Origin of the sequence: Pseudomonas sp. SCA2728.1_7, assembly GCF_018138145.1 — a bacterium.
Classification (GTDB): Bacteria; Pseudomonadota; Gammaproteobacteria; order Pseudomonadales; family Pseudomonadaceae; genus Aquipseudomonas; species Aquipseudomonas koreensis_A.
This window is the reverse complement of record NZ_CP073104.1, coordinates 4,774,602-4,888,792: the sequence shown is the minus strand read 5'-3', so window position 1 is coordinate 4,888,792 and position 114,191 is coordinate 4,774,602. Positions and strand designations below refer to the sequence as shown.

Annotated in this window: 113 protein-coding genes, 6 tRNA genes and 3 rRNA genes (2 of these 122 cut by a window edge); 36 read left to right on the top strand and 86 right to left on the bottom strand. The window is 57.4% G+C overall.

Going from position 1 to position 114,191, the window contains the following annotated elements; genetic code table 11:
• On the top strand, positions 1-198 hold the final stretch of the coding sequence (locus KBP52_RS21880) for a DEAD/DEAH box helicase (RefSeq protein ID WP_212620943.1). 4,089 nt of this gene lie to the left of the window's left edge; only the last 198 of its 4,287 coding nucleotides appear in the window; its start codon lies beyond the left edge, outside the window; it ends in the stop codon at positions 196-198.
• Positions 199-315: 117 nt separating this feature from the next.
• On the opposite strand, the gene KBP52_RS21875 is transcribed toward KBP52_RS21880, so the two are convergent.
• A complete protein-coding gene (locus KBP52_RS21875; protein WP_212620942.1) occupies positions 316-2,409 on the bottom strand; it encodes a mechanosensitive ion channel family protein in 2,094 nt (697 codons plus the stop codon).
• A 514-nt stretch (positions 2,410-2,923) separates the two neighbouring features.
• On the opposite strand from KBP52_RS21875, the gene KBP52_RS21870 reads away from it, so the two are divergent.
• Genes KBP52_RS21870 through KBP52_RS21855 form a run of 4 tightly spaced genes read left to right on the top strand, consistent with a single transcriptional unit; the run spans position 2,924 to position 6,898 of the window.
• Positions 2,924-3,850: a DUF72 domain-containing protein gene (locus tag KBP52_RS21870; protein WP_212620941.1), complete on the top strand. Its 927-nt coding sequence runs from the start codon at positions 2,924-2,926 to the stop codon at positions 3,848-3,850.
• Positions 3,847-4,644: an endonuclease/exonuclease/phosphatase family protein gene (locus KBP52_RS21865; RefSeq protein WP_212620940.1), complete on the top strand. Its 798-nt coding sequence runs from the start codon at positions 3,847-3,849 to the stop codon at positions 4,642-4,644. The genes KBP52_RS21870 and KBP52_RS21865 overlap by 4 nt, the downstream gene beginning before the upstream one ends.
• Positions 4,641-5,915, top strand: coding sequence for a cardiolipin synthase ClsB (gene clsB / locus KBP52_RS21860; protein WP_212620939.1), 1,275 nt, complete (start codon positions 4,641-4,643; stop codon positions 5,913-5,915). Before KBP52_RS21865 ends, clsB begins: the two co-directional genes overlap by 4 nt.
• Complete coding sequence (locus tag KBP52_RS21855; RefSeq protein WP_123593127.1) at positions 5,912-6,898, top strand: lysylphosphatidylglycerol synthase domain-containing protein; 987 nt, start codon at positions 5,912-5,914, stop codon at positions 6,896-6,898. The genes clsB and KBP52_RS21855 overlap by 4 nt, the downstream gene beginning before the upstream one ends.
• A 114-nt stretch (positions 6,899-7,012) precedes the next feature.
• On the opposite strand, the gene KBP52_RS21850 is transcribed toward KBP52_RS21855, so the two are convergent.
• From KBP52_RS21850 to KBP52_RS21840, 3 genes are all read right to left on the bottom strand, one after another.
• Positions 7,013-7,771 (bottom strand): alpha/beta fold hydrolase, encoded by a 759-nt coding sequence (locus tag KBP52_RS21850; RefSeq protein ID WP_016983578.1) that lies wholly within the window; start codon positions 7,769-7,771, stop codon positions 7,013-7,015.
• Positions 7,761-8,870, bottom strand: a complete 1,110-nt coding sequence (locus KBP52_RS21845; RefSeq protein ID WP_212620938.1) for a DUF3182 family protein — start codon at positions 8,868-8,870, stop codon at positions 7,761-7,763. Before KBP52_RS21845 ends, KBP52_RS21850 begins: the two co-directional genes overlap by 11 nt.
• A 280-nt stretch (positions 8,871-9,150) precedes the next feature.
• Positions 9,151-10,152 (bottom strand): GlxA family transcriptional regulator, encoded by a 1,002-nt coding sequence (locus KBP52_RS21840; RefSeq protein ID WP_212620937.1) that lies wholly within the window; start codon positions 10,150-10,152, stop codon positions 9,151-9,153.
• A 101-nt stretch (positions 10,153-10,253) separates the two neighbouring features.
• On the opposite strand from KBP52_RS21840, the gene KBP52_RS21835 reads away from it, so the two are divergent.
• The 7 genes from KBP52_RS21835 (at position 10,254) to KBP52_RS21805 (ending at position 15,501) form a co-directional block, all read left to right on the top strand.
• Positions 10,254-10,808 (top strand): cysteine hydrolase family protein, encoded by a 555-nt coding sequence (locus KBP52_RS21835; RefSeq protein WP_212623152.1) that lies wholly within the window; start codon positions 10,254-10,256, stop codon positions 10,806-10,808.
• Between the two features lie 145 nt (positions 10,809-10,953).
• Positions 10,954-11,622 carry a YjfI family protein gene (locus KBP52_RS21830; RefSeq protein ID WP_123448306.1) on the top strand — a complete coding sequence of 223 codons (669 nt, stop codon included), beginning with the start codon at positions 10,954-10,956 and terminating at the stop codon, positions 11,620-11,622.
• Between the two features lie 17 nt (positions 11,623-11,639).
• Positions 11,640-12,338, top strand: a complete 699-nt coding sequence (locus KBP52_RS21825) for a PspA/IM30 family protein (RefSeq protein WP_038362095.1) — start codon at positions 11,640-11,642, stop codon at positions 12,336-12,338.
• Between the two features lie 201 nt (positions 12,339-12,539).
• Positions 12,540-13,190: a DUF2491 family protein gene (locus KBP52_RS21820; RefSeq protein ID WP_212620936.1), complete on the top strand. Its 651-nt coding sequence runs from the start codon at positions 12,540-12,542 to the stop codon at positions 13,188-13,190.
• Positions 13,191-13,205: 15 nt separating this feature from the next.
• On the top strand, positions 13,206-13,631 hold the full coding sequence (locus tag KBP52_RS21815) for a DUF350 domain-containing protein (protein WP_016983572.1): 426 nt from the start codon (positions 13,206-13,208) through the stop codon (positions 13,629-13,631).
• A 17-nt stretch (positions 13,632-13,648) separates the two neighbouring features.
• Positions 13,649-14,341, top strand: coding sequence for a DUF1190 domain-containing protein (locus KBP52_RS21810; RefSeq protein ID WP_116029905.1), 693 nt, complete (start codon positions 13,649-13,651; stop codon positions 14,339-14,341).
• Positions 14,342-14,343: 2 nt separating this feature from the next.
• Positions 14,344-15,501 carry a glutathionylspermidine synthase family protein gene (locus KBP52_RS21805; protein ID WP_212620935.1) on the top strand — a complete coding sequence of 386 codons (1,158 nt, stop codon included), beginning with the start codon at positions 14,344-14,346 and terminating at the stop codon, positions 15,499-15,501.
• A gap of 200 nt (positions 15,502-15,701) precedes the next feature.
• Here KBP52_RS21805 and KBP52_RS21800 read toward each other — a convergent pair whose 3' ends face one another.
• Together KBP52_RS21800 and KBP52_RS21795 are read right to left on the bottom strand one after the other, a co-directional pair.
• Positions 15,702-16,226, bottom strand: coding sequence for a single-stranded DNA-binding protein (locus KBP52_RS21800; protein WP_008081898.1), 525 nt, complete (start codon positions 16,224-16,226; stop codon positions 15,702-15,704).
• A 9-nt stretch (positions 16,227-16,235) separates the two neighbouring features.
• Positions 16,236-17,633, bottom strand: coding sequence for an MFS transporter (locus KBP52_RS21795; RefSeq protein ID WP_016983569.1), 1,398 nt, complete (start codon positions 17,631-17,633; stop codon positions 16,236-16,238).
• A 191-nt stretch (positions 17,634-17,824) separates the two neighbouring features.
• Here KBP52_RS21795 and uvrA point away from each other — a divergent pair, with 191 nt between their 5' ends.
• On the top strand, positions 17,825-20,659 hold the full coding sequence (gene uvrA, locus KBP52_RS21790) for an excinuclease ABC subunit UvrA (protein ID WP_077574733.1): 2,835 nt from the start codon (positions 17,825-17,827) through the stop codon (positions 20,657-20,659).
• A 66-nt stretch (positions 20,660-20,725) separates the two neighbouring features.
• Here the strand turns inward: uvrA and bfr are convergent, their stop codons facing one another.
• The 56 genes from bfr to tyrS form a co-directional block, all read right to left on the bottom strand.
• Positions 20,726-21,193, bottom strand: a complete 468-nt coding sequence (bfr, locus tag KBP52_RS21785; RefSeq protein ID WP_007918444.1) for a bacterioferritin — start codon at positions 21,191-21,193, stop codon at positions 20,726-20,728.
• Positions 21,194-21,342: 149 nt separating this feature from the next.
• On the bottom strand, positions 21,343-22,797 hold the full coding sequence (locus KBP52_RS21780; protein ID WP_123593120.1) for a catalase: 1,455 nt from the start codon (positions 22,795-22,797) through the stop codon (positions 21,343-21,345).
• A gap of 240 nt (positions 22,798-23,037) precedes the next feature.
• Entirely contained in the window at positions 23,038-23,424 is a 387-nt protein-coding gene (gene rplQ / locus KBP52_RS21775; RefSeq protein ID WP_003176402.1) for a 50S ribosomal protein L17, read from the bottom strand.
• Between the two features lie 42 nt (positions 23,425-23,466).
• Positions 23,467-24,468 (bottom strand): DNA-directed RNA polymerase subunit alpha, encoded by a 1,002-nt coding sequence (rpoA, locus tag KBP52_RS21770; protein ID WP_003186012.1) that lies wholly within the window; start codon positions 24,466-24,468, stop codon positions 23,467-23,469.
• A gap of 22 nt (positions 24,469-24,490) precedes the next feature.
• Positions 24,491-25,111, bottom strand: coding sequence for a 30S ribosomal protein S4 (gene rpsD, locus KBP52_RS21765; RefSeq protein WP_003176404.1), 621 nt, complete (start codon positions 25,109-25,111; stop codon positions 24,491-24,493).
• 18 nt (positions 25,112-25,129) lie between these two features.
• The gene (rpsK, locus tag KBP52_RS21760; RefSeq protein ID WP_002555466.1) at positions 25,130-25,519 is read right to left on the bottom strand and encodes a 30S ribosomal protein S11; all 390 of its coding nucleotides are present in this window, start codon (positions 25,517-25,519) and stop codon (positions 25,130-25,132) included.
• Positions 25,520-25,549: 30 nt separating this feature from the next.
• The gene (rpsM, locus tag KBP52_RS21755; RefSeq protein ID WP_009045849.1) at positions 25,550-25,906 is read right to left on the bottom strand and encodes a 30S ribosomal protein S13; all 357 of its coding nucleotides are present in this window, start codon (positions 25,904-25,906) and stop codon (positions 25,550-25,552) included.
• 129 nt (positions 25,907-26,035) lie between these two features.
• Positions 26,036-26,152 (bottom strand): 50S ribosomal protein L36, encoded by a 117-nt coding sequence (rpmJ, locus tag KBP52_RS21750; protein WP_002555468.1) that lies wholly within the window; start codon positions 26,150-26,152, stop codon positions 26,036-26,038.
• Positions 26,153-26,179: 27 nt separating this feature from the next.
• Positions 26,180-27,508 (bottom strand): preprotein translocase subunit SecY, encoded by a 1,329-nt coding sequence (secY, locus tag KBP52_RS21745; protein WP_077574735.1) that lies wholly within the window; start codon positions 27,506-27,508, stop codon positions 26,180-26,182.
• Positions 27,509-27,946, bottom strand: a complete 438-nt coding sequence (rplO, locus tag KBP52_RS21740) for a 50S ribosomal protein L15 (protein WP_003228720.1) — start codon at positions 27,944-27,946, stop codon at positions 27,509-27,511. It lies immediately after the preceding gene.
• A gap of 3 nt (positions 27,947-27,949) precedes the next feature.
• Positions 27,950-28,126 carry a 50S ribosomal protein L30 gene (gene rpmD / locus KBP52_RS21735; RefSeq protein WP_003176408.1) on the bottom strand — a complete coding sequence of 59 codons (177 nt, stop codon included), beginning with the start codon at positions 28,124-28,126 and terminating at the stop codon, positions 27,950-27,952.
• A 2-nt stretch (positions 28,127-28,128) separates the two neighbouring features.
• Positions 28,129-28,629: a 30S ribosomal protein S5 gene (gene rpsE / locus KBP52_RS21730; RefSeq protein ID WP_003186035.1), complete on the bottom strand. Its 501-nt coding sequence runs from the start codon at positions 28,627-28,629 to the stop codon at positions 28,129-28,131.
• Between the two features lie 3 nt (positions 28,630-28,632).
• Positions 28,633-28,983, bottom strand: a complete 351-nt coding sequence (rplR, locus tag KBP52_RS21725) for a 50S ribosomal protein L18 (RefSeq protein WP_003186037.1) — start codon at positions 28,981-28,983, stop codon at positions 28,633-28,635.
• A gap of 10 nt (positions 28,984-28,993) precedes the next feature.
• Positions 28,994-29,527 (bottom strand): 50S ribosomal protein L6, encoded by a 534-nt coding sequence (gene rplF / locus KBP52_RS21720; protein ID WP_003176412.1) that lies wholly within the window; start codon positions 29,525-29,527, stop codon positions 28,994-28,996.
• A gap of 12 nt (positions 29,528-29,539) precedes the next feature.
• Positions 29,540-29,932, bottom strand: coding sequence for a 30S ribosomal protein S8 (rpsH, locus tag KBP52_RS21715; protein ID WP_077574736.1), 393 nt, complete (start codon positions 29,930-29,932; stop codon positions 29,540-29,542).
• A gap of 209 nt (positions 29,933-30,141) precedes the next feature.
• Positions 30,142-30,447, bottom strand: a complete 306-nt coding sequence (gene rpsN, locus KBP52_RS21710; RefSeq protein ID WP_003228726.1) for a 30S ribosomal protein S14 — start codon at positions 30,445-30,447, stop codon at positions 30,142-30,144.
• 13 nt (positions 30,448-30,460) lie between these two features.
• A complete protein-coding gene (gene rplE, locus KBP52_RS21705; protein WP_003176415.1) occupies positions 30,461-31,000 on the bottom strand; it encodes a 50S ribosomal protein L5 in 540 nt (179 codons plus the stop codon).
• A 20-nt stretch (positions 31,001-31,020) separates the two neighbouring features.
• Positions 31,021-31,335, bottom strand: a complete 315-nt coding sequence (gene rplX, locus KBP52_RS21700) for a 50S ribosomal protein L24 (protein ID WP_008081905.1) — start codon at positions 31,333-31,335, stop codon at positions 31,021-31,023.
• Between the two features lie 11 nt (positions 31,336-31,346).
• Entirely contained in the window at positions 31,347-31,715 is a 369-nt protein-coding gene (rplN, locus tag KBP52_RS21695) for a 50S ribosomal protein L14 (RefSeq protein ID WP_002555479.1), read from the bottom strand.
• 23 nt (positions 31,716-31,738) lie between these two features.
• Entirely contained in the window at positions 31,739-32,005 is a 267-nt protein-coding gene (gene rpsQ / locus KBP52_RS21690) for a 30S ribosomal protein S17 (protein WP_003194644.1), read from the bottom strand.
• A 2-nt stretch (positions 32,006-32,007) separates the two neighbouring features.
• Positions 32,008-32,199 (bottom strand): 50S ribosomal protein L29, encoded by a 192-nt coding sequence (rpmC, locus tag KBP52_RS21685; RefSeq protein ID WP_002555481.1) that lies wholly within the window; start codon positions 32,197-32,199, stop codon positions 32,008-32,010.
• Positions 32,199-32,612 carry a 50S ribosomal protein L16 gene (rplP, locus tag KBP52_RS21680; RefSeq protein ID WP_007896757.1) on the bottom strand — a complete coding sequence of 138 codons (414 nt, stop codon included), beginning with the start codon at positions 32,610-32,612 and terminating at the stop codon, positions 32,199-32,201. The genes rpmC and rplP overlap by 1 nt, the downstream gene beginning before the upstream one ends.
• A gap of 12 nt (positions 32,613-32,624) precedes the next feature.
• Entirely contained in the window at positions 32,625-33,311 is a 687-nt protein-coding gene (gene rpsC / locus KBP52_RS21675) for a 30S ribosomal protein S3 (protein WP_003176422.1), read from the bottom strand.
• Between the two features lie 13 nt (positions 33,312-33,324).
• Positions 33,325-33,657 carry a 50S ribosomal protein L22 gene (rplV, locus tag KBP52_RS21670; RefSeq protein ID WP_003103908.1) on the bottom strand — a complete coding sequence of 111 codons (333 nt, stop codon included), beginning with the start codon at positions 33,655-33,657 and terminating at the stop codon, positions 33,325-33,327.
• Positions 33,658-33,668: 11 nt separating this feature from the next.
• Positions 33,669-33,944: a 30S ribosomal protein S19 gene (gene rpsS, locus KBP52_RS21665; protein ID WP_011336172.1), complete on the bottom strand. Its 276-nt coding sequence runs from the start codon at positions 33,942-33,944 to the stop codon at positions 33,669-33,671.
• A gap of 16 nt (positions 33,945-33,960) precedes the next feature.
• The gene (rplB, locus tag KBP52_RS21660) at positions 33,961-34,785 is read right to left on the bottom strand and encodes a 50S ribosomal protein L2 (RefSeq protein ID WP_003228734.1); all 825 of its coding nucleotides are present in this window, start codon (positions 34,783-34,785) and stop codon (positions 33,961-33,963) included.
• 14 nt (positions 34,786-34,799) lie between these two features.
• The gene (gene rplW, locus KBP52_RS21655; RefSeq protein ID WP_002555488.1) at positions 34,800-35,099 is read right to left on the bottom strand and encodes a 50S ribosomal protein L23; all 300 of its coding nucleotides are present in this window, start codon (positions 35,097-35,099) and stop codon (positions 34,800-34,802) included.
• Positions 35,096-35,698, bottom strand: coding sequence for a 50S ribosomal protein L4 (rplD, locus tag KBP52_RS21650; RefSeq protein WP_007918468.1), 603 nt, complete (start codon positions 35,696-35,698; stop codon positions 35,096-35,098). The genes rplW and rplD overlap by 4 nt, the downstream gene beginning before the upstream one ends.
• A gap of 12 nt (positions 35,699-35,710) precedes the next feature.
• The gene (gene rplC / locus KBP52_RS21645) at positions 35,711-36,346 is read right to left on the bottom strand and encodes a 50S ribosomal protein L3 (protein ID WP_003228738.1); all 636 of its coding nucleotides are present in this window, start codon (positions 36,344-36,346) and stop codon (positions 35,711-35,713) included.
• 80 nt (positions 36,347-36,426) lie between these two features.
• Complete coding sequence (gene rpsJ, locus KBP52_RS21640) at positions 36,427-36,738, bottom strand: 30S ribosomal protein S10 (RefSeq protein ID WP_003186070.1); 312 nt, start codon at positions 36,736-36,738, stop codon at positions 36,427-36,429.
• Positions 36,739-36,896: 158 nt separating this feature from the next.
• Entirely contained in the window at positions 36,897-38,090 is a 1,194-nt protein-coding gene (tuf, locus tag KBP52_RS21635) for an elongation factor Tu (protein WP_077574737.1), read from the bottom strand.
• A gap of 31 nt (positions 38,091-38,121) precedes the next feature.
• Positions 38,122-40,227 carry an elongation factor G gene (fusA, locus tag KBP52_RS21630; RefSeq protein ID WP_016984188.1) on the bottom strand — a complete coding sequence of 702 codons (2,106 nt, stop codon included), beginning with the start codon at positions 40,225-40,227 and terminating at the stop codon, positions 38,122-38,124.
• 30 nt (positions 40,228-40,257) lie between these two features.
• A complete protein-coding gene (rpsG, locus tag KBP52_RS21625) occupies positions 40,258-40,731 on the bottom strand; it encodes a 30S ribosomal protein S7 (protein WP_007916467.1) in 474 nt (157 codons plus the stop codon).
• 107 nt (positions 40,732-40,838) lie between these two features.
• Positions 40,839-41,210, bottom strand: coding sequence for a 30S ribosomal protein S12 (gene rpsL / locus KBP52_RS21620; RefSeq protein ID WP_003186084.1), 372 nt, complete (start codon positions 41,208-41,210; stop codon positions 40,839-40,841).
• Positions 41,211-41,426: 216 nt separating this feature from the next.
• Positions 41,427-45,626: a DNA-directed RNA polymerase subunit beta' gene (rpoC, locus tag KBP52_RS21615; RefSeq protein ID WP_016984189.1), complete on the bottom strand. Its 4,200-nt coding sequence runs from the start codon at positions 45,624-45,626 to the stop codon at positions 41,427-41,429.
• A 64-nt stretch (positions 45,627-45,690) separates the two neighbouring features.
• Positions 45,691-49,764, bottom strand: coding sequence for a DNA-directed RNA polymerase subunit beta (gene rpoB, locus KBP52_RS21610; protein ID WP_077574738.1), 4,074 nt, complete (start codon positions 49,762-49,764; stop codon positions 45,691-45,693).
• Positions 49,765-49,985: 221 nt separating this feature from the next.
• Positions 49,986-50,351 carry a 50S ribosomal protein L7/L12 gene (rplL, locus tag KBP52_RS21605; protein WP_003228750.1) on the bottom strand — a complete coding sequence of 122 codons (366 nt, stop codon included), beginning with the start codon at positions 50,349-50,351 and terminating at the stop codon, positions 49,986-49,988.
• A 74-nt stretch (positions 50,352-50,425) separates the two neighbouring features.
• A complete protein-coding gene (rplJ, locus tag KBP52_RS21600; RefSeq protein ID WP_008081912.1) occupies positions 50,426-50,926 on the bottom strand; it encodes a 50S ribosomal protein L10 in 501 nt (166 codons plus the stop codon).
• 198 nt (positions 50,927-51,124) lie between these two features.
• Entirely contained in the window at positions 51,125-51,820 is a 696-nt protein-coding gene (gene rplA / locus KBP52_RS21595; protein WP_007916481.1) for a 50S ribosomal protein L1, read from the bottom strand.
• A complete protein-coding gene (gene rplK, locus KBP52_RS21590; RefSeq protein ID WP_003228756.1) occupies positions 51,820-52,251 on the bottom strand; it encodes a 50S ribosomal protein L11 in 432 nt (143 codons plus the stop codon). The genes rplA and rplK overlap by 1 nt, the downstream gene beginning before the upstream one ends.
• Before the next feature lie 117 nt (positions 52,252-52,368).
• Positions 52,369-52,902 (bottom strand): transcription termination/antitermination protein NusG, encoded by a 534-nt coding sequence (nusG, locus tag KBP52_RS21585; protein WP_007916492.1) that lies wholly within the window; start codon positions 52,900-52,902, stop codon positions 52,369-52,371.
• A 9-nt stretch (positions 52,903-52,911) separates the two neighbouring features.
• A complete protein-coding gene (secE, locus tag KBP52_RS21580; protein ID WP_007916493.1) occupies positions 52,912-53,280 on the bottom strand; it encodes a preprotein translocase subunit SecE in 369 nt (122 codons plus the stop codon).
• Positions 53,281-53,325: 45 nt separating this feature from the next.
• Positions 53,326-53,401 (bottom strand) — tRNA-Trp (locus KBP52_RS21575).
• A 53-nt stretch (positions 53,402-53,454) separates the two neighbouring features.
• Positions 53,455-54,648, bottom strand: a complete 1,194-nt coding sequence (gene tuf / locus KBP52_RS21570) for an elongation factor Tu (RefSeq protein WP_038362141.1) — start codon at positions 54,646-54,648, stop codon at positions 53,455-53,457.
• 85 nt (positions 54,649-54,733) lie between these two features.
• A tRNA-Thr gene (locus KBP52_RS21565) sits at positions 54,734-54,809 on the bottom strand.
• A 26-nt stretch (positions 54,810-54,835) separates the two neighbouring features.
• Positions 54,836-54,909 (bottom strand) — tRNA-Gly (locus KBP52_RS21560).
• 25 nt (positions 54,910-54,934) lie between these two features.
• A tRNA-Tyr gene (locus KBP52_RS21555) sits at positions 54,935-55,019 on the bottom strand.
• Between the two features lie 143 nt (positions 55,020-55,162).
• Complete coding sequence (locus KBP52_RS21550) at positions 55,163-55,594, bottom strand: hypothetical protein (RefSeq protein ID WP_116029910.1); 432 nt, start codon at positions 55,592-55,594, stop codon at positions 55,163-55,165.
• 7 nt (positions 55,595-55,601) lie between these two features.
• The gene (locus KBP52_RS21545; protein WP_077574740.1) at positions 55,602-56,354 is read right to left on the bottom strand and encodes a pantothenate kinase; all 753 of its coding nucleotides are present in this window, start codon (positions 56,352-56,354) and stop codon (positions 55,602-55,604) included.
• A complete protein-coding gene (birA, locus tag KBP52_RS21540) occupies positions 56,344-57,297 on the bottom strand; it encodes a bifunctional biotin--[acetyl-CoA-carboxylase] ligase/biotin operon repressor BirA (protein WP_212620934.1) in 954 nt (317 codons plus the stop codon). The genes KBP52_RS21545 and birA overlap by 11 nt, the downstream gene beginning before the upstream one ends.
• Positions 57,298-57,429: 132 nt before the next feature.
• A 5S ribosomal RNA gene (rrf, locus tag KBP52_RS21535) occupies positions 57,430-57,545 on the bottom strand.
• Between the two features lie 150 nt (positions 57,546-57,695).
• Positions 57,696-60,589: ribosomal RNA gene (locus tag KBP52_RS21530) — 23S ribosomal RNA — on the bottom strand.
• A 247-nt stretch (positions 60,590-60,836) separates the two neighbouring features.
• A tRNA-Ala gene (locus tag KBP52_RS21525) sits at positions 60,837-60,912 on the bottom strand.
• Positions 60,913-60,942: 30 nt separating this feature from the next.
• A tRNA-Ile gene (locus KBP52_RS21520) sits at positions 60,943-61,019 on the bottom strand.
• A gap of 162 nt (positions 61,020-61,181) precedes the next feature.
• Positions 61,182-62,718, bottom strand: a 16S ribosomal RNA gene (locus tag KBP52_RS21515).
• The 16S, 23S and 5S rRNA genes sit together here with 2 tRNA genes alongside, the layout of an rRNA operon.
• A gap of 496 nt (positions 62,719-63,214) precedes the next feature.
• Positions 63,215-64,414 carry a tyrosine--tRNA ligase gene (gene tyrS, locus KBP52_RS21510; protein WP_212620933.1) on the bottom strand — a complete coding sequence of 400 codons (1,200 nt, stop codon included), beginning with the start codon at positions 64,412-64,414 and terminating at the stop codon, positions 63,215-63,217.
• A gap of 212 nt (positions 64,415-64,626) precedes the next feature.
• Between tyrS and KBP52_RS21505 the strand changes: the two genes are divergently transcribed.
• Together KBP52_RS21505 and KBP52_RS21500 are read left to right on the top strand one after the other, a co-directional pair.
• A complete protein-coding gene (locus KBP52_RS21505) occupies positions 64,627-66,045 on the top strand; it encodes a peptidoglycan DD-metalloendopeptidase family protein (protein WP_141129715.1) in 1,419 nt (472 codons plus the stop codon).
• A 3-nt stretch (positions 66,046-66,048) separates the two neighbouring features.
• Positions 66,049-67,140, top strand: a complete 1,092-nt coding sequence (locus tag KBP52_RS21500) for an anhydro-N-acetylmuramic acid kinase (RefSeq protein WP_212620932.1) — start codon at positions 66,049-66,051, stop codon at positions 67,138-67,140.
• 73 nt (positions 67,141-67,213) lie between these two features.
• Here KBP52_RS21500 and erpA read toward each other — a convergent pair whose 3' ends face one another.
• Both erpA and argC read right to left on the bottom strand, forming a co-directional pair.
• Positions 67,214-67,564, bottom strand: coding sequence for an iron-sulfur cluster insertion protein ErpA (gene erpA, locus KBP52_RS21495; protein ID WP_008077999.1), 351 nt, complete (start codon positions 67,562-67,564; stop codon positions 67,214-67,216).
• Positions 67,565-67,732: 168 nt separating this feature from the next.
• Positions 67,733-68,767, bottom strand: a complete 1,035-nt coding sequence (argC, locus tag KBP52_RS21490) for an N-acetyl-gamma-glutamyl-phosphate reductase (protein ID WP_034155112.1) — start codon at positions 68,765-68,767, stop codon at positions 67,733-67,735.
• A 132-nt stretch (positions 68,768-68,899) separates the two neighbouring features.
• Between argC and hemJ the strand changes: the two genes are divergently transcribed.
• The 6 genes from hemJ (at position 68,900) to coq7 (ending at position 73,476) form a co-directional block, all read left to right on the top strand.
• The gene (gene hemJ, locus KBP52_RS21485) at positions 68,900-69,328 is read left to right on the top strand and encodes a protoporphyrinogen oxidase HemJ (protein WP_077574746.1); all 429 of its coding nucleotides are present in this window, start codon (positions 68,900-68,902) and stop codon (positions 69,326-69,328) included.
• A gap of 33 nt (positions 69,329-69,361) precedes the next feature.
• Positions 69,362-70,330 (top strand): nitronate monooxygenase family protein, encoded by a 969-nt coding sequence (locus KBP52_RS21480; RefSeq protein ID WP_212620931.1) that lies wholly within the window; start codon positions 69,362-69,364, stop codon positions 70,328-70,330.
• A gap of 78 nt (positions 70,331-70,408) precedes the next feature.
• Positions 70,409-71,359 (top strand): DUF805 domain-containing protein, encoded by a 951-nt coding sequence (locus KBP52_RS21475; protein WP_212620930.1) that lies wholly within the window; start codon positions 70,409-70,411, stop codon positions 71,357-71,359.
• Positions 71,360-71,420: 61 nt separating this feature from the next.
• Positions 71,421-72,209 carry an SDR family oxidoreductase gene (locus KBP52_RS21470; protein WP_034155108.1) on the top strand — a complete coding sequence of 263 codons (789 nt, stop codon included), beginning with the start codon at positions 71,421-71,423 and terminating at the stop codon, positions 72,207-72,209.
• 81 nt (positions 72,210-72,290) lie between these two features.
• Positions 72,291-72,629, top strand: a complete 339-nt coding sequence (locus KBP52_RS21465; protein ID WP_053124353.1) for a histidine triad nucleotide-binding protein — start codon at positions 72,291-72,293, stop codon at positions 72,627-72,629.
• Positions 72,630-72,828: 199 nt separating this feature from the next.
• A complete protein-coding gene (gene coq7, locus KBP52_RS21460; protein WP_008077993.1) occupies positions 72,829-73,476 on the top strand; it encodes a 2-polyprenyl-3-methyl-6-methoxy-1,4-benzoquinone monooxygenase in 648 nt (215 codons plus the stop codon).
• A 107-nt stretch (positions 73,477-73,583) separates the two neighbouring features.
• Here coq7 and speD read toward each other — a convergent pair whose 3' ends face one another.
• Positions 73,584-74,378, bottom strand: a complete 795-nt coding sequence (gene speD / locus KBP52_RS21455) for an adenosylmethionine decarboxylase (protein WP_034155105.1) — start codon at positions 74,376-74,378, stop codon at positions 73,584-73,586.
• 237 nt (positions 74,379-74,615) lie between these two features.
• Positions 74,616-75,038 (bottom strand): OsmC family protein, encoded by a 423-nt coding sequence (locus KBP52_RS21450; protein ID WP_003228794.1) that lies wholly within the window; start codon positions 75,036-75,038, stop codon positions 74,616-74,618.
• Between the two features lie 237 nt (positions 75,039-75,275).
• Between KBP52_RS21450 and crp the strand changes: the two genes are divergently transcribed.
• On the top strand, positions 75,276-75,920 hold the full coding sequence (crp, locus tag KBP52_RS21445; RefSeq protein ID WP_008088598.1) for a cAMP-activated global transcriptional regulator CRP: 645 nt from the start codon (positions 75,276-75,278) through the stop codon (positions 75,918-75,920).
• Positions 75,921-75,929: 9 nt separating this feature from the next.
• Here crp and KBP52_RS21440 read toward each other — a convergent pair whose 3' ends face one another.
• The 4 genes from KBP52_RS21440 to KBP52_RS21425 form a co-directional block, all read right to left on the bottom strand.
• Positions 75,930-76,631 carry a lipoate--protein ligase family protein gene (locus tag KBP52_RS21440; RefSeq protein ID WP_137217347.1) on the bottom strand — a complete coding sequence of 234 codons (702 nt, stop codon included), beginning with the start codon at positions 76,629-76,631 and terminating at the stop codon, positions 75,930-75,932.
• A gap of 136 nt (positions 76,632-76,767) precedes the next feature.
• Positions 76,768-77,604 carry an indole-3-glycerol phosphate synthase TrpC gene (trpC, locus tag KBP52_RS21435; RefSeq protein ID WP_212620929.1) on the bottom strand — a complete coding sequence of 279 codons (837 nt, stop codon included), beginning with the start codon at positions 77,602-77,604 and terminating at the stop codon, positions 76,768-76,770.
• A complete protein-coding gene (trpD, locus tag KBP52_RS21430) occupies positions 77,601-78,650 on the bottom strand; it encodes an anthranilate phosphoribosyltransferase (RefSeq protein ID WP_077574752.1) in 1,050 nt (349 codons plus the stop codon). Before trpD ends, trpC begins: the two co-directional genes overlap by 4 nt.
• A 9-nt stretch (positions 78,651-78,659) precedes the next feature.
• Positions 78,660-79,253, bottom strand: coding sequence for an aminodeoxychorismate/anthranilate synthase component II (locus tag KBP52_RS21425; RefSeq protein ID WP_077574753.1), 594 nt, complete (start codon positions 79,251-79,253; stop codon positions 78,660-78,662).
• A 408-nt stretch (positions 79,254-79,661) separates the two neighbouring features.
• Here KBP52_RS21425 and estP point away from each other — a divergent pair, with 408 nt between their 5' ends.
• Positions 79,662-81,569, top strand: coding sequence for an esterase EstP (estP, locus tag KBP52_RS21420; protein WP_212620928.1), 1,908 nt, complete (start codon positions 79,662-79,664; stop codon positions 81,567-81,569).
• Positions 81,570-81,741: 172 nt separating this feature from the next.
• Here estP and trpE read toward each other — a convergent pair whose 3' ends face one another.
• From trpE to KBP52_RS21370, 10 genes are all read right to left on the bottom strand, one after another.
• Complete coding sequence (gene trpE, locus KBP52_RS21415; protein ID WP_212620927.1) at positions 81,742-83,223, bottom strand: anthranilate synthase component I; 1,482 nt, start codon at positions 83,221-83,223, stop codon at positions 81,742-81,744.
• Between the two features lie 71 nt (positions 83,224-83,294).
• The gene (locus KBP52_RS21410; protein ID WP_212620926.1) at positions 83,295-84,113 is read right to left on the bottom strand and encodes a phosphoglycolate phosphatase; all 819 of its coding nucleotides are present in this window, start codon (positions 84,111-84,113) and stop codon (positions 83,295-83,297) included.
• The gene (gene rpe, locus KBP52_RS21405) at positions 84,110-84,784 is read right to left on the bottom strand and encodes a ribulose-phosphate 3-epimerase (protein WP_007918813.1); all 675 of its coding nucleotides are present in this window, start codon (positions 84,782-84,784) and stop codon (positions 84,110-84,112) included. The genes KBP52_RS21410 and rpe overlap by 4 nt, the downstream gene beginning before the upstream one ends.
• A gap of 114 nt (positions 84,785-84,898) precedes the next feature.
• Positions 84,899-86,047, bottom strand: coding sequence for an iron-containing alcohol dehydrogenase (locus KBP52_RS21400; protein WP_212620925.1), 1,149 nt, complete (start codon positions 86,045-86,047; stop codon positions 84,899-84,901).
• A gap of 395 nt (positions 86,048-86,442) precedes the next feature.
• On the bottom strand, positions 86,443-87,267 hold the full coding sequence (locus KBP52_RS21395) for an ABC transporter permease (protein ID WP_194935297.1): 825 nt from the start codon (positions 87,265-87,267) through the stop codon (positions 86,443-86,445).
• Between the two features lie 12 nt (positions 87,268-87,279).
• Complete coding sequence (locus KBP52_RS21390; protein WP_008084125.1) at positions 87,280-88,527, bottom strand: ABC transporter permease; 1,248 nt, start codon at positions 88,525-88,527, stop codon at positions 87,280-87,282.
• A 194-nt stretch (positions 88,528-88,721) separates the two neighbouring features.
• Positions 88,722-89,765: an ABC transporter substrate-binding protein gene (locus tag KBP52_RS21385; RefSeq protein WP_016983607.1), complete on the bottom strand. Its 1,044-nt coding sequence runs from the start codon at positions 89,763-89,765 to the stop codon at positions 88,722-88,724.
• A gap of 58 nt (positions 89,766-89,823) precedes the next feature.
• Positions 89,824-90,951 (bottom strand): ABC transporter ATP-binding protein, encoded by a 1,128-nt coding sequence (locus KBP52_RS21380; protein ID WP_212620924.1) that lies wholly within the window; start codon positions 90,949-90,951, stop codon positions 89,824-89,826.
• Positions 90,952-91,305: 354 nt separating this feature from the next.
• A complete protein-coding gene (locus KBP52_RS21375; protein ID WP_008085218.1) occupies positions 91,306-91,935 on the bottom strand; it encodes a response regulator transcription factor in 630 nt (209 codons plus the stop codon).
• An 85-nt stretch (positions 91,936-92,020) separates the two neighbouring features.
• Positions 92,021-94,417 (bottom strand): sensor histidine kinase, encoded by a 2,397-nt coding sequence (locus tag KBP52_RS21370; protein WP_212620923.1) that lies wholly within the window; start codon positions 94,415-94,417, stop codon positions 92,021-92,023.
• 73 nt (positions 94,418-94,490) lie between these two features.
• Here KBP52_RS21370 and KBP52_RS21365 point away from each other — a divergent pair, with 73 nt between their 5' ends.
• The gene (locus KBP52_RS21365; RefSeq protein WP_212620922.1) at positions 94,491-95,480 is read left to right on the top strand and encodes an alpha/beta hydrolase family protein; all 990 of its coding nucleotides are present in this window, start codon (positions 94,491-94,493) and stop codon (positions 95,478-95,480) included.
• 138 nt (positions 95,481-95,618) lie between these two features.
• Here KBP52_RS21365 and KBP52_RS21360 read toward each other — a convergent pair whose 3' ends face one another.
• From KBP52_RS21360 to KBP52_RS21350, 3 genes are read right to left on the bottom strand one after another with little or no spacing between them, the layout of a single operon-like run.
• On the bottom strand, positions 95,619-96,386 hold the full coding sequence (locus tag KBP52_RS21360; RefSeq protein WP_123594043.1) for a TerB family tellurite resistance protein: 768 nt from the start codon (positions 96,384-96,386) through the stop codon (positions 95,619-95,621).
• 1 nt (position 96,387) lies between these two features.
• Entirely contained in the window at positions 96,388-97,059 is a 672-nt protein-coding gene (gene murU / locus KBP52_RS21355) for an N-acetylmuramate alpha-1-phosphate uridylyltransferase MurU (RefSeq protein WP_212620921.1), read from the bottom strand.
• Positions 97,056-98,075, bottom strand: coding sequence for a phosphotransferase (locus KBP52_RS21350; protein WP_116028312.1), 1,020 nt, complete (start codon positions 98,073-98,075; stop codon positions 97,056-97,058). The genes murU and KBP52_RS21350 overlap by 4 nt, the downstream gene beginning before the upstream one ends.
• A gap of 130 nt (positions 98,076-98,205) precedes the next feature.
• On the opposite strand from KBP52_RS21350, the gene KBP52_RS21345 reads away from it, so the two are divergent.
• From KBP52_RS21345 to KBP52_RS21295, 11 genes are all read left to right on the top strand, one after another.
• Complete coding sequence (locus KBP52_RS21345) at positions 98,206-101,004, top strand: LPS-assembly protein LptD (protein WP_123594040.1); 2,799 nt, start codon at positions 98,206-98,208, stop codon at positions 101,002-101,004.
• Entirely contained in the window at positions 100,979-102,301 is a 1,323-nt protein-coding gene (gene surA, locus KBP52_RS21340) for a peptidylprolyl isomerase SurA (protein ID WP_212620920.1), read from the top strand. The genes KBP52_RS21345 and surA overlap by 26 nt, the downstream gene beginning before the upstream one ends.
• Entirely contained in the window at positions 102,298-103,287 is a 990-nt protein-coding gene (gene pdxA / locus KBP52_RS21335) for a 4-hydroxythreonine-4-phosphate dehydrogenase PdxA (RefSeq protein WP_116028314.1), read from the top strand. The genes surA and pdxA overlap by 4 nt, the downstream gene beginning before the upstream one ends.
• A complete protein-coding gene (gene rsmA / locus KBP52_RS21330) occupies positions 103,284-104,102 on the top strand; it encodes a 16S rRNA (adenine(1518)-N(6)/adenine(1519)-N(6))-dimethyltransferase RsmA (protein ID WP_077574767.1) in 819 nt (272 codons plus the stop codon). The genes pdxA and rsmA overlap by 4 nt, the downstream gene beginning before the upstream one ends.
• Before the next feature lie 113 nt (positions 104,103-104,215).
• Complete coding sequence (apaG, locus tag KBP52_RS21325; protein WP_008085199.1) at positions 104,216-104,596, top strand: Co2+/Mg2+ efflux protein ApaG; 381 nt, start codon at positions 104,216-104,218, stop codon at positions 104,594-104,596.
• Positions 104,596-105,477, top strand: a complete 882-nt coding sequence (locus tag KBP52_RS21320) for a symmetrical bis(5'-nucleosyl)-tetraphosphatase (protein ID WP_212620919.1) — start codon at positions 104,596-104,598, stop codon at positions 105,475-105,477. Before apaG ends, KBP52_RS21320 begins: the two co-directional genes overlap by 1 nt.
• Positions 105,478-105,510: 33 nt before the next feature.
• Positions 105,511-105,840 (top strand): thiosulfate sulfurtransferase GlpE, encoded by a 330-nt coding sequence (gene glpE / locus KBP52_RS21315; protein WP_016983139.1) that lies wholly within the window; start codon positions 105,511-105,513, stop codon positions 105,838-105,840.
• A gap of 297 nt (positions 105,841-106,137) precedes the next feature.
• The gene (locus KBP52_RS21310; RefSeq protein WP_007910115.1) at positions 106,138-108,060 is read left to right on the top strand and encodes a PrkA family serine protein kinase; all 1,923 of its coding nucleotides are present in this window, start codon (positions 106,138-106,140) and stop codon (positions 108,058-108,060) included.
• 121 nt (positions 108,061-108,181) lie between these two features.
• Positions 108,182-109,453 (top strand): YeaH/YhbH family protein, encoded by a 1,272-nt coding sequence (locus KBP52_RS21305; RefSeq protein WP_077574769.1) that lies wholly within the window; start codon positions 108,182-108,184, stop codon positions 109,451-109,453.
• Positions 109,450-111,012, top strand: coding sequence for a SpoVR family protein (locus KBP52_RS21300; RefSeq protein ID WP_077574770.1), 1,563 nt, complete (start codon positions 109,450-109,452; stop codon positions 111,010-111,012). The genes KBP52_RS21305 and KBP52_RS21300 overlap by 4 nt, the downstream gene beginning before the upstream one ends.
• A 63-nt stretch (positions 111,013-111,075) precedes the next feature.
• On the top strand, positions 111,076-112,305 hold the full coding sequence (locus KBP52_RS21295; RefSeq protein WP_212620918.1) for a multifunctional CCA addition/repair protein: 1,230 nt from the start codon (positions 111,076-111,078) through the stop codon (positions 112,303-112,305).
• An 87-nt stretch (positions 112,306-112,392) separates the two neighbouring features.
• On the opposite strand, the gene folK is transcribed toward KBP52_RS21295, so the two are convergent.
• Both folK and folB read right to left on the bottom strand, forming a co-directional pair.
• Positions 112,393-112,908 (bottom strand): 2-amino-4-hydroxy-6-hydroxymethyldihydropteridine diphosphokinase, encoded by a 516-nt coding sequence (gene folK, locus KBP52_RS21290; protein ID WP_212620917.1) that lies wholly within the window; start codon positions 112,906-112,908, stop codon positions 112,393-112,395.
• Complete coding sequence (gene folB / locus KBP52_RS21285; protein ID WP_038363315.1) at positions 112,899-113,255, bottom strand: dihydroneopterin aldolase; 357 nt, start codon at positions 113,253-113,255, stop codon at positions 112,899-112,901. The genes folK and folB overlap by 10 nt, the downstream gene beginning before the upstream one ends.
• A 74-nt stretch (positions 113,256-113,329) precedes the next feature.
• Between folB and plsY the strand changes: the two genes are divergently transcribed.
• Positions 113,330-113,899 carry a glycerol-3-phosphate 1-O-acyltransferase PlsY gene (plsY, locus tag KBP52_RS21280; RefSeq protein ID WP_038363312.1) on the top strand — a complete coding sequence of 190 codons (570 nt, stop codon included), beginning with the start codon at positions 113,330-113,332 and terminating at the stop codon, positions 113,897-113,899.
• A 23-nt stretch (positions 113,900-113,922) separates the two neighbouring features.
• On the opposite strand, the gene tsaD is transcribed toward plsY, so the two are convergent.
• Positions 113,923-114,191: the end of a tRNA (adenosine(37)-N6)-threonylcarbamoyltransferase complex transferase subunit TsaD gene (gene tsaD / locus KBP52_RS21275; protein ID WP_007910097.1), read on the bottom strand. It continues 757 nt past the right edge of the window; the window shows 269 of its 1,026 coding nt (coding positions 758-1,026); its start codon lies off the right edge, out of view — the gene reads right to left on this strand; it ends in the stop codon at positions 113,923-113,925.

The window sequence follows — 114,191 nt, the reverse complement described above, 5'->3', positions numbered from 1 at the left end:
GCGGTGTGCGGGGTGGATCCGCTGAATCTGGCCGGGACGTTGTTGCCGGGGGTAAAAGTGCCGGCGTTGGTGAGTAATCGGTTGGTGTATCGGGATGGATTGCCGGCGGCGGCGGAGATTGCCGGCAAGCAGCAGTTCTGGCTGGAGCTGGATCAGATCGGCATGGAGCAGGTGCGCGGCAAATTGATCCGGCATTGAGGGTGTTTGGGCTGACGTCTTCGCGAGCAGGCTCGCTCCTACAGGGGAACGCATTCCAAAATGTAGGAGTGAGCCTGCTCGCGATAGCGTCGGTAATCCCCCCTCAAAATCCACCCGTTAAGTCCGCGATTCCTGCGGCACCTCACTCGTCACTACCTCTCCCTCCTGCTGCCGCTTCGGCAACAAAACCTGCTGTGGATAAGTCTGCGCGAAATGCACCACCGGGCTGTTATCCACAAGCTTCTTCAAACGCTGATTGAACGCCCGGCTCACCGCATACTGCCCGCCCGACACCGTCCTGAATTGCGCCGTCAGCACCACGCCGTTCAAATCCATCTTGTCGACGCCAAACACATCCAGCGGCCCTTGCAGGTTGTACTTGAGGAACGGGTCTTCGCGGATCGAATCACCGGTCTCGCGGATCAGCTCGATGGCTTTATCCACGTCCGTGTCATAAGTGAACTGCACCGAGAAAAACGCAAAGGCAAACTGCCGCGATTGGTTGGTCACTGCCTTGATCTGACCGAACGGCACCGAGTGCACAAAGCCCTTGCCGTCGCGCAGACGCAAGGTACGAATGGTCAGCCCTTCGACGGTGCCGGCATGGCCCGAATCGAGCACCACCCAATCGCCAATCGAAAGCGTGTCTTCAATGATGATGAACAGCCCGGTGATCACGTCCTGCACCAGTTGCTGCGAACCGAAACCGATGGCCAGACCAACCACCCCGGCACCGGCCAGCAGCGGCGCAACATTGATTCCCAGATTGGCCATGGTGGTGATCGCGCAGATCACCACGAGGATGATTTTGATCGCGTTGCGCAGCAGCGGCAGGATGGTTTTCACCCGCGTGCTCGGCTGGCGCGCCGCGCGTTTGCTGAGCGGCGGCTTCAGCGCTTCCTGAATCGCCGTGTCGAGTACCACCCACAGCAACCACGTAACCAGGAAGATCAGGCCGATGCTGCTCAGCGCGTTGCTGATCGCCCGGCCGACCGTGCTGCTCTGAGCGAAATTGAGCAGCGATACACCCCAGATCCGCCCGAGGATATCGATGAAGGCAATGGCGATGACGATCCGCAACAAGGCATGCAAGAGGCTGAGGAACCGTTCCTTGTAGGCGCTGCTGCGCTGGATCGCTTCGGCTTTTCGCGACTTGAACAAATGCTGCAGGATCGTGCTGAGGAATACCGTGCCGATTAACAAAACCGTGGTGAACAACGCGCAGCGCAGGGCTTTCTGATTGTCCTCGCCGATGCCGATCAGATTGACCGCCGAGACCAGCACCATCAGCACGATTGGCCAGTACCACAGCCCCGAGAAAATCCGCAGCGACTCCTGCAACGAGGGTTGTTTCAGCCGCTGACTGAGCGAACGATTGCGGATCAGATGCGCCACCGGGCGGCGCAGGCGAATCACCAGCAAACCAAAAATGATCGAGGCGATCAGGCCGGTGAACACCGCGATACTGCTGGTGATGTTACCGCCCAGTTGTCGGGCGATCTGCGGGCTGGTCAGCGCATCGCTGAGGGCCGCGAGGAAGCCGATCAGGAACAACGGTCGCGGGCAATAATCTCGAATGATCCGCGCTGCCGGACGTTTATGGCCGACGTTGAACATCACCACCACGCACAACAACATCGAGGTGGAAAAGATCCCGCTGCTGGTGGCGTAGGCCAGACACAGCGCCAGCGCGCGTCCGACGGAGGCTTGCAGAAAATGGCTGACATATAACGTCAGCGGTAGGCAGATCAGCGCCGGCACGGTGTACGGCAGCAAATAACCAATCAGATCCTGACTGCGCTGGCGGGTGCGCAACCAGCGGCCCTCGCGCAGACGCTTGGCCAACAGACTGCCGAGCACCGTCAATAACGCGAAACTGCCGAGCCAGACGCCCGACAGCGTGAGGAAATCCCCGGCGACGCTCCAGCCCGAGCGATTCGACGGTTGGTTGACCAGTTTGTCGACTTCATCGGCGGCGCGATCGGCGCGCAGGCGCCAGGCGTCGACCAGGTGTTCGTTGAGATCGAGCTTGTCCTGGACGTCGTCGATGCTCGAACTGATCGCACCGAGCAGACCGCCCTGCACAATCGGTTCGGGTTTAGCCGCTTCTTCGGTGGTGGCCGGGACGCCCGGCAATGCGGCGGCGTCAATTTCACTGGCGCCGAGAAACAGCAGTGCTCCCAGCAGAATGGCGATCCTGAACTTGACCAAAACTCCGATCTCCCTTGGCTGAACCTGTAAGGAACTGATCGGTAATTGCACAGCAAGTTCAAGAGCACCCTCACCCCAGCCCTCTCCCAGAGGGAGAGGGAGCCGACCGAGTTGAATACAAGAATTACATCGACCTGAAAGTCCGGAGTCGAATTCAAGTTCTGGAAACCATAAAGACCAGCTCCCTTCCCCCTTGTGAGGCGAACTCAAATCCTGAGAACCCTGAAGATCAGCTCCCTTCCCCCTCGCCCTCTCCCAGCGTGAGAGGGAGCTGACCGAGTTGCCTGCGAGAAGTACACCGACTTGCAAGTCCGGAGTCGAACTCAAACCCTGAAAACCCTGAAGATCAGCTCCCTTCCCCCTCGCCCCCTTGGGGGAGAGGGTTGGGGTGAGGGGGAGCGCTTTTGATCTTCGCCTTGGACGTGACCGTCCGTAATACCGTCGAAACTTTCCCCAGCCGCCAGCAGTCATCAAAAGATACCGGCAACACGAGGACTTTCGACGGGAGGGCGGCATGGCAACGATTCACATCGGTATTTCCGGCTGGCGCTACGCACCGTGGCGCGGGGACTTCTACCCCAAGGGACTGGCGCAGAAACGCGAATTGCAGTTCGCGTCGCGAGCGGTCAACAGCATCGAAATCAATGGATCGTTCTACGCCCTGCAACGGCCTGAACGCTATGCGCAGTGGTACGCCGAAACACCCGACGACTTCGTTTTCAGCGTCAAGGCGCCGCGCTTCATCACCCACATCCGCCGCTTGCGCGAGATCGAAAAACCACTGGCGAATTTCTTCGCCTCCGGGGTGCTGGAACTCAAGGAAAAGCTCGGGCCGATCCTTTGGCAGTTCCCGCCGAACTTCAAATTCGAGCCTGAGCGCTTTGAACACTTCCTCGCATTATTGCCCCACGACACCGAAGCCGCCGCCACCCTCGCCCATCAACACGATTCGCACCTGCACGGCCACGCCAACATGAAAGCCTGGCGCAAAAAGCCGCTGCGCCATGCCGTGGAAATCCGCAACGAGAGCTTCATCGACCCCGAGTTCGTGCGCTTGTTGAAACGCCACAACACCGCGCTGGTGATCGCCGACACTGCGGACAAATGGCCGTACCGCGAAGACCTCACCAGCGACTTTGTCTACCTGCGCCTGCACGGTGCCGAAGAACTCTACGCCAGCGGCTACACCGCACCGGCACTCAAACGCTGGGCCGAACGCATTGACGCCTGGCACCACGGCGAGCAACCAAAAGACGCGCACCTGATCGCACCACGTTTGAAGCCACGCGCACGCAAATCCCGCGAAGTGTTCTGCTATTTCGACAACGACATCAAAGTCCGCGCGCCGTACGACGCCCGCGATCTGCTGCATCGTTTCGAACTGGATAAAGACCTCGCCACCCCCCCCGGCGAACCCGCTGGCGAAGGAGTGTTGGCATGAGTATTCCAGAACCGGTTGGCTTCACCGATGAGGGCTCGGTCGTCGCGCCGTCCGTGCGGACGTTCACCGTACTGACGGTTAATACCCACAAGGGTTTTACCGCCCTGAATCGGCGCTTCATCCTGCCGGAACTGCGCGAAGCGGTGCGCAGCGTCGCGGCCGACGTGGTGTTTCTGCAGGAAGTTCATGGCACCCACGAGCATCATCCCAAGCGCTACAGCAATTGGCCGACAATGCCGCAGTACGAGTTTCTCGCCGACAGCCTCTGGCCGCAGTTCGCCTATGGGCGCAATGCGGTGTACCCGGAGGGCGACCACGGCAATGCGCTGCTGTCGAAATTCCAGATCATCCGTCACGACAACCTCGACGTGTCGATCAACGGCCACGAGAACCGCGGCCTGCTGCATTGCGTGCTGCGTCTGCCGGGTGATGGCACCGAAGTGCATGCGATCTGCGTGCATCTGGGCCTGCGTGAAAGTCATCGCAACGCCCAGCTGGATTTGCTCATGCAACGCCTGGCGGAGTTACCCGACGACGCACCAGTGATCGTCGCTGGCGATTTCAATGACTGGCGCCAGCGCGCCGATGCGCAGCTCAAACCCTGCGGCCTGCGCGAAGTGTTCGCCGAGCACCAGGGCAAACCGGCGCGCAGTTTTCCCGCGCGCCTGCCAACACTGCGCCTTGATCGTATTTACGTGCGCAACCTCAAGGCCAGCCAGCCGAAAGTTCTGGCGAACCGGCCTTGGTCGCACCTTTCCGACCACGTTCCTTTATCGGTAGAGATCCAACTATGAGCAGCGCGCCGCTGGAAAAATCCGCCGTGGAACCGGTCGCCGTCAACCCGCCGATACGCGAGCCCGGCCAGGTTGATGTCGAGTATCGCTGGCAGGGCAATAACCGCGTTGAGTTGCTGGAGAACGGCGAGGAGTATTTCCCGCGAGTGTTCGAGGCGATGCGCGCGGCGAAGAGTGAAATCCTCCTCGAGACCTTTATCGTTTTCGAAGACAAGGTCGGTGCCGAGTTGCAGGAGATTCTGATCGACGCTGCCCGTCGTGGGGTGCGCACCACGGTCAGCCTCGACGGCTTTGGTTGCGGCGAGTTGAGCACCGGTTATCTGACCGCGCTGAGCGAGGCCGGCGTGCATCTGCAAATTTTCGATCCAGCACCGAAACGTCTGGGCATTCGCACCAACTGGTTCCGCCGCTTGCACCGCAAGATCGTGGTGGTCGATGGCCTGATCGCGTTTGTTGGCGGGATCAACTTTTCCGGCGATCACCTCGCTGATTTCGGCCCTGAAGCCAAGCAGGATTATTCGGTGGAAATTCAGGGCCCGGCAGTCGCCGACATCCATCATTTCGCCCTGCTGCAAAGTGGTCGGCCGGGCCGTGCGCGGTTCTGGTGGCAACGTCGGCGCCAGCGTCGCGCGGAGATGGCTTTCGATGACCACGACGGTCAGGTGCGCCTGGTGTTCCGCGATAACGACCAGCACCACTCCGATATCGAAGACGTCTATCTGCAGGTACTGCGCCGCGCCAAACGCCGCGTGGTGATCGCCAACGCCTACTTCTTTCCCGGTTATCGCCTGTTGCGGGAAATCCGTAATGCAGCGCGTCGCGGGGTCGAGGTGCGCCTGATTCTGCAGGGGCAACCGGACATGCTGGTGGCCAAACTCGCGGCACGCATGACCTATGATTACCTGCTCAAGGCCGGCGTACAGATTCATGAATATTGCCAGCGCCCACTGCACGGCAAAGTGGCGCTGGTCGATGAAGAATGGAGCACCGTCGGCTCAAGCAATCTCGACCCGCTGAGCCTGTCGCTGAACCTCGAAGCCAACGTGCTGATCCGCGACCGCGCGTTCAATCAGCATCTGTTCGAACGCCTCGAAGACCTCAGTCAAAACCATTGCAAAGCCATGGATGCCAGCAAGTCGCCGCGTGGCCGCATCTGGCACATGACCGTGGGTTTTCTGGTGTTCCACTTTCTGCGGCACTTCCCGGCGATGGCCGGTTGGCTGCCAGCGCACAAACCAAGGCTCAAGCCGTTTCGAGGTGACCGCTCATGAGCCATTCCGAGGTGCATTCCGCCGAGCATTCGGCGCCAGCAACGCATTCGAAATGGAGCCGCTGGAAGCGTCCGTTGACGCTGCTGTTTTTCCTCGCGCTGATCGTGTTGCTGACGCTGTTCGCCACGCGCATCGAATGGGCCGAAGTGCTGCAGACCCTTGCCGACTTCAAGGTGCGCACACTGATCATCGCCGCCAGCCTGACGCTGCTGAGTTTTCTCGTGTACGCCAGTTTCGACCTGATCGGCCGTACTTACATTCGTCAGGACCTGACCTGGAAACAGATTCTGCCGGTAGGGATCATCAGCTATGCGTTCAACTTGAATCTGAGCGCGTGGGTGGGTGGCATCGCCATGCGCTACCGGCTGTATTCGCGCCTTGGCGTGAGCAAAGGCAACATCGCCAAGATCCTCGGTTTGAGCCTGGCGACCAACTGGTTCGGCTACATGACCATCGCCGGTGCGGTGTTCAGCAGCGGATTGGTGACGATGCCGCCGGGCTGGAAAATCAGCAGCAGTGCGCTGCAAGGCATCGGCGTGCTGTTGCTACTGATCAGCGCCGGCTATCTCGCCGCGTGTCAGTTTTCCAAGCGCCGCGAATGGTCGATTCGCGGCGTGGAAATCAATCTGCCGTCGTTGCGCATGGCGGTCCTGCAACTGCTGCTGGGGGCGTTGAACTGGTCGCTGATGGCGGCGGTGATTTTCACCTTGCTGCCGAGCAAGCTCGATTATCCGTTGGTGCTGGGCGTGTTGTTGATCAGCGCGATTGCCGGGGTCATTACGCATATTCCGGCGGGGCTTGGGGTGTTGGAGGCGGTGTTTGTGGCGTTGCTGCAACACGAGGCTTCGCGCGGCAGTCTGGTGGCGGGGTTGCTGGCGTATCGGGCGATTTATTTTCTGTTGCCGCTGTTGATTACGGTGGTGATGTATCTGGTGGTAGAGGCCAAGGCCAAGGCGCTGCGGATCGAGAAGAAACCTTCCTAAGAGAGTTGGTGAGTTTGAAAACGCTATCGCGAGCAGGCTCACTCCTACAAGTGAACGCATTCCAAAATGTAGGAGTGAGCCTGCTCGCGATGGCGCTCGAACGAACAACACAGATCATGCGGACTGAATAATGCTCAACCGCTCACCCACGACCATCTCGGTAATCCAGTCCACCAGAATCGAGGTGTACGCCTGCTGCGACACCGGTTCACTCAACGCATGATCGGCACCGTCGATAATCCGGTGCGTCAATGAATGCGTCTGCTGGCACGCCGCGCGGTAACTCATGATCGCCGCGTGGGGCACGTAATCGTCGGTTTCCGATTCCACCAGCAACACATCCCCGGTGAATTGCGAACAGGCATGCAACGCCCGATTGGTGTCCGCGCGCACCAGCGTGCTGCGGTAATCGCGCAGATCGGCCTTGTCCAGTTCACGTTTGGGCGTGTGCCATTGCTCGTCGCGATACAGCGCCGGCACACGCAGCGCCAGCCAGCGTACCGGGCGCAGCGAAGTCAGGATCGACGCCAGATAACCGCCGTAACTGGTGCCGACCACGGCGATCGCCGAGGTGTCGAGCGCCGGATGCGCGAGCAAGCGGTCATACGCCGCGAGCAGATCGCGCAGATTGTCTTCGCGAGTGACACGGGTCAGCGGAATCCCGGTGCCACCGGTGTGCCCGCGCAAGTCGAAGGTCAGACACACGCAACCGAGACCGGCGATGCCTTTGGCGCGCTCAAGGTCGCGCTCCTGACTACCGCCCCAACCATGCACGAACAACACCCCCGGGACTTTCGATTTGGGACTGAGAAAGGTCCCGCTCATCTGTTCATCATCAATGTCGATTTGAATGCTTTCGCTTCTAGCCGTCATAAGATTTGACCGTTACGTATTTGAGGAGAAATTCACTGTTTTCGGCCGGCCCGCGATAGACCTCGATAGCGTCCGCTGGCAGCGGCTGATTGATGTAGGTTTCCACCGAAGAGACACGAATCGCGCGCATCCCCGGATCGTTGACGAAGCTTTGCAGCGCCGCGACCTCGGCACTGCTGGCACCGCCCATGCGCCACGACTGCTCGAGCACACCACTGCGGGATTTGCCATTACTGTCCAGGCCTTGGGCGATGTCGTAATTGCGCCGCGAAGCGTAAAAACGCGGATAGGCTTCATCCGCCGCCCTGTCGAATACCTGTGCCTGCTCGATGGCCAGGCGCACATCGTCAGGCAACTCCAGCGCCAGCAGTTCCTCGTAACCACCCTGCACCACCAGCAAGTTCGAGCCACCGTAGACGTCTTCGCCGTGAGCATCCTTGGTCAAGTATTGATCACCGCAGTAACTCAGCACCTTGCCGCCGATGAATGACTGGCCGACGCTGTGGGTGAAGACCTTGCTCAAGTCCTGCTCCAGCACCACGCCCTCGCTGAATTGTTTATCGATGCCGGGGCGGGCAAGGATTTCGTCGAAGGCGTCGAGGCTTTTGATCACTTCCTGACCGCGACCGGCACAGGCGTGCACTGGCTTCATGCGTATCGGGCCGCTGTACAGCAGATGCTCGGCGGCGGGGCGCGCATCTTCCAGGGCAAACACGCTGAGACCATCCAGCACCACATTGCGCACGCGCTCGGAAAACAACGGCGACCAGCCTTGCGGCGCATGAGCCAGATGACTGCGCAATCCGTGGCTGATGGCTTTGGTGCAGATGAAATCGTGCTCGACAAAGCCACCCCACAAATCGTCAGGGCCTGTGATACCGAGTTGCTGAGCGCTGGCAGTGCCGACAATGGTTTGCGTCGGTAGCAGATACAGGTCACGGCCGCGGTGTTTGTCCGGGTCGTAGCTGCCGCCGAATTTGCATCCGAGAATCTGCGCCAGCCATCGCGCCAGGGCCTTGTTGGTCTGTACTTCATGTTGCGGCGCGTCGGCGCGCACTGAGTGGGCGACGACGATTTTCCTGCGGGGTGTCGGGGTCATGCGTCCCCCTTCCATCGGTTCGATGACTGTAGCGGTGACAGGTGCAGAGATCAGGCCAACGACCGCTCTACGAAAATCCCAAGCCAATCAGAAACTTGCCAGAACCGTGCTGGCACCACGCCTGTTTCAATCTGCACGACGGCGTGCAAAACCCCGGCAAATTGCACGATCCCGAACCTTGTGTGGTCTCTTGTAGGAGTGAGCCTGCTCGCGATAGCGGTGGTTCAGTCACCTCACGGTTTTCTGACAGATTGCTATCGCGAGCAGGCTCACTCCTACATTAGATGTTCGTTGCTTTCGGGATCGGGGACACCCCAAACCGCGCCCGATAATCACTCGGCGCCAGCCCGGTAATCTTCTTGAAGATTGCGCGAAACGCACCCGGATCCTGATAGCCCACCGTCCACGCAATGTGATCGATCGTGCCATTGCTGAACTCGAGCATTTCCCGCGCCTTGCCGACCCGTAGATGCTGGCAGTACTCGGTCGGTTTCAACCCGCTCGCCGCGCGGAACCGCCGCAGAAATGTGCGCTCCTCCAGCCCGGCCCGCTCCGCCATCGCCGTCAGCGAAACATCCGTCGCGCCGGTGCTTTGCAGCCAGTGCTGAACCTTGAGAATCGCCGCATCGCCATGACCGAGAATCGGCGCGAAATTACTGCCGCACTCACTGGCGCTGTCACTGTGCTCTATCACCAGAAATCGCGCGGTGCTGGTAGCGATGCTCGGTCCGAGCAGGCGGTTGACCAGACGCAAACCCAGTTCCGACCACGCCATCAATCCGGCGGTGGTAATCAAGTCGCCGTCGTCGACAATCGGGGTATCCGCCTTGAGCTTGATCTTCGGGTAACGCTCGGCGAAGGCCTTGGCCGAGGTCCAGTGGGTGGTGGCGCTGCGGCCGTCGAGCAGACCGCTTTCAGCCAACATCAGCGAGCCTACACAAACCCCACCCAACGTCGCACCGCGGGCGTGTTGATCGCGTAACCATTGCATCAGCCTGGCCGGCGCTTGCGCCGCCGAGAACCCGCCGATCGATGGCGGAATCAGCACCGCCAGCAAAGCGCTGTCGTCACCCGCATGACTGGCGTAAGTGCGCGTTGGCGGCTGATCACCTTCGACCTGCCAGTGACTGACCCGCAGCACAGGCAACTGCGCGGCCTGATGCTCGGCGGCAATCCGGTTGGCCACCGCAAACAAATCAGTCAAACCGTGCACCGCTGCCATCTGCGCACCGGGATAAATCAGCACACCCAGTTCAGCGATGGCAGCCCTTTCTGCGCCCATTGTCAGTTTTCCCCTGTCTATTGTCGGTGCGGCCAATCCTCGAAGCGCTGGCCAGCGCCAATACTGAAGCCACTTCCAGCCAATACATCGAGGACACACCCATGGCCAAGCAAGCGCTCATCGTAGTCGATATCCAGAACGACTACTTCCCCCAAGGCAAGTGGCCGCTGGCCGGTGCTGATGCCGCCGCCGACAACGCCGCCCGGCTGATCGCCGCATTCCGCGAAACCGGCGATTCGGTGGTCCACATTCGCCACGAATTCACCTCAGCCGACGCGCCGTTTTTAACCCCGGGTTCGGACGGCGCCAAGCTGCACCCGAAAGTGCTCAACCGAGCCGATGAACCGGTGGTGCTCAAACACTTCGTCAACTCGTTCCGCGAAACCGAACTGCAAGCGATCCTCGATGAACATGGCATCAAGGAACTGGTAGTGGTCGGCAGCATGAGCCACATGTGTGTTGACGGCATTACCCGCGCGGCGGCGGATCTGGGTTACGCCGTCACGGTGATTCACGATGCCTGCGCCAGCCGCGATCTTGAGTTCAATGGCCTGACAGTGCCGGCCGCTCACGTCCATGCCGCGTTCATGTCAGCGCTGGGTTTTGCCTACGCCAGCGTGGTATCCACTGACCAATTCCTCGCCGCCAAAAGCTGAGTCATATTTCGCAAAAATACTGGGCCCGCGTTATTGCGGGCCTTTTTTCGCCTGTCATAAAAATCTCACGCGTGAGCCATTGATGGCATTTTGAATTGGTTGTAGTGTGGCTCACGCGTGAGATGTCCATAACCGAGCCATTGCCATGAAAAGCCGTTCCCCCACCGCGAAATCAGAGAGCCCCAAGGGAGAGCGTGCGAAAGCGTCCACGAAAAAACCGTCGAGCTTCTATATGAAGCAGATGCGCGCGGGCCTGGCCGCTGCCGGTTATGTGAAACACGAAACTTGGGTGCTTCCCGAAAACCGAAGCTTGCTCAAGCAAATGGAGCAACAGCTACGCCAACCGATTCTGGCTGGCTCTTTCATGTCGGAGAATTACATGAGCGCAGGCAACAACTGGACCATCGATAGCCTCTTCAACGCCCTCAAGGCCCTGGACGAGGTGGCTTCGCAAGAAATCACGCTGTCGCTGATCCAGAGCTCCGAACCCAGCATCAAGCTGGAAATGAACGAATTCGGCGGTCTGCCGATTCACATCGCCCTGGCCGGCCAGCAGATCATCGTCGACACCGTGCTGGTGGACATCGATTCGATCAGCGACGTGCGCGCCTTCAACGATGCCGTGCTGCGCAGCCGGGAAATGTTCCCGCTGTCGTCGATCGGTATCGAGTCGATGCCGAACGGGCAGACCGTTTACAACATGTTTGGCGCCCTCAGCGCCGACTCGAGCCTGACCAACGTCGTCACCGAGGTGAAAACCCTGGTCGACAACGTGCAGCGCGCGAGTGAAGCCTTCGAACACTTCTTCAAGTAATCAACAGGGAATATCCAATGACTCAGTCCATCTGGAGCAAGTTGTTCACCGCACTGCGCGGCGGCGCCAATGAAGTCGGCGAAGCGATCGCCGACCAACAGGCCCTGCGCATCCTCGATCAGGAAATCCGCGACGCCGACAGCGCGCTGTCGAACGCTCGTCGCGAACTGGTCACTATCATGGCCAAGCACAAACTGGCGGCCGACCGCGTGAGCGAGTACGACGCCAAGATCAAGGATCTGGAAGCCAAAGCGGTCTCGGCGCTGAACGCCGGCCGTGAAGACCTGGCGCTGGAAGTGGCCGAAGCGATCTCCACCCTGACCAACGAGCTGGATGTTGAGAAAAAGCAGAGCGACGAATTCGGCACCTACGCCGAAAACATGCGCAAAGACATCAGCAAAGCCGAGTCGCGGATCAAGAGCCTGCGCCAGCAAGTGGACATGGCCAAGGCCCGTGAAAGCGTGCAGAAAGCCCAGGTCAGCGCCTCCATCGCCAGCGGTGGCGCCAATGGCAAACTGGAAACCGCCGTCGGTACGTTGAACCGCCTGCAAGCCAAGCAGCAGCAACGTGCTGCCGAGCTGAGCGCGGCGGACGAACTGGCTGACGCTTCGACCGGCAACGACCTGGAACGCAAACTGCGCGACGCCGGCATCACGCCGAACGAAGGCAGCGCCAATGCGATTCTTGAGCGCCTGAAGCAAAAGTCCGCTCAGTAAGCATTTGCACAAAACCCTTGTAGGAGTGAGCCTGCTCGCGATGAGGCCGGAACATTCAACCTCAGTGTTGTCTGAACCGCCGCCATCGCGAGCAGGCTCACTCCTACATGGTTTGTGGCGTGTCGTTGATCGCGTAGCCCGGTACACTAGCCACGTTTTTTTCGCCGACGAACACCTCCACCCGCTTCAAGGAACGTACCCATGGGATGGTTTAAAGACTTGCTGGGCACCAGCAACTGGCAGACCGCTGCGCCGACATCGACCGTTGCCAGTGGCCCACTCGGCTTGGCTCAGGGCAAAGCTGTCAGGTTCGATACGACGCTGGCGCTGCTGCTCGACGGCTCGACCACGGTGCGCGTGCCCTTCGATCAGGCGATCTGGAGTCACGGCTGGGTCGACCTCGGCCAGTCCAATAAACTGCACCGCTATTACATGAATGACGAGGATTTCTGGCTGCAGATCCACGTCACCGGTGACGATCAGATCGAATCGGTCACCCTGTTCAACTACCTCAGTTACGTGACCGTCAACAGTGACGCCGAACTGCAGCGCCTGGCCGGACCCAACAGCTCGATCGGTCTGCCGACCTACACCCACGCAGGTGTCGAATACACCCGCGAGTGGGGCACCGAGCACGGCCAGACCGAACTCGTACCGATGACCGAACAGGTGGTCAATCCGGACGAGAGCTACACCATCGAACACCACTCCATGCTTTATGCGCGCGAGACCGGCCTGACCGATCGCCGCGAACTGCTGCTGTTCTCCGTCGAACAGGATGAAGAAGGCACCGTCAGCCTGAGCACCTCGCTCGGCATCTCGCTGTACACGACAGATCTGAGCACCATTTAAAAAAGGAAGTTTTACATGCTGGAAGTGCTGGCCGTTTCCCTGAACAAAACCGCGCTGGTCGGTTTCGTCGTCTACCTCATCGGCGCCGTACTGCTGTTCATGCTGTTTCAATTCGTCTACACGCGCATCACGCCGCACAAGGAATTCGAGCTGATTCGCTCCGGCAACGTAGCCGCGGCCATCGCTTTGGCCGGCGCGATCATCGGCTTCGCGATTCCGGCCAGTAACGTGATTGCGTTTTCGGTCAATGTTCTCGATTTCGTACTGTGGGCGGTGATTGCCGCCGTCGTGCAACTGCTGGCGTTTCTTGCCACGGGCCTTGTGCTCAAAGGCACCTCCCAGCGCATCGCCAACGGTGAAATCGCTTCCGGCATTTACGTTGCAGCGGTCGCGATCAGCGTCGGCATGCTCAACGCCGCGTGCATGACACCGTCCAACTGATCGGCAGGAAGCCTTAGATGAAACGCAGCAAATACGTTCAGTTGTCTCTTGCCGCTTCGGTGGCCATGGCCGTTTCCGGCCAAGTGACAGCCGCGGATCAACCGCGCAATTTCCAGAACGTGGAACAGTGCGTCGACGCCGAAGTGGCTGCCGATGTCTGCTCCAACGCCTACGTCGCCGCTCTGACCGAACACCGGCGCATCGCCCCGGCGTACGACGCCAAGGCCAAGTGCGACGCAGATTTCGCCGCTGACTGGTGCCAGAAGAATTCCGACGGCCGCTTCGTGCCGAAACTCGGCGGCTTCAAAGTGCCGCAGGAAGGTGAGCCGGCGCAGAACCTCGACGCCATCGCCAATGCCCAGATGCCCGCCGGTAGTGCAACGGCGCAGAATGTGCAAAGCACTTCGCACGTCTCCAGCGGTGGCGGAAATGGCTGGCTGACCGGCTGGCTGATCGGCAACGCGATGAGCAACAACGCCGAACGCACGGTTTACCGCGATCGCGAAACGCGCCAGCCATACAACACCTCGACGCAGTACCGCAGAGCCGAAACCACGACGCGCAGCCAGCCGGATTACGAGAGCAGCAAAAGCAAACCGGTCAACGTGGCTTCTTCGACGTCACGCGGCGGCTTCGGCAGCCAGTCCAGCGCCCGTAGCGGCTGGGGTGGCTGGGGCAGCAGTTCTGGTTCTGGTCGTTCGAGTAGCTGACCATGAAGAAGATCCTCTGCGCCGAGCGCCCCGACTGGAAACAGACCGCCGAAAGCCTCGGCTTCATGTTCCACACCATCGACGACGAGCCGTACTGGGACGAAAGCGCGTACTACCAGTTCACGCTCGCGCAGATCGAAAACGATCTTGAGGACCCGACCACCGAACTGCACGAGATGTGCATGGACCTGGTCGACCGTGTGGTGCACAGCGAGGAACTGCTGGATCGCCTGAGCATCCCGGCGCCGTACTACGACATGATCCGTACTTCCTGGCTGGAAGGTCATCCGCATCTGTACGGCCGCATGGACTTTTCCTACAGCGGCAACGGCCCGGCAAAACTGTTGGAGCTCAACTACGACACGCCGACCAGTCTTTATGAAGCGGCGGCGTTTCAATGGGGCTGGCTGGAACAATGCATCGAGCGCGGCACGCTGCCGCGTCATGCCGACCAGTTCAACAGCATCGACACCCAGTTGCACCAGGCCTTCGCCGAATTACAGCTGAAGCGTCCGTTCTACTTTGCTTCGATGAAAGAGTCGGTCGAAGACAAGGGCACCACGGATTACCTGCGGTTGATCGCCGAGAAGGTCGGCATCGAATCACGGCACATCGATATTGAAGACATCGGCTTGACGGCTGAAGGGCGTTTTGTCGATCTGGAAGATCGCTGGATCCCGCATCTGTTCAAGCTGCATGCCTGGGAATTCATCTTCCACGAGCCGTTCGGCGCGGCGATTGCCGAGTGCGATACGCAGTTTTTCGAACCGGCGTGGAAGGCGATTCTGTCGAACAAGGGTGCACTGCCGTTGCTGTGGGAAATGCACAAAGGGCATCCGAATCTGCTGGCGGCGCATCTCGACCCGAACCCGGCAAGCGCGGTGCCTAAAGGCTGGGTACGCAAGCCGTACTTTTCCCGCGAGGGCGCGAACATCGAGTTGCAAACGGCTGATGGTCTGATCGTCAAAGAGGACGGACCCTACACGGATGCACCGTTTATCCTGCAGGAATTTGCGCCATTGCCGAAATTTGGTGACAGCTACACGTTGATCGGTTCCTGGGTGATTGGCGATCAGGCAGCGGGGATTGGTGTAAGGGAAGACAACAGCCTGATCACTAAAGATTCGAGCCGGTTTCTGCCGCATCTGATCCTTGATTGAAACCCGAATCCCTTCTGTGGGAGCGAGCCTGCTCGCGAAAGCGGTGTGTCATTCAACCATTTTTTGAACTGACCGACGCCTTCGCGAGCAGGCTCGCTCCCACAGTTGATCGGGGGGGGATTGCAGGTTATTTGCTCCACAAAAAAAGGCCCGTCGTTTAAGCGACGGGCCTTTTTATTTGCAGCGGTTACAGCAGCGAATCAGAACGGAATATCGTCATCAAAGCTGTCGAAATCCGGAGCCGGTTGCGGTGCGGCCTGCTGTGGAGCAGGAGCCGAACGCTGCTGTGGAGCCGACTGCTGCGGACGCGGCGCCTGCTGGCGTGGCGCTGGAGCGGACTGCTGGTAGTTGTTGCCACCGCCTTGTTGGTCGCCCTGCTGTGGACGGCCGCCGAGCAGCTGCATGGTGCCTTGCATGTCGACCACGATTTCGGTGGTGTAACGCTTGATACCGTCTTTTTCCCACTCACGGGTCTGCAGCTTGCCTTCGATGTAAACCTGCGAACCCTTGCGCAGGTATTCGCCGGCGATTTCCGCAACCTTGCCGAACATCGAAACACGGTGCCACTCGGTCTTCTCGACCTTCTGACCGGTTTGCTTGTCGGTCCATTGTTCGCTGGTGGCCAGACTCAGGTTGGTCACGGCGTTACCGTTAGGCAGGTAGCGAACTTCGGGATCCTGGCCGCAAGTGCCGACCAATATGACTTTGTTAACCCCACGGGCCATAACGTTCTCCTAGGCTTCGCAAGCAGCCCCGGCCGGGTTGTTCACCAGGCGTTCGAGGGTGTCGCGATCCACTAATTCTTTGTCCAGTTTGATGTAAACAGCCGCTTCATCGGCGACTATCACTGCATCGGTTACCCCTACGAGGGCCTTGAGGCGCTCGACCAGACCCGCTTCGCGGATCGCTTCGGGCGACAACGGCAAGCGCAGGCTCGTCACGTAGGGAGGTTCACGCATGGTAACAGCAAAGGCCAACCAAAGTGCAGCCAGCCCGGCACATCCAAGGAACACAACCGACAGACCGCCATGCTGAAACAGCCAGCCGCCGAGTATCCCGCCGAGTGCCGAACCGAGGAACTGGCTGGTGGAATACACGCCCATCGCCGTGCCCTTCCCGCCCGCCGGTGAAACCTTGCTGATCAGCGACGGCAATGAAGCCTCCAGCAGATTGAACGCAGTGAAGAACACCACCGTACCGATCACCAGAGCCCGCAGGCTGTCGCCGAACTGCCAGAAGAATAGCTCAGTCAGCATCAGCGTCATGACGGCGCCGAGCAAAACTCGTTTCATTTTGCGTTTCTTCTCGCCATAGATGATGAACGGGATCATGGCGAAGAACGAAATCAGCAGCGCGGTGAGGTAGACCCACCAGTGCTGTTCCTTGGGCAAACCGGCTTTTTCCACCAGCGCCAGGGGCAATGCAACGAAGCTCGACATCAACATGGCATGTAACACAAAGATGCCCAGATCGAGTCGCAGCAAGTCCGGATGCTTGAGCGTCGGCATCAAGGCCTGACGCGCCACGCCGGACTCGCGATGAGTCAACGGCCCGGTGGATTTCGGCACCATGAACATCACGATGACGATGCCCACCAGCGCCATGCCGCCGGTGGCAAGAAACAATCCAGAGAGCCCGAAAGCACGGGTCAACAGCGGCCCAACCACCATGGCCACGGCGAACGACAGACCGATGGTCATACCGATCATGGCCATCGCTTTGGTGCGATGTTGTTCGCGGGTCAGGTCGGAAAGCAGCGCCATGACCGCAGCGGAAATCGCCCCGGCGCCCTGCAGGATCCGGCCAGCGATGACGCCCCAGATCGAGTCGGCCTGAGACGCCAGCACACTGCCGAGGGCAAAGACGATCAGCCCGAGGTAAATCACCGGACGACGGCCTATGCGGTCGGAAATGATCCCGAACGGAATCTGGAAAATCGCCTGAGTGAGGCCGTAAGCGCCGATAGCCAACCCGATCAGGGCCGGGGTCGCGCCTGCCAGATCCATGCCGTAGGTCGCCAGTACCGGCAACACCATGAACATGCCAAGCATACGGAAGGCGAACACCAGGGCCAGACCGCTCGCCGCGCGGGTCTCGCTGCCACTCATGCGTTCGCTGTGGGGATCGTGCATGGAAAAACCTCGTGTGAACCGGCGGCGATTCTACCAGTCCCATCGGAAGACGGGGTATATCGCGACGCTTTGACGCGTATAGATGAAACTCTCTTCATCCGGGGCAAAAAACCCTTCGTTTGATAGTGTGCATCCATCCAGTATTTGCCCGTATACTCCTACGTTTTCGACGCCCGCCGAGCGAGGCCACTTTGGACAAGATCCTGATACGTGGGGCCCGTACCCACAACCTGAAGAACATCGACCTGACCCTGCCACGGGACAAGCTGATCGTCATCACCGGCCTGTCCGGATCCGGCAAGTCGTCCCTGGCCTTCGACACACTGTACGCCGAAGGTCAGCGCCGCTATGTCGAATCACTGTCGGCCTACGCCCGCCAGTTCCTGTCGATGATGGAAAAACCCGACGTCGACACCATCGAAGGCCTGTCGCCGGCGATCTCCATCGAACAGAAGTCGACCTCGCACAACCCGCGCTCCACGGTCGGCACCATCACCGAAATCTACGACTATCTGCGCCTGCTCTATGCCCGCGTCGGTACGCCGCGCTGCCCGGATCACGATATTCCACTGGAAGCGCAGACCGTCAGCCAGATGGTTGACCTGGTGCTGGCGCAGCCGGAAGGCAGCAAACTGATGCTGTTGGCCCCGGTGATCCGCGAGCGTAAAGGTGAACACCTTTCGGTCTTCGAAGAGCTGCGCGCACAAGGTTTCGTTCGCGCCCGGGTCAACGGCCGCATCTGTGAGCTCGACGAACTGCCGAAACTGGATAAACAGAAGAAGCACTCGATCGATGTAATCGTTGACCGCTTCAAGGTGCGCGCCGATCTGCAGCAACGTCTGGCCGAGTCTTTCGAGACTGCGCTGAAACTGGCGGACGGCATTGCACTGGTGGCGCCGATGGACGATGAGCCGGGCGAAGAGATGATCTTCTCCGCGCGCTTCGCCTGCCCGATCTGCGGCCATGCGATCAGCGAACTGGAACCCAAGCTGTTCTCCTTCAACAACCCGGCCGGCGCTTGCCCGACCTGTGATGGCCTGGGCGTGAAGCAGTTCTTCGACATCAAGCGGTTGGTCAACGGCGACCTGACTTTGGCCGAGGGTGCGATCCGCGGCTGGGACCGGCGCAACGTCTACTACTTCCAGATGCTCGGCTCACTGGCCTCGCACTACGGTTTCAGCCTCGAAGTTCCGTTCAACGAACTGCCGGCCGATCAGCAGAAATTCATCCTGCACGGCAGCGGCTCGCAGAACGTCGACTTCAAATACCTCAACGACCGTGGCGATATCGTCAAACGTTCGCACCCGTTCGAAGGCATCGTGCCGAACCTTGAGCGTCGCTACCGCGAGACCGAGTCGGCAAGCGTGCGCGAAGAGCTGGCCAAGTTCCTCAGCACTCAGTCGTGCCCGGATTGCCGTGGCACGCGCCTGCGTCGCGAGGCGCGGCACGTTTGGGTTGGCGAGAAGACATTGCCGGCAGTGACCAATCTGCCGATCGGTGATGCTTGCGAATACTTCGGCCAGCTGAAGATGACCGGCCGCCGTGGCGAGATCGCGGACAAGATTCTCAAGGAAATCCGTGAGCGTCTGCAGTTTCTCGTCAACGTCGGTCTCGACTATCTGTCGCTGGATCGCAGCGCTGACACCCTTTCCGGTGGCGAGGCGCAACGGATTCGTCTGGCCAGCCAGATCGGCGCTGGCCTGGTGGGCGTGTTGTACATCCTCGACGAACCGTCCATCGGCTTGCATCAGCGTGATAACGACCGACTGCTCGGCACGCTCAAGCACCTGCGCGACATCGGTAACACGGTAATCGTGGTTGAGCACGACGAAGATGCGATTCGTCTGGCTGACTATGTCGTCGATATCGGCCCCGGCGCCGGGGTGCACGGTGGGCAGATCGTTGCCGAAGGTACGCCGGCGGAAGTCATGGCACACCCGGATTCCCTGACTGGCAAATACCTGTCGGGCCGGGTGAAGATTGAAGTGCCGGCCAAACGTACACCGCGCAACAAGAAGCTCAATCTGTCGCTCAAAGGGGCGCGCGGTAACAACCTGCGCAATGTCGATCTGGATATCCCGATCGGTCTGCTGACGTGCGTCACCGGCGTGTCCGGCTCGGGCAAATCGACGCTGATCAACAACACGCTGTTCCCGCTGAGCGCCACGGCCCTAAACGGCGCGACCACCCTGGAAGCGGCAGCGCACGACAGCATCAAAGGTCTGGAGCATCTCGACAAAGTCGTCGACATCGACCAGAGCCCGATTGGCCGTACGCCACGCTCTAACCCTGCGACGTATACAGGGCTGTTTACGCCGATCCGTGAACTGTTCGCCGGCGTGCCCGAATCACGCTCTCGTGGTTACGGTCCGGGACGTTTCTCCTTCAACGTCAAGGGCGGTCGTTGTGAAGCGTGCCAGGGCGATGGTCTGATCAAGGTAGAAATGCACTTCCTGCCAGACATCTACGTGCCGTGCGACGTGTGCAAGAGCAAGCGCTACAACCGCGAAACCCTTGAGATCAAATACAAGGGCAAGAGCATCCACGAAACCCTCGAAATGACCATCGAGGAAGCCCGAGTGTTCTTCGACGCGGTGCCGGCGCTGGCGCGCAAGCTGCAAACGCTGATGGATGTCGGTCTGTCGTACATCAAGCTCGGACAGTCGGCGACGACGTTGTCCGGCGGTGAGGCGCAGCGGGTCAAGCTGTCCCGCGAACTGTCGAAGCGCGATACCGGCAAGACCCTGTACATCCTCGATGAACCGACCACCGGTTTGCACTTCGCGGATATTCAGCAATTGCTCGACGTGCTGCATCGTCTGCGTGACCACGGCAACACCGTGGTGGTGATCGAACACAACCTCGATGTGATCAAGACGGCCGACTGGCTGGTCGATCTGGGGCCGGAGGGCGGCTCCAAAGGTGGGCAGATCATTGCCACCGGCACGCCTGAGGATGTGGCCGAGATGAAGCAATCTCACACCGGCCATTACCTCAAGCCATTGCTGATCCGTGATCGGGCTTAAACGCCGGGCATGAAAAAGCCCCTGTCACTTCATCAGTGACAGGGGCTTTTTTGTATCGTTTTGCAATCAGGAAGTGTGAGATTGCAGGTAATTCTCGAGACCGATCAGCTTGATCAGGCCCAACTGCTTTTCCAGCCAGTAGGTGTGATCTTCTTCGGTGTCGTTCAACTGCACGCGCAGGATCTCGCGGCTGACATAGTCTTTGTGCTGCTCGCACAGCTCGATGCCTTTGCACAGCGCAGCTCGGACTTTGTACTCAAGACGCAGATCGGCTTCGAGCATCTCCGGCACAGTGGTGCCGACATCCAGATCATCCGGACGCATGCGCGGCGTGCCTTCGAGCATCAGAATCCGGCGCATCAGTGCATCAGCGTGACCGGCTTCTTCTTCCATCTCGTGGTTGATTCGCTCGTAGAGCTTGGTGAACCCCCAGTCCTCATACATCCGCGAATGAACGAAATATTGATCACGCGCGGCCAGTTCGCCGGTCAGCAACGTGTTGAGGTAATCGATTACGTCTGGGTGGCCTTGCATCGCCCTACATCTCCCTACTTGAAAGGCTGTAGTTTGAACCAACCTGACTGGAAGGTCACCCGCTTCACGCAATAAAAGCGAAGATATTCTGAGAAAAGCAGCCTAAATAACGCAAAAACCGCCCGAATGAGGGCGGTTCTGCTTCTCGTTTAGACTTCGTTAAGCTGTACGTTGAGCAGCTTTGCGATTGCTTCTCCATACGCCGGGTCGGCTTTGTAGAAATGCTGCAGCTGACGATCGACCACATCACTGGAAACACCCGACATGGCGCCGGCGATATTGCTGACCAGCAATGCTCTCTGCTCGTCGCTCATCAGTCGGAACAGCGCGCCGGCGTGGCTGTAGTAATCGGTATCCTCGCGGTGATCGTAGCGATCTGCAGCACCGCTCAAGGCCAGCGCTGGTTCAGCGTAACGCGGCGCTTGTTTCGGCGCTTCGGTATAGCTGTTCGGTTCGTAGTTAGGCGCGGCACCACCGTTGCTGCCGAACGCCATCGAGCCATCACGCTGGTAAGTGTTCACCGGGCTGAGTGGCGCGTTCACCGGCAACTGCTGGTGATTGGTACCTACGCGATAGCGGTGAGCATCGGCATAGGCGAACACGCGACCTTGCAGCATGCGGTCTGGCGAGAGACCAACGCCTGGGACCATGTTGCTCGGGCCGAACGCGGCTTGCTCGACTTCAGCAAAGTAGTTCTGCGGGTTGCGGTTCAGCTCCAACTCACCCACCTCGATCAACGGGAATTCTTTCTGCGACCAGGTTTTGGTGACATCAAAAGGATTCTCGTAATGTGCCGCCGCCTGAGCTTCGGTCATGATCTGGATGCATACGCGCCATTTCGGGAATTCACCGCGCTCGATCGCTTCGAACAGATCACGCTGGGCGTAATCCGGATCGGTGCCAGCCAACCGCGCAGCATCGGCCGGAGCCAGATTCTTGATGCCTTGTTTGGTCTTGTAGTGCCATTTCACCCAGTGACGCTCACCTTTTGCGCTGATCAGGCTGTAGGTGTGGCTGCCGAAGCCGTGCATGTGGCGGTAGCCGTCAGGAATGCCACGGTCGGAGAACAGAATGGTGACCTGGTGCAGCGCCTCGGGCGAATGCGACCAGAAGTCCCACATCATCTGCGCGCTTTTCAGGTTGCTTTGCGGCAGACGTTTTTGCGTGTGAATGAAATCAGGGAACTTCAGTGGATCACGGATGAAGAACACCGGCGTGTTGTTGCCAACAATGTCCCAGTTGCCTTCTTCGGTGTAGAACTTCAATGCAAAACCGCGCGGATCACGCTCGGTGTCGGCAGAGCCGCGTTCGCCGCCTACCGTGGAGAATCGCAAAAACGTCGGGGTTTGTTTACCGACAGATTCAAACAACTTGGCGCTGGTGTATTCGGTGATGTCGCGGGTCACGGTAAACGTGCCGTAAGCACCTGAGCCTTTAGCGTGAACACGACGCTCAGGGATGTTTTCCCGATTGAAGTGGGCGAGCTTCTCGATCAGATGAAAGTCGTCGAGCAGCAGCGGGCCACGCGGGCCGGCGGAGCGAGAATTCTGGTTATCAGCGACAGGTGCGCCACTGGCGGTCGTAAGCGTTTTGATCTGGCTCATACGGTCTTCTTCCTCTGTCAGTCTTGAAACTGCCGGCTAATCGGCTTGTCGGGAAGTATCGATCATCCATGTGATAGCTACAAATTCATTAACTTGCAGACATCGATAGATAATTACTAATTATGTTTCCCAGCACATAGTGACAACAGAGACATGTCAGAAGCTTGTATGAACAGCGCATTTTCTTGCAGGCACAAAAAACCGGGCACTAGGCCCGGTTCTTTGTTTCAGACTGACGTCTTACTCGGCGGATACAGCTTCGCCGGCAGTAGCACGATCAACCAACTCGACGTACGCCATAGGCGCGTTGTCGCCAGCGCGGAAACCGCACTTGAGGATGCGCAGGTAGCCACCCTCACGGGTAGCGTAACGCTTGCCCAGGTCGTTGAAGAGCTTACCAACGATAGCTTTCGAACGAGTACGGTCGAAAGCCAGACGGCGGTTAGCCAGGCTATCTGTCTTGGCCAGAGTGATCAGCGGCTCAGCAACGCGACGCAGTTCTTTGGCTTTTGGCAGAGTAGTTTTGATCAGCTCGTGCTCGAACAGCGACACCGCCATGTTCTGGAACATGGCCTTGCGGTGCGAGCTGGTGCGGCTCAGGTGACGACCACTTTTACGATGACGCATGGTTCATTCCTTACCAAACACTACGTTCGGTGATTACGACGATCAGGCAGTCGCCTTGTCGTCCTTCTTAAGACTTGCAGGCGGCCAGTTGTCGAGGCGCATGCCGAGGGACAGACCGCGGGAGGCCAGAACGTCCTTGATTTCAGTCAAGGATTTCTTGCCAAGGTTCGGAGTCTTCAACAGCTCTACTTCGGTACGCTGAATCAGGTCACCGATGTAGTAGATGTTTTCCGCCTTAAGGCAGTTAGCCGAACGTACAGTCAGTTCCAGATCGTCAACCGGGCGAAGCAGGATCGGATCGATCTCGTCTTCCTGCTCGACAACCACTGGCTCACTGTCACCTTTGAGGTCGACGAACGCAGCCAACTGCTGTTGCAGGATGGTTGCAGCGCGGCGGATAGCCTCTTCAGGATCCAGAGTACCGTTGGTTTCCAGATCAATAACCAGCTTGTCCAGGTTGGTACGCTGCTCGACACGGGCGTTTTCCACCACGTATGCGATACGGCGAACCGGGCTGAACGAAGAGTCAAGCTGCAAGCGACCGATGCTGCGGCTTTCATCTTCATCGCTCTGACGCGAGTCGGCTGGTTCATAACCACGACCACGAGCTACGGTGAGCTTCATGTTCAGGGCGCCGTTAGACGCCAGGTTAGCGATTACGTGATCGGGATTAACGATCTCGACATCATGATCCAGCTGAATATCGGCAGCGGTAACCACCCCCGAACCCTTCTTCGACAAGGTCAGCGTAACTTCGTCACGACCGTGCAGCTTGATGGCCAGACCTTTAAGGTTCAACAGGATTTCAATTACGTCTTCCTGTACACCTTCGATGGCGCTGTACTCGTGGAGCACACCGTCAATCTCGGCCTCGACTACTGCGCAGCCGGGCATTGAGGACAACAGGATGCGTCGCAGCGCGTTGCCCAGGGTGTGGCCAAAACCACGCTCGAGAGGCTCGAGAGTGATCTTGGCGCGGGTTGGACTGACAACCTGCACATCAATGTGGCGGGGTGTCAGGAACTCATTTACCGAAATCTGCATGGATGCACCTATTTTCTAGCCCTTACTTGGAGTAGAGCTCGACAATCAGGCTTTCGTTGATGTCGGCGGACAGATCACTGCGAGCAGGAACGTTCTTGAAAACGCCCGACTTCTTCTCAGTGTCTACTTCTACCCATTCTACGCGGCCACGTTGGGCACACAGATCGAGAGCTTGGACAATGCGAAGTTGGTTTTTTGCTTTCTCGCGAACTGCAACCACGTCACCAGCACGAACCTGATACGACGGAACGTTTACGGTCTGACCGTTAACGCTGATCGACTTGTGCGATACCAGCTGACGGGATTCGGCACGAGTCGAACCAAAGCCCATACGGTATACAACGTTGTCCAGACGGCATTCGAGCAGTTGCAGCAGGTTTTCACCGGTTGCACCTTTCTTGCCAGCAGCTTCTTTGTAGTAGCCGCTGAACTGACGCTCGAGAACGCCGTAGATACGACGGACCTTCTGCTTTTCACGCAGTTGGGTGCCGTAGTCGGACTGGCGACCGCGGCGTTGGCCGTGGATACCAGGTGCTGCTTCAATGTTGCACTTCGATTCGATCGCGCGCACGCCGCTCTTCAGGAAGAGATCGGTGCCTTCGCGACGAGCGAGTTTGCATTTTGGACCAATGTAACGAGCCATTCTTTACAATCTCCTGGATTACACGCGGCGCTTCTTCGGCGGACGGCACCCGTTGTGCGGGATTGGCGTCACGTCGGTGATGCTGGCGATCTTATAGCCACAGCCGTTCAATGCACGGACAGCAGACTCACGACCTGGACCTGGACCTTTGACGTTAACGTCGAGGTTTTTCAGGCCATATTCCAGCGCAGCTTGACCAGCACGTTCAGCAGCTACTTGAGCAGCAAACGGGGTGGACTTGCGGGAACCGCGGAAACCCGAACCACCGGAGGTAGCCCAAGAAAGCGCGTTACCTTGACGGTCGGTGATGGTCACGATGGTGTTGTTAAAAGAAGCATGGATGTGGGCGATGCCATCAACCACTGTCTTTTTAACTTTTTTACGAGGACGAGCAGCAGGTTTTGCCATGATTAATTTCCTGTCGATTCGCGTGGGCGATTACTTGCGGATCGGCTTACGCGGACCTTTACGGGTACGCGCGTTAGTCTTGGTACGCTGACCGCGTACTGGAAGACCACGACGATGACGCAGACCACGGTAGCAACCGAGGTCCATCAAACGCTTGATTTTCATGTTGATTTCGCGACGCAGGTCACCTTCAGTGGTGAACTTCGCCACTTCGCCACGCAACTGCTCAATCTGCTCGTCGCTCAGATCTTTGATCTTTGCGGCTGGGTTTACCCCAGTCTCTGCGCAAATTTTCTGCGCAGTAGTGCGACCAACACCATAGATGTAGGTCAGCGAGATAACAGTGTGCTTGTTATCTGGAATGTTAACGCCTGCAATACGGGCCATTCAGTGGGACTCCAATTGACAGCTACCTACGCCCCGGAAGCCAAGAAATAGGGCGCGAGATAATATCGCTGTAATAACAAATAATCAACCCGGCAGCGCACTAGCTGCCGGGCTTCAAGCAGATCACACTCAGCCTTGGCGCTGTTTGTGACGCGGTTCCGCGCTGCAAATTACTCGAACAACACCTTCGCGGCGAATAATCTTGCAGTTACGGCACAGCTTTTTCACCGATGCACGAACTTTCATCACCAACTCCTCGAACCTTATGGGTACTCAGCGCAACATGCCGCTGCCGTAACCCTTCAGGTTGGCTTTCTTCATCAGGGATTCGTACTGGTGCGAAACGAGGTGCGATTGTACTTGGGACATGAAGTCCATCACAACCACGACCACGATCAGCAACGAGGTCCCGCCAAGGTAGAACGGAACGTTTGCTGCAACCACCAGGAACTGGGGCAACAGGCACACGGCCGTCATGTAAAGAGCACCGAACATGGTCAAGCGAGTCAGAACGCCATCAATATAGCGCGCAGACTGCTCACCTGGACGGATGCCCGGAATAAAGGCACCGGACTTCTTCAGGTTTTCCGCTACGTCTTTCGGATTGAACATCAACGCCGTATAGAAGAAGCAGAAGAAAATAATCCCTGCACTAAACAGCAGAATATTCAACGGCTGACCAGGAGCGATCGACTGCGAGATGTCCTGCAACCAGCCCATACCTTCAGACTGACCGAACCAGGCACCCAACGAAGCCGGGAACAGCAAAATGCTGCTCGCGAAAATAGCCGGAATAACACCGGCCATGTTCACCTTAAGCGGCAGGTGGCTTGTCTGCGCAGCAAAAACCTTGCGGCCCTGCTGACGCTTGGCGTAGTGAACAGCAATACGACGCTGACCACGCTCAATGAACACCACGAAACCGATAATCGCTACTGCCAGCAAACCGATGGCAACCAAGGCGAAGATGTTGATATCACCCTGACGCGCAGACTCGAAAGACTGCCCGATTGCTCTCGGAAGACCGGCGACGATACCCGAAAAAATCAACATCGAGATACCGTTGCCTACACCACGCTCAGTAATCTGCTCACCCAGCCACATCATGAACATCGCACCAGCCACAAAAGTGGATACCGCGACGAAATGGAAGCCAAAGTCACCAGTGAACGCAACACCCTGCCCCGCCAGACCAATGGACATGCCAATAGCCTGAACGAGAGCGAGGATGACGGTGCCGTAGCGGGTGTACTGGCTGATCTTGCGACGGCCAGCTTCACCTTCCTTCTTCAACTGCTCCAGCTGCGGGCTGACGGCTGTCATCAGTTGCATGATGATCGATGCCGAAATGTACGGCATGATCCCCAATGCAAAGATGCTCATCCGTTCCAGCGCGCCGCCGGAGAACATGTTGAACAAGCTAAGAATGGTCCCCTCATTCTGTCGAAACAGGTCTGCGAGTCGGTCCGGGTTAATACCTGGGACCGGGATGTGTGCGCCTATTCGGTAGACGATAATCGCCAGGAACAGAAAACGCAGACGAGCCCAGAGTTCAGACATACCGCCTTTGCCGAGCGCAGAGAGAGCACCTTGCTTAGCCATTTATTCCTCGAACTTGCCGCCAGCTGCTTCGATAGCCGCACGCGCACCTTTGGTGGCGCCGATTCCCTTGCCGATAGTGACAGCGCGAGTCACTTCACCGGACAGCATGATTTTCACACGCTGTACGTTGACGTTGATCACGTTGGCATCTTTCAGGGACTGCACGGTGACGATGTCGCCTTCCACTTTAGCCAGCTCGGACAGACGCACTTCTGCGCGGTCCATGGCTTTCAGGGAAACGAAACCGAACTTCGGCAGGCGACGATGCAGCGGCTGTTGACCGCCTTCAAAGCCTGGAGCAATGGTGCCACCGGAGCGGGAGGTCTGACCTTTGTGACCACGGCCACCAGTCTTACCCAAACCGCTACCGATACCACGGCCCGGACGATGCTTTTCGCGACGGGAACCCGGCGCTGGACTCAGATCATTGAGTTTCATCGATTAACCCTCGACACGCAGCATGTAGTAAGCCTTGTTGATCATCCCGCGATTCTCGGGAGTATCCTGGACTTCTACAGTGTGACCGATGCGACGCAGACCCAGACCCTTAACGCACAGTTTGTGGTTAGGGATGCGGCCGGTCATGCTTTTGATCAGCGTTACTTTAACGGTAGCCATGATCAGAAGATCTCCTTGACGCTTTTGCCACGCTTGGCGGCAATGGATTCAGGAGACTGCATAGCTTTCAAACCTTTGAAAGTGGCGTGAACCACGTTTACCGGGTTAGTCGAGCCGTAGCACTTGGCCAGAACGTTCTGAACGCCAGCAACTTCGAGAACAGCACGCATAGCGCCGCCAGCGATGATACCGGTACCTTCAGAAGCAGGCTGCATGTACACCTTCGAAGCGCCGTGAGCGGACTTCATTGCGTACTGCAGAGTGGTGCCGTTCAGATCAACTTGAATCATGTTGCGGCGAGCAGCTTCCATTGCCTTCTGGATCGCAGCAGGCACTTCACGCGACTTGCCACGGCCGAAGCCAACACGCCCTTTACCATCACCAACCACGGTCAACGCGGTGAAAGTGAAGATACGGCCGCCTTTAACGGTTTTGGCTACGCGGTTAACTTGAACCAGCTTCTCAATGTAGCCTTCGTCGCGCTTTTGGTCGTTATTTGACATAACTTAGAACTCCAGCCCAGCTTCACGAGCAGCATCAGCCAGCGCTTTAACGCGGCCGTGATACTTGAAGCCAGAGCGGTCGAAAGCCACTTGCGAGACGCCAGCGGCCTTAGCACGCGTAGCGACCAGCTGGCCAACCTTTGTGGCCGCGTCGATGTTGCCAGTGGCACCATCACGCAGTTCTTTATCCAAAGTCGAGGCGCTTGCCAGGACCTTGTTGCCGTCGGCCGAGATGACCTGGGCGTAGATGTGCTGCGACGAGCGGAACACGCAGAGACGCACGACTTCGAGTTCGTGCATTTTCAGGCGTGCTTTGCGAGCGCGACGCAGTCGAGTAACTTTTTTGTCGGTCATTTGCTATGCCCTACTTCTTCTTGGCTTCTTTACGACGGACGACTTCGTCCGCGTAGCGCACACCTTTGCCTTTGTACGGCTCTGGTGGACGGAAGTCGCGGATCTCAGCGGCCACTTGACCTACCAGCTGCTTGTCGATGCCCTTGATCAGGATATCGGTCTGGCTAGGAGTCTCAGCGGTGATGCCTTCCGGCAGTTCGTAATCCACTGGGTGCGAGAAGCCAAGGGCCAGGTTCAGAACCGTGCCTTTTGCTTGCGCTTTGTAACCAACACCGACCAGCTGGAGCTTGCGCTCGAAGCCTTGGCTTACGCCTTGGACCATGTTGTTTACCAACGCACGCGTGGTACCGGCCATTGCGCGAGTTTGTTGATCGCCATTGCGAGCAGCGAAACGCAGCTCACCAGCTTCTTCAACGATCTCAACGGACGAATGGATGTTCAGTTCAAGAGTACCCTTGGCACCCTTCACCGAAAGCTGTTGGCCTGCGAATTTTACTTCGACACCGGCTGGCAGCTTAACGGGGTTCTTAGCGACGCGAGACATGCTTATCCCCCCTTAGAACACAGTGCAAAGAACTTCGCCGCCGACACCGGCAGCGCGCGCAGCACGATCCGTCATCACACCTTTGTTGGTGGAGACGATAGACACGCCAAGACCGCCACGAACTTTCGGCAGATCTTCAACGGACTTGTACTGACGCAGGCCTGGACGACTAACGCGCTTCACTTCTTCGATAACCGGACGGCCTTCGAAGTACTTCAGCTCGATGGACAACGACGGCTTAGCGTCGGTGGTGATCTGAAAATCCGCGATGTAACCTTCGTCCTTCAGGACTTTTGCTACAGCCGCCTTCAACGTGGAAGATGGCATGCTTACGACAGACTTTTCAGCCATCTGGGCATTACGGATTCGAGTTAGCATGTCCGCTAACGGGTCCTGCATACTCATGGGCTAGACGCTCCTAATACAGAAAAATTAGCCTTGCGGCTACTACTTGTCGCCGAGAACTTCCGGGCATGAAAAACACGGGCTCAGGCGAGCCGGTCATTCTAGACACACCCCAGAAATGAATCAAGCCCCAAAAGGGGCTTGATTCAGATTCAAGGCCACCGATGGTCAGGTTCTTGCGAACCCGAACATCGAGACTTTGACAGCAATTACCAGCTGGCTTTAACCAGACCTGGTACGTCACCACGCATTGCAGCTTCACGCAGCTTGTTACGGCCAAGGCCGAACTTGCGGTAAACGCCGTGCGGACGACCAGTCAGGCGGCAACGGTTACGCATGCGCGAAGCGCTTGCGTCACGTGGTTGCTTCTGCAGAGCTACGGTAGCTTCCCAACGTGCTTCTGGACTTGCGTTCAGATCAACGATGATAGCTTTCAGCGCTGCACGCTTGGTGGCGTACTTGGCAACGGTGAGCTGACGCTTCAGCTCACGGTTTTTCATGCTCTTCTTGGCCATTTTCCTACTCCAATCAGTTGCGGAACGGGAATTTGAAAGCACGCAGCAGAGCGCGGCCTTCATCATCGTTCTTGGCAGTGGTGGTCAGGGTAATGTCCAGACCGCGGAGAGCATCGATCTTGTCGTAGTCGATTTCCGGGAAAATGATCTGCTCTTTCACGCCCATGCTGTAGTTACCACGACCATCGAAGGACTTGGCATTCAGGCCGCGGAAGTCGCGAACCCGAGGCAGGGAGATCGACAGCAGACGATCCAGGAACTCATACATACGCTCACGGCGCAGAGTCACCTTAACGCCGATCGGCCATCCTTCACGGACTTTAAAGCCAGCGATGGATTTACGAGCGTAGGTCACAACGACTTTTTGGCCGGTGATCTTTTCCAGGTCAGCAACAGCATGCTCGATGACTTTTTTATCACCAACAGCTTCGCCCAGACCCATGTTCAGGGTGATTTTTGTAACGCGTGGAACTTCCATCACGTTCGAAAGCTTAAGTTCTTCCTTAAGCTTCGGTGCGATTTCCTTCCAGTAAATCTCTTTTAGTCGTGCCATGGTCTTCTACCTAGCAGTGTTCAAGCATCAACCGCTTTTTGGGTCGACTTGAAGACACGAATTTTCTTGCCGTCTTCTACTTTGAAACCAACGCGGTCAGCCTTGTTGGTTTCGCCGTTGAAAATGGCGACGTTAGAAGCGTCCAGTGGAGCTTCTTTTTCGACGATACCGCCTTGCACGCCCGACATCGGGTTAGGCTTGGTATGACGCTTTACCAGGTTCAGACCGCTGATAACCAGACGGTTATTAGCAAGAACCTTGAGCACCTTACCGCGCTTACCTTTGTCTTTGCCGGCGATCACGATGATCTCGTCGTCACGACGAATCTTTTGCATGTCGGATCTCCTTACAGCACTTCTGGGGCGAGCGAGACGATCTTCATGAACTTCTCAGTACGAAGTTCACGGGTCACTGGCCCAAAGATACGGGTGCCGATCGGCTCTTGCTTGTTGTTCAGAAGAACAGCAGCGTTGCCATCAAAGCGGATAATGGAGCCATCAGCACGACGTACGCCGTGACGAGTGCGGACTACAACAGCAGTCATCACTTGGCCTTTTTTCACTTTACCGCGAGGAATTGCTTCCTTCACGGTAACTTTGATGATGTCACCGATACCAGCGTAACGACGATGGGAGCCACCCAGCACCTTGATGCACATAACACGGCGAGCGCCGCTGTTATCGGCCACATCGAGCATGGATTGAGTCTGAATCATATAATTTCTCCGACCCCTAGTCCTTAGACTTCCACAGCGCGTTCGAGAACATCAACCAGCGCCCAAGACTTGGTCTTGGCCATAGGACGAGTTTCACGAATAGTGACTTTGTCGCCGATGTGGCACTGGTTGGTTTCGTCGTGCGCGTGCAGCTTAGTCGAACGCTTAACGTATTTACCGTAGATCGGGTGCTTTACGCGACGCTCGATCAGTACGGTGATGGTTTTGTCCATCTTGTCGCTGACAACACGGCCAGTCAGCGTACGGACAGTTTTTTCGGCTTCAGCCATGATCACTTACCTGCCTGCTGGTTGAGCACAGTCTTCACGCGAGCGATGTCACGCTTAACTTGCGAGAGCAGATGAGACTGCCCCAACTGGCCAGTTGCTTTCTGCATACGCAGATTGAACTGGTCGCGCAGCAAGCCGAGCAGTTGCTCGTTCAGCTGCTGTGCGGATTTTTCACGAAGTTCATTCGCTTTCATCACATCACCGTCCGTTTAACAAAGGCGGTGGCGAGCGGCAGCTTTGCAGCAGCCAGGGCAAAAGCCTCACGCGCCAGCTCTTCAGAAACACCCTCGATTTCATACAGGACTTTGCCTGGCTGAATCTGGGCAACCCAGTACTCCACACTACCCTTACCTTTACCCATACGAACTTCGAGGGGCTTTTTGGAAATAGGCTTGTCCGGGAATACACGGATCCAGATCTTGCCGCCACGTTTAACGTGACGGGTCAGAGCACGACGCGCTGACTCGATCTGACGAGCGGTGAGACGACCACGAGCTACAGACTTCAACGCGAACTCGCCGAAGCTGACTTTGCTACCGCGCTGAGCCAGACCACGGTTGTGGCCTGTCATCTGCTTGCGGAACTTCGTACGCTTAGGTTGCAACATTTGGCGTACCCCTTACTTAGCAGCTTTTTTACGAGGCGCTGGTGCTTGTGGTTTCAGCTCTTCTTGGCGACCACCAATTACTTCGCCTTTGAAGATCCAAACCTTTACACCGATCACACCGTAAGTGGTGTGAGCTTCGTAGTTGGCATAGTCGATGTCGGCACGCAGGGTGTGCAATGGCACACGACCTTCGCGATACCATTCAGTACGTGCGATTTCAGCACCGCCGAGACGACCGCTCACTTGGATTTTGATGCCCTTGGCACCAATGCGCATGGCGTTCTGAACTGCGCGCTTCATAGCGCGACGGAACATTACACGACGCTCCAGCTGCTGAGCTACGCTCTGCGCAACCAGCATACCGTCGAGCTCCGGCTTGCGGATCTCTTCGATATTGATGTGCACAGGCACACCCATTTGCTTGGTCAGGTCCTGACGCAGTTTCTCAACATCTTCACCTTTCTTCCCGATAACGATACCTGGACGAGCGGTGTGGATGGTGATACGTGCAGTTTGGGCCGGACGATGGATATCGATACGGCTTACGGACGCGCTTTTTAGTTTGTCTTGGAGATACTCACGCACTTTCAGATCTGCGAACAAGTAGTCCGCATAAGTCCGACCGTCTGCGTACCAGACGGAGGTGTGCTCCTTGACGATTCCCAGGCGAATGCCAATGGGATGTACTTTCTGACCCATCTCTTCGACTCCGTTACTTGTCAGCAACCTTGACAGTGATATGGCAAGACCGCTTGACGATGCGATCAGCACGGCCTTTGGCACGTGGCATGATGCGCTTCAGCGAACGCCCTTCGTTGACGAAAACGGTGCTGACCTTCAGGTCATCAACGTCTGCGCCTTCGTTATGCTCGGCGTTGGCTACGGCCGACTCCAGCACTTTCTTCATGATCTCGGCGGCTTTCTTACTGCTGAAAGCCAACAAGTTGAGCGCTTCGCCCACCTTCTTCCCGCGGATCTGGTCGGCGACCAAGCGGGCTTTCTGGGCGGAGATTCGAGCGCCCGACAACTTAGCGGCTACTTCCATTTCCTAACCCCTTAACGCTTGGCTTTCTTGTCAGCCACGTGCCCGCGATAGTTGCGGGTACCGGCGAACTCGCCCAGTTTGTGGCCGACCATGTCTTCGTTAACGAGAACTGGGACGTGCTGACGACCGTTGTGTACTGCGATGGTCAGACCGACCATTTGTGGCAGGATCATCGAACGACGCGACCAAGTCTTAATTGGTTTGCGATCGTTCTTTTCCGCCGCCACTTCGATCTTCTTCAGTAGGTGAAGATCAATAAAAGGACCTTTTTTCAGAGAACGTGGCACTGTCGTATCCCTCTATTTACTTGCGACGACGGACGATCATTTTGTCGGTACGCTTATTACCACGAGTCTTCGCGCCCTTAGTCGGGAAGCCCCATGGCGATACCGGATGACGACCACCAGAGGTACGACCTTCACCACCACCATGTGGGTGGTCAACCGGGTTCATGGCAACACCACGAACGGTTGGGCGAACGCCACGCCAGCGCTTGGCACCAGCTTTACCCAGCGAACGCAGGCTGTGCTCGGAGTTCGAGACTTCGCCCAGGGTCGCACGGCATTCAGCCAGGACTTTACGCATTTCACCGGAACGCAGACGCAGGGTAACGTAAACGCCTTCACGAGCGATCAGCTGAGCCGAAGCACCAGCGGAACGAGCGATCTGTGCGCCTTTACCTGGCTTCAGTTCGATGCCGTGTACGGTAGAACCGACTGGAATGTTGCGCAGTTGCAGAGCGTTGCCTGGCTTGATTGGAGCCAGAGCGCCTGCGATCAGCTGGTCGCCAGCACTCACGCCTTTAGGGGCGATGATGTAGCGGCGCTCGCCGTCTGCGTAGCAGAGCAGTGCGATGTGAGCAGTACGGTTTGGATCGTATTCGATACGCTCGACAGTGGCGACGATGCCATCTTTGTCGTTGCGACGGAAATCGACCATACGATAATGCTGCTTATGACCACCACCGATGTGACGCGTGGTAATACGGCCATTGTTGTTACGACCACCAGTCTTCGATTTTTTCTCGAGCAGCGGTGCGTGAGGAGCGCCTTTATGCAGCTCCTGGTTGACCACCTTGACCACAAAACGGCGGCCAGGGGAAGTCGGTTTGCATTTAACGATTGCCATGATGCACCCCTTCCTTACTCAGCACTGCTGCTGAAATCGAGATCTTGGCCTGGCTGAAGGGAGATAACTGCCTTCTTCCAGTCATTACGCTTGCCCAGACCGCGAGCAGTGCGCTTGCTCTTACCCAGAACATTCAGGGTAGTGACGCGCTCTACTTTCACGCTGAACAGGCTTTCGACGGCCTTCTTGATTTCCAGCTTGGTTGCGTCAGTAGCAACCTTGAAAACGAACTGGCCTTTCTTGTCTGCCAGAACCGTAGCCTTCTCGGAAACGTGCGGGCCAAGCAGAACTTTAAATACGCGTTCCTGGTTCATCCCAGCAGCTCCTCGAATTTCTTCACGGCCGACACGGTGATCAACACCTTGTCGTATGCGATCAGACTAACTGGATCGGAACCTTGAACGTCACGTACATCTACGTGCGGCAGGTTACGAGCAGCCAGGTACAGGTTCTGATCAACAGCGTCCGACACGATCAAAACGTCGGTCAGGCTCATGTTGTTCAGCTTGCCCAGCAGATCTTTGGTTTTCGGAGTTTCAACAGCGAAATCCTGAACCACGACCAGACGATCAGTACGCACCAGCTCAGCAAGGATGGAACGCATTGCTGCGCGATACATCTTCTTGTTCAGCTTCTGGGAGTGATCCTGTGGACGCGCTGCAAAAGTGGTACCGCCGCCACGCCAGATTGGGCTACGGATAGTACCGGCACGAGCACGGCCAGTACCTTTCTGACGCCATGGGCGCTTACCGCCACCACGAACGTCGGAACGGGTCTTCTGCTGCTTGGTACCTTGACGGCCGCCAGCCATGTAGGCCACGACTGCTTGGTGAACCAGCGTCTCGTTGAATTCGCCGCCAAATGTCAGTTCGGAAACTTCGATCGCTTGAGCGTCATTTACATTTAATTGCATGTCAGCTTCCCCTTAACCGCGAGCCTTGGCTGCTGGACGTACAACCAGGTTGCCGCCAGTAGCGCCAGGAACAGCACCCTTGACCAACAACAGATTGCGTTCAGCGTCCACGCGCACTACTTCCAGGGACTGCACGGTCACGCGCTCAGCGCCCATATGACCGGACATTTTTTTGCCCTTGAATACACGACCAGGAGTCTGGCACTGGCCGATAGAGCCTGGGACGCGGTGGGATACGGAGTTACCGTGGGTGTTATCTTGCCCGCGGAAATTCCAACGCTTGATCGTACCCTGGAAGCCTTTACCCTTGGACTGACCGGTTACATCAACCAGTTGACCAGCGGCGAAGATTTCAGCGTTGATCAGATCGCCAGCCTGGTACTCGCCTTCTTCAAGACGGAATTCCATGGTGGTGCGACCAGCGGCAACGTTCGCTTTAGCGAAGTGGCCAGCCTGAGCTGCTGTTACACGCGAAGCACGACGCTCGCCGACAGTGACTTGCACTGCACGATAGCCATCGGTCTCTTCAGTTTTGAACTGGGTGACGCGATTCGGCTCGATCTCAATGACCGTGACCGGAATGGAGACACCTTCTTCGGTGAAAATACGGGTCATACCGCATTTACGACCGACTACACCAATAGTCATGTTGTAAACCTCATGAGTGTACGGGGCTTTCACCCGCTATGGCCGCCCATTTCAGAGCGTTACACGACTAAGACCGAGTCTTAGCCGAGGCTGATCTGCACTTCCACACCGGCCGCAAGATCAAGCTTCATAAGAGCATCAACGGTTTTATCCGTTGGCTGGACGATGTCCAGAACGCGCTTATGAGTGCGGATTTCGTACTGGTCGCGCGCGTCTTTGTTGACGTGCGGAGAAACCAGAACGGTGAACCGCTCTTTACGGGTAGGCAGTGGAATTGGACCACGCACTTGAGCACCAGTACGTTTCGCGGTTTCCACGATTTCCTGGGTTGATTGGTCGATCAGGCGATGGTCGAAAGCCTTCAACCTGATACGGATTTGCTGATTTTGCATTGGATTTCAGACTCCGGCTGCTATTCCCACCGAGCGCAATACGCCCGTTAAAAGGAGGCGCAATTCTATAGACGCCCCAGATAGGTGTCAACCCAATAAAAAAGCCCCCGCTGAGCGGGGGCTTTTTCAAAGCATCAGGCAATCTCTATAAAAGAGAATTACGCGATGATTTTGGCTACGACGCCAGCGCCGACGGTACGACCGCCTTCACGGATAGCGAAACGCAGACCGTCTTCCATCGCGATGGTTTTGATCAGGGTAACAGTCATCTGAATGTTGTCACCTGGCATTACCATTTCAACGCCTTCTGGCAGCTCGCAGTTACCAGTCACGTCAGTAGTACGGAAGTAGAACTGTGGACGGTAGCCTTTGAAGAACGGAGTGTGACGACCGCCTTCTTCCTTGCTCAGAACGTAAACTTCTGCGGTGAAAGTGGTGTGCGGCTTAACCGAACCTGGCTTAACCAGAACCTGGCCACGCTCAACGTCGTCACGCTTGGTACCACGCAGCAGAACGCCGCAGTTCTCGCCAGCACGACCTTCGTCGAGCAGCTTGCGGAACATTTCAACACCGGTGCAAGTAGTAACGGTGGTGTCACGCAGACCAACGATTTCCAGCGGATCCTGAACGCGAACGATACCGCGCTCGATACGACCAGTCACAACAGTACCGCGACCCGAGATCGAGAATACGTCTTCGATTGGCATCAGGAACGGCTTGTCGATCATACGAACTGGTTCTGGGATATAGGTATCCAGAGTCTCAACCAGTTTACGAACGGCAGTGGTGCCCATTTCGTTGTCGTCTTTGCCTTCCAGCGCCATACGAGCCGAACCGATGATGATTGGAGTGTCATCGCCCGGGAAGTCGTAGGTGGACAGCAGGTCGCGAACTTCCATCTCAACCAGTTCCAGCAGCTCAGCGTCGTCTACCAGGTCAGCCTTGTTCAGGAAAACCACGATGTACGGAACGCCTACCTGACGGGACAGCAGGATGTGCTCACGGGTTTGTGGCATCGGACCATCAGCGGCCGAGCAAACCAGAATAGCGCCATCCATTTGAGCAGCACCGGTGATCATGTTCTTCACATAGTCAGCGTGACCTGGGCAGTCAACGTGAGCGTAGTGACGAATTGTCGAGTTGTACTCAACGTGAGCGGTGTTGATGGTGATACCACGAGCTTTTTCTTCTGGTGCGCTGTCGATCTTGTCGAAGTCAACGATTGCGGAACCGAAAACTTCGGAGCAAACGCGAGTCAGAGCAGCAGTCAGAGTGGTTTTACCGTGGTCAACGTGACCAATGGTGCCAACGTTGACGTGCGGTAGGGAACGATCAAATTTTTCTTTAGCCACGACAATTAACTCCTAGCCTAAAGGGGCTGAATCAGCCTTGTTTTTTGGTTACGGATTCGACGATGTGCGACGGAGCCGTATCGTATTTTTTGAATTCCATAGAGTAGCTTGCGCGACCCTGGGACATGGAACGAACGTCGGTCGCATAACCGAACATCTCACCCAGTGGAACCTCGGCACGGATAACCTTGCCGGACACTGTGTCTTCCATACCCTGGATCATGCCGCGACGACGGTTAAGGTCGCCCATCACATCACCCATATAGTCTTCAGGCGTAACAACCTCTACAGCCATGATCGGCTCAAGCAACTCACCACCGCCCTTCTGGGCCAGTTGCTTGGTCGCCATGGAGGCAGCCACTTTAAACGCCATCTCGTTGGAGTCGACGTCGTGGTAAGAACCATCGAACACGGTAGCCTTCAGGCCGATCAGCGGATAGCCGGCAACAACGCCGTTCTTCATCTGCTCTTCGATACCCTTCTGGATAGCCGGGATGTATTCCTTAGGAACCACACCACCTACAACTTCGTTCACGAATTGCAGACCTTCCTGACCTTCGTCAGCAGGAGCAAAACGGATCCAGCAGTGGCCGAACTGACCACGACCGCCGGACTGACGAACGAACTTGCCTTCGATTTCACAGTTCTTCGTGATGCGCTCACGATACGAAACCTGAGGCTTGCCGATGTTGGCTTCGACGTTGAACTCACGGCGCATCCGGTCAACCAGGATGTCCAGGTGCAGCTCGCCCATGCCGGAGATGATCGTTTGACCAGTCTCTTCATCAGTTTTAACGCGGAAAGACGGGTCTTCCTGAGCAAGTTTGCCCAGAGCGATGCCCATTTTTTCCTGGTCATCCTTGGTCTTAGGCTCTACGGCAACCGAAATAACCGGCTCCGGGAAGTCCATGCGAACCAGGATGATTGGCTTGTCAGCGTTGCAGAGGGTTTCACCAGTGGTGACGTCCTTCATGCCGATCAGGGCCGCGATGTCGCCAGCGCGTACTTCCTTGATCTCTTCACGGGCGTTTGCGTGCATTTGCACCATACGACCCACGCGCTCTTTCTTACCTTTAACCGAGTTGATCACGCCGTCGCCGGAGTTCAACACGCCCGAGTAAACACGGACGAAGGTCAAGGTACCCACGAATGGGTCGGTAGCGATCTTGAACGCCAGAGCCGAGAACGGCTCCGCATCGTCTGCATGACGCTCCAGCTCGATTTCCTCGTTATCAGGGTCAGTACCCTTGATCGCAGGAATGTCGGTCGGCGCAGGCAGGAAGTCGATAACGGCGTCGAGAACCAGGGGAACACCCTTGTTCTTGAACGAAGAACCGCAAACAGCCAGAACGATTTCGCCGGCGATAGTACGCTGACGCAAAGCAGCCTTGATCTCTTCGATCGACAGCTCTTCGCCTTCCAGGTACTTGTTCATCAGCTCTTCGTTGGCTTCAGCAGCAGCTTCAACCATGTTGTTGCGCCACTCTTCAGCCAGCTCTTGGAGCTCAGCAGGAATGTCCTTGCGAACAGGGACCATACCTTTGTCAGAGTCGTTCCAGTAGACAGCTTGCATGTTGATCAGATCGATCTGACCCTGGAAGTTGTCTTCGGAACCGATGGCCAACTGGATCGGCACCGGAGTGTGACCCAGACGCTGCTTGATCTGACCGATCACGCGCAGGAAGTTGGCACCAGCACGGTCCATCTTGTTTACGTAAACAAGACGTGGAACACCGTATTTGTTGGCTTGACGCCATACGGTTTCCGACTGAGGCTCAACACCCGAAGTACCGCAGAACACAACGACAGCGCCGTCGAGTACGCGCAGGGAACGCTCAACTTCAATAGTGAAGTCAACGTGGCCCGGGGTATCGATTACGTTGAAGCGGTGCTCGTCCTTGTACTGCTTCTCGGAACCTTTCCAGAAAGCGGTGATGGCAGCAGAAGTGATGGTAATACCACGCTCCTGCTCCTGCACCATCCAGTCTGTGGTCGCGGCGCCATCATGCACCTCGCCCATTTTGTGACTTTTGCCGGTGTAAAAAAGGACGCGCTCGGTGGTGGTGGTTTTACCAGCATCCACGTGAGCGACGATACCGATGTTACGGTAGCGGCTAATCGGAGTAGTACGAGCCATAAAGCCCTCGCAAAATTAGTGAAGCTAAAATTAGAAGCGGTAGTGCGAGAAAGCTTTGTTGGCTTCAGCCATACGGTGCACGTCTTCACGCTTCTTAACAGCAGCACCTTTACCTTCAGCAGCATCCAGCAGTTCGCCAGCCAAACGCAGAGCCATAGACTTCTCGCCACGCTTACGGGCGAAGTCTACCAACCAGCGCATTGCCAGAGCGTTACGACGGGAAGGACGAACCTCGACCGGAACCTGGTAAGTAGCACCACCAACGCGGCGCGACTTCACTTCGACCAGCGGAGCGATGGCGTCGAGTGCTTTTTCGAAGAGTTCCAGGGGATCGGTGCCAGCCTTACGGGTCGCAACGGTTTCCAGGGCACCATAAACGATACGTTCGGCAACGGCTTTCTTGCCGCTTTCCATAACGTGGTTCATGAATTTGGCGAGGATCTGGCTTCCGTATTTCGGATCGTCCAGAATCTCACGCTTTGCTGCTACGCGACGTCTTGGCATGATAAGCCCTCAAGCGGTCTTCAGGTTAGCTCGGGACAGATCCAATGGATGCGTGCCCGACCTTACTCTTATCGACTCAATAAAATGAAAATCTGCAAAACGGCCGATTACTTCGGACGCTTGGTACCGTACTTCGAACGACCCTGGTTACGGCCTTTAACGCCGGAAGTATCCAAGGAGCCGCGAACGGTGTGGTAACGAACACCTGGCAAGTCTTTTACACGACCGCCGCGGATCAGTACCACGCTGTGCTCTTGCAGGTTGTGACCTTCACCACCGATGTACGAGGAAACCTCGAAACCGTTGGTCAGGCGCACACGGCATACTTTACGCAGTGCCGAGTTAGGTTTTTTCGGCGTGGTGGTGTACACACGGGTGCACACGCCACGACGTTGCGGGCAGTTCTGCAGCGCAGGTACGTCGGATTTCTCGACGATACGCTTACGCGGCTGACGTACCAGCTGGTTGATAGTTGCCATCTACTAGCTCCACTGTTGTCTTGCGACGCTATTGTCTTGCAAGAAAAGCAAAATGGCAGGAACGAATTCCCGCCAAATTTAGGGGATCAAGAGTCTAAAGAGGATCTTGTCCCCAGTCAAGGCAAGGCCCCGACCTCCCCGCCCCTCGAACCTCGACAAAATGTCTCGATTCGATGAACGGAGCGATCAGGGCCTTACACTCATTTATCGCAGAACTCAGTTACCGCTCGAGTTCAGCGCTTCGGTCAGTGCAGCTTCCACTTCACTGGCGCTTACGCGCAACGGCTTGTCTGCTTCACGACGACGCTTGCGCTCGCTGTGATATGCCAGGCCGGTACCTGCCGGGATCAGACGACCCACGACCACGTTTTCTTTCAGGCCGCGCAGGTAATCGCGCTTGCCGGTGACTGCCGCTTCGGTCAGTACGCGGGTGGTTTCCTGGAAGGAAGCCGCCGAGATGAACGATTCGGTGGACAACGACGCCTTGGTGATACCCAGCAGAACGCGAGTGTACTTGGAGACGAACTTGTCTTCGCCGCCCAGACGCTCGTTTTCTACCAGTACGTGAGTCAGTTCCATCTGGTCGCCCTTGATGAAACTGGAATCGCCGGATTCAGCGATTTCAACTTTACGCAGCATCTGACGCAGGATGGTCTCGATGTGCTTGTCGTTGATCTTCACGCCTTGCAGACGGTAAACGTCCTGGATCTCGTTCACGATGTACTTGGCCAGCGCACTCACACCCAACAGACGCAGGATGTCGTGCGGATCGCTTGGACCGTCGGAGATAACTTCGCCGCGGTTTACCTGTTCGCCTTCGAACACGTTCAGGTGACGCCACTTCGGAATCAGCTCTTCGTACGGATCGCTACCGTCGTTCGGGGTAATAACCAGACGGCGCTTGCCTTTGGTCTCTTTACCGAACGCGATGGTGCCGCTGACTTCAGCCAGAATCGACGCTTCTTTCGGACGACGGGCTTCGAACAAGTCGGCAACACGCGGCAGACCACCGGTGATGTCACGGGTCTTCGAAGTTTCTTGCGGGATACGCGCGATAACATCACCGATCGCGATCTTCGCACCATCCGCTACACCGACCAGGGCGTTGGCTGGCAGGAAGTACTGAGCGATAACGTCAGTGCCTGGCAGCAACAGATCCTTGCCGTTGTCGTCGACCATCTTCACTGCTGGACGGATTTCTTTGCCCGCAGCTGGACGATCTTTCGCGTCGAGTACTTCAATGTTGGTCATACCGGTCAATTCGTCAGTCTGACGCTTGATCGTGATGCCTTCTTCCATGCCCACGTAGGTCACGGTACCTTTCATTTCGGTAACGATCGGGTGAGTGTGCGGATCCCACTTGGCCACGATTGCGCCAGCGTCGACCTTGTCACCTTCTTTAACCGAAATCACAGCACCGTACGGCAGCTTGTAACGCTCGCGCTCACGACCGAAGTCGTCAGCGATGGCCAGCTCACCGGAACGGGACACAGCAACCAGGTGACCATCCACTCGCTCAACGTGCTTCAGGTTGTGCAGACGGACGGTACCGCCATTCTTCACCTGAACGCTGTCGGCTGCGGAAGTACGGCTTGCCGCACCACCGATGTGGAACGTACGCATCGTCAGCTGGGTACCCGGCTCACCGATGGACTGGGCAGCGATAACGCCGACCGCTTCACCGATGTTCACCTGGTGACCACGAGCCAAGTCACGGCCGTAGCACTTGGCGCAAATGCCATAGCGGGTTTCGCAGCTGATCGGCGAACGCACGATCACTTCGTCGATGCTGTTCAGCTCGATGAATTCAACCCACTTCTCGTCTACCAGAGTACCGGCCGGAACGATAACGTCCTCGGTGCCTGGCTTGAATACGTCACGGGCAATAACACGACCCAATACGCGCTCACCCAACGGCTCTACAACGTCACCGCCTTCAATGTGCGGAGTCATCAGCAGACCGTGTTCGGTGCCGCAATCGATCTCGGTTACAACCAGATCCTGCGCCACGTCTACCAGACGACGAGTCAGGTAACCGGAGTTCGCAGTTTTCAACGCGGTATCCGCCAGACCTTTACGAGCACCGTGAGTCGAGATGAAGTACTGAAGTACGCTCAAACCTTCACGGAAGTTCGCAGTAATCGGCGTTTCGATGATGGAACCGTCCGGCTTGGCCATCAGACCACGCATACCGGCCAGCTGACGAATCTGTGCTGCGGAACCCCGCGCACCCGAGTCGGCCATCATGTACATCGAGTTGAAAGACTCTTGATCGACTTCAACGCCGTGACGGTCGATAACCTTCTCTTTCGAGAGGTTGGCCATCATTGCCTTGGAAACTTCGTCGTTCGCTTTCGACCAAAGGTCGATCACTTTGTTGTACTTCTCGCCCTGGGTTACCAGGCCGGAGGCGTACTGGCTCTCGATCTCTTTCACTTCGTCGGTGGCAGCACCGATGATGCGGGCTTTTTCATCCGGGATAACGAAGTCGTTAACACCGATGGAAACGCCGGAGATGGTCGAGTAAGCGAAACCGGTGTACATCAACTGGTCAGCGAAGATCACGGTCTCTTTCAAACCAACCACGCGGTAGCACTGGTTGATCAGCTTGGAGATCGCCTTTTTCTTCATAGGCAGGTTGACGACGTCGTACGACAGACCTTTTGGCACAACCTGGAACAGCAGCGCACGGCCGACAGTGGTGTCGACGATACGGGTACCGCTCACGCTGTTGCCGTCACGGTCGTTGACGGTTTCGTTGATACGAACCTTAACCTTGGCGTGCAGTGCGGCTTCGCCGGCACGGAACACACGGTCAACTTCCTGCAGATCCGCGAACACACGACCTTCGCCTTTGGCGTTGATCGCTTCACGAGTCATGTAGTACAGACCCAATACAACGTCCTGCGACGGAACGATGATTGGCTCACCGTTGGCTGGCGACAGAATGTTGTTGGTCGACATCATCAACGCACGCGCTTCCAACTGGGCTTCCAGTGTCAGCGGTACGTGCACGGCCATTTGGTCGCCGTCGAAGTCGGCGTTGTACGCGGCGCAGACCAGAGGGTGCAGCTGGATAGCCTTACCTTCGATCAGTACCGGTTCAAACGCCTGGATACCCAGACGGTGAAGGGTCGGTGCACGGTTGAGAAGAACCGGGTGTTCGCGAATCACTTCAGCGAGAACGTCCCAAACCTCTGGCAGTTCGCGCTCGACCATTTTCTTGGCCGCTTTGATGGTGGTCGCGAGACCACGCATTTCCAGCTTGCCGAAAATGAACGGTTTGAACAGCTCGAGAGCCATCTTCTTCGGCAGACCGCACTGATGCAGACGCAGAGTCGGGCCTACGGTAATTACCGAACGACCGGAGTAGTCAACACGCTTACCGAGCAAGTTCTGACGGAAACGACCTTGCTTACCCTTGATCATGTCAGCCAAGGATTTCAGAGGACGCTTGTTCGAACCTGTGATAGCGCGGCCACGACGACCGTTGTCGAGCAGAGCATCGACAGCTTCCTGCAACATACGCTTTTCGTTGCGCACGATGATGTCCGGAGCGGACAGATCCAGCAGGCGCTTCAAACGGTTGTTACGGTTGATCACTCGACGATACAGATCGTTGAGGTCGGAAGTCGCGAAACGACCGCCGTCCAGCGGGACCAATGGACGCAGATCTGGCGGCAGAACCGGCAGAACGGTCAGCACCATCCACTCTGGCAGGTTGCCGGAACCCTGGAAGGCTTCCATCAACTTCAGACGCTTGGACAGCTTCTTGATCTTGGTTTCCGAGTTGGTTTGCGGAATTTCTTCACGCAGACGGCCAATCTCGTGTTCCAGGTCGATAGCGTGCAGCAGTTCACGTACAGCTTCAGCACCCATACGGGCGTCGAAGTCGTCACCGAACTCTTCCAGCGCTTCGAAGTACTGCTCGTCGTTCAGCAGCTGACCTTTTTCAAGGGTGGTCATGCCTGGATCGATAACGACATAGCTCTCGAAGTAGAGAACGCGTTCGATATCACGCAGGGTCATGTCCATCAGCAAGCCGATACGGGACGGCAGCGATTTCAGGAACCAGATGTGAGCAACCGGCGAAGCCAGTTCGATGTGCGCCATGCGCTCACGACGAACCTTGGCCAGTGCAACTTCAACGCCGCACTTCTCGCAGATCACACCACGGTGCTTCAAGCGCTTGTACTTACCGCACAGGCACTCGTAATCCTTTACCGGGCCAAAGATCTTGGCGCAGAACAGGCCGTCACGCTCAGGTTTGAACGTACGGTAGTTGATGGTTTCCGGCTTTTTAACTTCACCGAACGACCATGAGCGGATCATCTCAGGCGAGGCCAATCCGATACGGATGGCGTCGAACTCTTCGACTTGACCCTGGTTTTTCAGCAAATTCAGTAGGTCTTTCAAGGCCTTTCCTCCTGGCGGAGCAGAGAGCGGGCAATCCTGCCCCGCTCTCGATTCGCGTCACGTGTTATTCGGTTTCCAGATCGATATCGATGCCGAGGGAACGAATTTCCTTGATCAACACGTTGAAGGACTCGGGCATGCCCGGCTCCATACGGTGATCGCCATCCACGATGTTTTTGTACATCTTGGTACGGCCGTTCACATCGTCCGACTTCACTGTGAGCATTTCTTGCAGAGTGTAAGCAGCACCGTATGCTTCCAGTGCCCAGACCTCCATCTCCCCGAAACGCTGACCACCGAACTGCGCCTTACCACCCAGCGGCTGCTGGGTAACCAGGCTGTACGAACCGGTAGAACGCGCGTGCATCTTGTCGTCTACCAAGTGGTTCAGCTTCAGCATGTACATGTAGCCAACGGTAACTGGACGCTCGAACTTGTTGCCGGTACGGCCGTCAGTCAGCTGCATCTGGCCGCTTTCCGGCAGGTCTGCCAGTTTCAGCATGGCCTTGATTTCGCTTTCCTTGGCGCCGTCGAACACTGGAGTGGCCATTGGAACGCCGCCACGCAGGTTCTTCGCCAGATCCAGGATTTCCTGATCGGAGAAGCTGTCCAGATCTTCGTTACGACCGCCGATCTGGTTGTAGATCTCGTCCAGGAAGGTACGCAGTTCAGCGACTTTACGCTGCTCTTCGACCATCCGGTTGATCTTCTCGCCCAGACCTTTGGCCGCGAGGCCCAGGTGGGTTTCAAGGATCTGACCAACGTTCATACGCGAAGGTACGCCCAGTGGGTTGAGGACGACGTCGACCGGGGTGCCATTGGCATCGTGCGGCATGTCTTCAACCGGCATGATCACGGAGACCACACCTTTGTTACCGTGACGACCGGCCATCTTGTCGCCCGGCTGGATGCGACGACGGATTGCCAGGTAAACCTTGACGATTTTCAGCACGCCTGGAGCCAGGTCATCGCCCTGCTGCAGTTTGCGCTTCTTGTCTTCGAACTTGTCGTCCAGCAGACGGCGACGATCAACGATGTAGGCCTGAGCCTTCTCGAGCTGCTCGTTCAGAGCATCTTCAGCCATGCGCAGTTTGAACCACTGACCATGCTCAAGACCGTCGAGGACCTCGTCGGTGATGTCCTGACCTTTCTTCAGACCTGCGCCGCCTTCAGCCTTGTGGCCTACCAGAGCGGAACGCAGACGTTCGAAAGTCGCGCCTTCAACGATACGGAACTCTTCGTTCAGATCCTTGCGGATCTCGTCGAGCTGAGTCTTCTCGATCGACAGTGCACGAGCATCACGCTCAACGCCGTCGCGGGTGAAGACCTGTACGTCGATGACAGTACCTTTGGTACCGGTAGGTACACGCAGGGAGGTGTCTTTAACGTCGCTGGCTTTTTCACCGAAGATTGCACGCAGCAGTTTTTCTTCCGGAGTCAGTTGGGTCTCACCTTTCGGAGTGACCTTACCTACCAGAATGTCGCCTGCGCCAACTTCAGCACCTACGTAAACGATACCGGCTTCGTCCAGCTTGTTCAGTGCAGCTTCACCCACGTTAGGGATGTCCGCAGTGATTTCCTCAGGCCCAAGCTTGGTATCACGAGCCACACAGGTCAGTTCCTGAATGTGGATCGTGGTGAAACGGTCTTCCTGAACCACACGCTCGGACAGGCAGATGGAGTCTTCGAAGTTGAAGCCGTTCCATGCCATGAACGCGATGCGCATGTTCTGACCCAGTGCCAGTTCACCCATGTCGGTGGACGGACCGTCGGCCATGATGTCGCTACGCTGAACGCGATCACCCTTGCTCACCAGCGGACGCTGGTTGATGCAGGTGTTCTGGTTCGAGCGGGTGTATTTGGTCAGGTTGTAGATGTCGACACCAGCTTCGCCGGTTTCAACTTCGTCATCTGCAACACGAACCACGATACGGCTGGCGTCGACGGAATCGATCACGCCGCCACGACGAGCCACGACGCAAACGCCGGAGTCACGGGCTACGTTACGCTCCATGCCGGTACCTACCAGCGGCTTGTCAGCACGCAGGGTTGGTACAGCTTGACGCTGCATGTTCGAACCCATCAACGCACGGTTGGCGTCGTCGTGCTCGAGGAACGGAATCAACGACGCTGCAACCGAAACTACCTGCTTCGGCGAAACGTCCATCAAGGTGACTTCTTCAGGCGCCTTGACGGTGAATTCGTTCAGGTGACGTACGGCTACCAGTTCGTCGATCAGGACTTTCTGGTCGTTCATGGTCGCCGAAGCCTGCGCGATCACGTGATCGGCTTCTTCAATAGCTGACAGGAACACGATCTCGTCGGTAACCACACCCTCTTTCACCACACGGTACGGGCTTTCCAGGAAGCCGTACTGGTTGGTTCGAGCGTAAGCAGCCAGGGAGTTGATCAGACCGATGTTCGGACCTTCCGGCGTTTCAATCGGGCATACACGACCGTAGTGAGTCGGGTGTACGTCACGGACTTCAAAGCCTGCACGCTCACGAGTCAGACCGCCAGGGCCGAGTGCAGAGACACGACGCTTGTGGGTGATCTCGGACAGCGGGTTGTTCTGGTCCATGAACTGCGAGAGCTGGCTGGAACCGAAGAACTCTTTCACCGCCGCAGCCACTGGCTTGGCGTTGATCAGGTCTTGCGGCATCAGGCCTTCGCTTTCAGCCATCGACAGACGCTCTTTGACCGCACGCTCAACACGTACCAGGCCAACGCGGAACTGGTTCTCGGCCATTTCGCCTACGCAGCGAACACGACGGTTACCCAGGTGGTCGATGTCATCGACGATGCCTTTACCGTTACGGATGTCGACCAGAGTCTTCAATACCGCGACGATGTCTTCCTTGCACAGCACGCCCGAACCTTCGATCTCGGTACGACCGATACGACGGTTGAACTTCATCCGGCCGACCGCAGACAGGTCATAGCGCTCAGGGCTGAAGAACAGGTTGTTGAACAGGGTTTCGGCAGCGTCTTTGGTTGGCGGCTCGCCTGGACGCATCATGCGATAGATCTCGACCAGCGCTTCCAATTGGTTGCTGGTGGAGTCGATCTTCAGCGTGTCGGAGACGAACGGACCGCAGTCGATATCGTTGGTGTACAGAGTTTCGATGCGAACAACGCCGGACTTGGCAATTTTTGCCAGGACTTCGGTGTTCAGCTCGGTGTTGCACTCTGCCAGGATTTCGCCGGTAGCCGGGTGCACGATGACCTTGGCGGTAGTACGGCCCAGGACGTAGTCCAGAGGTACTTCCAGAGTCTTGATACCGGCTTTTTCGATCTGGTTGATGTGGCGCGCGGTAATACGGCGGCCCGCTTCAACAATGACCTTGCCTTTCTCGTCCTGAATGTCCAGAACCGCAATTTCACCACGCAGACGCGAAGCAATCAGTTCCAGGCTGAGGGTTTCGCCGCTCAGGTGGAAAACGTTGGTGGTGTAGAAAGCGTCCAGCACTTCTTCAGTGGTATAGCCGAGCGCGCGCAGCAGTACCGATGCCGGCAGCTTGCGACGACGGTCGATACGCACGAACACGCAGTCTTTCGGGTCGAACTCGAAGTCCAGCCACGAACCGCGGTAAGGAATGATGCGCGCGGAGTACAGCAGTTTGCCGGAGCTATGCGTCTTGCCGCGGTCGTGATCGAAGAACACGCCCGGGGAACGGTGCAGCTGGGAAACGATTACACGCTCGGTACCGTTGATTACGAAGGTACCGTTCTCAGTCATCAGGGGGATTTCACCCATGTAGACTTCTTGCTCTTTGATGTCCTTGATCGCTTTGTTCGACGATTCTTTGTCGAAAATGATCAGGCGCACTTTTACCCGCAAAGGTACGGCGAAAGTTACACCGCGCAATACGCATTCTTTGACATCAAATGCCGGTTCGCCCAGGCGATAACCGACGTACTCCAGCGCAGCATTGCCGGAGTAGCTGATGATCGGGAAAACGGATTTGAAGGCCGCATGCAGGCCCACGTCGCGGAACTGATCTTTAGTCGCTCCCGCTTGCAAGAATTCACGATACGAATCCAGCTGGATGGCCAGGAGGTAAGGCACATCCATGACGTCCGGCAACTTGCTAAAGTCCTTGCGGATACGTTTTTTCTCAGTATATGAGTAAGCCATCAGCGTTCCCCAGCTTGGTCACCTGCTTGTTTGGCCCCTCCCGACGGGAGCAGCCAGAAAATCGTGCAAACCCCATGGTTTGCTCCACCGCATCGGGTGGTTACAGCGCCTTTATCAGCACCGACCCAGTCGGCTGCCAATAACGGAAAAAGGCCGGTGGCAAGAGCCACCAGCCATCAGCCTGTCGCTTGACGCTCGGGCTGGAGGAGCAAAGTCGATACTTATTTCAGTTCGACTTTAGCGCCTGCTTCTTCCAGCTTCTTCTTGGCGTCTTCAGCCGCTTCTTTCGAAACGCCTTCAGCTACAACCTGAGGAGCGCCGTCTACTTTCTCTTTGGCTTCTTTCAGGCCCAGACCGGTCAGTTCACGAACTGCCTTGATCACGTTAACCTTCTTCTCGCCAGCTTCCAGCAGAACAACGTTGAACTCGGTTTGCTCTTCAACAACAGCGGCAGCAGCAGCTGGACCAGCCGAAGCAGCAGCAGCGGTAACACCGAAGGTTTCTTCCATCGCTTTGATCAGCTCAACGATTTCCACTACGGATTTCTGGCCGATTGCTTCGATGATTTGTTCGTTAGTCAGAGACATGACTCAATTCCTGAATTGGGGGACGGCCTACGCGACCATCGAAATAAACAAAAAACGCGAGAAGTTGACGAGCCTTAGGCTGCAGCAGCTTCTTTCTGGTCGCGAATTGCCGCCAGAGTACGAGCCAATTTGCTGGTAGCGCCTTGAATCACGCTCATCAGCTGAGAAATTGCTTCGTCACGGGTCGGCAGAGTTGCCAGTACGTCGATCTGATTAGCTGCGAGGAACTTGCCCTCGAACGCAGCTGCCTTGATCTCGAACTTGTCCTGACCCTTGGCAAACTCTTTGAAGATACGAGCAGCAGCGCCCGGATGTTCGTTCGAGAATGCAATCAGGGTCGGGCCGGTGAACACGTCGTTGAGGACACTGTATTGAGTGTCAGCAACAGCGCGCTTGAGCAGGGTATTACGTACAACGCGTACGTAAACGCCAGCTTCACGAGCCTCTTTACGGAGTCCGGTCATTGCGCCTACTGTTACGCCACGTGCATCAACCACGACAGCGGACAGAGCGACTTTGGCAGCCTCGTTGACTTCAGCGACGATGGCCTTCTTGTCTTCGAGATTAATTGCCACGGGTTTAACTCCTGCTTGTTACCGTTTCATTCGATCGGAACCGAATGTCGTTTTGGTGTCTGATTCGGTAAGGAACCGGGAGCACCATCTGCGTAGGCTGGTGGTTTAAGACTTGCGTCGCCTACGGTCTTGGATAGCCCCCGCCAGGCAGGGACCCCAATCTTTCAACTGGCGCGAATACTCGCGCCAATTTTTGTCTTACGCGTCCAGCGAGCTCTGGTCGATGACCAGACCTGGGCCCATAGTGGTGCTCAGGGTAACGCGCTTGACGTAGATACCTTTCGAAGAAGCTGGCTTGATACGCTTCAGATCAGCGATCAGGGCTTCAACGTTTTCCTTCAGCTTGACGGCGTCGAAGCCCATCTTGCCAACGGAGGTGTGAATGATGCCGTTTTTGTCGGTGCGATAACGAACCTGACCAGCTTTAGCGTTCTTGACCGCGGTAGCTACGTCTGGAGTTACGGTACCAACCTTAGGGTTAGGCATCAGACCACGTGGACCGAGGATCTGACCCAACTGACCTACAACGCGCATGGCATCCGGGGATGCGATCACTACGTCATAGTTCAGGTCGCCGCCTTTCATTTCGGCAGCCAGGTCGTCCATACCTACACGGTCAGCGCCGGCAGCCAGAGCGGCCTCAGCAGCTGGACCTTGGGTGAACACAGCAACGCGAACAGTCTTGCCAGTGCCGTGCGGCAGCACAGTAGCGCTACGAACAACCTGGTCAGATTTACGCGGGTCTACACCCAGGTTTACAGCAACGTCGAACGACTCGCTGAACTTGACAGTCGACAGCTCAGCCAGCAGTGCAGCGGCGTCTACAATATTGTAGGCCTTGCCTGCTTCGATTTTGCCGGCGATAGCCTTTTGACGCTTGGTCAGCTTAGCCATTACACACCCTCCACGTTAAGGCCCATGCTACGAGCAGAACCGGCGATAGTACGCACGGCTGCATCCATATCAGCTGCAGTCAGATCCGCGTTTTTGGTTTTCGCGATTTCTTCCAGCTGAGCACGGGTAACGGTGCCAACCTTAACGGTGTTCGGACGAGCGGAACCGCTGGTCAGACCGGCCGCTTTCTTCAGCAAAACCGAAGCAGGGGTGGATTTTGTTTCGAAAGTGAAGCTACGGTCGCTGTAGACAGTGATGATCACTGGAGTCGGCAGACCTGCTTCAAGACCCTGAGTACGGGCGTTGAAGGCCTTGCAGAATTCCATGATGTTCACGCCGTGCTGACCCAAAGCAGGACCAACAGGTGGGCTTGGGTTAGCCTGAGCGGCCTTCACTTGCAGCTTGATGTAAGCGGTAATTTTCTTGGCCATGAGGCACTCCAATTACGGGTTCGAACGCCTCGAAAGGCTCCCCGGTTACTTGCGCGTTTATCCCAGTGACGACAAAACCCCACAGCCTAGGGCTGCGGGGTTGGGATGCTTGCCCAGCTAGACCTTTTCGACCTGACTGAACTCCAACTCTACCGGAGTAGAGCGACCGAAAATGAGCACTGCCACTTGGATCCGGCTCTTTTCGTAGTTAACTTCTTCAACAACGCCATTGAAATCAGCGAATGGACCGTCATTGACTCGCACCGTTTCACCTGGCTCGAAGAGAGTCTTCGGCTTCGGCTTGTCGCTACCATCAGCAACACGACGCAGAATTGCTTCTGCCTCTTTATCGGTGATTGGCGCAGGCTTATCGGCAGTACCGCCAATGAAACCCATCACCCGAGGAGTATCCTTGACCAAGTGCCAAGTACCCTCGTTCATATCCATCTGAACCAGCACATAGCCTGGAAAGAACTTGCGCTCGCTTTTGCGTTTCTGGCCATTACGCATTTCAACCACTTCTTCAGTGGGAACCAGAATCTCGCCGAAGCCATCTTCCATGCCAGCCAGCTTTACGCGCTCGACCAGCGAGCGCATCACATGCTTCTCGTAACCCGAGTAAGCATGCACAACATACCAACGCTTAGCCACGGGACACCCTTAGCCGACAATCAAGGAAACAAGCCAACCGAGCAGGGAATCAAGACCCCACAACAGCAACGCCATAACCAGAACAACAGCCACCACAATCAGGGTGGTCTGCGTGGTTTCTTGGCGAGTTGGCCACACGACTTTACGAATCTCGGTGCGAGCTTCCTTAACCAGTACAAAGAAAGACTTGCCCTTGGCTGTCTGCAGGCCTACAAAGGCAGCTACAGCAGCAATAACAAGCAAAGCGAGTACACGGTACAGGATCGGCGAAGCAGAGTAATACTGATTGCCAACAACGCCAACAACCACCAAAGCGACAACTACAAGCCACTTGAGCAGATCGAAGCGAGAGCCTTGAGCTTCAGCTTTAGGAGTCATCTATGAAGATCCTGTGAAAAGAAAGCCAGACACACTGAGTGAATCTGGCAGGTCAGGAGGGAATCGAACCCCCAACCTACGGTTTTGGAGACCGTCGCTCTGCCAATTGAGCTACTGACCTAAAACAAAATCAGGCCGACCATTATGCCGGCCCGAAAAATACATTACAACCACTTACTCGATGATTTTGGCTACGACGCCAGCGCCGACGGTACGACCGCCTTCACGGATAGCGAAACGCAGACCGTCTTCCATCGCGATGGTTTTGATCAGGGTAACAGTCATCTGAATGTTGTCACCTGGCATTACCATTTCAACGCCTTCTGGCAGCTCGCAGTTACCAGTCACGTCAGTAGTACGGAAGTAGAACTGTGGACGGTAGCCTTTGAAGAACGGAGTGTGACGGCCGCCTTCTTCCTTGCTCAGAACGTAAACTTCTGCAGTGAACTTGGTGTGCGGCTTAACCGAACCCGGCTTAACCAGAACCTGACCACGCTCAACATCGTCACGCTTGGTACCACGCAACAGAACACCGCAGTTCTCGCCAGCACGACCTTCGTCGAGCAGTTTGCGGAACATTTCCACACCGGTGCAGGTGGAAACGGTAGTGTCACGCAGACCAACGATTTCCAGCGGATCCTGAACGCGAACGATACCGCGCTCGATACGACCAGTCACAACAGTACCGCGACCCGAGATCGAGAACACGTCTTCGATTGGCATCAGGAACGGCTTGTCGATCATACGAACTGGCTCTGGGATGTAGCTATCCAGAGTTTCAACCAGTTTCTTGACGGCAGTGGTGCCCATCTCGTTGTCGTCTTTGCCTTCCAGCGCCATACGAGCCGAACCGATGATGATTGGAGTGTCATCGCCCGGGAAGTCGTAGGTGGACAGCAGGTCGCGAACTTCCATCTCAACCAGTTCCAGCAGCTCAGCGTCGTCTACCAGGTCAGCCTTGTTCAGGAAAACCACGATATACGGAACGCCCACCTGACGGGACAGCAGGATGTGCTCACGGGTTTGCGGCATCGGACCATCGGCGGCCGAGCAAACCAGGATAGCGCCGTCCATTTGAGCAGCACCGGTGATCATGTTCTTCACATAGTCAGCGTGACCTGGGCAGTCGACGTGAGCGTAGTGACGGATCAGCGAGTTGTACTCAACATGCGCGGTGTTGATGGTGATACCGCGAGCTTTTTCTTCTGGAGCGCTGTCGATCTTGTCGAATTCAACTACGGCCGAACCGAAAACTTCGGAGCAGACGCGAGTCAGAGCAGCGGTCAGAGTGGTTTTACCGTGGTCAACGTGACCAATGGTCCCAACGTTGACGTGGGGCAGGGAACGATCAAATTTTTCCTTAGCCATCGATATCACCCTCAACAGAAGAAATTAGACAAACAATATCAACCATTAAAACAAAGGCAGATATTTTCATATCTGCCTTGTTATATGGAGCTCTTGAGCGGATTTGAACCGCTGACCTCACCCTTACCAAGGGTGTGCTCTACCAACTGAGCTACAAGAGCGAAACGCGTTGCACAACCTGCAAACTTGGAGCGGGTAGCGGGAATCGAACCCGCATCATCAGCTTGGAAGGCTGAGGTTCTACCACTAAACTATACCCGCGGAGCCTGCAGCTCACGCTTAAATCTGGTGGAGGGAGAAGGATTCGAACCTTCGAAGTCGTAGACGTCAGATTTACAGTCTGATCCCTTTGGCCGCTCGGGAACCCCTCCTAATCAGGCCGGCATTCTATACTATGCCAAACCTCTGTCAAGCATTTTCTCATTTAAAAACCTGAGGTTAGCTGCGTTGACATCACTTCACTTTGAATACCCGTTTAGGTCTTCGCTGTGGAGCGGGCGCCATTCTATGCAAACTATTCAGCAGGTGCAACCCCCTCACACAGCATTATTTTATGTTTTAACTCATTGAATTCGTTGGAAAGGTTTTGTAGCTGAGCATCACCCAACAAACGCTGGCTCTGAGGCGCGACAGACAACCAATAACCAGCCCCAAAAGCATCCCTCGAAGAAGATTGCACACTGACCCCCATTTCGACCAAGCGCTGCTGAAGGGCTGAAAGCGACTCCTGACTGGAAAAGCCACCGAGAAACAGACACTCCTGCCGTCGCCGCTCTCGCCCCTCCCGAACATCACCCGTCGTTTCGCTGAGCAAGCGTATGTCTTGCTGGGAACCCCGATACAAACTGAGGGGCGTTACATCTTTCGCCCGCAAGGGTGCCTCTTGCTGATGCCAGACATAATAGAAAACGTTGAGAACAAGAAGCAGGAGGAACAACCAACGCATACAAACCTCAGGAAAAAGGACACGCCATGGCCAACCCTACAAATACCAGGTCGGGAACGACTCGGGCCTCAGGCGCGACATCCGCGACCAATTCAGCATCACCGCCAGTTATAAAGACTGTGAAGCCTTCCCCCCAGTAAGAGCGCGCCAGCTCCAACTGCGTCAAGACGAAACCTCGCAGCATCAATGCACACCCGCGCTCCACCGCCTCAACGGTGGTGCGCCCAGGCGCAATACTGGACAGTGCACGCTCAGCCGCCTGATCCCCATAGCGAATCTTGCGGGTATGAGTACGCAGCTGATCTCGCATCAATGGAATTCCAGGGCAAATAAAGCCGCCAAGATGGTCACCATCAGAAGCAATAAAATCAGCAGTTACCGCCGTACCGAAATCGAGTACAAGGCAAGCGCCGCCCGATGCCAGATGAAACCCGCCAAGCATGGCCAACCATCGATCAAGCCCTAGACGCTCGTAGTCTTCATAACCATTTTTGACACCAGACATTTCACGAGCAGACTTCGCACACACCGCAGAAACACCGAACTCCCGCTCGAGAGCATCGATCAATACATCCGTCTCTTCCGCAGTCCTGACGCTGACCAGGCGACACTTGCGCAGTACAAGCCCTTCAAGGGACCTTAAACTGTCAAGCAACGCGATATCAGAGCCGACAACTCCTTCAGAAAAAATAGCGACGGGCGCAGCCTTCAGCACACGCCACTTAATAAAGCTGTTTCCACAGTCGAGCTCAAGAATCATCACGCAACCTCAGGCTGAGCTCACCACCACTAAAGACTTTTTCCACACCACTCACCTTCAGACGCAGCGCACCCTGACTATCTATTCCGAGCACCACACCATCTACATGGTTGGAACCGGCGATCAATGACACCGAGCGATCTTGCCATAGATGGTTAGCCTCCCATTCCGACTGAAGAGCCGAAAAACCATCGACTTGATGGCGCTGAATGTAAGCACTTAATTGCTTACTCAACTCAACCACCAAGGCGTTGCGATCACTGCTTCTGCCTGACTCAAGCCGAATTGAAGTCCATTGCTGATCCACCTCATCAGCCACCTGCATATTCACGTTGACGCCAATACCCAGGACCACGTGGCAAACGTCTGCCGGATCGCCGACGAGCTCAAGAAGAATGCCCGCTATTTTCTTGTTACCCACCAAGACATCGTTAGGCCACTTCAATCCCGCACCTGGCACCCCAAAGTTTCTCAGAGCCTGCAAGACAGCCAATCCCACAACAAGACTCAAGCCCTCAAGCTGGCGCATTCCGCCATCGATGCGCAGGACAAGACTGTAATAGAGATTTTCAGCAAACGGGCTCACCCACTTGCGACCTCTTCTTCCGCGCCCAGAGACTTGTCGCTCCGCGAGCACCAAAAAGGGCGCCTGCCCCCCTTGGCCGATTGCACGCAAAGCCTCAGCGTTTGTCGAGTCGACCGAATCCAGGACGGTCACCGGCCAAGATGGCGCAATTGCGGATATCGTCAGAGCGTCGAGAAGCATCAATGGCGAAGCCAATTGATAGCCCCGCCCCCGCACTTTATGGATAGACAGACCAAGCTCAGCTTCAAGATGCTGAAGTTGCTTCCATACCGCACTTCGACTTATCCCCAGGGCGGCCCCCAGATCCTGACCAGAATGGAATCGACCATCTTTCAGAAGGTTCAACAACGTCAACATGCAGGTCTCGCCTCACAATGAGGCCCGAATAATAGCCATGCACCGGGCCGTTGCATAGAAATCAAGCAGATGCTTTTCTTGCGGGCAAAACAAAACCCCAACTGCTTTCGCAATTGGGGTTTCGGAATTTAATCTTGACGATGACCTACTCTCACATGGGGAAACCCCACACTACCATCGGCGATGCATCGTTTCACTGCTGAGTTCGGGATGGGATCAGGTGGTTCCAACGCTCTATGGTCGTCAAGAAATTCGGGTACTGAGTCGTGGCCAGATGGCCTCGCTTCAGCAAATTGGGTATGTGACAGCTTTCGGTGTTTGTGAACATCGAACTTTCGGTTCGTTTCGTCTTCACACACCGCAACTTGGCCTTTCGACGCAAATTGCTTGGGTGTTATATGGTCAAGCCTCACGGGCAATTAGTATTGGTTAGCTCAACGCCTCACAGCGCTTACACACCCAACCTATCAACGTCGTAGTCTTCGACGGCCCTTCAGGGAACTCAAGGTTCCAGTGAGATCTCATCTTGAGGCAAGTTTCCCGCTTAGATGCTTTCAGCGGTTATCTTTCCCGAACATAGCTACCCGGCAATGCCACTGGCGTGACAACCGGAACACCAGAGGTTCGTCCACTCCGGTCCTCTCGTACTAGGAGCAGCCCCTCTCAAATCTCAAACGTCCACGGCAGATAGGGACCGAACTGTCTCACGACGTTCTAAACCCAGCTCGCGTACCACTTTAAATGGCGAACAGCCATACCCTTGGGACCGGCTTCAGCCCCAGGATGTGATGAGCCGACATCGAGGTGCCAAACACCGCCGTCGATATGAACTCTTGGGCGGTATCAGCCTGTTATCCCCGGAGTACCTTTTATCCGTTGAGCGATGGCCCTTCCATACAGAACCACCGGATCACTAAGACCTACTTTCGTACCTGCTCGACGTGTCTGTCTCGCAGTCAAGCGCGCTTTTGCCTTTATACTCTACGACCGATTTCCGACCGGTCTGAGCGCACCTTCGTACTCCTCCGTTACTCTTTAGGAGGAGACCGCCCCAGTCAAACTACCCACCATACACTGTCCTCGATCCGGATAACGGACCTGAGTTAGAACCTCAAAGTTGCCAGGGTGGTATTTCAAGGATGGCTCCACGCGAACTGGCGTCCACGCTTCAAAGCCTCCCACCTATCCTACACAAGCAAATTCAAAGTCCAGTGCAAAGCTATAGTAAAGGTTCACGGGGTCTTTCCGTCTAGCCGCGGATACACTGCATCTTCACAGCGATTTCAATTTCACTGAGTCTCGGGTGGAGACAGCGCCGCCATCGTTACGCCATTCGTGCAGGTCGGAACTTACCCGACAAGGAATTTCGCTACCTTAGGACCGTTATAGTTACGGCCGCCGTTTACCGGGGCTTCGATCAAGAGCTTCGCGTTAGCTAACCCCATCAATTAACCTTCCGGCACCGGGCAGGCGTCACACCCTATACGTCCACTTTCGTGTTTGCAGAGTGCTGTGTTTTTAATAAACAGTCGCAGCGGCCTGGTATCTTCGACCGGCATGAGCTTACGGAGCAAGTCCTTCACCCTCACCGGCGCACCTTCTCCCGAAGTTACGGTGCCATTTTGCCTAGTTCCTTCACCCGAGTTCTCTCAAGCGCCTTGGTATTCTCTACCCAACCACCTGTGTCGGTTTGGGGTACGGTTCCTGGTTACCTGAAGCTTAGAAGCTTTTCTTGGAAGCATGGCATCAACCACTTCGTGTTCTAAAAGAACACTCGTCATCAGCTCTCGGCCTTAAGATCCCGGATTTACCTAAGATCTCAGCCTACCACCTTAAACTTGGACAACCAACGCCAAGCTGGCCTAGCCTTCTCCGTCCCTCCATCGCAATAACCAGAAGTACAGGAATATTAACCTGTTTTCCATCGACTACGCTTTTCAGCCTCGCCTTAGGGACCGACTAACCCTGCGTCGATTAACGTTGCGCAGGAAACCTTGGTCTTTCGGCGTGGGTGTTTTTCACACCCATTGTCGTTACTCATGTCAGCATTCGCACTTCTGATACCTCCAGCAAGCTTCTCAACTCACCTTCACAGGCTTACAGAACGCTCCTCTACCGCATCATCCGAAGATGATACCCGTAGCTTCGGTGTATGGTTTGAGCCCCGTTACATCTTCCGCGCAGGCCGACTCGACTAGTGAGCTATTACGCTTTCTTTAAAGGGTGGCTGCTTCTAAGCCAACCTCCTAGCTGTCTAAGCCTTCCCACATCGTTTCCCACTTAACCATAACTTTGGGACCTTAGCTGACGGTCTGGGTTGTTTCCCTTTTCACGACGGACGTTAGCACCCGCCGTGTGTCTCCCATGCTCGGCACTTGTAGGTATTCGGAGTTTGCATCGGTTTGGTAAGTCGGGATGACCCCCTAGCCGAAACAGTGCTCTACCCCCTACAGTGATACATGAGGCGCTACCTAAATAGCTTTCGAGGAGAACCAGCTATCTCCGAGCTTGATTAGCCTTTCACTCCGATCCACAGGTCATCCGCTAACTTTTCAACGGTAGTCGGTTCGGTCCTCCAGTTAGTGTTACCCAACCTTCAACCTGCCCATGGATAGATCGCCCGGTTTCGGGTCTATTCCCAGCGACTAGACGCCCTATTAAGACTCGCTTTCGCTACGCCTCCCCTATTCGGTTAAGCTCGCCACTGAAAATAAGTCGCTGACCCATTATACAAAAGGTACGCAGTCACAGAACAAAGTCTGCTCCCACTGCTTGTACGCATACGGTTTCAGGATCTATTTCACTCCCCTCTCCGGGGTTCTTTTCGCCTTTCCCTCACGGTACTAGTTCACTATCGGTCAGTCAGTAGTATTTAGCCTTGGAGGATGGTCCCCCCATATTCAGACAAAGTTTCTCGTGCTCCGTCCTACTCGATTTCATGACTAAGAGATTTTCGCGTACAGGGCTATCACCCACTATGGCCGCACTTTCCAGAGCGTTCCGCTAATCTCAAAGCCACTTAAGGGCTAGTCCCCGTTCGCTCGCCACTACTAAGGGAATCTCGGTTGATTTCTTTTCCTCAGGGTACTTAGATGTTTCAGTTCCCCTGGTTCGCCTCTTGCACCTATGTATTCAGTACAAGATAACCATCTTATGATGGCTGGGTTCCCCCATTCAGACATCTCCGGATCAAAGTCTGTTTGCCGACTCCCCGAAGCTTTTCGCAGGCTACCACGTCTTTCATCGCCTCTGACTGCCAAGGCATCCACCGTATGCGCTTCTTCACTTGACCATATAACCCCAAGCAATCTGGTTATACTGTGAAGACGACATTCGCCGAAAATTCGAATTTCTCAACTAAGAGAACTCACAAATTTTACCTTAGCCTGATCCGTTACCAGTGAAAGTAACGTTCAGTCTATCTTTCTATCACATACCCAAATTTTTAAAGAACGAACTAGTCAAAGACTAGAAATCAACATTCATCATCACAACGATGGAATGCTCATTTCTAAGCTTTCAAACTTCAGAAGCAGTAGTGGTGGAGCCAAGCGGGATCGAACCGCTGACCTCCTGCGTGCAAGGCAGGCGCTCTCCCAGCTGAGCTATGGCCCCGTATTTCTACAGGCGTTTCCCACACAAAATTGGTGGGTCTGGGCAGATTCGAACTGCCGACCTCACCCTTATCAGGGGTGCGCTCTAACCAACTGAGCTACAGACCCAATTTCGAGCTACTAAGGCCGACCTCACCCTGCTCTTAACCACAAAGCATGGGGTACGCTCTAACCAACTCAGCTACAAACCGATACAGGCTGCTTCTTTCGTCTTCTTCAATGAATCAAGCAATTCGTGTGGGAACTTATGGAGCAGCTGATGTCGTCGATTAAGGAGGTGATCCAGCCGCAGGTTCCCCTACGGCTACCTTGTTACGACTTCACCCCAGTCATGAATCACACCGTGGTAACCGTCCTCCCGAAGGTTAGACTAGCTACTTCTGGTGCAACCCACTCCCATGGTGTGACGGGCGGTGTGTACAAGGCCCGGGAACGTATTCACCGTGACATTCTGATTCACGATTACTAGCGATTCCGACTTCACGCAGTCGAGTTGCAGACTGCGATCCGGACTACGATCGGTTTTATGGGATTAGCTCCACCTCGCGGCTTGGCAACCCTTTGTACCGACCATTGTAGCACGTGTGTAGCCCAGGCCGTAAGGGCCATGATGACTTGACGTCATCCCCACCTTCCTCCGGTTTGTCACCGGCAGTCTCCTTAGAGTGCCCACCATAACGTGCTGGTAACTAAGGACAAGGGTTGCGCTCGTTACGGGACTTAACCCAACATCTCACGACACGAGCTGACGACAGCCATGCAGCACCTGTCTCAATGTTCCCGAAGGCACCAATCCATCTCTGGAAAGTTCATTGGATGTCAAGGCCTGGTAAGGTTCTTCGCGTTGCTTCGAATTAAACCACATGCTCCACCGCTTGTGCGGGCCCCCGTCAATTCATTTGAGTTTTAACCTTGCGGCCGTACTCCCCAGGCGGTCAACTTAATGCGTTAGCTGCGCCACTAAGAGCTCAAGGCTCCCAACGGCTAGTTGACATCGTTTACGGCGTGGACTACCAGGGTATCTAATCCTGTTTGCTCCCCACGCTTTCGCACCTCAGTGTCAGTATCAGTCCAGGTGGTCGCCTTCGCCACTGGTGTTCCTTCCTATATCTACGCATTTCACCGCTACACAGGAAATTCCACCACCCTCTACCATACTCTAGCTCGACAGTTTTGAATGCAGTTCCCAGGTTGAGCCCGGGGATTTCACATCCAACTTAACGAACCACCTACGCGCGCTTTACGCCCAGTAATTCCGATTAACGCTTGCACCCTCTGTATTACCGCGGCTGCTGGCACAGAGTTAGCCGGTGCTTATTCTGTCGGTAACGTCAAAATTGCAGAGTATTAATCTACAACCCTTCCTCCCAACTTAAAGTGCTTTACAATCCGAAGACCTTCTTCACACACGCGGCATGGCTGGATCAGGCTTTCGCCCATTGTCCAATATTCCCCACTGCTGCCTCCCGTAGGAGTCTGGACCGTGTCTCAGTTCCAGTGTGACTGATCATCCTCTCAGACCAGTTACGGATCGTCGCCTTGGTGAGCCATTACCTCACCAACTAGCTAATCCGACCTAGGCTCATCTGATAGCGCAAGGCCCGAAGGTCCCCTGCTTTCTCCCGTAGGACGTATGCGGTATTAGCGTTCCTTTCGAAACGTTGTCCCCCACTACCAGGCAGATTCCTAGGCATTACTCACCCGTCCGCCGCTGAATTCAGGAGCAAGCTCCTGTCATCCGCTCGACTTGCATGTGTTAGGCCTGCCGCCAGCGTTCAATCTGAGCCATGATCAAACTCTTCAGTTCAAACATCTTTGGGTTTTTAAGAAACCCTAAACTTGGCTCAGCAATCGTTGGTTACATCTTTGATTTCTCGCGGAGTAACTTGTGATGCTGATAATCTTGTTGACTATCAGTCTGACTCCACAAGCACCCACACGAATTGCTTGATTCAGTTGTTAAAGAGCGGTTGGTTAAGATCTTTCGTCTCAACCGAGGCGCGCATTCTACAGCAGCCTCATTTGCTGTCAAGTGATTATTTTCAGAAGTTTTCGAAGAATTCTTCAACAACTTCAACCACTTGCGCTTCCGATCTCTCGTCAGCGGGAGGCGAATTCTACAGCGTTACACGCTGCTGTCAACACCTCTTTTTCAACTTCCTTTCGGCTTCGATGAACTGAAGCAACCCACTACCGAAACCTACATAACTCATTGAATCTCAAGGAGTTTTCCGTTTCGACTGCGCCGGAAGTGGGGCGAATTATAGACATCTGAAATTCGCCGTCAACACTTATTTTCAGTATCACTCAGATTTGAGAGTGATACGTGCAAATGCCTTCTTGCCTGCCTGGCAAACGTGGGTGGCGCCCAGTACATATATAAAGGAGCGATCAACCACTTCACCATCAATGCGCACGCCACCGGACGCCAACAGGTCGCGCGCCGCTGCCGAGTTCTTCACCAGGCCTGCTTTATTAAGGACTGCCGCGATCGGCATGTCTTCAGCGGAAGCCAGCTCAATCTCCGGCAGATCATCCGGCAGCTCACCATCCTTCATACGGTTACCCGCTGCACGATGAGCATTGGCCGCAGCCTCGTCACCATGAAAGCGAGCAACGATTTCTTCTGCCAGCTTGATTTTGACATCGCGCGGATTGGCGCCTGCCTCAACATCAGCACGCAACGCATCGATCTCATCCATCGAACGGAAGCTGAGCAGCTCGAAGTAACGCCACATCAACGCATCCGGAATCGAAACCAGCTTGCTGTACATGACGCCCGGCGCTTCCTGAATACCGACGTAGTTGCCCAACGACTTGGACATCTTCTTCACACCATCCAGACCTTCGAGCAGCGGCATGGTCAGAATGCATTGAGCCTCTTGACCATAACCACGCTGCAACTCACGCCCCATCAGCAAGTTGAACTTCTGATCGGTGCCACCCAGCTCAACGTCCGCGCGCAGAGCAACCGAGTCATAACCCTGCACCAGCGGATAGAGGAACTCGTGAATCGCGATTGGCTGATTGGTGGTGTAACGCTTGTCAAAGTCATCACGCTCGAGCATGCGCGCGACGGTGTACTGCGAAGTCAGGCGAATGAAGTCCGCCGGCCCCATCTGATCCATCCAGGTGGAGTTGAATGCAACTTCGGTTTTCGCCGGATCAAGAATCTTGAACACCTGAGTCTTGTAGGTCTCGGCGTTTTCCAGAACCTGCTCGCGAGTCAGCGGAGGACGAGTGGCGCTCTTGCCGCTCGGATCACCGATCATCCCGGTGAAGTCACCTATAAGGAAGATCACCTGATGCCCCAGCTCCTGGAACTGACGCAGCTTATTAATAAGCACGGTATGACCCAAGTGCAGATCCGGAGCGGTTGGATCAAAACCAGCCTTGATACGCAGCGGCTGGCCGCGCTTGAGCTTCTCGATCAGCTCGGACTCGACCAATAGTTCTTCCGCACCACGTTTAATCAGCGCTAGCTGCTCTTCAACCGACTTCATAACAGACCCGCAAGGCTCAGATTCAAAGGGAACCAACCATACAAGATCGCGCACCAATTACAAGTTTTGCCCGGCGCACGGACACCAATCCACAGACGGACTGTCTGTAGACTTGCTTCAGATATGATTTGGTTATATTTTATACAGTTATTTCATCTTCATCATGTCATTCATCTTTTCCAATTCATCATTTTTCAAAGTCAAAATTACCTATGACCACAGAACCGTCTAAAGCGCCTCCGCTTTACCCGAAGACCCACCTGCTCGCCGCAAGTGGAATCGCCGCCCTTCTTAGCCTGGCTCTCCTGGTATTCCCTTCCAGTGATGTTGAAGCCAAAAAGACGACCCTGAGTCTTGAACTGGAAAGTCCTGCTGAACAACTGACACAAGATCAAGACGCTGCCGACGCAGCTCAAGCCACAAATGAACCCGTAGCTTCGCCGTTTGCTCAAATCGAAAACACTGACGAAAACACCGCACAAACCGCTGAAGCCGCACCTGCGCCAGTCACCGAAAAGCCGAAAGCTCCGGGGCATCGTGAAGTCGTCGTTGCCAAGGGTGATACATTGTCGACCTTGTTCGAAAAGGTCGGCCTGCCTGCCGCTTCTGTCCACGAAGTTCTGGCCAGCGATAAACAAGCCAAGCAGTTCAGCCAGCTCAAGCACGGCCAGAAACTCGAATTCGAATTGAACCCTGAAGGCCAACTGACCAGCCTGCACAGCAAGGTCAGCGATGTCGAAACCATTACTCTGACCAAGAATGACAAGGGTTATGCCTTCAACCGGGTTACCGCAAAACCGACCGTTCGCACCGCTTACGTCCACGGTGTAATCAACAGCTCACTGTCACAATCGGCAGCCCGTGCCGGCCTCTCCCATAGCCTGACCATGGATATGGCCAGCGTCTTCGGCTACGACGTCGACTTCGCTCAAGACATCCGCCAGGGCGACGAATTCGATGTGATCTACGAGCAGAAAGTGGTCAACGGCAAAGCCGTCGGCAATGGCCCGATCCTGTCCGCCCGCTTCACCAATCGCGGCAAGACCTACACCGCCGTGCGTTACACCAATAAACAAGGCAACAGCAGCTACTACACCGCTGACGGTAACAGCATGCGCAAGGCATTCATCCGAACTCCGGTGGATTTCGCCCGCATCAGCTCGAAGTTCTCCATGGGCCGCAAACACCCGATCCTCAATAAGATCCGCGCCCACAAAGGCGTTGATTACGCTGCGCCACGCGGTACGCCAATCAAGGCTGCCGGTGACGGTAAAGTGCTGCTCGCCGGGCGTCGTGGTGGCTACGGCAACACCGTGATCATCCAGCACGGCAACACTTACCGCACGCTATACGGCCACATGCAAGGCTTCGCCAAAGGTGTGAAGACTGGCGGTACCGTGAAACAGGGCCAGGTCATCGGCTACATTGGCACCACCGGCCTCTCGACCGGTCCGCACTTGCACTATGAGTTCCAGGTCAACGGCGTTCACGTCGACCCGCTGGGCCAGAAGCTGCCAATGGCTGATCCGATTGCCAAAGCCGAACGTGCGCGCTTCCTTGCACAGAGCCAACCGTTGATGGCGCGCATGGATCAAGAGAAGGCCACCATGCTGGCTTCGAGCAAGCGCTAAGTCATGGCCCTGTATATCGGCGTAATGTCCGGAACCAGCCTCGACGGTCTGGACATTGCCCTGATCGAACAGACCTCGGCGATCAAGCTGATCGCCACGCACTACATTCCCATGCCTGAATCCCTGCGCGCCGAGCTGCTTGGCTTGTGCGCCAGCGGCCCCGACGAAATCGCCCGTTCGGCGATTGCCCAACAGAACTGGGTGACGCTCGCTGCGCAGGGCATTCATACCCTCCTCGACCAGCAGCAACTCAAACCCCAAGACATTCGTGCAATCGGCAGCCACGGCCAGACTATCCGCCATGAACCGGCGCGCGGTTTCACCGTGCAGATCGGCAACCCTGCCCTGCTGACCGAACTCACAGGTATTACCGTAGTCAGCGACTTCCGCAGCCGCGACGTCGCAGCCGGTGGCCAAGGCGCTCCGCTGGTTCCCGCGTTCCATGAAGCTTTGTTCGAAGAGCGTACCGGCAATCAGGCCGTCTTGAATGTCGGCGGTTTCAGCAATCTCAGTCTGATTGAGCCGACCAAGCCTGTAGCCGGTTTCGACTGCGGCCCGGGGAATGTGCTGATGGACGCCTGGATTCAGCAGCAGCGCGGCGAAAACTACGATCGCAATGGCGAATGGGCGAAATCAGGCACTATTGAGCCAACCCTGTTGCAGTCACTGCTCAGCGATCCGTTCTTCGTTACCAAAGGACCAAAAAGCACCGGCCGCGAAGTGTTCAACCTGCCATGGCTGGAACAACACCTTTCACGCCTGCCAACCTTTGCCGCTGAGAATGTGCAGGCCACGCTGCTTGAACTGACCGCATTGACCATCATCGAGTCGCTGCAAAGCGCTCAATCCGACACTCAGGAATTGTTGGTCTGCGGCGGCGGCGCACACAACGCCACGCTAATGAAGCGTCTGGCCGACCTGCTGCCAAACGCAACGGTCGCCAGCACCGCCACTCACGGCGTTGATCCGGACTGGGTTGAAGCCATGGCCTTCGCCTGGCTCGCCCATTGCTGCCTTGAAGGCATCGCCGCCAACCGCCCAAGCGTCACCGGCGCTCGCGGTCTTCGTGTCCTCGGCGCCATCTACCCGGCCTGATTAAACCGCACACAGCAAAACGCCGCAGAACCGTAAGGCTCTGCGGCGTTTTGTTATCTGAAGCGCGGCGCGATCAGATCGAGAACGAAGACCCGCAACCACACGTCGTGGTGGCGTTCGGGTTCTTGATCACGAAGCGCGAACCTTCCAGACCTTCCTGGTAGTCCACTTCAGCACCGGCCAGGTACTGAAAGCTCATCGGATCCACCACCAGACTCACACCTTCGCGCTCGACGATGGTGTCGTCCTCGGCCACATCTTCATCGAAGGTGAAACCGTATTGAAACCCTGAACAACCGCCGCCCGTAACGAATACGCGCAGCTTCAAGCGATCATTCCCCTCTTCATCGACCAGGCTCTTCACCTTGTGCGCGGCACCGTGGGTGAATTGCAAAGCCGTGGGGGTGAAGGATTCGACGCTCATGCTGACTATCTCCCGGCGTTACGCCGCCATAATGCGTGATGACGCGCATTATCCGCTTGTCCGAGAAAATCGGTCAACTATTGTTACGGTATATCAATAAACCCGACGAGCTGATCAGAATGCAAAAAGGCCCGTCAGACGGGCCTTTTCGCTGTGCCGTTTAAAATGTTACGGCAGCATACCGGCGTGGGACAGACCGAAGCGCTCGTCCAGCCCGAACAGAATGTTCATGTTCTGTACCGCCTGGCCCGACGCGCCTTTGACCAGATTGTCGATCACCGACAGCACCACCACCAGATCGCCATCCTGCGGACGGTGAACGGCGATACGGCAAACGTTGGCGCCACGCACGCTACGGGTTTCCGGATGGCTGCCGGCCGGCATCACGTCGACGAACGGTTCGTTGGCATAACGCTTCTCGAACAGCGCCTGCAGATCCACCGAGCGATCAACCACCGTCGCGTAGAGTGTGGAGTGAATGCCACGGATCATTGGGGTCAGGTGCGGAACGAAGGTCAGACCAACGTCCTTACCCGCTGCACGACGCAGACCCTGACGAATTTCCGGCAGGTGACGGTGACCTTTCACCGCATAGGCCTTCATGCTTTCCGACGTCTCGGAGTACAGCGAGCCGACAGCCGCACCGCGACCGGCACCGCTGACGCCGGATTTGCAGTCGGCGATCAGACGCGAAGTATCGGCCAGACCTGCTTCAAGCAAAGGAAGGAAACCCAACTGCGTCGCGGTCGGATAGCAACCCGGCACGGCGATCAGGCGGGCCTTCTTGATCTGCTCGCGATTGACTTCCGGCAGACCGTAAACCGCTTCGTCCAGCAACTCAGGCGCGCCATGCGGCTGACCGTACCACTTGGCCCACTCTTCAGCGTCTTGCAGACGGAAGTCGGCCGACAGGTCGATAACCTTGGTACCCGCTGCCAGCAGCTCACCGGCCAATGCGTGAGCCACACCGTGCGGCGTGGCGAAAAACACCACGTCACAAGCGCCAAGGGTCTTGATGTCCGGCACGCTGAAGGCGAGGCCATCGTAGTGGCCGCGCAGGTTCGGGTACATGTCAGCCACGGCCAGACCGGCCTCGGATCGGGAAGTGATGACAACCACTTCTGCCTGCGGATGCTGCGCCAACAGACGCAGCAGTTCGACACCGGTGTAACCCGTGCCGCCGACGATACCGACCTTGACCATAACCTGCCCTCAAAGAACCACTGGAAAGCCGTCGATAATAGGGGCCGCGCGCCCCTGCGACAACCGTCAAGGTGACGTGCGGACGCTCAAGCCTCTACTATCCGGCTTACCGTGAACCTGGAATAACTAAAAATGCTCTATCTATGGATCAAAGCTTTTCACATTGTCAGCGTCGTTTGCTGGTTTGCCGGGCTGTTCTACTTACCGCGTCTGTTCGTGTATCACGCGCAAAGCGAAGACACGCTCAGCAAAGAACGCTTCAGCATCATGGAGCGCAAGTTGTATCGCGGCATCATGGGCCCGGCGATGATCGCCACGCTGATCTTTGGCGGCTGGCTGATCTATCTCAACCCGAGCATCTTCAGCATGGGTGGCTGGATTCACGCCAAGCTGACCCTCGTCGTCTTGCTGATCGGCTACCACCATATGTGCGGCGCGCAGGTAAAACGTTTTGCCCGTGGCGAAAACACCCGCAGCCATGTCTTTTATCGCTGGTTCAATGAAGTGCCGGTTCTGATATTGCTGGCTATCGTAATTCTGGTCGTGGTCAAGCCGTTCTAACTTCAACAACTACCGATCTTTGGGGTATCCATAATGTCGCTGCCCGCTTTGCTCGAACAACGCCTGCGTCTGCCTGTAGTAGCGGCGCCGATGTTTCTGATTTCCAACCCGGAGCTGGTGCTCGCCTGCTGCCGCAATGGCGTGGTCGGCAGCTTTCCGGCCTTGAACCAGCGCGAAAGCAGCGGCTTCAAAGCCTGGCTGGAACAGATCGAAGCGGGACTTGCGACACTGGAGAACCCGGCGCCCTACGCGGTGAACCTGATCGTACACAACAGCAATCCGCGCTTGCAGGCGGATCTGAACATTTGCGTCGAGCACAAAGTGCCAATCGTCATCACCAGCCTCGGCGCGGTGAAGGAGTTGGTCGACGCGGTACACAGTTATGGAGGCCTGGTGTTCCATGACGTCACCACTCGCCGACATGCCGAGAAAGCGGCCGAGGCGGGTGTCGACGGTTTGATCGCCGTGGCGGCTGGCGCCGGGGGGCATGCCGGAACCTGGAGTCCGTTTGCGCTGATCGCCGAGATCCGAGAGTTTTTCGATAAAACCCTGTTGCTTGCAGGATGTCTTAACCACGGTCACGAGATTCTCGCCGCACAGCTGCTCGGCGCGGATTTGGCCTACTTCGGTACGCGATTTATCGGCACCACGGAAAGTCATGCGCCTGACGCCTACAAGGAGATGCTGCTGACAGCCAAGGCTTCGGACATCATCCATACTCCAGCGGTCTCGGGAGTGCCGGCGAGTTTTATGCGTCAGAGCCTGGAGGCGGCCGGTTTCGATATGGCTGCTCTGCAAGGCAAAGGCGAAGTGAATTTCGGTGACAAGTTGAAGCCGATCAGCGATGAGGCCAAAGCCTGGAAAACCGTGTGGTCGGCCGGTCAAGGCGTAGGGCAGATCGATGACCTGCCGAGTGTGGATCAATTGATCGCACGGCTGGACGCCGAGTATCGCCAGGCACAGGAACGCGCAGCCCAGCTACCGCAACGCTGGCCGCGCTAAGAAAAATCGGGTCAGCCCCGCTGGGCTGGCCTTACACTGCTGACCTTTCAATTTATTCGCGACAAGGATGCCTCGGCCATGAGCGAACCCCGTTACAAGATCGTGTTCGACGGTGCTCTACAGCCCGGTGTCGATATCACCACTGCCAAATTCAATCTGGCGGATCTGTTCAAAAGCGATGTGGCCGCGATCGAACGCCTGTTCAGTGGCCGCAGCGTCGCGCTCAAGCGTGATTTGTCCCACAGCGATGCGCAGACCTATCTGCAAGCGCTGAGCAAAACCGGGATCGACGCACGCATTGAAGCTGAAACGGCAATCGAGCTGAACCTGGCGGATGTCCATGAGCACACCGCCGTTGTGGCCGAACCGGACTCGCCGTATGCACCGCCTCGCGCAAGCGTTGGCGAAAGCCAGGCGGAGTTCTCCACGCTCAAGCCGTTCAGCGTCGAAGGCCGAATCGGACGCTTGCGTTTTCTGGCGTGGACAATGGTCCTGAGCCTGGTGACCTTGCCCATTGTCGGCGTGTTCGCCCTGCTGGCTTTGGGACTGGTCGCCGGCGATTCCACCACTGGCCTGATCATTGGCGGGATCTTCGCGTTCTTCCTGTTTATCGCTTTCCTGATTGTCAGCATCCTGTTCAGCATTCAGCGTCTACACGACATCGGTTGGTCGGGCTGGCTCTGGCTACTGAACCTGGTGCCATTCGTAGGCAGTTTCTTTCCGCTGGTGATCATGGTGGTGCCGGGTAATACCGGCGCCAACCGTTACGGCCCTCCCCCACCGCCCAACAGCACTGCCGTGAAAGTGCTGTGCTCCCTGTGGATCGTGTTCTTCGCGCTGGTGTTCGCCGGCGGCATGCTTGGCGGGATCTCGGCCATCCAGCAGGAGTACGAAAACAATCTGGAAAGCAGCTACGAAAGTGGCTCGGTGACCACTGATGAAGTCGAAGTAGAGGTCCAAGCGCCTGCGGATTACGCCGACGAGGCAGCCGAAGCGGCGCAGGCCCCTGTAGACTCTGCGAAAGAATGAACAGCGCTCCCCGCCGTGACACCCGCGTCGCCGGCGCGGAGCTGTTGCGATGGAGAATTGCATGACCCGTTACGCACTGATCACCGGCGCCTCCAGCGGCATCGGCCTGGCGATGGCCGAGGCACTGGCCCGGCGTGGCCGCAGCCTGATTCTGGTGGCCCGACAGCGTGATCAGCTGGAAAGCATTGCGATCGAGTTGACCCAGCGTTTTGGCGTCGAGGTACTGTTCCGCGCCTGCGATCTGGGCGAGCCATTGCGTCTGTCCGGCTTCCTGCTGGAACTCGAAGAAGGTGACCGGCAAATCGACTTGCTGGTCAATTGCGCCGGTATCGGCACCTGCGGCCCGTTTCTCGCGCAGGACTGGATGACCGAGCAGGACCTGATCGAAGTGAACATCCTCGCCCTAACCCGCCTCTGCCACGCCATCGGCAACAGCATGGCGTTGCAGGGTGGCGGGCAGATTCTTAACGTTGCCTCGGTGGCCGCGTTCAATCCCGGCCCATGGATGAGCACTTACTACGCCAGCAAGGCGTATGTGCTGCACTTCTCCGAAGCCTTGCGAGTTGAGCTAAAACAGAGTGCTGTGAAGGTTTCGGTGCTCTGCCCAGGCCCGACACGCACGGCATTTTTCCGTACTGCCCAGCTCAACAGCGACAAACTCAAAGACAGCAAATTGCTGATGAGCCCTGAGGAAGTCGCGTTGTACACCGTGCGCGCCCTCGACAAGAACCGCGCAATCATCATTCCGGGACGACGCAATCGCTGGTTCGCGTTTTTGCCGCGACTCGGTTCGCGCTGGCTTAATCGCACCATTGTCGGCATGGTCAACAAGGCTTACTGCCCTCGCTGAAATGCCCTACAGGTAAAACACTGGGCGGGATAAGCCGCCCTGCGTACACTCAGACCAGCCCAAACAACGGAGAAAACAGCAGTGGATACTCTGTTCACCAAGATCATCAACCGGGAAATCCCGGCCAAGATCATTTACGAGGACGACCAGGTTCTGGCGTTCCACGACATCGCCCCGCAGGCACCGGTGCATTTCCTGGTGATCCCGAAAAAACCGGTGCGCACCCTCAATGACCTGACCGAAGACGACAAGGCACTGGCCGGGCATATCCTCTTCACCGCACAGCGCCTGGCGCTGGAGCTGGGCTGCGAAGACGGTTTCCGCGTGGTGATGAACTGCAATGAAAAGGGTGGGCAAACCGTCTACCACATTCACATGCACGTACTCGGTCAGCGGCAGATGAACTGGCCACCGGGCTGATCCGTACCCCATCCCCCTGTGGGAGCGAGCCTGCTCGCGAAGTCTTCGGCACATCCAATGTATCAGTGCCTGACATTCCGCCTTCGCGAGCAGGCTCGCTCCCACAAAAAAGCATGACCGCGCAGCAAATGACCCAGCGCAAACCTTCCCCCGGCCGATTCGGTTAAACTGGCCGCCGAGATTCTTCCCGGAGGTCAGCATGACTACCCAACGTCACTACTCGCCAATTGACCGTCTTCTGCTGCAAGCCGATGCCGCGATGCGTACCCTGCTGCCCTTCAGTGGCCAACCGTACCGTCCGTCGCCAGCGATTTTGCAGCCGGACACGCAGATGAGCGACGAAGACACCCGCCACGTCGCCGGTCTGATGCGCATCAACCATACCGGTGAAGTCTGCGCCCAGGCGCTGTATCAGGGACAGGCGTTGACTGCCAAGCTGCCGCAGGTACGCGAGGCCATGGAGCACGCCGCCGAGGAAGAGATTGATCATCTGGTGTGGTGCGAACAGCGCATTCACCAGTTGGGCAGCCATACCAGCGTTTTGAATCCGCTGTTTTACGGCATGTCGTTCGGGATTGGCGCAGTGGCCGGATTGATCAGCGACAAGGTCAGTCTCGGGTTTGTCGCGGCGACCGAGCATCAGGTGTGCAAGCATCTGAACGAGCACCTGGAGCAATTGCCGGCCGAGGACGAGAAGTCCCGTGCGATTCTGGAGCAGATGCGCATTGATGAAGAACATCATGCGGAAAGTGCGCTGGAGGCTGGGGGGTTCCGTTTTCCGGCACCTGTGAAGTTCGGGATGAGTATTCTGGCCAAGGTGATGACCAAGAGTACTTATCGGATCTGAGAACGGTATTGCTGCAAAGGGCCCCTTCGCGAGCAGGCTCGCTCCCACAGGGGGTGGCAGAATTGAAAAAGGCGACCGAAAGGTCGCCTTTTTTGTGCCCGGGAATCTTAGGTCGGCATGTTGCGCGCGTAGAAGATTTCGAGCATTTCGTGTTTCACCCGGTCGGTCACCTGAGCGCGCTGCTCGGAAGACAGATTGCTGGTGGCGTCGCCGAACAGGTAGTTATCCAGTTCGAAGTTCTTCAGCAGCATTTTGGTGTGGAACAGGTTTTCCTGGTACACGTTCACGTCGGTCATCTGGTACGCGTCGCGAGTGTCTTCGGAGAGGTAGTTCTGGATCGAATTGATCTCGTGGTCGATGAAGTGCTTGTTGCCTTCAACGTCACGGGTGAAGCCGCGCACACGATAATCCACAGTCACGATGTCCGAATCGAACTGGTGAATGAGGAAATTGAGCGCTTTCAGCGGTGAAATGACACCACAAGTCGACACGTCGATGTCCACACGGAAGGTTGCAATACCGTCGTCCGGATGGATTTCCGGGTAGGTGTGCACCGTGATGTGGCTCTTGTCGAGGTGGGCCAGGATAATTTCGGGCAACGGGCCCGGCGATTCTTCAATCTGGCTTTCAGTCGGGGTTACCGGCTCTTCAGAAATCAGGATCGTGACGCTGGCGCCCTGAGGTTCATAGTCCTGACTGGCAATGTTCAGGATGTTGGCACCAATGATCTCGACAACTTCTGTGAGAATCTGCGTCAGGCGTTTCGCGTTGTACTCTTGATTGATGTACTCGACGTAAGCCTGCTGGTCTTGCGGGGTTTCCGCGTAGCAGATGTCATAGATGTTGAAGCTCAAGGTCTTTGTCAGGTTATTGAACCCGTGGAGCTTGAGTTTGCTTTTCACCGTTAAAAACTCTCTATGTATGCGGCGCAGCCGCGTGATCAAGCATGCCCGTCAAGTGCGAACAACGCACCTGCGTAGGACGGTTAACACCTCTTCGCGATGGCGATTTTGGTTATCTGTTCAGGCGGCTGATCCGTCGGCTGACCGATCACTGCCCTGAAAAAAGTGGCGCATTATGCAGACGTCAGCGGGGGATCGCCAGAGTCTGCACTGCTTTTATGATAGTTGAATGTCGGATCAACCGAGTTCGACGATTTCGTAGTCGTGGGTGATTGCCACGCCGGCCGCGCCGAGCATGATCGAGGCCGAGCAATACTTCTCGGCGGACAACTCGATGGCGCGCTTGACCTGGGCTTCTTTCAAGCCACGGCCCTTGACCACGAAATGCATGTGAATCTTGGTGAACACCTTTGGATCTTCAGTCGCGCGCTCGGCTTCGAGGAAGGCTTCACAGCTTTCAACGGCCTGGCGGGACTTCTTCAGAATGCTGACCACGTCGAAGTTGCTGCAACCGCCGACACCCAGCAGAAGCATTTCCATCGGGCGAACACCCAGATTACGACCACCGGCGTCCGGCGGACCGTCCATCACCACGACATGACCGCTGCCGGATTCGCCGAGGAACATGGCTTCGCCAGCCCATTGGATGCGTGCCTTCATCGCCAAGACTCCACTGTAGAAAAAAGGGTCGCCAGCTTAGCACAGCGCCCCGGCCTGACAGCGAGCGCTGATCCTAGGACGGATGCCTCTACGACGTAGGTAATTTCTCGAATTTTCGACGAAGTGTCTGTTAAGCTGGCGCCAATTCGCTGGCGCCCATGCCAGCTGTGTAGCGACCGCCTTCAGCGCCTCATAAAAAAATCAAACATCACCGTGCAGTCTTTTCGGGATACAACCATGGTTGCTATTACCCCCACACCCAAAATCAAGAACCTCGACAAGCTGTTGATGCATTGCCAGCGCCGTCGCCATGCGGCCAAGAGCAACATCATTTGTGCAGGCGATCGCTCGGACACGCTGTACTTCATCATCAAGGGTTCGGTAACGATCCTGATCGAGGACGACGATGGTCGCGAGATGATCATCGCCTACCTCAACGCCGGGGATTTCTTCGGTGAACTGGGCCTCTTCGAGCAAGCGGGTCAAGAACAGGAACGCAGCGCCTGGGTGCGGGCCAAGGTTGAATGCGAAACAGCAGAAATCAGCTACGCCAAGTTCCGCGAGTTGTCGCAGCAGGATCCGGACATTCTTTACGTGCTCAGCGGACAAATCGCACAACGCCTGCGCAACACCACGCGCAAGGTCGGCGATCTGGCGTTCTTCGACGTAACCGGTCGAGTCGCGCGCTGCTTGCTTGAGTTGTGCAAACAACCCGATGCGATGACCCACCCTGACGGCATGCAGATCAAGGTGACCCGTCAGGAAATCGGCCGGATTGTCGGTTGTTCGCGGGAGATGGTCGGTCGCGTGCTCAAGGATCTCGAGGAACGCAACCTGGTCGATGTGAAAGGCAAGACCATGGTGGTCTTCGGTACGCGCTAAGCCCGAATATCAGGCGCTGTACATCTGCGCCAGCATCAGACGAAACAGCTCATCGAGACGCGCCAAGGCCTGTGGCGCGTTGAATTTCTCATGCAGGGCAATGTGGCTTTCAGCCCGTACCCGCTGCTCCAGGCCGCACGCTTCGTTGAAGCGATTGACCGCGGCGACCATCGATTCGCGCTCGTTGTCCATCAGCATCGCACCGTGCACCAGACCGACCGGACGCTGTCCGCCCTGACTCTGGCGCCAGCGCTGCGCGGTGCCGACCATTTTGCGGCCATCGAGGTTGACGTTGAATCGACCGTCGCAGAATGCGCCATCGATTTCGCCCAACGATGATGTGCCGCCCAATTCATCCAGTAACTGACAGATCGGATCGCAGAGACGGTGGTAGCCGGTTTCGATGCGATTGAGGTCGCCTTCGCTGCGCGGTGGCGCGTAGACCAGGGCGATGTTGATTGTCGCGGCAGATTGCGGGACCGGTTCGCCGCCGGTTTCACGCAGCAGGACTGGCCAACCGGCAGCGGCGGAGACTTCACAGGCGTGGTCGAACGCGGGGAGGCGATTGAGGCGGCGTGGCATGACCAGGGCGCGATCGCTGGGTTGCCAGAACAGCAGGCCGAATTCCGTGTCGCCGGCGCAGACCGAGGCCAGCAAATCCTGTTCGGCTTGCAGGCCAGCTTCGATGGTCATGGGGGTTGGCAGCGACATGGAAGGCTCCGGCTATATGGAAATCTTCAGAGGTTTCGATGAATCCATCGCGAGCAGGCTCACTCCTACAGGGGGAACGCATTCCAAGTGTAGAAGCGAGCCTGCTCGCGATGGCGTCGACTCGGTCTGAAGCGAATCAGTCGAGGGTCGAACCGCTGATGGAAGTGCCACGCTCCGGGAAGAACAGACGCTGCAATTCAGTGCCAGGGTTCTCGGCGCGCATAAACGCTTCGCCCACCAGGAACGAATACACGTCGCTGATTTCCATCAACTCGACATCGGCACGGTTGAGGATGCCGCTTTCAGTAATCACCAGACGATCGCGCGGAATGCGCGGCAGCAGGTCGAGGGTGGTTTCCAGGCTGACGTCGAAGGTGTGCAGATTACGGTTGTTGACACCCACCAGCGGCGTGTCGAGGGTTTTCAATGCGCGCTCCAGCTCATCGCCATCGTGCACTTCAACCAGCACATCAAGACCAACGCCTTTGGCGACCGAGGCCAGCTCGGCCATTTTCACGTCGTCCAGCGCGGAGACGATCAACAGCACACAGTCGGCGCCCAGCGCACGGGCTTCGACGATCTGGTACGGATCGATCATGAAGTCCTTGCGGATCACCGGCAGTTTGCACGCGGCCCGGGCCTGTTGCAGGTACGCATCGGCGCCCTGGAAATAATCGATGTCGGTCAGTACGGACAGGCAAGTCGCCCCGCCCTTCTCGTAGCTTTTGGCGATGTCGGCGGGAACGAAGTTCTCGCGGATCACGCCTTTGCTCGGCGAGGCCTTTTTGATTTCGGCGATCACAGCAGGCTGCTTCTTCTTGGCTTGCGCCAGCAATGCCTGGGCAAATCCACGGGGTGCATCGGCCGCCTTGGCCAGACTTTCCAGCTCGCTCAGGCTGACGCGAGCACTCCGCTCGGCGACTTCCTGAACTTTGCGCGCCAGAATGTTTTCCAGAACCGTCGGTACACTCATCCCTCATTCTCCACTCTGAATACCGCGGTAAAGGCACCCAGCTCCTCGAGTTTTTCCCGAGCAAGACCGGTGTGCAAGGCGTCGTGCGCAAGCTCCACGCCCTGTTTCAAACTACTCGCCACGTCGGCGGCATACAGCGCTGCACCGGCATTGAGCACAATCATTTCGGCAGCTTTCTGGCCGTTTTCGGTTTTGCGCTTGCCGAGGGCATCGCGGATCAGCGCCAGCGAGGCTTCCGGGCCGTCGACCGACAGGCCATGCAGACTCTGGCTTTTCATACCGAGGTCCTCCGGCTCGACCCAATATTCGCTGATCTCGTTGTTTTTCAGCTCGGCGACAAAGGTCGGTGCGGCGAGACTGAATTCATCCAGGCCGTCCTTCGAGTGCACCACCAGCACATGCTTGCTGCCCAGACGCTGCAAGACTTCGGCCAATGGCCGGCACAGCGCCTTGTTGAATACGCCCACTACCTGATGTTTCACACCGGCCGGATTCGTAAGCGGGCCGAGCATGTTGAACAGCGTACGCAGGCCGAGATCGCGGCGCGGGCCGGCGGCATATTTCATGGCTTTGTGGTGGGTCTGGGCAAACATGAAACCGATGCCGACGTTGTCGATGCAACGGGCGACCTGCACCGGCGTGAGGTTCAGATAGATGCCAGCCGCTTCCAGCAAGTCGGCGCTGCCGCTCTTGCCCGACACCGCACGGTTACCGTGTTTGGCCACGGTGCAACCGGCTGCCGCGACGACGAACGAAGAAGCCGTCGACACGTTGAAGATGTTTGCACCGTCACCGCCGGTACCGACCACATCGACCACGCCATCAAGGGTCTTCAGTTCGACCTGATCGGCCAGCTCACGCATCACCGACACGGCGCCGACGATTTCGTCGATGCTCTCGCTCTTCATGCGCATGGCCATCATGAACGCGCCGATCTGCGCATCGCTGCATTGGCCAGTCATGATTTCGCGCATCACATCGCGCATTTCCTCGGTGCTGAGGTCGAGGTGATCGACGATACGGCTCAGGGCTGTCTTGATATTCATGGGAAGTCCTTAGCGCGTGCCGCCGGTTTGTTTGAGGAAGTTGGCAAACAGTTCATGCCCCTGTTCAGTCAGGATCGACTCGGGGTGGAACTGTACGCCCTCAATGTTCAGGGTCTTGTGCCGCAGGCCCATGATTTCGTCGACTGAACCGTCGTCGTGTTGGGTCCACGCAGTCAGTTCCAGGCAATCGGGCAAAGTGTCGTGCTTGACGATCAGCGAGTGGTAACGGGTGACGGTCAGCGGATGATTGAGACCGGCGAAAACGCCCTTGTCCTCGTGGAATACCGGACTAGTCTTACCGTGCATCACTTGCCGGGCGCGCACTACATCGCCGCCAAAGGCCTGGCCGATGGACTGGTGACCCAGGCAAACGCCGAGGATCGGCAGTTTGCCGGCAAAGTACTTGATGGCTTCGATGGAAATGCCGGCTTCGGTCGGCGTGCACGGACCCGGGGAAACCACGATGCGCTCAGGCTTGAGTGCTTCGATTTCGGCGATGGTCAATTCGTCGTTGCGCACGACTTTGACCTCGGCACCCAGCTCGCCAAGGTATTGCACAACGTTGTAAGTAAAGGAGTCGTAGTTGTCGATCATCAGCAACATGGCGTTTCGAACCTCTTGAATTCTGATTTGAAAACAGCCTTCAGATCACTTGCCCGCAGGGCGCTGCACGATGTCGGACGCAGGAAGACGCGTCGGCACAGCGGCATTTCAAACAGGCAAGGAAGGCAAAGCGATACAGATCCGGCGGGGCCGGCAGAAAAGATTCAGGCGCGCCAACGCCAGCGGGCGTGTGCCTTGATGACTTGATCCAGAAGTTTGCTGGTGATCAACACGGGGGAGGTCTCGTTCATACGTTCCGGCACAGTAACTTAGCTGGGCGGAGCGTGCAATATGGCCGGGCCTTTGGGGGATAAATCCAGGGGAGGATTCGCGACCGATGGCAAAACGCCGGGAGTTTTTGGTACTGTCGTTTCGTTCACCTACAACAATAAATAAACGGACTTGCTCATGATCAAACAGACGTTGTTTGTACCGCTGGCTGGCTGCCTGCTCGCACTGGCTTGTGCTCAGGCCAATGCAGCGCCCAATCCTTATTCCCGTTTCATTGTGTTTGGCGACAGCCTCAATGATGCCGGTACCTTCACCGACGCCGGCGGACCGGCCGGCTCCACCGAGCGTTACACCAACCGGACCGGGCCGGTGTATCAGGATGGCAGCGGCGAACTGTATTCATTGAACTCCACGCAGTTGCTCGGCGGACGCCTTGGCTTTTCGCCAGATCAGACAGCCTCTTCCAGCTCTGCCGTGCGCGCCGAAAACGGCCAACCGGACGGTAACAACTGGGCGGTGGGCGGCTATCGTACCGACCAGATCCTCGACTCGATCACCACGCAATCCGCTACCGGCGAACGCACTCGCGCCGGTTACCTGCCATCGAATGGCTTCCGCGCCGATCCGAATGCGCTGTATTACATTTCCGGCGGCGGCAACGACTTCCTGCAAGGGCGCATTCTCAGCCTGCCGCAAGCCAACGCCGCCGCCGATCGACTGGCCGACAGCGTGCAAACCCTGCAAACCGCCGGCGCCAAATACGTGATGGTCTGGCTGTTGCCTGATGTGGGGCTGACGCCGGCCATCAACGGTACGCCACTGCAAGCTTTCAGCAGCCAACTCGCCACCCAGTTCAACAGTCAGTTGGTTACGCGCCTGCAAGGCATCAACGCCGAGATCATTCCGCTGAACATTCCGGTGCTGCTGTCGGAAGTGTTTGCCGATCCAGGACGTTTTGGCCTCGCGACCGATCAGAACCTGACCGCGACCTGCTTCAGTGGCAATAGCTGCACCGAGAACGCCCGTTACGGGATCAACAGTGCGACACCTGACCCGAGCAAGCTGATCTACAACGACGGCGTACACCCGACCGAAGCCGGACAAAAACTGATCTCCGACTACGCCTACTCCCTGCTCGCCGCACCTTGGGAACTGACGCTGTTACCGGAAATGGCCCACGCCACGGTACGCGCGCACCAAGACGAACTGCGCAACCAATGGCAAGCGGACTGGGAAAACTGGCAAGCGGTCGGCCAATGGCGCGCGATTGTTTCCGCGGGTGGCCAGCATCTGGATGTCGACAGCCAAAGCAGCGGCGTCAGTGCCGATGGCAGCGGTTACAACCTCAACATCGGTGGCAGCTATCGCTTGAATGAAGCCTGGCGCGTCGGTGTGGCGGGCGGTGTCTACCGGCAGAATCTGGAGGCCGGTCATAACGATTCGGACTACAAACTCAACAGCTACATGGCCACGGCATTTGCCCAGTACCAGCAAAATCGCTGGTGGGCTGACGCTGCTTTGACTGGCGGCAAACTCGACTACGACAACCTCAAGCGCAAGTTCGATCTCGGTGCCAGCGAAGGCGCAGAAAAAGGCGACACTGACGGCAGCCTCTGGGCCTTCAGCGCCCGTGTCGGTTATGACATTGCCCAGCCGGGCAGCGAGTGGCACCTGTCGCCATTCGTCAGCGCTGACTACGCCAGCGTTGATGTCGATGGCTATTCAGAGAAGAGCAACCGCGCCACAGCGCTGACCTTCGATGATCAGACTCGCGATTCGAAACGTCTGGGGTTGGGCTTGCAGGGCAAATACAACATCACCCCGCAAACGCAGGTGTTCGGCGAGTACGCTCACGAGCGTGAGTACGAAGATGACGTGCAGAAGGTCCGCATCGCGCTCAATACTCTGCCGGCAAACGACTTCAAACTTGAAGGCTATACGCCGCAGAGTCATTTGAATCGCTTGAGTCTGGGCGTCAGCCACAAGCTCACGGCGGATCTGGCGCTGCGTGGCGGTTATTCGTTGCGCAAGGATGATGACTTTACCCAGCAGGGCGTTAATGTCGGGGTTGTGTTGGACTTCTAAATCCCACGCACAAAAAAGCGGCGCCCTCACAGGCGCCGCTTTTTTATGGCTGAACACAGATCAAAATGTAGGAGTGAGCCTGCTCGCGATTACGGTGGTTCAGACAACATATCCGTTGAATGTTAATCCGCTATCGCGAGCAGGCTCACTCCTACAAAGGTTTTGTGTGAACTCAGGCTTCCGGAGTTTGCTCGGCCAGGGCCACGGCGCGGAACATCGCGCGGCGTTTGTTCAGGGTTTCTTCCCATTCCAGGGCCGGCACCGAGTCGGCAACGATGCCGCCGCCAGCCTGCACGTGCAGCTCGCCGTTTTTGATCACTGCCGTGCGAATGGCAATCGCGGTGTCCATGTTGCCGTTCCAGGCGAAGTAACCGACCGCCCCACCGTAGACGCCACGCTTGACCGGCTCCAGTTCGTCGATGATTTCCATCGCGCGAATCTTCGGGGCGCCCGACAAGGTGCCCGCCGGCAGAATCGCCCGCAGTGCATCCATCGCCGTCAGCCCTTCTTTCAACTGACCGGTGACGTTGGAGACGATGTGCATCACGTTGGAATAACGCTCGATGACCATTTTCTCGGTGAGCTTCACCGAGCCGATTTCCGAAACGCGGCCGGTGTCGTTGCGACCGAGATCGATCAGCATCAAGTGCTCGGCGATCTCTTTGTCATCCGACAGCAGATCTTCTTCCAGCGCCACGTCCGCCTCTTCGGTCGCGCCACGAGGGCGAGTACCGGCAATCGGACGCACGGTGATCAGGTTGTCTTCAACGCGCACCAGCACTTCCGGCGAACTGCCAACAACATGGAAGTCGCCGAAGTTGAAGAAGTACATGTACGGCGTCGGGTTGAAGCAACGCAGGGCGCGGTACAGATCGATCGGTGCAGCCTTGAAGTCGATCGACATACGCTGCGACGGCACAACCTGCATGCAGTCGCCAGCAAGGATGTACTCCTTGATGGTGTCGACGGCTTTTTCGTAATCGTTCTGGGTGAAACTCGAACGGAACACCGGATCAGCCGCTTGCTGCTTGCTGAAGTCCAGGCCACGACGCGGAGTGATTGGCTGGCGCAGTTTCTCCAGCAATGCTTGCAGTTGCGCCTGACCTTGTTCGAAGGCATCCACCTGCGCAGGGTCGGCCAGCACGATCGCGTGCATCTTGCCGGCGAGGTTGTCGAACACCACGACAGCGTCGGAAACCATCAGCAGAATGTCCGGTACGCCCAGTGGATCCGGGTTCGGGCACTTGCCCAAGCGCTTCTCGACATAACGCACGCAGTCGTAACCGAAGTATCCGACCAGACCACCGTTGAAACGCGGCAGACCGGCGATAGTCGGCACGTTGTAGCGCGCCTTGAAGGTTTCAACGAACGCCAACGGATCTTCAACATCGTGGCTTTCGGTCTCGACACCATCAACGGTGATGCTGACGTGATGGTCGTGAACCCGCAGCACAGTGCGGCACGGCAGGCCGATGATCGAGTAACGGCCCCACTTCTCGCCGCCCTGCACCGATTCGAGCAGGTAGGAGTTGGGCTGGTCGGCCAGTTTCAGGTAGATCGACAGCGGCGTGTCGAAGTCGGCCAGGGTTTCGCAGGCCAACGGAATGCGGTTGTAGCCGTCAGCGGCCAAGCGCAGGAATTCTTCGCGGATCATAAGGTGCCTCGTGGTGTGAGGGGCAAATCAGTCAGGTATGCAAACGCGCCGGCAGGCCGGCCAGGAACAAGTCAGGCGCGCCAACGCCAGCGGGCCAGGGCCTTGATGACTTTCATCCAGAGTTTGCGAGTGACCACCACGATGGCGTTTCCAGAATGGGAGTGAGAAGCGTCGGGCAACGTTATCTCAGCGGCCGAACCGAGGCAACCGGGAATTAGCTTGCGCAGATCGTCGATCACCAGCGCCGGCGACTCTTCGGCAATTGGCCGGCCATGGTTGTAACCGTAACTCAGCGCCACGCATTTGACCCCCGCCGCTTTCGCCGCCAGTACGTCGCTGCGCGAGTCGCCGACGAACAACGATTGCGAGGCCGGGATGTTGGCCATTTTCATGACAAAGAACAGCGCTGCCGGGTCAGGCTTTTTCTGCGGCAAGGTATCGCCACCGATGATCCACTTGAAGTAGCGGCCGATTTTCATCTGATCCAGCAGCGGCGCGACGAAACGCTCCGGTTTGTTGGTGATCAGCGCCATGGCCACGCCTTGCTTGTGCAGCCACTTGAGGGTGTCGCGCACGCCGGGATAGACCACGGTCAGCTCATGGCTGGCGCCGTAGGCTTGCATGAACACTTCCAGCGCATGTTCGGCCTCGACGTCATCCACCGCCGAATGATCGATGCCACCGGCCAACGCCCGACGCACCAACACCGGCGCGCCGTTGCCCACCCACTCGCGCACCGATTCGATGCCCGCAGGTTGGCGGCCAAGGGAGAGCAGCATGGTGTCCACCGCCGCTGCCAGGTCTGGAACCGAGTCGATCAGCGTGCCATCCAGATCGAACATCACCAGCCGTGGCAGTTTTCCCGGGAACAACTGCTCAAATCCGCTCATGGGCGCGCCAGCGCCAGTTCGGAACGCATCTTGTCGATGACTTCCTGATAGTTCGGCGCATTGAAGATCGCCGAGCCGGCAACAAAGGTGTCAGCGCCAGCCGCGGCGATTTCGCGGATGTTGTTGACGTTGACGCCGCCGTCGATTTCCAGACGGATGTCACGGCCCGAGGCATCGATGATCGCCCGCGCTTCGCGCAGTTTGTCGAGGGTGCCGGGAATGAATTTCTGCCCGCCGAAGCCCGGGTTGACGCTCATCAGCAAGACCATGTCGACCTTGTCGATCACGTACTTGAGCACGTCCAGCGGGGTCGCCGGGTTGAACACCAGACCGGATTTGCAGCCGCCTTCACGGATCAGCTGCAGCGAGCGATCAACGTGCAGCGTGGCTTCCGGGTGGAAGGTGATGTAGGTGGCGCCAGCCTCGATGAAGTCGCCAACAATGCGGTCCACCGGGCTGACCATCAGGTGAGCGTCGATCGGCGCGGTGACGCCGTACTTGCGCAACGCGGCGCAGACCATCGGGCCGATGGTCAGGTTCGGCACGTAGTGGTTGTCCATGACGTCGAAGTGAACGAAGTCGGCACCAGCGGCCAGAACGTTGTCGACTTCCTCGCCGAGGCGGGCGAAGTCGGCGGAGAGAATCGACGGAGCAATTACGAAGGGCTGCATGACGCACCTTTTCTGAGCTAAATCACGATGGCGCGCATTGTATACCTCAAGTTTCCAAGCGCGCACCGTGACCGCGATGATTGGGTTGTGCCATGACGGATGACCGACGCTGACTCAATACGCCGCGCGGTAGATCTTCTCGATGTCCACGGCGCTGAGTTTGCGCGGGTTGTTGCGCATCAGCCGCTCGATCCCTGCCGCTTCCACGGCCATGGCCGGGATCGCCTCTTCCGGGACACCGAAACTGCGCAGCCCGGCCGGGATTTCCACGGCCGCGCACAGATCGCTCATCGCCTGCACGGCTTTGTCCGCTGCTTCGGCGGCACTCAGATGAGCGGTCTTCACCCCCATCGCTTCGGCAATATCCTGCATGCGTTCGACGCAGGCCATCTTGTTCCAGGTCATGACATACGGCAGCAGCAAGGCGTTGCTCACGCCATGGGCAATGTTGAAGCGCCCGCCCAGCGGATACGCCAGCGCATGCACCGCGCCGACCCCGGCATTGCCGAACGCCATACCGGCCATCAGGCTGGCGGTGGCCATGTCTTCGCGCGCTTGCAGGTTGGCGCCGTTGGCGTAGGCCTTGGGCAGGGCTTTGGCGATCAGCTTGATGGCGCCGATGGCCAGCGAGTCGGTGATCGGCGAGGCATTCACCGACAGGTAGGATTCGATGGCGTGCACCAAGGCGTCGACGCCACTGGCGGCGGTGACGCTGCGTGGGCAGGTCAGGGTCATCTGCGGGCTGACCAGCGCCACGTCCGGTAATAGAAAGTCGCTGACGATGCCTTTCTTCAGTTGCGCGACTTTGTCCGAAAGGATTGCAACATTGGTGACTTCAGAACCGGTGCCGGCGGTGGTCGGGATGGCGATCAGCGGCGGGCCCTTGCGCGGCACTTGATCGACGCCGAACAGATCTTCCAGTGCGCCGTGGTAACCGGCGTACGCAGCAACACTTTTGGCGATGTCGATGGCGCTACCGCCACCGAGGCCGATCAAACCGTCATGCCCGCCCTCGCGGTAAACGCGCATGCAGTCTTCGACGATGGCGATTTCCGGATCGGGCAGCACGCGGTCGAAAATCTCGTAGTCGCGCCCACCGAGTTGCACCAGCGCCAGCTCGACCGTGCCGGATTTGACCAGCGCGGCGTCGGTGACGATCAGGGGGTTGTCGATGTCGAGGCGGCTGAGCTCGGCGGCCAGTTGCTCGATGGCTCCGGCGCCGGTGATCAGTTTGTGAGCGATTTTGAACTGGGACAGACTCATCGTGCGCAGCCTCTTATAGATGTGGGAGCTGGGCACAAGATTAGCTGGGGATTTGGGGTTGTCTGCTATTCAGGTGGTGAATGACCCATCGCAGGCGAGAGCAAGAGCAAGAGCCCCTCACCCTAGCCCTCTCCCGGAGGGAGAGGGGACTGATCGAGGTGAATGTGAGAGGTACACCGACTTGAGATACCGAGTCGAACTCAGGCTTTGAAAAGCACGACGATCTGCTCCCTTCCCCCGAAGGTAAAAAGACTGACCGAGGTGGATGGGAGAGGTGCACCGACTTGCGATATCGAGTCGAACTCAGATTCTGAACGGCACGAATATCTGCTCCCTTTCCCCTCTACCCCTTGGGGGAGAGGGCTGGGGTGAGGGGGTGGCTTTTGATCTGGCCCTTAAACCTGAGCAGTACGCAGTTTCTCGCTACGCCCACGCAGCCATTCCAGGGTCAGCAGCAGGATCACGGAGAAGGCAATCAACAATGTCGCCGCAGCCGCAATCGTCGGACTCAGGTTTTCGCGAATCCCGCTAAACATCTGCCGAGGCAAAGTCGCCTGCTCAGGCCCGGCCAGAAACAGCGTCACCACCACTTCATCAAACGACGTCGCAAAGGCAAACAGCGCCCCCGAAATCACTCCCGGCGCAATCAGCGGCAAGGTCACCCGGCGGAACGCCGTCAGCGGCGAAGCCCCCAGACTCGCGGCAGCCCGCACCAGATTGTGATTGAAGCCCTGCAACGTCGCCGACACCGTGATGATCACAAACGGCACGCCCAACACCGCGTGCACGACAATCAACGAGAAGAAACTGTTGCCCAGCCCCAACGGCGCGAAGAACAGATAACTCGCCACACCGATGATCACCACCGGCACCACCATCGGCGAAATCACCAGCGCCATCACCAAAGACTTACCGGGAAAGTCACCGCGAGTCAGGCCAATCGCCGCCAGCGTGCCGAAAACCATCGCCAGCACTGTCGCCGCCGGGGCGACGATGATGCTGTTCTTCAGGGCGCGCATCCATTCCGCCGAGGCGAAGAAATCCTGATACCAGTGCAACGAAAAACCCTGCAGCGGATAGACCAGAAAACTCCCCGAGTTGAACGACAGCGGAATAATCACCAGCACCGGCAAAATCAGAAACAACAGAATCAGGCCGCAGAGGATCCGCAGGCTGTAGAACCACACCCGTTCAATGGGCGACATGTAAGGACTCAGCATTTCGAATTCCCCTTAGCTCAGGCGCAGGCGACTGGCGCCGACCAGCCAGCTGTAAATCAGATAAAGCACGACAGTCGCCAGCAACAACAGCCCGCCCAGCGCGGTGGCCATGCCCCAGTTGATGCTGGTGTTGGTGTAGAAGGCGACGAAGTAGCTGACCATTTGATCGTTCGGGCTGCCGAGCAGCGCCGGGGTGATGTAGTAGCCAATCGCGAGGATGAACACCAACAGGCAACCGGCGCCAACACCGGCATAGGTCTGCGGGAAGTACACCCGCCAGAAACTGGCGAACGGGTGGCAGCCGAGGGAGATCGCCGCGCGCATGTAGGTCGGCGAGATGCCTTTCATCACGCTGTAGATCGGCAGAATCATGAACGGCAGCAGAATGTGCACCATCGAGATGTACACACCGGTGCGGTTGAACACCAGTTCCAGCGGTTTATCGATGATGCCCATCGCCATTAGACCGCTATTGATCAGGCCGCCCGATTGCAACAGCACGATCCATGCGGCGACGCGCACCAGAATCGAGGTCCAGAACGGCAACAGCACCAGAATCATCAGCAGGTTGCTTTGCCGCGATGGCAGGTTCGCCAGCAGATAAGCCAGTGGATACGCCAGCAGCAGGCAGATCACGGTGATGACCAGACCCATCCAGAACGTGCGGGCGAAGATGTCGAGGTAGATCGCCTGATCCGGGGTGGCCGGGGCGATTTCGCCGAGGTCGTCGATGCGATGATCGACGGACGCCAGCAGGTAATACGGGGTGATGCTGCTGGTGTTGCGTTTGACCGCCTGCCAGTAGGCCGGGTCGCCCCAACGTTCGTCGAGAGCTTCCAGCGCCTCTTTATAAGAGGCCGGTTCGCTGGCGAAGGGCAGCGCCCGGGCGGTTTTGGTCAACAGGCTGCGATAGCCGGCCAGCTCCATGTTCAAGCGCTTGGACAAATCGCCCAGCGTCTGGTTTTTGCGCGCTTCGGCGAGGTCTTCGCCGGCGGCTTTGTAGACCGGTTCAGCGGGCAGGCCGCGGCCGTCCCAGCTGGCGATGGCCGCCACGGTGCGCGGCATGCCGCCAACCACTTCGGGGTTGCCGACGCTTTTGTAGAGCAGCGCCACGATCGGCACCAGAAACACCAGCAACAGAAACAGCACCAGCGGCGCAATCAGCGCTTGAGCCTTCCAGCGGTTGACCCGCTCGGCGCGCTTGAGCTTCTGCTTCAAGGTGGGGCTGTTGCCCTCGTTCAGGGGAACGGCGATGGCCATGACGTACTCCGCAAATCTTTGATCGTTACAGAGGTGGTGAACCACCGCTGTTGTGTTGAAACACAGCTACCTGTGGGAGCGAGCCTGCTCGCGAAGAAGCCAGCACATTCAACATCCATGCTGGCTGATCTACCGCTTTCGCGAGCAGGCTCGCTCCCACAGGGGTGGGCAAGCCCACCCTCACCAGTTCCTGGTTATTTCGCAGCCCAGGAGTTGAAGCGCTGCTCCAGTTGCTCGCCGTTGTCAGCCCAGAAGCTGACGTCGATCTGCACCTGGTTGGCGATGTTTTCCGGGGTGGTCGGCATGTCTTTCAGGACATCCTTGGCCAGCAGCGGTACGGCTTGGGTATTGGCCGGGCCGTAGGCGATGTTTTCCGAGTAGGTCTTCTGCTGCTGCGGCTGCACCGAGTAGGCGATGAACTTCTTCGCCGCTTCGGCGCGCTTGGCGTCCAGACCTTTCGGGATAGCCCAGGCGTCGAAGTCGTAGATGCCACCGTTCCACACCACTTTCAGGTTGGATTCTTTCTGCACCGCCGCGATGCGACCGTTGTAGGCCGAGCTCATCACCACGTCGCCGGAAGCCAGGTATTGCGGCGGTTGCGCGCCGGCTTCCCACCACTGGATATTCGGTTTCAGCTCATCGAGCTTCTTGAACGCGCGATCCTGCCCACCCTTGCTCGCCAGCTCTTTGTAGACGTCTTTCGGCGCCACACCATCGGCCATCAAAGCGAATTCGAGGGTGTACTTGGCGCCTTTACGCAGGCCACGCTTGCCCGGGAATTTCTTGGTGTCCCAGAAATCAGCCCAGCTGGTGGGTGCGGTTTTCAGCTTGTCGGCGTTGTAAGCCAGTACGGTCGACCACACGAAGAAGCCCACGCCGCATGGCTGAATTGCGCCTTTGACGTAATCTTCGGTTTTGCCGAACAGTGCCGGATCGAGCTGTTCGAACATGTCTTCGTCGCAACCACGGGACAGCTCTGGCGATTCAACTTCGACCAGATCCCACGACACGCTCTTGGTGTCGACCATGGCTTTGACCTTGGCCATTTCGCCGTTGTATTCGCCGGCGACGATCTTGCCGTTGCCCGCCGCTTCCCACGGTGCATAGAAGGCTTTGACTTGCGCCGCCTTGTTCGCCCCGCCAAACGACACCACGGTCAAATCCGGGCCAGCGGCCATTGCGCTGGCCGCACCCATCAGGCCCAGGGTCAGGGCGGTGAACTTCAGGGATCTCAACATTTATTGTTCTCTCCACGTGCAGGGTTGGTGTTGGTATTGCCGGGGCGATTAATGCGCCTCAGGGGACGCTCTCACTTAGTGGGTCGAGCGCGCGAACATGCTCGACCTGCCAGCCAAGCGGAACCACGTCACCGACCGCGAGCGCAGGATCGAGCTCGGCAATCGGTTGTTTCACGAAGAAGTCGGTCTTGCCGCAGACTTCCAGGCGCACCCGGACGTGGTCGCCCAGATAGATGAATTCCGCCACCCTCCCTGAGAAGCGGTTAACGCATTGATCGCTCGAACCGTTGAGGCTGACGCGCTCAGGACGGATCGACAGGGTCACCGGTTCGCCGGTCTGGCCGACATTGACCGCCAGCGCCTCGACCTTTTCGCCACGGCCCAACTCGACCACGCAACGCTCGCCGGTCTGGCTGAGCAAGCGGCCGTTGAGGCGGTTGTTTTCGCCGATGAAATTGGCGACGAAGGTATTTTTCGGTTCTTCATAAAGGGTTCGCGGCGGCGCAATCTGCTGTATTTCGCCTTGATGGAACACTGCGACGCGGTCAGACATGGTCAGCGCTTCACCCTGATCGTGGGTCACGTAGACCACGGTCACGCCGAGGCGCTGGTGCAGGTGTTTGATTTCCATCTGCATGTGTTCACGCAATTGTTTGTCGAGGGCGCCGAGCGGTTCATCCATCAGCACCAGTTGCGGTTCGAACACCAGCGCACGGGCCAGTGCCACGCGTTGCTGTTGACCGCCGGACAGTTGCGCCGGATAGCGCGAAGCGAACGCATCGAGCTGAACCATGCTGAGGACTTTTTTCACACGGTCGCTGACGTCGCTTTTGTTCAGGCCACGCACGGTCAGCGGGAACGCGAGGTTTTCCGCCACGGTCATGTGCGGGAACAGTGCGTAGTTCTGGAACACCATGCCGATGTCGCGCTTGTGTGGCGGCACGTTGTTGATCGAGCGCCCGGCCAGCAGAATCTCGCCGGCAGTCGGTGTTTCGAAACCGGCGAGCATCATCAGGCTGGTGGTCTTGCCGGAACCGGACGGCCCGAGCAGGGTGAGGAATTCGCCTTTGCGAATATCGAGGTTGAGGTCTTTGACGATCAGGTTCTCGCCGTCGTAGCTCTTCTGCACTCCACGAAAGCTGACCAGCACATCACTGGCCCCTGCGTTTGTATCGACCTGGCTCATACCCACACCTTTGTTGTTGATGACTGCTTGTGGGTTAAGCCTAGTGGTTGCTGACAGGCGCGCAAATCGGGGCGCAGGAGAGAATCGCCTCAGCCGGATGGAAGGTTGGGGGTAGGGATTGCCCTACAAGGATGGCGCTCATGGATAAGGCAGTGGCGAGGGTTGAGCTGCAAGCTGCAAGAACAAGCAAAAGCGGCTGTCGCTAACAGATATGCCCACATTCCCCGAAGGCTGAGGAGATCCCTTGTAGGAGTGAGCCTGCTCGCGATAGCAGTGGATCAGCCAACACTGCAGTGAATGATCCACCGCTATCGCGAGCAGGCTCACTCCTACAATTTTTGATCGCGGTGACTGTTAGAGGAGTTTGTGTTCCATCGCATATTTGACCAGTTCGGCCAGCGAGGTGATGTTGAGCTTTTGCATCAGCCGCGCCTTGTGGGTGCTGATGGTCTTGCTGCTCAGCGCCAGTTGCTGGGCGATGTCGTTGACGTTGGCGCCTTGGGCCAGGCGTTCGAACACCGAGAATTCGCGTTCGGATAGCAGCGAATGCAGGGGGCGTGCATCGGTCAGGCCGACTTCGAAGACCATGCGATCCGCCAGATCCGGATCAATGTAGCGCCCACCGGCCGCGACTTTTCGAATGGCGGTGAGCAACAGCGCCGGATCACTGTCCTTGGTCGCATACCCTGCCGCGCCGACTTTCAGCGCCCGCGCGGCCATCTGCGCCTCGTCGTGCATCGACAGCACCAGAATCGCCGGCGGGTTGTTCAGCGCACGGATGCGCGGGATCGCTTCAAGTCCATTGACGCCGGGCATGGAGATATCGAGCAATACCACTTCGCACGGAACATGGCGCAGCGTCTCCAGCAGTTGCTCGCCATTGCTCGCCTCGCCCACCACTTGCAGATCTTTGGCCAGGCCGATCAATTGCTTGATGCCCTCACGCACGATGGTGTGGTCTTCGGCTACCAGTACACGGATCAAATTCTCTCTCCAGATTTCAGGTACACACCATTCCCTGTAGGAGTGAGCCTGCTCGCGATAGCGTCAGCCCAAACACTACAGACTTTCAGACCTCACTCACCGGCACTCGCACCATCAGACTGGTGCCCTCCCCCGGCTCACTCTCCAGCACCAGCCGCCCGCCCATGATCAGCACCCGCTCACGCATGCCCACCAGCCCAAACGAAGTCGGCCGACCGGCAGCGGGGACAAATCCTACGCCATCATCGCTGACTGTCAGACAAAGTTCGTCACCTTCCAGCGCCAGCGTCAGTTCCACAGTATGCGCCTGAGCATGGCGCATCACATTGGTCAGCGCCTCCTGCAGGATCCGGAACAGGCCAATCGCCTTGGCATCACTGAGCGCCGGAAGATTGTCCGGCACCTGCACCAGACACGGAATCTGCGTCCGCGCTTCAAACCGCCGCGCCTGCCATTCGATCGCCGACGCAATCCCGGCATCGAGAATCGGCGGTCGCAGCGCCGTCGCCACATCGCGCACCAACTGGAACAATTGGGCGATCAGGCGTTTCATGCTGTGCAGCCGCTCGTTCAGACCGGGATCGAGTTGCGCGTAGGCCAGTTCGCACATCGATGTTTCCAGCTTCAGCACGGTCAACATCTGCCCCAATTCATCGTGAACCTCGCGGGCAATTCGCGCCTTCTCTTCTTCACGCACGCTCTCAAGGTGCGCCGACAGTTCGCGCAGTTGCTCACGGGAGGCGGCCAGCTCCAGCTCGATACGCTTGCTCTCGGTGATGTCCCAGACGATGCCGTCCCAGACGTAGGCGCCATCCTCCAGTTGCCGGGTGATCGCCTTGATCTCGGCCCAGCGCTGCTGGCCCTGACGCGTAAGGATTCGGCCCTGCCACGACCAATCGCTGTCGGTGTCCAGCGCCTGATCCTGAGTACGGTGATAACTGGCCTTGTCATCCGGATGCACCAGACTGCGCAGGCCCATGTCGCGATGAGCGATAACGGCCGGCGCGTAGCCGACCAGACTTTCGCTGCCTTCGCTGATGTAGGCAAAGTCGATCTGCCCGGTCACCGGTGCCCGCTCCAGACGGAACACCAATCCCGGCACGTTGGCGGCGATGCCTTGCAGACGCGCCTCGCTTTCCTGCAACGCGGCGAGGGCGCGACGGCGATCGGTGACGTCGGTGAGGTAAACCACCAGGTACTCGCTGTCGCGAAAACGAAGGAAACTTAGCGAGACATCCGCCGGCAAAATACTGCCATCGGCGCGCACGCAGCTGGTTTCGAAACTCAGCGGCCCTTCTTCGCTGGCCCGCGCGCGTTTCCACAGGTTAAGCCAGCGATCCATGTGCAGACCCGGTTCGAAGTCGATCAGCGGTCGCTCGATCAACCCGCCCGAGGGATAACCGAGCATGATTTCCGCCGCGCGATTGGCGTAGCGCACATGGCTGTCCCAGTTGACCCAGAGAATGCCGACGGTGCTTTGGTCGATGGAAAATTGCGTCAGCCGCAGCGCTTCTTCACTGGCGGTGCGCAAGGCAATGTCTTCACGGGCGGCGAGCAAACGCTGCTCGAGGCTGTGCTGTTGGCGCCGTTGCCAGAACACAATCGCCACGCAACTGAACAACATCACCGCGAACAACAGCGCGAGGTTTTGCCAGAAGCCCGGCGACTCCGACAGTCGCGGGTATTTCGGTTGCAGCCATTGGTTATGCAGTTGCTCCAGATCCTTGGCCGGGATTGCACGCAGCGCACTTTGGACGATGCCGGCCAACTCTGGCCAATCGCGGCGCGAGCCGACTCGCAGCAGTTGCGGCAGGCCAATATCGCCAACCACCACCAGTTCGGCGAACTCCGGTTCTACCGACAAGCGTCCGAGTTGCGCCTCATCGACCACGGCGTAGGCAGCCTGCTGACTCAACAGCAACTGCAAGGCCTGACGTTCGAGCGGCACGCCTTGCAGATTCAGATGGGGATAGTTGCCGCGCAGGTAATCGGCCGTGCTGCTGGGCATGCGCACGGCGACGCGGACCTGGCTATCGAGCTTTTCCAGATCGACTACGCCACTGGCTTTCTGATCACTGACCACCAGTTGCGGCACGCGCATATAGGGATCGGAAAACTGCCACAGACGCAGGGCGCTCGGGGTTTGGCTCAGGCCCGGGGCGATATCGATCTCGCCCTCGCGCACGGCGGTTTCCAGTTGCGCGAGATCCTGAAAATTGCGCCAGCTCAGTTCGACATTGAGCGACTTGGCCAGCAACTTCATCAGTTCGACGTTGGCCCCGGACAGCTTCTGCAAACGCCGGTCGTATTGCGCAAACGGCGCTTGCAACACCAGACCGACGCGCAATTCATTGTGCTGCGCCAGCCATTGCTGCTGGCCCGCCGACAATTGCGCAACATGCGCCGGGGGCGCAGGCGCCGCCCAGCCCATCAAGGGAAACCACAAACAGCCGATAACCCACAGGCAGCAAAATCGCTTCATTGAAGTCTCATACACTGACAAATTCTGACCAACCCATTAGGCTGCCGGGATACTTTCTGGCCTGGAATGACCGATGCCCTCTGTTTACCGCCTGGCAATGCCAGCATTGTGCCTGTCGCTGCTCCTGCCTTGTGCATTTTCCGTCGAAGCCGCCGATCCGGCACCCGCCGCCACGGCGGAAAAACCGGCCGAAGAAAAACCGACCGAACGCCAGCCACTGCTTGAGCGTAGTCAGGAAGAAGCCGCTGCACTGGAACGTAAAGTCCCGGCACAAGAACAGCAACAGTTGCAGGCCGGCAGCGACACCTTCCTCGCCCTGTGGAAACCGGCCAACACCGCCGAGCCCAAAGGCGCGGTGATCATCATCCCCGGCGCCGGCGAAACCGCTGACTGGCCGCAGGCAATCGGCCCATTGCGACAAAAACTGCCAAACGCCGACTGGAGCAGCCTGAGCATCACGCTGCCTGACCTGCAAAGCGATACCATTGCCCCGCGCGTCGTCGAAGCAGCTGCGGCGCCGAAGGCACCGGAAAGCGGCAGCAAGGACGCCACCACCGCACAGCCAATCGAGCAAGCCGCTGGCGGTGAAGCCGAAGTGGCGGATCAAGTGGTCGCCGAAACCACTGAAGAGCAATCCAAGGCTGACGCCGAACGAATCTTCGCGCGCATCGACGCGGCGATTGCCTACGCCGAGCAGCAGAGCGCGCGCAGCATAGTCGTGCTCGGACACGGCACCGGTGCTTATTGGGCCGCGCGCTACTTGAGCGAAAAACAAACTTCGCAGGTCGAAAAGTTCGTCATGGTTGATGTGCTGACACCGACCAAGGCCAAACCGGCGCTGGTAGAACTGACGCCGACGTTGAAATTGCCGACCGTGGATATTTTCTACATGGACAAGCCGCTGGATCGCAACGCAGCGCTGGAGCGCATGCAAGCGAGCAAGCGCTTGAAGACCTCGGCGTTCAGCCAGGTCGCGCTCAAGGCTTTGCCGGATAACAAGGCTGAACAGGAACAGTTGTTCCGCCGGGTGCGTGGCTGGCTGAATCCGCAGAATCCGGACTGACCGAATAAGACCGAGGCGCCTTCATTCGCGAGCAAGCTCGCTCCCACACTTGATCGCGTTCCCTGAGCTGGAATGCGTTCGAATGTGGGAGCGAGCTTGCTCGCGAAGGGGCCATCACTGACAACACAGCTCTAACGGTTAGCGAAAATCCCGCCGCTCACGAATCAACGTGTAGGCATTGTGCAGCTCGCGGGTTTTATCGGTCGCTTCGCGCACCTGCGCTGGCGTCGCCCCCGTACCGGCAATCTTGTCCGGATGATGACGACTGAGCAGACGCCGATAGGCTCGCTTGATCTGCGCCGGTTCGCTGGACGCCGACACGCCCAATAAACGCATCGCCTCCTGATAACTCACCGCAGCGCTGACGATCGGTCGTTTGCCCGGCTCGTAATCATTGGCCAAGGCCTGAACCTGCTGCGATGTCCAGCCCAGCCATTTGCCCCACTGCGCCAACAATTCCCGCTCGCTGACGCCCGCACGACCATCGGCCCAGACCATCCGCCAACACGCCCGCAACACCCCTTCGGCCGCGTGGGGTTGTCCGCTCAGACGCCGCAAATAGCCGCGCAGATTGTCATTTTCCGACTTGCCACGGTTGAACGCGGTAATCGCCCGACGCGTCGCCGGCTCGCTCATCTCTAGCGCACGCATCTCGTTGCGCGCCTGCTGGATATGGCCATCGGTGACTCGACCGTCACTTTTGGCCAGACGTCCGAGCAACACAAACAACAGTTCGTCGTTACGCAGCATCGGCCGACCGCCGAGCTTTTCCCGCAAGTGTCCCCAGCTCTGCAAGTGCAAGCGCCGATCCAGCGCCTGCCCCAACAATGCCCCAAGCATGGCCCCCGGAATGCTGGCGATCGCAAAACCCGCTCCGGCTCCAATCAGAGTCCCTGGCCACAACATGTCAGCGACTCGCTTCTATCAAGGTTTCAGCTTCAGCCAGACGCTCGTGCGTACCGACATCCACCCAGTGACCTTTCAGTCGCTCGCCCGTGACCTCGTCAGCCGCCATGGCGTTGCGCAACAGCGGTGCCAGTTTGAAAGCACCGTCGGCGCAGCCGTCGAACAACTGAGGATGCAGCACCGCGATGCCGCTGTAGGTCAGGGTCGCAGCGTCCGGCTGACCGTCGTGCACCTTGCCATCGACCAAAGTGAAATCTCCACTCGGGTGATGCGCCGGATTGTCGGCCAGTACCAGATGTGCGAGCCCGTTGATCGGCTGATGCAGCACGCTGAAGTCGTAATCGGTCCAGATATCACCGTTGACCACCAGGAAGGCGTCATCGCCGAGCAACGGCAGCGCACGGAAAATCCCGCCGCCGGTTTCCAGTGGCTCACCTTCCGGCGAGTACTGAATGTTCACGCCAAATTGCGAACCGTCACCCAGGTAATCTTCGATCTGCTGACCGAGCCAGGCGTGATTGATCACGATCTCGTTGAACCCCGCAGCCGCCAGGGCGTGCAGGTGATATTCGATCAGGGGAACACCGCCGGCACGCACCAGTGGTTTCGGCGTGGTCAGGGTCAGCGGGCGCATACGCTCGCCTTTGCCTGCCGCCAGAATCATTGCCTTCATGCTGTTGCTCCACCCCGCAGGCTGGTGAACAGCGCTTGCAGCTCCGCCAGTTCCGGACGACGCGCAATCACCGCTTCTATATAAGAGAAGAAACGCGGCACGTCGGCCAGATAACGCGGCTTGCCGTCGCGATGGCAGATGCGCGCGAAGATGCCAATGACTTTCAGGTGACGCTGCACGCCCATCAGGTCGCTGGCGCGCAGGAAGTCCTCGAAGTCCGGCTGCACCGGAATATTCAGCGCCGAGGCTTGCTGCCAATAACTTTCCAGCCAGCCACGCACGCGTTCTTCAGGCCAACTGAGGAAGGCGTCCTTGAACAGGCACGTCACGTCGTAGGTCACCGGGCCGTAAACTGCATCCTGGAAATCCAGCACGCCGGGGTTCGGCTCGCTGAGCATCAGGTTGCGCGGCATGTAGTCGCGGTGCACCAGCACTTTGGGCTGGGCGAGTGCGCTGTCGATCAGCAGATCGCTGACCTGCTGCCACTGCTGTTGCTGAGTCGAATCGAATTCGACGCCAAGCTCATGTTTCACATACCACTCGGGGAACAGTTCCAGCTCACGACGCAGCAACGCAACGTCGTAACTCGGCAACGGTGCAACCATCGGCAACTGCTGAAAAGCCAGCAGCGCTTGCAAGGCATCGTTGAACAATGCGTCGGCATTTTCGCCATCGATCACGTCGAGATAGGTCTGGTTGCCCAGGTCATTGAGCAAAAGAAATCCGCGCTCGAGGTCTTCGGCGTAAATTTTCGGCACATTTATTCCGGATTTCGCCAGCAAAAAAGCGATATCCACGAACGGTTTGCAGTTTTCCTGGGGCGGCGGAGCGTCCATCACGACGAAGCTGCGACCTTCACCTTCCCAACGGAAGTAACGGCGGAAACTCGCGTCGCTGCTGGCCGCGGTCAACGTGGCCGGGGGCACGGCGCCCCAGCCCTGATCTGCAAACAGGTTTACCAACTGCTCATCGAGCCAAACTTTCAGGTGTTGCAAGCGTACATCTTGGTCAGGCATTGCAAGGGTCTCCGACGGCGCTAGCCGTCAAGCGGGTCATGCTTTATTATCCAGCATCTTTTTCAGACCATCGAGAGGCGTGCGGCCCACACCGCGGGCAGATGGCACGCAGGAAGCCCGGACTAATAAGATGGCATTGAAATCCCCCGCGTTTCGTAAAAAATTTCCGTTGTTGGTAACCGGCAGTCTGCTGGCTATGCAACCTCTGGCCAGTCAATTCGTTGTTGCCGCCGAGCAGTATGACTGCTCCGTCTCGGCTTCGGGTGGTTGGGCCTGTGCGCCCAAATCAACCGCTGCTGCGTTGCCGCCGCGTCCGGTGCATGACGGCAGTGCCGTCAGCGCTACCGGCGAAGCTGCGACCGAGACCGGTTCGGCTGCCGACGCAGCGCCTAAAACGGCGCTGGTCACCGAAGCCAAGGGCCGCGGTTTGAAATCCCGTAGCGAAGACTTCAGTCACCTCGACTGGGTTCCGCGCGAGAAGCTTACCGCCGCTCAATTGGCCGAGACCGGGCCTTACTGCTCTGGTGCCTATATCGAACCCACTCGTCCTGGCATGAATGACAAGACGAACAAAAGCGATGCTCCGACCTTTATCGGCGCAAAAGCCTCGCGCTATAACACCGATGATCAAGTCGGTACGCTGGCCGGTGATGTCGTCCTGCGTCAGGGCAGCATGCAGGTCGAGTCCGACGAGGCCAGCCTGTATCAGGCCGAGAGCCGCGCCGAACTCAATGGCGATGTACGTATCCGCGACAACGGCGCGCTGATCGTCGGCGACCACGCCGACGTGCAGCTCGACACTGGTGAAGCCAAGGTCGACAACGCCGAATACGTGATGCACAAATCGCGCATTCGCGGTAACGCGCTGTACGCCAAGCGCGCCGAAAACGCGATCATCCGCTTGAAGGACGGCACGTACACCACGTGCGAACCGAACAGCAATGCCTGGCAGCTCAAGGGCAACAACATCACCTTGAACCCGGCCACCGGTTTCGGTACCGCGACCAACGTGACGTTGCGCGTAAAAGACATTCCGATTCTGTACACGCCGTACATCTACTTCCCGATCGACGACCGTCGCCAGTCGGGCTTCCTGCCGCCGACCATCGGCACCGGCAGCGATACCGGCTTCATGCTGGTCACCCCTTACTACTTCAACCTGGCGCCGAACTACGATGCCACGTTGTACCCGCGCTACATGAGCAAGCGTGGCATGTTGGTGGAAGGTGAGTTCCGTTACCTGACCAAGTCGAGTGAAGGTCAGTTCGGTGCTGCGTACCTCAATGACGAGGACGATGATCGCAAGCGTCAGTCCGACTACAGCGAGACTCGCTACATGTACAACTGGCAGCACAAGGGCGGTCTCGACTCCCGCGTGCTCACCCAGGTTGACTACACCAAGATCAGTGATCCTTATTACTTCCAGGATCTGCAAACTGACCAGATCGGCGTCAAGAGCTCCGATTACGTCAACCAGCAGGGTTCGGTCACCTATCGCGGCGACAGCTACACGGCGCGCCTGAATGCCCAGGCTTATCAGCTGGCGACCGTATCGAACATCACGCCTTACGACCGTCTGCCGCAGATCACTTTCACTGGTCAGCTGCCGTATCACCCGGAAGGCCTGAACTTCAACTACGAGACTGAGCTCGTTCGCTTTGACCGTGATCTGGAAAACGGCAATTTCACCAACGAAGACGGCACCGTCGAGCCTCGCCTGGACAACAACGTTCAAGGTCTGGCCCGTGCCAACGGTGACCGCCTGAACCTGGCGCCAAGCGTCAGCCTGCCGCTGAACTGGACCTATGGTTTCCTCAAGCCTACGTTGAAATACCAGTACACCCAGTATCAACTGGATCTGGACGGTACCGGTAAATCGCAGATTGACGCGATGACCGCAGAGCAGCGCAAGCTCAACGGCAAATTCGACAGTAATCAGAACCGTGGCGTACCGATCGCCAGCATCGATAGCGGCCTTTACTTTGACCGCAACACGTCGTTCTTTGGCAAGAACTACCGCCAGACACTGGAACCGCGTCTCTTCTACCTCTATGTCCCTGAGGTGGATCAGGAAGACATTCCAATTTTCGACACCAGCGAATACACCTTCAACTACGCCTCGCTGTTCCGCGACAACCGCTTCTCCGGCTCCGACCGTGTCGGCGACGAGAACAAGCTGTCGCTGGGCGTGACCAGCCGCTGGATCGAAGACGACGGCTTTGAACGTCAACGCATCAGTGTCGGCCAGGCTCTGTACTTCAAGGATCGTGAAGTTCAACTGCCAGGTATCGATGCCAAAACCCGTGACGATGCCCAAGCCAACGTCTCGCCATACGCACTGGAATACGAATACCGCTGGAACCGCGATTGGCGCACCACAGCCGACTACAACTGGGATCCGGACAGCCGCAGCCCACGTTCCGGCAGTGCGATGTTCCACTACCAGCCTGAAGACAACCCTAACAAGGTCGTCAACGTCGGCTATCGCTATCGCAACGACCAGGTTCGTTATGACCAGAACACCGGTAAATGGTCGGTGGGTGGTGGTGACTATGGCACTCCGGGCCAACCTGGCTACGTGAAGGACTACTACAAGATCCAGCAGCATGATTTCTCGGTCATCTGGCCGATCGTTCCACAATGGAGCGCGATCAGCCGCTGGCAGTACGACTACAACCGCAACCGCACGCTGGAAGCCTTCGGTGGTTTCGAGTACGACAACTGCTGCTGGAAACTGCGCCTGATCAACCGTTACTGGGTCAGCTATGACGAATTCAGTCAGAACGCCCCGGAAAACGAAAAAGGCGACCACGGCGTCTTCCTCCAAATTGTTCTGAAGGGACTCGGCGGCCTCACCGGCGCCAAGGTAGAGAGCTTCCTCGACAAAGGCATTCAAGGTTATCGTGAACGTGAAGACCAAGCTTTCTGATTGTCTGCGCCCGCTGATGCTGGGCGCGCTGTTCCTGGGTACTGCGGCTAACGCCGCGGTACAGTCCATCGACAAAGTGGTAGCAATCGTCGACAACGACGTGGTCATGCAGAGTCAACTGGACCAGCGCGTCCACGAAGTGCAGCAGACCATCGCCAAGCGTGGCGGCGGCCTGCCGCCTCCTGGCGTACTGGATCAACAGGTGCTTGAGCGCCTGATCGTCGAAAACCTGCAACTGCAGATCGGCGACCGCTCCGGCATCCGCATCACCGATGAAGAACTGAACCAGGCGGTCGGCACCATTGCCCAGCGCAACAACATGACAGTTGAGCAGTTCCGTGCAGCGCTGGCTCGCGACGGCCTGAACTATGACGACGCCCGTGATCAGATCAAGCGCGAAATGATCATCAGCCGTGTGCGTCAGCGTCGTGTGGCAGAGCGCATTCAGGTCTCCGAGCAGGAAGTGAAAAACTTCCTCGCCTCCGACCTGGGCAAGATGCAACTGTCCGAAGAGCTGCACCTGGCCAACATCCTGATCCCGACGCCGGAAAGCGCCAACTCTGATGCGATTCAGAGTGCTGCCCGTCAGGCCATGGAGGTTTACCAGCAGCTCAAGCAAGGCGCTGACTTCGGCCAGATGGCCGTGGCCAAGTCCGGTAGCGACAACGCTCTGGAAGGCGGCGACATGGGCTGGCGTAAAGCCGCACAATTGCCACCGCCGTTCGACCGCGAGTTGAGCAGCATGGCCGTCGGCGACATCACGCAACCTGCACGCACACCGGGTGGCTTCATCATCCTCAAGCTGCTGGCAAAACGCGGTGGCGAAGCGCAGATGCGCGATGAAGTGCATGTACGCCATATTCTGGTGAAGCCAAGCCCGATTCGTGATGAAGCGAAGACCAAGGCGCTGGTTCAATCTTTGTATGAACGTATCCTCGCAGGTGAAGATTTCGCCACTCTGGCGAAAAGCTACTCCGAAGACCCGGGCTCGGCGCTTAACGGCGGCGACCTGAACTGGATCGATCCGAACGCATTGGTACCGGAATTCCGCGAAGTGATGGCCAAGACCCCACAAGGTCAGCTGTCCAAGCCATTCCAGACCCAATACGGCTGGCACGTTCTGGAAGTCCTTGGCCGCCGCGCCACCGACAGCACCGAACAGGCCCGCGAGCAGCAAGCCATGACCGTACTGCGTAACCGCAAATACGACGAAGAGCTGCAAACCTGGCTGCGTCAGATCCGTGACGAAGCGTACGTAGAGATCAAACTCCCTGGTGCAGACCAGGCAGCGCAGTGAAACCCCAGCGTTTCGCGTTGACACCCGGCGAACCAGCCGGCATCGGTCCCGACCTGTGCCTGCTGCTCGCCTCGCAAGCCCAGCCACATCCCCTGATTGCCATCACCAGCCGCGACCTGCTCTCCGAGCGGGCCGTGCAGTTGGGGCTGGCCGTCACTTTGCTGGATGTTGCGCCTGGCAGTTGGCCGGATGCTCCGGCGCCCGCCAACAGCCTGTACGTTTGGGACACACCGCTCAGCGCCCCCGTGGTAGCCGGGCAACTGGACAAGGCCAACGCCGCGTTCGTCCTCGAAACCCTAACCCGCGCCGGTAATGGCTGCCTCAACGGCGACTTCGCCGGGATGATCACCGCCCCTGTGCACAAGGGCGTGATCAACGAGTCAGGTATCGCCTTTTCCGGGCACACGGAATTCCTCGCTGACCTGACCCACACCGCCCAAGTGGTGATGATGCTCGCCACCCGCGGTTTGCGTGTGGCACTGGTGACCACTCACCTGCCCCTGCGCGAGATTGCCGACGCAATCACACCAGAACGGTTGGAACGGGTGACACGGATTCTGCACAGCGACCTGCAAAACAAGTTCGGCATCGCCCAGCCACGCATCCTCGTCTGCGGACTCAACCCGCACGCCGGTGAAGGCGGACACCTGGGCCATGAAGAAATCGACATCATTGAACCGACATTAGAGCGCCTGCGCGGCGAGGGCATGGACCTTCGTGGCCCGCTGCCCGCCGACACTCTGTTTACCCCCAAATATCTGGAGCACTGCGACGCAGTGCTGGCGATGTACCACGACCAGGGCTTGCCTGTGCTCAAGTACAAAGGCTTCGGCGCTGCCGTCAACGTGACCCTGGGTCTGCCGATCATCCGCACATCGGTCGATCACGGCACTGCCCTGGATCTGGCCGGCAGCGGCAAGATCGACACCGGCAGCCTGCAAGTCGCCCTGGAAACCGCCTACCAGATGGCCGAGACCCGTTTATGACCGAGCAATACCAACACAAGGCGCGCAAACGCTTTGGCCAGAACTTCCTGCACGATGCCGGGGTTATCGACCGCATCCTGCGCTCCATCAGCGCCAAGCCTGAAGACCGCCTGCTGGAAATCGGCCCGGGCCAGGGCGCATTGACCGCCGGCCTGCTGAACTCCGGCGCGCAACTCGATGTGGTGGAACTGGACAAGGATCTGATCCCGATCCTCAACCAGCAGTTTGCCGGCAAGAGCAATTTCAACCTGCACCAGGGCGATGCGCTGAAGTTCGACTTCAACACGCTCAATGCCGCACCAAACAGCCTGCGGGTGGTCGGCAACCTGCCGTACAACATCTCGACGCCGCTGATTTTTCATCTCCTGAACAACGCCGGCATCATTCGCGACATGCACTTCATGCTGCAGAAAGAAGTGGTCGAGCGTCTGGCGGCAGGCCCGGGTGGTGGTGACTGGGGTCGCCTGTCGATCATGGTTCAGTACCACTGCCGCGTCGAACATCTGTTCAACGTCGGCCCGGGCGCGTTCAACCCGCCGCCGAAGGTCGATTCGGCGATCGTCCGTCTGGTGCCGCACGCCGTACTGCCGCACCCGGCCAAGGATCACAAGTTGCTGGAGCGCGTTGTGCGCGAAGCGTTCAACCAACGCCGCAAGACCCTGCGCAACACCCTCAAGCAACTGCTCAGCAATGCCGAGATCGAAGCCGCCGGCGTCGATGGCAGTCTGCGTCCGGAGCAACTGGATCTGGCCGCGTTCGTACGCCTGGCCGACCAGCTCGCAGTACAAGTCCCGGCCTCCCCTGCCGCCGACTGATAAACGATGAACGCTATCGGGCAGGACGCCACTCTGGTTTACTGCCCGATACTTGCCTAGACTGACTCCCCATCAGCTACGCCCCGCGTTCCGCTTCGTTTAAGGCCTCTTGCATGTCCGATTCCCGTTACCAGGTCGATGTCAGCGTCGTTACCCACTATCTGGCAGACCAATCGCAACCCGAGCACGACCGCTTCGCCTTCGCCTACACAATCACTGTGCAGAACAATGGCGAGCAACCCGCACGCCTGATGTCACGGCATTGGGTGATCACCGATGGCGACGGGCATGTCGAAGAGGTGCGCGGCGCCGGCGTCGTCGGCCAACAACCCTTGATTGATGCCGGCCAGAGCCACACCTACAGCAGCGGCACGGTAATGACCACCAAGGTCGGTACCATGCAAGGCACCTACGAAATGGTCGCCACTGACGGCAAGCATTTCGACGCGATCATCAAGCCCTTCCGCCTCGCCGTCCCCGGAGCCCTGCACTGATGGCGACGTATGCCGTCGGCGACCTGCAAGGCTGCCTCGAACCGCTGAAATGCCTGCTCAGGCAAGTCGCGTTCGACCCGAAAATCGATCGACTGTGGCTGGTGGGTGATTTGGTCAACCGAGGCCCGCAGTCGCTGGAAACCCTGCGTTTTCTGTATGGCATGCGTGAGTCGCTGATCTGCGTACTCGGCAACCACGACCTGCACTTGCTTGCTGCCGCAAAGAATATCGAGCGTTTAAAGAAGTCCGACACCCTGCGCAAGATTCTCGAAGCGCCGGACAGTGCCGAACTGCTTGAATGGGTGCGCCAACAAAAGCTGATGCACTACGACGAGACGCGTGATGTCGCCATGGTTCACGCCGGTATTCCACCGCAATGGTCACTGCGCCGCGCCCTGAAATGCGCTGATGAAGTCGAAACCGCGCTGCGTGACGACAATCTGTTTCCGGCCTACCTCGACGGCATGTATGGAAATGAGCCGGCGAAATGGGACAACGATCTCAAAGGTGTGGCCCGCCTGCGCGTCATCACCAACTATTTCACGCGCATGCGTTTCTGCACCGCCCAAGGCAAGCTCGACCTCAAGAGCAAGGAAGGCCTCGACACCGCCCCTCCCGGTTACAAACCGTGGTTCCAGCACCGGGACCGCAAGACCAAGGGTCTGCGCATCATCTTCGGCCACTGGGCGGCACTCGAAGGCAATATCCATGAGCCAGGCATCTCGGCGCTGGACACCGGTTGTGTCTGGGGCGGCAGCCTGACCCTGATGAACGTCGACAGCGGTGAACGCCTGTCATGCAAATGCGATGAACACGGCGGCCTCGCCCCGACCGTCGCACCACTTATCCCCGAAACTTCGCCAGTCAGCGTCCCGCGTTAGACTGCGCTTTCAGCCGAGCAACAGGAACCCGCCATGAGCGAATTCAAACGAATCCCCCCGGAACAGGCCCAGGCCCTGCGTGAACAAGGCGCCGTTGTCGTCGACGTCCGCGATCCGGCGACTTTTGCCGCCCTGCATATCAGCGGCTCGAAGCATCTGGACAATCATTCGCTGCACGCCTTCATTCAAGGCGCCGATCTTGACGCTCCGACCGTTGTCGTCTGCTACCACGGCAATTCCAGCCAGGGTGCTGCGGCCTACCTGATCAGCCAAGGCTTCTCCGACGTCTACAGCATGGACGGTGGCTTTGAGTTGTGGCGTACGACTTATCCCGCGGAAACCGCGCAAGGCACCGCCGAATAATTTTTTTGTCACGCGCAGGCCCCGGCTGACGCGGGCCTGCGCGGGCAGACGAACGGTCTTGCCACAACTAATTACGTATCTCGCCTTTACCTCCTGAATTCCCAACTATCCTTAAGCCCAGGCCATCCAAAACAGGGGAGAGCCGGTACACCGGCGCACGGGTCATCGGGAGTGACTTTCACGATTGTCGATCGTGGAAGTGTTCTGGGGGGTAAACAATCGGCTGCTACTGCGGCTGCTTGCCAGCATCGACTGAGTGATCCGGCGTCGGCTCCACGTATCGAGCGAGGTGACGTCATGAGTATCTTTAGCCACTTCCAACAACGCTTCGAGTCCACACGCCAGGAAGAACTCTCGCTGCAAGAGTACCTGGAGCTGTGCAAGAAAGACCGTAGCGCCTACGTTTCCGCCGCCGAGCGTCTATTACTGGCCATCGGCGAGCCGGAACTGCTCGACACCTCGACCAACTCGAGGCTGTCACGCATCTTCTCCAACAAGGTGATCCGTCGCTATCCGGCCTTTGAAGACTTCCACGGGATGGAAGAATGCATCGACCAGATCGTTTCGTATTTCCGCCATGCCGCCCAAGGCCTGGAAGAGAAGAAACAAATCCTCTATCTGCTCGGCCCCGTCGGCGGCGGTAAATCGTCGCTGGCCGAGAAGCTGAAACAGCTGATTGAAAAAGTGCCCTTCTACGCGATCAAGGGCTCGCCGGTATTCGAATCGCCACTGGGTCTGTTCAACGCCACTGAAGATGGCGCGATCCTCGAAGAAGACTTCGGTATCCCGCGGCGCTACCTGAACACCATCATGTCGCCATGGGCGACCAAACGCCTGGCCGAGTTCGGCGGCGACATCAGCCAGTTCCGCGTGGTCAAACTGTACCCGTCGATCCTTAACCAGATCGCCGTGGCCAAGACCGAACCGGGTGACGAGAACAATCAGGACATTTCCGCACTGGTTGGTAAAGTCGACATCCGTAAACTCGAGGAATACCCACAGAACGACGCCGACGCCTACAGCTATTCCGGTGCGCTGTGCCGGGCCAACCAGGGCCTGATGGAATTCGTCGAAATGTTCAAGGCACCGATCAAGGTGCTGCACCCATTGCTGACCGCGACTCAGGAAGGCAACTACAACAGCACCGAAGGCCTCGGCGCGATTCCGTTCACCGGGATCCTGCTCGCCCACTCCAACGAATCGGAGTGGCACACCTTCCGCAACAACAAGAACAACGAAGCGTTCATCGACCGGATCTATATCGTCAAAGTGCCGTACTGCCTGCGCGTTAGCGACGAAGTGAAGATCTACGACAAACTGCTGTTCAACAGCTCCCTGGCCAAGGCCCATTGCGCGCCGGACACCTTGAAAATGCTCGCGCAGTTCACTGTCCTGTCGCGCCTCAAGGAGCCGGAAAACTCCAACATCTATTCGAAAATGCGCGTCTACGACGGCGAAAACCTCAAGGACACCGATCCGAAGGCCAAGTCGATTCAGGAATATCGCGACTCGGCAGGCGTCGACGAGGGCATGAACGGTCTGTCGACCCGCTTTGCGTTCAAGATCCTGTCCAAGGTCTTCAACTTCGATCCGCATGAAATCGCCGCCAACCCGGTGCATTTGCTCTATGTACTGGAACAGCAGATCGAACAGGAACAATTCCAGGCCGAAACCCGCGAGCGCTATCTGCGCTACCTGAAAGAGTATCTGGCACCACGTTATATCGAATTCATCGGCAAGGAGATCCAGACCGCGTACCTCGAGTCTTACAGCGAGTACGGCCAGAACATCTTCGACCGCTACGTGCTGTACGCCGACTTCTGGATTCAGGATCAGGAATACCGCGACCCGGAAACCGGCGAGATCCTCAACCGCGTCGCTCTGAACGAAGAACTGGAGAAAATCGAGAAGCCGGCCGGCATCAGCAATCCGAAGGATTTCCGCAACGAGATCGTCAATTTCGTATTGCGCGCACGGGCCAACAACAACGGCAAGAACCCGACCTGGCTCAGTTACGAAAAACTGCGGGTGGTCATCGAGAAGAAAATGTTCTCGAACACCGAGGACCTGCTGCCAGTCATCAGCTTCAACGCCAAGGCCAGCAAAGAGGATCAGCAAAAGCACAACGACTTCGTTACACGCATGGTCGAACGTGGCTATACCGACAAACAGGTACGACTGCTGTCCGAATGGTACCTACGGGTCCGGAAGTCGCAGTGAAGCAGCAGCAAGCTTCCAGCTACGAGCTGCAAGAACAAAGCGCGTAACCCAGTGATCCCCGGGAACCTGCTTTTACTTGCAGCTTGAGGCTCACAACTTGAAGCTGCCCGGAGGGCTTCCTATGAGTTATGTGATCGACCGACGTCTCAATGGCAAGAACAAGAGCACGGTAAACCGCCAGCGTTTCCTGCGGCGCTACCGTGACCACATCAAGAAGGCTGTCGAAGAGGCGGTCAGCCGGCGTTCCATTACCGATATGGAACACGGCGAACAGATCAGCATTCCCGGTCGCGACATCGACGAACCGGTGCTTCACCACGGCCGTGGCGGCAAGCAGACCGTGGTTCATCCCGGCAACAAGGAATTCACCGCCGGCGAACACATCGCTCGCCCGCCGGGAGGTGGCGGCGGACGCGGCCCGGGCAAGGCCGGCAATTCCGGTGAAGGCATGGACGAGTTCGTCTTCCAGATTACACAGGAAGAGTTTCTCGAATTCATGTTCGAAGACCTCGAGCTGCCGAACCTGGTCAAACGCAATTTGAGCGGTACTGACACTTTTAAAACCGTTCGTGCCGGGATCAGCAACGAAGGCAACCCGTCGCGCATCAATATCATCCGCACGTTGCGCTCAGCCCATGCTCGACGCATTGCGCTGTCCGGCAGCAGCCGGGCCAAACTGCGTGAGGCCAAAACAGAACTTGAGCGTCTGAGACGCGAAGAGCCAGACAACTTCGGCGATATCCAGGAACTCGAGGCGGAAATCGAAAAACTCAGCGCGCGCATCCATCGCGTGCCGTTCCTCGACACCTTCGACCTGAAATACAACTTGCTGATCAAGCAGCCCAACCCCAGTTCAAAAGCGGTGATGTTCTGCTTGATGGACGTTTCCGGCTCCATGACTCAGGCGACCAAGGACATCGCCAAACGCTTTTTCATCCTCTTGTACCTGTTCCTGAAACGCAATTACGACAAGATCGACGTGGTGTTCATCCGCCACCACACCAGTGCCCGGGAAGTCGACGAAGAAGAGTTTTTCTATTCGCGGGAAACCGGCGGCACCATCGTTTCCAGCGCTTTGAAACTGATGCAGGAGATCATGGCCGAGCGTTACCCGAGCAACGAGTGGAACATCTACGCGGCGCAGGCTTCCGACGGCGACAACTGGAACGATGACTCGCCGATCTGCCGCGACATCCTGATCAACCAGATCATGCCGTTTGTGCAGTACTACACTTATGTGGAGATCACCCCGCGCGAACATCAGGCCCTGTGGTACGAGTACGAACGCATCGCCGAAGCCTTCTCTGACACTTTTGCCCAGCAGCAACTGGTCTCGGCCGGGGATATCTATCCGGTCTTCCGTGAACTCTTCCAGCGCAGGTTAGTGACATGACCGCCAAAGAGCAGAAGCGCCAACCCATTTCCACCGGCTCCGAATGGACGTTCGAGCTGATCCAGACCTACGACCGCGAAATCGCCCGGATCGCGGCCCGCTACGCCCTGGATACCTATCCCAACCAGATCGAAGTGATCACCGCCGAGCAGATGATGGATGCGTACGCCTCGGTGGGCATGCCGCTGGGTTACCATCACTGGTCCTACGGCAAACACTTCCTCAGCACTGAAAAGTCCTACAGCCGTGGACAGATGGGTCTGGCCTACGAAATCGTGATCAACTCCGACCCGTGCATTGCCTATCTGATGGAAGAAAACACCATCTGCATGCAGGCCCTGGTGGTGGCGCACGCGTGCTATGGCCACAACAGTTTCTTCAAGGGCAACTACCTGTTCCGCACCTGGACCGACGCCAGTTCGATCATCGATTACCTGGTGTTCGCCAAGCAGTACATCATGCAGTGCGAAGAGCGCCACGGCATCGATGCGGTGGAAGACCTGCTCGACTCCTGCCATGCGCTGATGAACTACGGCGTCGACCGCTACAAGCGTCCGTATCCGATTTCCGCCGAAGAGGAACGCCGGCGGCAGAAGGATCGCGAAGAGCACCTGCAGAAGCAGATCAACGATCTGTGGCGCACGATCCCCAAAGGCGCGGACAAGTACAGTGACAGGGACAACGCTCGCTTCCCGGCCGAGCCGCAGGAAAACATCCTGTATTTCATCGAGAAACACGCGCCGTTGCTGGAGCCGTGGCAGCGCGAAATCGTGCGGATCGTGCGCAAGATCGCTCAGTATTTCTATCCGCAGCGTCAGACCCAGGTGATGAACGAAGGCTGGGCAACGTTCTGGCACTACACGCTGATGAACGACCTGTACGACGAAGGCTTGGTCACCGAAGGCTTCATGATGGAGTTCCTCACCTCGCACACCAGTGTGGTGTTTCAGCCAGGCTTCGACAGCCCCTACTACAACGGCATCAACCCTTACGCGCTGGGCTTTGCGATGTATCGCGACATTCGGCGCATGTGTGAGGAGCCTACCGAAGAGGATCGTCGCTGGTTCCCGGAAATTGCCGGGACTGACTGGCTGTCGACCATCAAGTTCGCCATGAGCAGCTTCAAGGATGAGAGTTTCATCCTGCAGTATCTGTCGCCGAAGGTGATCCGTGACCTGAAACTGTTCAGCATCATGGATGACGATCAGAAGGACGACTTGTTGGTGCCTGCGATTCATGACGAACCCGGCTACCGGATCATCCGAGAAACCTTGGCCGCGCAATACAACCTCGGCAATCGTGAACCGAACGTGCAGATCTACAGCATCGATCGGCGCGGCGACCGCTCACTGACCTTGCGTCACCAACAGCACGATCGCAAACCGCTGGGAGACTCCACTGACGAAGTGCTTAAACATCTGCATCGCCTGTGGGGCTTCGATATCCATCTGGAAACCCTGCAAGGCGACCAGATCATGAAAACCCATCACGTTCCGCCACGCAGTGAACACAGCGAAGGGGATTACGGTCGACTTGATCTGGCCGTCATTCATCTTTGATCCGGTTGCGACCTCCGAAAGTCTGACGCAAGGGTTATCCTGTCGGGCTAACGGAGGTTTTTTATGCAGATTTTCAAGGTTGGCGGCGCGGTTCGTGATCGCTTGCTGGGCAAACCGGTCACGGACATCGATTGGGTGGTGGTCGGTGCCACCACCGAAGAAATGCTCGCCCAGGGTTATCGCCCGGTCGGTGCGGATTTCCCGGTTTTTCTTCATCCAAAAAGCGGCGAGGAATACGCCCTCGCCCGCACCGAGCGCAAAAGCGGGCGCGGTTATGGCGGTTTCACTTTTCACGCCAGCCCCGAAGTCACGCTTGAAGAAGATCTGATCCGTCGCGACCTGACCATCAACGCCATGGCCGAGGACGATCAACAGAATCTGACCGATCCGTACCATGGTCAGCGCGATCTGGAAGATCGAATACTGCGCCATGTTTCTCCGGCATTCGCCGAAGATCCCCTCCGTGTATTGCGCGTTGCCCGCTTCGCTGCGCGTTATGCCGGACTCGGTTTCACGGTCGCGCCAGAGACGCTCGAACTGATGCGTCAGCTCAGCGACTCCGGCGAACTCGAAGCACTGACTGCCGAACGCAGCTGGAAGGAAATCTCCCGTGCATTGATGGAAGATCAGCCGCAGGTGTTCATTCAGGTGCTGCGCAACTGCGGCGCACTGAAAGTATTGATGCCGGAAGTCGACGCGCTTTTTGGGGTGCCACAACCGGAAGCGCATCATCCGGAAATCGACACCGGCCTGCACACGCTCAGCGTGTTGGAGCAATCGGCGCTGTACAAACAACCGCTGACCGTGCGTTGGGCTTGCCTGCTGCACGATCTCGGCAAAGGTCTGACCCCGGAAGAAGAATGGCCGCGACACATCGCCCATGAGCACACGGGGTTGAAGCTGATCAAAGCGGTCAACGAACGCTTCAAGGCACCCAAGGATTGTCAGGAATTGGCGTTGCTCGTCGGCAAGTACCACACCCATGGGCACCGCGCGCTGGAGCTGAAGGCTTCGACGTTACTGGAGTTGTTGCAGAGTTTTGACGTGTATCGCCGGCCGCAACGATTTGAAGAGTTTATCGTTGCGTGCGAGATGGATGCGCGGGGCCGCAAGGGGCTGGAGCAGAGAAGTTATCCACAGGCCGATTATTTGCGTGGTGCGGCGAAGGCAGCACGGGAAGTCGCGGTGCAGCCATTGCTAGAGAAGGGATTCAAAGGCCCGGAGCTGGGCGAAGCGCTCAAGCGTGAGCGACTGAAGGCGCTGAAAGCCTACAAAGACGCGGCGTCCGCTTGAAAAGCTTCGCGAGCAGGCTCGCTCCCACATTTTGGAATGCATTTCCCTGTGGGAGCGAGCCTGCTCGCGAAGACGTCAGTCGATTCATCACAAATCTGAGGGCGTAAGCTGCTGCCCGCGCCACTCAAACCCAACCGGCGCCAGCACCTGATCAATCTGCGCCTCTGCCCACAACGTCGCGAAGCTTTTTCCCGCACCCGGATGCACGCGATCCGGCGCAATCAGCGACAACGGCCAAAGCACAAAAGCATTTTTCAGAATCTCGGCACGCGGCAAAACCAGCCCGTCGAAATTCCCCGCCAGCTCGCCATACAGCAGCACGTCGATATCCAGCGGCAAGCCTTTGCGATCAGGCGCGTAGCGACCGTTATCCGCCTCGATGAATTTCAAGCGTCGATCCAGTTCCATCAACGGTAGATCGGTAAACGCCGACACCACAAAGTTGAAGAACGGCCCGCTCTTGATCCCCACAGGTGCGCTCTCGAACACCGCCGAACAGCGGATATCCACCAGAAATGTCGCCAAAGCGTCGAGTCCGGCACGCAAATGGGTTTCGCGCTCGATATTGCTACCGAGCCCGAGATAGACCTGAGTCAGCGACATCCGCGCTCGATCTCCACACCCACGCCGCCCTTGGCAGCCGGAACGGCGCCAGGCTTGGTCAGCTTCAGACGCACCCACGTGATGCTGAATTCGCTCATCAGCACTTCGACCAGACGCTCGGCAAAGGTCTCGACCAACTGAAACTGCGCCTGCTCGGCAAAAGCCTGAATCCGCGTGGAAACGCTAGCGTAGTCGAGCGCCAGGGTCAGGTCGTCACCGGCGGCGGCCGGGCGATTGTCCCAGGCGAAGCTCAGATCAAGTCGCAAGCACTGTCGGATGCCGCGCTCCCAGTCGTAGGCACCAATGACGGTGTCGACTTCCAGGCCCTCGATAAACACTCTGTCCAAGCACTTCTCTCCGCTGCACGACAAGGGCGCAATGCGCCGTTAGAATCAGGGCGTCCTCGCCCGGAATAGTTAGCATGTTTTGGTTACTGGCGACTTTCGCCTACCTGCTCGGCTCGCTGTCCTTCGCCATTTTGCTCAGCCGCCTGACCGGTAACCCGGATCCGCGAATGAGTGGCTCGGGCAATGCCGGTGCCACCAACATGCTGCGCCTGGCCGGTCGCAAACTGGCGATCCTGACCCTGCTGGGTGATCTGTGCAAAGGCCTGGTGCCGGTGCTGATCGCCTCGGCTGTCGGCCTTTCGTTGCAGGATCAGGCGTGGATCGGCGTGTGCGCCGTGATCGGTCACCTGTTCCCGCTGTATTTCCGCTTCCGTGGTGGCAAAGGTGTCGCCACCGCTGCCGGGATGCTGCTAGGCCTGTATCCGCCCGCTGCGCTGTTGGCCGTGTGCGCCTGGCTGCTGACGTTCTACCTGACCCGCACCAGCTCGCTGGCCGCGCTGATTGCCACGCCGCTGACCTTGCCATTGCTGGCCTGGCAGGAACCGGAAGCACTGTTGCCGATGAGCGCGCTGACCTTACTGATCGTCTGGCGCCATCGCGGCAATCTACGCGACCTGTTTGCCGGGCGCGAACGGCATTTTTAAATAGCGCCCATGAGCGCCTCTCATCACAACGGCGACAATTGCTCCATTGGCCAGCGCGCCTGCACGCTGATTGCCAGACTTTCCTGCTGACCGGCCTGCAAGCGCTGGCAACCGGCAAACGCGATCATCGCGCCATTGTCGGTGCAGAACTCGGGACGGGCGTAAAACACATCGCCCTTCATGTCGCCGAGCATTTTCTCCAGCGAGACGCGCAAGGCCTTGTTGGCACTGACGCCGCCAGCGATCACCAGACGCTTCATGCCCGCCTGTTTCAGGGCACGCTTGCACTTGA

Excerpts from the sequence above, each read along its gene's own strand:
- KBP52_RS21870 (WP_212620941.1), top strand. The coding sequence starts at position 2,924 with ATGGCAACGATTCACATCGGTATTTCCGGCTGGCGCTACGCACCGTGG.
- KBP52_RS21865 (WP_212620940.1), top strand. The coding sequence starts at position 3,847 with ATGAGTATTCCAGAACCGGTTGGCTTCACCGATGAGGGCTCGGTCGTC.
- clsB (WP_212620939.1), top strand. The coding sequence starts at position 4,641 with ATGAGCAGCGCGCCGCTGGAAAAATCCGCCGTGGAACCGGTCGCCGTC.
- KBP52_RS21855 (WP_123593127.1), top strand. The coding sequence starts at position 5,912 with ATGAGCCATTCCGAGGTGCATTCCGCCGAGCATTCGGCGCCAGCAACG.
- KBP52_RS21850 (WP_016983578.1), bottom strand. The coding sequence starts at position 7,771 with ATGACGGCTAGAAGCGAAAGCATTCAAATCGACATTGATGATGAACAG.
- KBP52_RS21845 (WP_212620938.1), bottom strand. The coding sequence starts at position 8,870 with ATGACCCCGACACCCCGCAGGAAAATCGTCGTCGCCCACTCAGTGCGC.
- KBP52_RS21840 (WP_212620937.1), bottom strand. The coding sequence starts at position 10,152 with ATGGGCGCAGAAAGGGCTGCCATCGCTGAACTGGGTGTGCTGATTTAT.
- KBP52_RS21835 (WP_212623152.1), top strand. The coding sequence starts at position 10,254 with ATGGCCAAGCAAGCGCTCATCGTAGTCGATATCCAGAACGACTACTTC.
- KBP52_RS21830 (WP_123448306.1), top strand. The coding sequence starts at position 10,954 with ATGAAAAGCCGTTCCCCCACCGCGAAATCAGAGAGCCCCAAGGGAGAG.
- KBP52_RS21825 (WP_038362095.1), top strand. The coding sequence starts at position 11,640 with ATGACTCAGTCCATCTGGAGCAAGTTGTTCACCGCACTGCGCGGCGGC.
- KBP52_RS21820 (WP_212620936.1), top strand. The coding sequence starts at position 12,540 with ATGGGATGGTTTAAAGACTTGCTGGGCACCAGCAACTGGCAGACCGCT.
- KBP52_RS21815 (WP_016983572.1), top strand. The coding sequence starts at position 13,206 with ATGCTGGAAGTGCTGGCCGTTTCCCTGAACAAAACCGCGCTGGTCGGT.
- KBP52_RS21810 (WP_116029905.1), top strand. The coding sequence starts at position 13,649 with ATGAAACGCAGCAAATACGTTCAGTTGTCTCTTGCCGCTTCGGTGGCC.
- KBP52_RS21805 (WP_212620935.1), top strand. The coding sequence starts at position 14,344 with ATGAAGAAGATCCTCTGCGCCGAGCGCCCCGACTGGAAACAGACCGCC.
- KBP52_RS21800 (WP_008081898.1), bottom strand. The coding sequence starts at position 16,226 with ATGGCCCGTGGGGTTAACAAAGTCATATTGGTCGGCACTTGCGGCCAG.
- KBP52_RS21795 (WP_016983569.1), bottom strand. The coding sequence starts at position 17,633 with ATGCACGATCCCCACAGCGAACGCATGAGTGGCAGCGAGACCCGCGCG.
- bfr (WP_007918444.1), bottom strand. The coding sequence starts at position 21,193 with ATGCAAGGCCACCCAGACGTAATCGATTACCTCAACACGTTGCTGACC.
- KBP52_RS21780 (WP_123593120.1), bottom strand. The coding sequence starts at position 22,797 with ATGAGCCAGATCAAAACGCTTACGACCGCCAGTGGCGCACCTGTCGCT.
- rplQ (WP_003176402.1), bottom strand. The coding sequence starts at position 23,424 with ATGCGTCATCGTAAAAGTGGTCGTCACCTGAGCCGCACCAGCTCGCAC.
- rpoA (WP_003186012.1), bottom strand. The coding sequence starts at position 24,468 with ATGCAGATTTCGGTAAATGAGTTCCTGACACCCCGCCACATTGATGTG.
- rpsD (WP_003176404.1), bottom strand. The coding sequence starts at position 25,111 with ATGGCTCGTTACATTGGTCCAAAATGCAAACTCGCTCGTCGCGAAGGC.
- rpsK (WP_002555466.1), bottom strand. The coding sequence starts at position 25,519 with ATGGCAAAACCTGCTGCTCGTCCTCGTAAAAAAGTTAAAAAGACAGTG.
- rpsM (WP_009045849.1), bottom strand. The coding sequence starts at position 25,906 with ATGGCCCGTATTGCAGGCGTTAACATTCCAGATAACAAGCACACTGTT.
- rpmJ (WP_002555468.1), bottom strand. The coding sequence starts at position 26,152 with ATGAAAGTTCGTGCATCGGTGAAAAAGCTGTGCCGTAACTGCAAGATT.
- secY (WP_077574735.1), bottom strand. The coding sequence starts at position 27,508 with ATGGCTAAGCAAGGTGCTCTCTCTGCGCTCGGCAAAGGCGGTATGTCT.
- rplO (WP_003228720.1), bottom strand. The coding sequence starts at position 27,946 with ATGAAACTCAATGATCTGAGTCCAGCGCCGGGTTCCCGTCGCGAAAAG.
- rpmD (WP_003176408.1), bottom strand. The coding sequence starts at position 28,126 with ATGGCTACCGTTAAAGTAACGCTGATCAAAAGCATGACCGGCCGCATC.
- rpsE (WP_003186035.1), bottom strand. The coding sequence starts at position 28,629 with ATGTCAAATAACGACCAAAAGCGCGACGAAGGCTACATTGAGAAGCTG.
- rplR (WP_003186037.1), bottom strand. The coding sequence starts at position 28,983 with ATGACCGACAAAAAAGTTACTCGACTGCGTCGCGCTCGCAAAGCACGC.
- rplF (WP_003176412.1), bottom strand. The coding sequence starts at position 29,527 with ATGTCTCGCGTCGCTAAGAACCCCGTTAAGCTGCCAGCCGGTGTCGAA.
- rpsH (WP_077574736.1), bottom strand. The coding sequence starts at position 29,932 with ATGAGTATGCAGGACCCGTTAGCGGACATGCTAACTCGAATCCGTAAT.
- rpsN (WP_003228726.1), bottom strand. The coding sequence starts at position 30,447 with ATGGCCAAGAAGAGCATGAAAAACCGTGAGCTGAAGCGTCAGCTCACC.
- rplE (WP_003176415.1), bottom strand. The coding sequence starts at position 31,000 with ATGGCACGACTAAAAGAGATTTACTGGAAGGAAATCGCACCGAAGCTT.
- rplX (WP_008081905.1), bottom strand. The coding sequence starts at position 31,335 with ATGCAAAAGATTCGTCGTGACGACGAGATCATCGTGATCGCCGGCAAA.
- rplN (WP_002555479.1), bottom strand. The coding sequence starts at position 31,715 with ATGATTCAGACTCAATCCATGCTCGATGTGGCCGATAACAGCGGCGCT.
- rpsQ (WP_003194644.1), bottom strand. The coding sequence starts at position 32,005 with ATGGCTGAAGCCGAAAAAACTGTCCGTACGCTGACTGGCCGTGTTGTC.
- rpmC (WP_002555481.1), bottom strand. The coding sequence starts at position 32,199 with ATGAAAGCGAATGAACTTCGTGAAAAATCCGCACAGCAGCTGAACGAG.
- rplP (WP_007896757.1), bottom strand. The coding sequence starts at position 32,612 with ATGTTGCAACCTAAGCGTACGAAGTTCCGCAAGCAGATGACAGGCCAC.
- rpsC (WP_003176422.1), bottom strand. The coding sequence starts at position 33,311 with ATGGGTCAGAAAGTACATCCCATTGGCATTCGCCTGGGAATCGTCAAG.
- rplV (WP_003103908.1), bottom strand. The coding sequence starts at position 33,657 with ATGGAAGTAGCCGCTAAGTTGTCGGGCGCTCGAATCTCCGCCCAGAAA.
- rplB (WP_003228734.1), bottom strand. The coding sequence starts at position 34,785 with ATGGCAATCGTTAAATGCAAACCGACTTCCCCTGGCCGCCGTTTTGTG.
- rplW (WP_002555488.1), bottom strand. The coding sequence starts at position 35,099 with ATGAACCAGGAACGCGTATTTAAAGTTCTGCTTGGCCCGCACGTTTCC.
- rplD (WP_007918468.1), bottom strand. The coding sequence starts at position 35,698 with ATGCAATTAAATGTAAATGACGCTCAAGCGATCGAAGTTTCCGAACTG.
- rplC (WP_003228738.1), bottom strand. The coding sequence starts at position 36,346 with ATGACTATTGGTGTAGTCGGTCGTAAATGCGGTATGACCCGTATTTTC.
- rpsJ (WP_003186070.1), bottom strand. The coding sequence starts at position 36,738 with ATGCAAAATCAGCAAATCCGTATCAGGTTGAAGGCTTTCGACCATCGC.
- fusA (WP_016984188.1), bottom strand. The coding sequence starts at position 40,227 with ATGGCTCGTACTACTCCGATTAGCCGCTACCGTAACATCGGTATCGTC.
- rpsG (WP_007916467.1), bottom strand. The coding sequence starts at position 40,731 with ATGCCAAGACGTCGCGTAGCAGCAAAGCGTGAGATTCTGGACGATCCG.
- rpsL (WP_003186084.1), bottom strand. The coding sequence starts at position 41,210 with ATGGCAACTATCAACCAGCTGGTACGTCAGCCGCGTAAGCGTATCGTC.
- rpoB (WP_077574738.1), bottom strand. The coding sequence starts at position 49,764 with ATGGCTTACTCATATACTGAGAAAAAACGTATCCGCAAGGACTTTAGC.
- rplL (WP_003228750.1), bottom strand. The coding sequence starts at position 50,351 with ATGTCTCTGACTAACGAACAAATCATCGAAGCAATCGGCCAGAAATCC.
- rplA (WP_007916481.1), bottom strand. The coding sequence starts at position 51,820 with ATGGCTAAGCTGACCAAGCGTCAAAAGGCTATCGCCGGCAAAATCGAA.
- rplK (WP_003228756.1), bottom strand. The coding sequence starts at position 52,251 with ATGGCCAAGAAAATTACCGCTTACATCAAGCTGCAAGTGAAGGCCGCT.
- secE (WP_007916493.1), bottom strand. The coding sequence starts at position 53,280 with ATGACTCCTAAAGCTGAAGCTCAAGGCTCTCGCTTCGATCTGCTCAAG.
- tuf (WP_038362141.1), bottom strand. The coding sequence starts at position 54,648 with ATGGCTAAGGAAAAATTTGATCGTTCCCTGCCCCACGTCAACGTTGGG.
- KBP52_RS21550 (WP_116029910.1), bottom strand. The coding sequence starts at position 55,594 with ATGCGTTGGTTGTTCCTCCTGCTTCTTGTTCTCAACGTTTTCTATTAT.
- KBP52_RS21545 (WP_077574740.1), bottom strand. The coding sequence starts at position 56,354 with ATGATTCTTGAGCTCGACTGTGGAAACAGCTTTATTAAGTGGCGTGTG.
- birA (WP_212620934.1), bottom strand. The coding sequence starts at position 57,297 with ATGTTGACGTTGTTGAACCTTCTGAAAGATGGTCGATTCCATTCTGGT.
- tyrS (WP_212620933.1), bottom strand. The coding sequence starts at position 64,414 with ATGAAGTCGGTTGAAGAGCAGCTAGCGCTGATTAAACGTGGTGCGGAA.
- KBP52_RS21505 (WP_141129715.1), top strand. The coding sequence starts at position 64,627 with ATGACCACAGAACCGTCTAAAGCGCCTCCGCTTTACCCGAAGACCCAC.
- KBP52_RS21500 (WP_212620932.1), top strand. The coding sequence starts at position 66,049 with ATGGCCCTGTATATCGGCGTAATGTCCGGAACCAGCCTCGACGGTCTG.
- erpA (WP_008077999.1), bottom strand. The coding sequence starts at position 67,564 with ATGAGCGTCGAATCCTTCACCCCCACGGCTTTGCAATTCACCCACGGT.
- argC (WP_034155112.1), bottom strand. The coding sequence starts at position 68,767 with ATGGTCAAGGTCGGTATCGTCGGCGGCACGGGTTACACCGGTGTCGAA.
- hemJ (WP_077574746.1), top strand. The coding sequence starts at position 68,900 with ATGCTCTATCTATGGATCAAAGCTTTTCACATTGTCAGCGTCGTTTGC.
- KBP52_RS21480 (WP_212620931.1), top strand. The coding sequence starts at position 69,362 with ATGTCGCTGCCCGCTTTGCTCGAACAACGCCTGCGTCTGCCTGTAGTA.
- KBP52_RS21475 (WP_212620930.1), top strand. The coding sequence starts at position 70,409 with ATGAGCGAACCCCGTTACAAGATCGTGTTCGACGGTGCTCTACAGCCC.
- KBP52_RS21470 (WP_034155108.1), top strand. The coding sequence starts at position 71,421 with ATGACCCGTTACGCACTGATCACCGGCGCCTCCAGCGGCATCGGCCTG.
- coq7 (WP_008077993.1), top strand. The coding sequence starts at position 72,829 with ATGACTACCCAACGTCACTACTCGCCAATTGACCGTCTTCTGCTGCAA.
- KBP52_RS21450 (WP_003228794.1), bottom strand. The coding sequence starts at position 75,038 with ATGAAGGCACGCATCCAATGGGCTGGCGAAGCCATGTTCCTCGGCGAA.
- crp (WP_008088598.1), top strand. The coding sequence starts at position 75,276 with ATGGTTGCTATTACCCCCACACCCAAAATCAAGAACCTCGACAAGCTG.
- KBP52_RS21440 (WP_137217347.1), bottom strand. The coding sequence starts at position 76,631 with ATGTCGCTGCCAACCCCCATGACCATCGAAGCTGGCCTGCAAGCCGAA.
- trpC (WP_212620929.1), bottom strand. The coding sequence starts at position 77,604 with ATGAGTGTACCGACGGTTCTGGAAAACATTCTGGCGCGCAAAGTTCAG.
- trpD (WP_077574752.1), bottom strand. The coding sequence starts at position 78,650 with ATGAATATCAAGACAGCCCTGAGCCGTATCGTCGATCACCTCGACCTC.
- KBP52_RS21425 (WP_077574753.1), bottom strand. The coding sequence starts at position 79,253 with ATGTTGCTGATGATCGACAACTACGACTCCTTTACTTACAACGTTGTG.
- estP (WP_212620928.1), top strand. The coding sequence starts at position 79,662 with ATGATCAAACAGACGTTGTTTGTACCGCTGGCTGGCTGCCTGCTCGCA.
- trpE (WP_212620927.1), bottom strand. The coding sequence starts at position 83,223 with ATGATCCGCGAAGAATTCCTGCGCTTGGCCGCTGACGGCTACAACCGC.
- KBP52_RS21410 (WP_212620926.1), bottom strand. The coding sequence starts at position 84,113 with ATGAGCGGATTTGAGCAGTTGTTCCCGGGAAAACTGCCACGGCTGGTG.
- rpe (WP_007918813.1), bottom strand. The coding sequence starts at position 84,784 with ATGCAGCCCTTCGTAATTGCTCCGTCGATTCTCTCCGCCGACTTCGCC.
- KBP52_RS21400 (WP_212620925.1), bottom strand. The coding sequence starts at position 86,047 with ATGAGTCTGTCCCAGTTCAAAATCGCTCACAAACTGATCACCGGCGCC.
- KBP52_RS21395 (WP_194935297.1), bottom strand. The coding sequence starts at position 87,267 with ATGCTGAGTCCTTACATGTCGCCCATTGAACGGGTGTGGTTCTACAGC.
- KBP52_RS21390 (WP_008084125.1), bottom strand. The coding sequence starts at position 88,527 with ATGGCCATCGCCGTTCCCCTGAACGAGGGCAACAGCCCCACCTTGAAG.
- KBP52_RS21385 (WP_016983607.1), bottom strand. The coding sequence starts at position 89,765 with ATGTTGAGATCCCTGAAGTTCACCGCCCTGACCCTGGGCCTGATGGGT.
- KBP52_RS21380 (WP_212620924.1), bottom strand. The coding sequence starts at position 90,951 with ATGAGCCAGGTCGATACAAACGCAGGGGCCAGTGATGTGCTGGTCAGC.
- KBP52_RS21370 (WP_212620923.1), bottom strand. The coding sequence starts at position 94,417 with ATGAAGCGATTTTGCTGCCTGTGGGTTATCGGCTGTTTGTGGTTTCCC.
- KBP52_RS21365 (WP_212620922.1), top strand. The coding sequence starts at position 94,491 with ATGCCCTCTGTTTACCGCCTGGCAATGCCAGCATTGTGCCTGTCGCTG.
- KBP52_RS21360 (WP_123594043.1), bottom strand. The coding sequence starts at position 96,386 with ATGTTGTGGCCAGGGACTCTGATTGGAGCCGGAGCGGGTTTTGCGATC.
- murU (WP_212620921.1), bottom strand. The coding sequence starts at position 97,059 with ATGAAGGCAATGATTCTGGCGGCAGGCAAAGGCGAGCGTATGCGCCCG.
- KBP52_RS21350 (WP_116028312.1), bottom strand. The coding sequence starts at position 98,075 with ATGCCTGACCAAGATGTACGCTTGCAACACCTGAAAGTTTGGCTCGAT.
- KBP52_RS21345 (WP_123594040.1), top strand. The coding sequence starts at position 98,206 with ATGGCATTGAAATCCCCCGCGTTTCGTAAAAAATTTCCGTTGTTGGTA.
- rsmA (WP_077574767.1), top strand. The coding sequence starts at position 103,284 with ATGACCGAGCAATACCAACACAAGGCGCGCAAACGCTTTGGCCAGAAC.
- apaG (WP_008085199.1), top strand. The coding sequence starts at position 104,216 with ATGTCCGATTCCCGTTACCAGGTCGATGTCAGCGTCGTTACCCACTAT.
- KBP52_RS21320 (WP_212620919.1), top strand. The coding sequence starts at position 104,596 with ATGGCGACGTATGCCGTCGGCGACCTGCAAGGCTGCCTCGAACCGCTG.
- glpE (WP_016983139.1), top strand. The coding sequence starts at position 105,511 with ATGAGCGAATTCAAACGAATCCCCCCGGAACAGGCCCAGGCCCTGCGT.
- KBP52_RS21310 (WP_007910115.1), top strand. The coding sequence starts at position 106,138 with ATGAGTATCTTTAGCCACTTCCAACAACGCTTCGAGTCCACACGCCAG.
- KBP52_RS21305 (WP_077574769.1), top strand. The coding sequence starts at position 108,182 with ATGAGTTATGTGATCGACCGACGTCTCAATGGCAAGAACAAGAGCACG.
- KBP52_RS21300 (WP_077574770.1), top strand. The coding sequence starts at position 109,450 with ATGACCGCCAAAGAGCAGAAGCGCCAACCCATTTCCACCGGCTCCGAA.
- KBP52_RS21295 (WP_212620918.1), top strand. The coding sequence starts at position 111,076 with ATGCAGATTTTCAAGGTTGGCGGCGCGGTTCGTGATCGCTTGCTGGGC.
- folK (WP_212620917.1), bottom strand. The coding sequence starts at position 112,908 with ATGTCGCTGACTCAGGTCTATCTCGGGCTCGGTAGCAATATCGAGCGC.
- plsY (WP_038363312.1), top strand. The coding sequence starts at position 113,330 with ATGTTTTGGTTACTGGCGACTTTCGCCTACCTGCTCGGCTCGCTGTCC.